This window comes from Cryobacterium sp. TMT1-3 (assembly GCF_004402315.1).
GTDB classification, from domain to species: domain Bacteria; phylum Actinomycetota; class Actinomycetes; order Actinomycetales; family Microbacteriaceae; genus Cryobacterium; species Cryobacterium luteum.
The window spans coordinates 1-112,563 of record NZ_SOFW01000035.1 but is presented as its reverse complement, the minus strand read 5'-3'; the positions used below and the strand labels follow the sequence as shown (position 1 = coordinate 112,563).

110 protein-coding genes, 1 tRNA gene and 1 pseudogene (1 of these 112 only partly in view) are annotated in these 112,563 nt (G+C 66.2%); 51 read left to right on the top strand and 61 right to left on the bottom strand.

The window, feature by feature from the left end; all coding sequences use genetic code 11:
• On the top strand, positions 1–910 hold the 3' portion of the coding sequence (locus tag E3O25_RS12190; RefSeq protein WP_134361265.1) for a ribokinase. 8 nt of this gene lie to the left of the window's left edge; the window shows 910 of its 918 coding nt (coding positions 9–918); the start codon falls outside the window, past its left edge; the stop codon is at positions 908–910.
• A gap of 7 nt (positions 911–917) precedes the next feature.
• On the opposite strand, the gene E3O25_RS12185 is transcribed toward E3O25_RS12190, so the two are convergent.
• Both E3O25_RS12185 and E3O25_RS12180 read right to left on the bottom strand, forming a co-directional pair.
• Positions 918–4,859, bottom strand: coding sequence for a lamin tail domain-containing protein (locus tag E3O25_RS12185; protein WP_134361264.1), 3,942 nt, complete (start codon positions 4,857–4,859; stop codon positions 918–920).
• 170 nt (positions 4,860–5,029) lie between these two features.
• On the bottom strand, positions 5,030–5,437 hold the full coding sequence (locus E3O25_RS12180; protein WP_134361263.1) for a sterol carrier family protein: 408 nt from the start codon (positions 5,435–5,437) through the stop codon (positions 5,030–5,032).
• A gap of 52 nt (positions 5,438–5,489) precedes the next feature.
• Between E3O25_RS12180 and purD the strand changes: the two genes are divergently transcribed.
• The 3 genes from purD to E3O25_RS12165 all read left to right on the top strand — a co-directional run bounded on the left by purD (position 5,490) and on the right by E3O25_RS12165 (position 8,934).
• Positions 5,490–6,755 carry a phosphoribosylamine--glycine ligase gene (gene purD, locus E3O25_RS12175; protein ID WP_134361262.1) on the top strand — a complete coding sequence of 422 codons (1,266 nt, stop codon included), beginning with the start codon at positions 5,490–5,492 and terminating at the stop codon, positions 6,753–6,755.
• 239 nt (positions 6,756–6,994) lie between these two features.
• Complete coding sequence (locus tag E3O25_RS12170) at positions 6,995–7,966, top strand: phosphoribosylaminoimidazolesuccinocarboxamide synthase (RefSeq protein WP_092110297.1); 972 nt, start codon at positions 6,995–6,997, stop codon at positions 7,964–7,966.
• 62 nt (positions 7,967–8,028) lie between these two features.
• Positions 8,029–8,934, top strand: a complete 906-nt coding sequence (locus E3O25_RS12165; RefSeq protein WP_241988580.1) for a VOC family protein — start codon at positions 8,029–8,031, stop codon at positions 8,932–8,934.
• Positions 8,935–8,937: 3 nt separating this feature from the next.
• Here E3O25_RS12165 and E3O25_RS12160 read toward each other — a convergent pair whose 3' ends face one another.
• The gene (locus tag E3O25_RS12160; RefSeq protein WP_092110298.1) at positions 8,938–9,657 is read right to left on the bottom strand and encodes a TetR/AcrR family transcriptional regulator; all 720 of its coding nucleotides are present in this window, start codon (positions 9,655–9,657) and stop codon (positions 8,938–8,940) included.
• 96 nt (positions 9,658–9,753) lie between these two features.
• On the opposite strand from E3O25_RS12160, the gene kynA reads away from it, so the two are divergent.
• From kynA to E3O25_RS12125, 7 genes are all read left to right on the top strand, one after another.
• Positions 9,754–10,608, top strand: coding sequence for a tryptophan 2,3-dioxygenase (kynA, locus tag E3O25_RS12155; protein ID WP_134361261.1), 855 nt, complete (start codon positions 9,754–9,756; stop codon positions 10,606–10,608).
• A complete protein-coding gene (locus tag E3O25_RS12150) occupies positions 10,605–11,504 on the top strand; it encodes an amidohydrolase family protein (protein ID WP_134361260.1) in 900 nt (299 codons plus the stop codon). Before kynA ends, E3O25_RS12150 begins: the two co-directional genes overlap by 4 nt.
• Positions 11,501–12,787, top strand: coding sequence for a kynureninase (locus E3O25_RS12145; protein WP_134361259.1), 1,287 nt, complete (start codon positions 11,501–11,503; stop codon positions 12,785–12,787). Before E3O25_RS12150 ends, E3O25_RS12145 begins: the two co-directional genes overlap by 4 nt.
• A gap of 100 nt (positions 12,788–12,887) precedes the next feature.
• Positions 12,888–13,172, top strand: a complete 285-nt coding sequence (locus tag E3O25_RS12140) for a phosphoribosylformylglycinamidine synthase subunit PurS (RefSeq protein WP_092110306.1) — start codon at positions 12,888–12,890, stop codon at positions 13,170–13,172.
• Positions 13,172–13,870, top strand: a complete 699-nt coding sequence (purQ, locus tag E3O25_RS12135; protein WP_092110309.1) for a phosphoribosylformylglycinamidine synthase subunit PurQ — start codon at positions 13,172–13,174, stop codon at positions 13,868–13,870. The genes E3O25_RS12140 and purQ overlap by 1 nt, the downstream gene beginning before the upstream one ends.
• A 96-nt stretch (positions 13,871–13,966) precedes the next feature.
• A complete protein-coding gene (locus E3O25_RS12130) occupies positions 13,967–14,356 on the top strand; it encodes a YciI family protein (protein ID WP_092110310.1) in 390 nt (129 codons plus the stop codon).
• Positions 14,353–15,618, top strand: coding sequence for an RNA polymerase sigma factor (locus E3O25_RS12125; protein WP_198410984.1), 1,266 nt, complete (start codon positions 14,353–14,355; stop codon positions 15,616–15,618). Before E3O25_RS12130 ends, E3O25_RS12125 begins: the two co-directional genes overlap by 4 nt.
• A gap of 70 nt (positions 15,619–15,688) precedes the next feature.
• Here E3O25_RS12125 and E3O25_RS12120 read toward each other — a convergent pair whose 3' ends face one another.
• Complete coding sequence (locus E3O25_RS12120; RefSeq protein WP_134361258.1) at positions 15,689–17,326, bottom strand: MDR family MFS transporter; 1,638 nt, start codon at positions 17,324–17,326, stop codon at positions 15,689–15,691.
• The gene (locus tag E3O25_RS12115) at positions 17,323–17,958 is read right to left on the bottom strand and encodes a TetR/AcrR family transcriptional regulator (protein ID WP_166806021.1); all 636 of its coding nucleotides are present in this window, start codon (positions 17,956–17,958) and stop codon (positions 17,323–17,325) included. Before E3O25_RS12115 ends, E3O25_RS12120 begins: the two co-directional genes overlap by 4 nt.
• 144 nt (positions 17,959–18,102) lie before the next feature.
• Here E3O25_RS12115 and E3O25_RS12110 point away from each other — a divergent pair, with 144 nt between their 5' ends.
• Positions 18,103–18,564 (top strand): DUF3817 domain-containing protein, encoded by a 462-nt coding sequence (locus E3O25_RS12110; RefSeq protein ID WP_134361256.1) that lies wholly within the window; start codon positions 18,103–18,105, stop codon positions 18,562–18,564.
• Between the two features lie 65 nt (positions 18,565–18,629).
• Here the strand turns inward: E3O25_RS12110 and E3O25_RS12105 are convergent, their stop codons facing one another.
• From E3O25_RS12105 to E3O25_RS12080, 6 genes are read right to left on the bottom strand one after another with little or no spacing between them, the layout of a single operon-like run.
• Positions 18,630–19,826 carry an alcohol dehydrogenase catalytic domain-containing protein gene (locus E3O25_RS12105; protein WP_241988579.1) on the bottom strand — a complete coding sequence of 399 codons (1,197 nt, stop codon included), beginning with the start codon at positions 19,824–19,826 and terminating at the stop codon, positions 18,630–18,632.
• A 2-nt stretch (positions 19,827–19,828) separates the two neighbouring features.
• Complete coding sequence (locus E3O25_RS12100; protein WP_092110319.1) at positions 19,829–20,575, bottom strand: phosphonatase-like hydrolase; 747 nt, start codon at positions 20,573–20,575, stop codon at positions 19,829–19,831.
• A gap of 10 nt (positions 20,576–20,585) precedes the next feature.
• Positions 20,586–21,731 carry a TIGR03364 family FAD-dependent oxidoreductase gene (locus E3O25_RS12095; protein WP_241988578.1) on the bottom strand — a complete coding sequence of 382 codons (1,146 nt, stop codon included), beginning with the start codon at positions 21,729–21,731 and terminating at the stop codon, positions 20,586–20,588.
• Positions 21,728–23,422, bottom strand: a complete 1,695-nt coding sequence (locus E3O25_RS12090) for an ABC transporter permease (RefSeq protein ID WP_092110321.1) — start codon at positions 23,420–23,422, stop codon at positions 21,728–21,730. Before E3O25_RS12090 ends, E3O25_RS12095 begins: the two co-directional genes overlap by 4 nt.
• The gene (gene phnC / locus E3O25_RS12085) at positions 23,419–24,354 is read right to left on the bottom strand and encodes a phosphonate ABC transporter ATP-binding protein (protein WP_092110480.1); all 936 of its coding nucleotides are present in this window, start codon (positions 24,352–24,354) and stop codon (positions 23,419–23,421) included. Before phnC ends, E3O25_RS12090 begins: the two co-directional genes overlap by 4 nt.
• On the bottom strand, positions 24,351–25,304 hold the full coding sequence (locus E3O25_RS12080) for a phosphate/phosphite/phosphonate ABC transporter substrate-binding protein (RefSeq protein ID WP_241988577.1): 954 nt from the start codon (positions 25,302–25,304) through the stop codon (positions 24,351–24,353). Before E3O25_RS12080 ends, phnC begins: the two co-directional genes overlap by 4 nt.
• Positions 25,305–25,490: 186 nt before the next feature.
• Here E3O25_RS12080 and E3O25_RS12075 point away from each other — a divergent pair, with 186 nt between their 5' ends.
• The 5 genes and pseudogenes from E3O25_RS12075 (at position 25,491) to E3O25_RS12055 (ending at position 30,368) form a co-directional block, all read left to right on the top strand.
• Positions 25,491–25,853, top strand: coding sequence for a hypothetical protein (locus E3O25_RS12075; protein ID WP_134361254.1), 363 nt, complete (start codon positions 25,491–25,493; stop codon positions 25,851–25,853).
• Positions 25,847–27,589 (top strand): alpha/beta hydrolase, encoded by a 1,743-nt coding sequence (locus E3O25_RS12070; protein WP_134361253.1) that lies wholly within the window; start codon positions 25,847–25,849, stop codon positions 27,587–27,589. The genes E3O25_RS12075 and E3O25_RS12070 overlap by 7 nt, the downstream gene beginning before the upstream one ends.
• Before the next feature lie 98 nt (positions 27,590–27,687).
• Positions 27,688–28,089 carry a hypothetical protein gene (locus E3O25_RS12065; protein WP_092110329.1) on the top strand — a complete coding sequence of 134 codons (402 nt, stop codon included), beginning with the start codon at positions 27,688–27,690 and terminating at the stop codon, positions 28,087–28,089.
• Positions 28,090–28,097: 8 nt separating this feature from the next.
• A pseudogene (locus tag E3O25_RS12060) lies at positions 28,098–28,487 on the top strand (4-coumarate--CoA ligase family protein); the annotation flags it as partial.
• A gap of 102 nt (positions 28,488–28,589) precedes the next feature.
• On the top strand, positions 28,590–30,368 hold the full coding sequence (locus tag E3O25_RS12055; protein WP_134361251.1) for an ATP-binding protein: 1,779 nt from the start codon (positions 28,590–28,592) through the stop codon (positions 30,366–30,368).
• Positions 30,369–30,424: 56 nt separating this feature from the next.
• Here E3O25_RS12055 and E3O25_RS12050 read toward each other — a convergent pair whose 3' ends face one another.
• On the bottom strand, positions 30,425–31,264 hold the full coding sequence (locus E3O25_RS12050) for an endonuclease/exonuclease/phosphatase family protein (RefSeq protein ID WP_134361250.1): 840 nt from the start codon (positions 31,262–31,264) through the stop codon (positions 30,425–30,427).
• Between the two features lie 96 nt (positions 31,265–31,360).
• Entirely contained in the window at positions 31,361–31,654 is a 294-nt protein-coding gene (locus E3O25_RS12045; protein ID WP_134361249.1) for a flavin reductase family protein, read from the bottom strand.
• Between the two features lie 2 nt (positions 31,655–31,656).
• Between E3O25_RS12045 and E3O25_RS17530 the strand changes: the two genes are divergently transcribed.
• Together E3O25_RS17530 and E3O25_RS17940 are read left to right on the top strand one after the other, a co-directional pair.
• Positions 31,657–31,992 (top strand): hypothetical protein, encoded by a 336-nt coding sequence (locus E3O25_RS17530; protein WP_092110337.1) that lies wholly within the window; start codon positions 31,657–31,659, stop codon positions 31,990–31,992.
• Positions 31,932–32,081, top strand: coding sequence for a hypothetical protein (locus E3O25_RS17940; protein ID WP_338419461.1), 150 nt, complete (start codon positions 31,932–31,934; stop codon positions 32,079–32,081). The genes E3O25_RS17530 and E3O25_RS17940 overlap by 61 nt, the downstream gene beginning before the upstream one ends.
• Positions 32,082–32,296: 215 nt before the next feature.
• On the opposite strand, the gene bla is transcribed toward E3O25_RS17940, so the two are convergent.
• Positions 32,297–33,226: a class A beta-lactamase gene (bla, locus tag E3O25_RS12035; RefSeq protein WP_166806019.1), complete on the bottom strand. Its 930-nt coding sequence runs from the start codon at positions 33,224–33,226 to the stop codon at positions 32,297–32,299.
• Here bla and E3O25_RS17935 point away from each other — a divergent pair.
• Both E3O25_RS17935 and purL read left to right on the top strand, forming a co-directional pair.
• The gene (locus tag E3O25_RS17935) at positions 33,226–33,543 is read left to right on the top strand and encodes a DUF2087 domain-containing protein (RefSeq protein WP_092110343.1); all 318 of its coding nucleotides are present in this window, start codon (positions 33,226–33,228) and stop codon (positions 33,541–33,543) included. The genes bla and E3O25_RS17935 overlap by 1 nt on opposite strands.
• A gap of 90 nt (positions 33,544–33,633) precedes the next feature.
• Positions 33,634–35,940 (top strand): phosphoribosylformylglycinamidine synthase subunit PurL, encoded by a 2,307-nt coding sequence (gene purL, locus E3O25_RS12025; RefSeq protein WP_134361247.1) that lies wholly within the window; start codon positions 33,634–33,636, stop codon positions 35,938–35,940.
• 133 nt (positions 35,941–36,073) lie between these two features.
• On the opposite strand, the gene E3O25_RS12020 is transcribed toward purL, so the two are convergent.
• From E3O25_RS12020 to E3O25_RS11985, 8 genes are all read right to left on the bottom strand, one after another.
• Positions 36,074–36,997 carry an SDR family NAD(P)-dependent oxidoreductase gene (locus tag E3O25_RS12020; protein WP_134361246.1) on the bottom strand — a complete coding sequence of 308 codons (924 nt, stop codon included), beginning with the start codon at positions 36,995–36,997 and terminating at the stop codon, positions 36,074–36,076.
• Positions 36,998–37,001: 4 nt separating this feature from the next.
• A complete protein-coding gene (locus E3O25_RS12015; protein WP_092110349.1) occupies positions 37,002–37,385 on the bottom strand; it encodes a chorismate mutase in 384 nt (127 codons plus the stop codon).
• A 21-nt stretch (positions 37,386–37,406) separates the two neighbouring features.
• Positions 37,407–38,312: a DMT family transporter gene (locus E3O25_RS12010; RefSeq protein ID WP_092110482.1), complete on the bottom strand. Its 906-nt coding sequence runs from the start codon at positions 38,310–38,312 to the stop codon at positions 37,407–37,409.
• A gap of 287 nt (positions 38,313–38,599) precedes the next feature.
• Positions 38,600–39,343, bottom strand: coding sequence for a GNAT family N-acetyltransferase (locus tag E3O25_RS12005; RefSeq protein ID WP_092110351.1), 744 nt, complete (start codon positions 39,341–39,343; stop codon positions 38,600–38,602).
• Between the two features lie 63 nt (positions 39,344–39,406).
• The gene (locus E3O25_RS12000) at positions 39,407–40,693 is read right to left on the bottom strand and encodes an adenylosuccinate synthase (RefSeq protein ID WP_092110353.1); all 1,287 of its coding nucleotides are present in this window, start codon (positions 40,691–40,693) and stop codon (positions 39,407–39,409) included.
• Positions 40,693–41,178, bottom strand: coding sequence for a DUF3151 domain-containing protein (locus E3O25_RS11995; protein WP_092110355.1), 486 nt, complete (start codon positions 41,176–41,178; stop codon positions 40,693–40,695). The genes E3O25_RS12000 and E3O25_RS11995 overlap by 1 nt, the downstream gene beginning before the upstream one ends.
• A 103-nt stretch (positions 41,179–41,281) precedes the next feature.
• Positions 41,282–41,650 (bottom strand): DUF4440 domain-containing protein, encoded by a 369-nt coding sequence (locus E3O25_RS11990; protein ID WP_092110357.1) that lies wholly within the window; start codon positions 41,648–41,650, stop codon positions 41,282–41,284.
• A gap of 42 nt (positions 41,651–41,692) precedes the next feature.
• A complete protein-coding gene (locus tag E3O25_RS11985; RefSeq protein WP_370448761.1) occupies positions 41,693–42,358 on the bottom strand; it encodes a TrmH family RNA methyltransferase in 666 nt (221 codons plus the stop codon).
• A gap of 74 nt (positions 42,359–42,432) precedes the next feature.
• Here E3O25_RS11985 and E3O25_RS11980 point away from each other — a divergent pair, with 74 nt between their 5' ends.
• The 3 genes from E3O25_RS11980 to E3O25_RS11970 all read left to right on the top strand — a co-directional run bounded on the left by E3O25_RS11980 (position 42,433) and on the right by E3O25_RS11970 (position 45,278).
• Positions 42,433–43,704 carry an Nramp family divalent metal transporter gene (locus E3O25_RS11980; RefSeq protein ID WP_134361245.1) on the top strand — a complete coding sequence of 424 codons (1,272 nt, stop codon included), beginning with the start codon at positions 42,433–42,435 and terminating at the stop codon, positions 43,702–43,704.
• Positions 43,705–43,740: 36 nt separating this feature from the next.
• Positions 43,741–44,385 (top strand): metal-dependent transcriptional regulator, encoded by a 645-nt coding sequence (locus E3O25_RS11975; RefSeq protein WP_134361244.1) that lies wholly within the window; start codon positions 43,741–43,743, stop codon positions 44,383–44,385.
• Between the two features lie 92 nt (positions 44,386–44,477).
• Positions 44,478–45,278 carry an HAD-IIA family hydrolase gene (locus tag E3O25_RS11970; protein ID WP_092110363.1) on the top strand — a complete coding sequence of 267 codons (801 nt, stop codon included), beginning with the start codon at positions 44,478–44,480 and terminating at the stop codon, positions 45,276–45,278.
• Here the strand turns inward: E3O25_RS11970 and E3O25_RS11965 are convergent.
• The 5 genes from E3O25_RS11965 to E3O25_RS11950 are packed head-to-tail and all read right to left on the bottom strand — an operon-like array spanning position 45,275 to position 47,795.
• The gene (locus E3O25_RS11965) at positions 45,275–45,460 is read right to left on the bottom strand and encodes a hypothetical protein (RefSeq protein WP_134361243.1); all 186 of its coding nucleotides are present in this window, start codon (positions 45,458–45,460) and stop codon (positions 45,275–45,277) included. The two genes, E3O25_RS11970 and E3O25_RS11965, sit on opposite strands and share 4 nt — an antisense overlap.
• Before the next feature lie 17 nt (positions 45,461–45,477).
• Positions 45,478–45,612: a hypothetical protein gene (locus E3O25_RS17705; RefSeq protein WP_255576193.1), complete on the bottom strand. Its 135-nt coding sequence runs from the start codon at positions 45,610–45,612 to the stop codon at positions 45,478–45,480.
• A gap of 2 nt (positions 45,613–45,614) precedes the next feature.
• Complete coding sequence (locus tag E3O25_RS11960; RefSeq protein ID WP_092110366.1) at positions 45,615–46,373, bottom strand: SDR family NAD(P)-dependent oxidoreductase; 759 nt, start codon at positions 46,371–46,373, stop codon at positions 45,615–45,617.
• A gap of 25 nt (positions 46,374–46,398) precedes the next feature.
• Positions 46,399–47,436 carry an NAD(P)-dependent alcohol dehydrogenase gene (locus E3O25_RS11955; RefSeq protein ID WP_134361242.1) on the bottom strand — a complete coding sequence of 346 codons (1,038 nt, stop codon included), beginning with the start codon at positions 47,434–47,436 and terminating at the stop codon, positions 46,399–46,401.
• Between the two features lie 2 nt (positions 47,437–47,438).
• A complete protein-coding gene (locus E3O25_RS11950) occupies positions 47,439–47,795 on the bottom strand; it encodes a hypothetical protein (RefSeq protein ID WP_134361241.1) in 357 nt (118 codons plus the stop codon).
• A gap of 137 nt (positions 47,796–47,932) precedes the next feature.
• On the opposite strand from E3O25_RS11950, the gene E3O25_RS11945 reads away from it, so the two are divergent.
• The gene (locus tag E3O25_RS11945) at positions 47,933–48,877 is read left to right on the top strand and encodes a sugar-binding transcriptional regulator (protein WP_166787781.1); all 945 of its coding nucleotides are present in this window, start codon (positions 47,933–47,935) and stop codon (positions 48,875–48,877) included.
• Positions 48,878–48,959: 82 nt separating this feature from the next.
• Here the strand turns inward: E3O25_RS11945 and E3O25_RS11940 are convergent, their stop codons facing one another.
• From E3O25_RS11940 to E3O25_RS11930, 3 genes are all read right to left on the bottom strand, one after another.
• Positions 48,960–50,030 carry a substrate-binding domain-containing protein gene (locus E3O25_RS11940; RefSeq protein WP_134361240.1) on the bottom strand — a complete coding sequence of 357 codons (1,071 nt, stop codon included), beginning with the start codon at positions 50,028–50,030 and terminating at the stop codon, positions 48,960–48,962.
• 83 nt (positions 50,031–50,113) lie between these two features.
• Complete coding sequence (locus E3O25_RS11935; RefSeq protein WP_134361239.1) at positions 50,114–51,091, bottom strand: ABC transporter permease; 978 nt, start codon at positions 51,089–51,091, stop codon at positions 50,114–50,116.
• Between the two features lie 2 nt (positions 51,092–51,093).
• On the bottom strand, positions 51,094–52,659 hold the full coding sequence (locus E3O25_RS11930; protein WP_092110378.1) for a sugar ABC transporter ATP-binding protein: 1,566 nt from the start codon (positions 52,657–52,659) through the stop codon (positions 51,094–51,096).
• A 196-nt stretch (positions 52,660–52,855) separates the two neighbouring features.
• Between E3O25_RS11930 and E3O25_RS11925 the strand changes: the two genes are divergently transcribed.
• The gene (locus tag E3O25_RS11925; protein WP_166787780.1) at positions 52,856–53,764 is read left to right on the top strand and encodes a sugar-binding transcriptional regulator; all 909 of its coding nucleotides are present in this window, start codon (positions 52,856–52,858) and stop codon (positions 53,762–53,764) included.
• A 119-nt stretch (positions 53,765–53,883) separates the two neighbouring features.
• Here the strand turns inward: E3O25_RS11925 and E3O25_RS11920 are convergent, their stop codons facing one another.
• The 3 genes from E3O25_RS11920 to E3O25_RS11910 are packed head-to-tail and all read right to left on the bottom strand — an operon-like array spanning position 53,884 to position 55,941.
• Positions 53,884–55,182 carry a hypothetical protein gene (locus E3O25_RS11920; protein ID WP_134361237.1) on the bottom strand — a complete coding sequence of 433 codons (1,299 nt, stop codon included), beginning with the start codon at positions 55,180–55,182 and terminating at the stop codon, positions 53,884–53,886.
• Positions 55,182–55,730: an orotate phosphoribosyltransferase gene (gene pyrE / locus E3O25_RS11915; protein ID WP_092110382.1), complete on the bottom strand. Its 549-nt coding sequence runs from the start codon at positions 55,728–55,730 to the stop codon at positions 55,182–55,184. Before pyrE ends, E3O25_RS11920 begins: the two co-directional genes overlap by 1 nt.
• Before the next feature lie 22 nt (positions 55,731–55,752).
• Positions 55,753–55,941: a hypothetical protein gene (locus E3O25_RS11910; protein ID WP_134361236.1), complete on the bottom strand. Its 189-nt coding sequence runs from the start codon at positions 55,939–55,941 to the stop codon at positions 55,753–55,755.
• Positions 55,942–56,004: 63 nt separating this feature from the next.
• Here E3O25_RS11910 and E3O25_RS11905 point away from each other — a divergent pair, with 63 nt between their 5' ends.
• On the top strand, positions 56,005–56,919 hold the full coding sequence (locus E3O25_RS11905; RefSeq protein ID WP_092110383.1) for a LysR family transcriptional regulator: 915 nt from the start codon (positions 56,005–56,007) through the stop codon (positions 56,917–56,919).
• A gap of 71 nt (positions 56,920–56,990) precedes the next feature.
• Here the strand turns inward: E3O25_RS11905 and E3O25_RS11900 are convergent, their stop codons facing one another.
• From E3O25_RS11900 to E3O25_RS11860, 9 genes are all read right to left on the bottom strand, one after another.
• Positions 56,991–58,490, bottom strand: a complete 1,500-nt coding sequence (locus tag E3O25_RS11900; RefSeq protein WP_092110385.1) for a CoA-acylating methylmalonate-semialdehyde dehydrogenase — start codon at positions 58,488–58,490, stop codon at positions 56,991–56,993.
• A 25-nt stretch (positions 58,491–58,515) separates the two neighbouring features.
• Positions 58,516–59,838, bottom strand: a complete 1,323-nt coding sequence (locus E3O25_RS11895; RefSeq protein WP_241988576.1) for an aspartate aminotransferase family protein — start codon at positions 59,836–59,838, stop codon at positions 58,516–58,518.
• A 116-nt stretch (positions 59,839–59,954) separates the two neighbouring features.
• Entirely contained in the window at positions 59,955–61,100 is a 1,146-nt protein-coding gene (locus tag E3O25_RS11890; RefSeq protein ID WP_092110386.1) for an ABC transporter substrate-binding protein, read from the bottom strand.
• Between the two features lie 13 nt (positions 61,101–61,113).
• Entirely contained in the window at positions 61,114–61,890 is a 777-nt protein-coding gene (locus tag E3O25_RS11885) for an ABC transporter permease (RefSeq protein WP_092110388.1), read from the bottom strand.
• On the bottom strand, positions 61,887–62,726 hold the full coding sequence (locus E3O25_RS11880; protein ID WP_092110389.1) for an ABC transporter ATP-binding protein: 840 nt from the start codon (positions 62,724–62,726) through the stop codon (positions 61,887–61,889). Before E3O25_RS11880 ends, E3O25_RS11885 begins: the two co-directional genes overlap by 4 nt.
• Positions 62,723–63,685, bottom strand: a complete 963-nt coding sequence (locus E3O25_RS11875) for an ABC transporter permease (protein ID WP_134361235.1) — start codon at positions 63,683–63,685, stop codon at positions 62,723–62,725. Before E3O25_RS11875 ends, E3O25_RS11880 begins: the two co-directional genes overlap by 4 nt.
• Before the next feature lie 8 nt (positions 63,686–63,693).
• The gene (locus E3O25_RS11870; protein ID WP_092110393.1) at positions 63,694–64,710 is read right to left on the bottom strand and encodes a TIGR03842 family LLM class F420-dependent oxidoreductase; all 1,017 of its coding nucleotides are present in this window, start codon (positions 64,708–64,710) and stop codon (positions 63,694–63,696) included.
• A gap of 9 nt (positions 64,711–64,719) precedes the next feature.
• Positions 64,720–66,153: a dihydropyrimidinase gene (hydA, locus tag E3O25_RS11865; protein ID WP_092110394.1), complete on the bottom strand. Its 1,434-nt coding sequence runs from the start codon at positions 66,151–66,153 to the stop codon at positions 64,720–64,722.
• A 26-nt stretch (positions 66,154–66,179) separates the two neighbouring features.
• Positions 66,180–67,043 (bottom strand): nitrilase-related carbon-nitrogen hydrolase, encoded by an 864-nt coding sequence (locus tag E3O25_RS11860; RefSeq protein ID WP_092110396.1) that lies wholly within the window; start codon positions 67,041–67,043, stop codon positions 66,180–66,182.
• Positions 67,044–67,194: 151 nt separating this feature from the next.
• Here E3O25_RS11860 and E3O25_RS11855 point away from each other — a divergent pair, with 151 nt between their 5' ends.
• From E3O25_RS11855 to cofD, 5 genes are all read left to right on the top strand, one after another.
• Complete coding sequence (locus tag E3O25_RS11855; RefSeq protein WP_092110398.1) at positions 67,195–68,562, top strand: PLP-dependent aminotransferase family protein; 1,368 nt, start codon at positions 67,195–67,197, stop codon at positions 68,560–68,562.
• 132 nt (positions 68,563–68,694) lie between these two features.
• Positions 68,695–69,696 carry a putative F420-0 ABC transporter substrate-binding protein gene (locus tag E3O25_RS11850; RefSeq protein WP_134361234.1) on the top strand — a complete coding sequence of 334 codons (1,002 nt, stop codon included), beginning with the start codon at positions 68,695–68,697 and terminating at the stop codon, positions 69,694–69,696.
• A gap of 28 nt (positions 69,697–69,724) precedes the next feature.
• On the top strand, positions 69,725–70,741 hold the full coding sequence (locus E3O25_RS11845; RefSeq protein WP_241988575.1) for a putative F420-0 ABC transporter permease subunit: 1,017 nt from the start codon (positions 69,725–69,727) through the stop codon (positions 70,739–70,741).
• Entirely contained in the window at positions 70,732–71,505 is a 774-nt protein-coding gene (locus E3O25_RS11840; protein WP_134361232.1) for an ABC transporter ATP-binding protein, read from the top strand. The genes E3O25_RS11845 and E3O25_RS11840 overlap by 10 nt, the downstream gene beginning before the upstream one ends.
• Positions 71,505–72,494, top strand: coding sequence for a 2-phospho-L-lactate transferase (gene cofD / locus E3O25_RS11835; protein ID WP_134361277.1), 990 nt, complete (start codon positions 71,505–71,507; stop codon positions 72,492–72,494). Before E3O25_RS11840 ends, cofD begins: the two co-directional genes overlap by 1 nt.
• A gap of 1 nt (position 72,495) precedes the next feature.
• Here cofD and cofC read toward each other — a convergent pair whose 3' ends face one another.
• A complete protein-coding gene (gene cofC, locus E3O25_RS11830; protein WP_134361231.1) occupies positions 72,496–73,161 on the bottom strand; it encodes a 2-phospho-L-lactate guanylyltransferase in 666 nt (221 codons plus the stop codon).
• Positions 73,162–73,269: 108 nt separating this feature from the next.
• On the opposite strand from cofC, the gene E3O25_RS11825 reads away from it, so the two are divergent.
• On the top strand, positions 73,270–73,620 hold the full coding sequence (locus tag E3O25_RS11825) for a nuclear transport factor 2 family protein (protein ID WP_134361230.1): 351 nt from the start codon (positions 73,270–73,272) through the stop codon (positions 73,618–73,620).
• Here E3O25_RS11825 and cofE read toward each other — a convergent pair.
• Both cofE and E3O25_RS11815 read right to left on the bottom strand, forming a co-directional pair.
• On the bottom strand, positions 73,604–74,371 hold the full coding sequence (gene cofE / locus E3O25_RS11820; RefSeq protein ID WP_092110489.1) for a coenzyme F420-0:L-glutamate ligase: 768 nt from the start codon (positions 74,369–74,371) through the stop codon (positions 73,604–73,606). The two genes, E3O25_RS11825 and cofE, sit on opposite strands and share 17 nt — an antisense overlap.
• Before the next feature lie 48 nt (positions 74,372–74,419).
• A complete protein-coding gene (locus E3O25_RS11815; RefSeq protein ID WP_092110410.1) occupies positions 74,420–75,421 on the bottom strand; it encodes a TIGR03557 family F420-dependent LLM class oxidoreductase in 1,002 nt (333 codons plus the stop codon).
• Between the two features lie 160 nt (positions 75,422–75,581).
• Here E3O25_RS11815 and E3O25_RS11810 point away from each other — a divergent pair, with 160 nt between their 5' ends.
• The 3 genes from E3O25_RS11810 (at position 75,582) to E3O25_RS11800 (ending at position 79,098) form a co-directional block, all read left to right on the top strand.
• Positions 75,582–76,418: an exodeoxyribonuclease III gene (locus E3O25_RS11810; protein WP_134361229.1), complete on the top strand. Its 837-nt coding sequence runs from the start codon at positions 75,582–75,584 to the stop codon at positions 76,416–76,418.
• 82 nt (positions 76,419–76,500) lie between these two features.
• Positions 76,501–78,456: a PKD domain-containing protein gene (locus E3O25_RS11805; protein WP_134361228.1), complete on the top strand. Its 1,956-nt coding sequence runs from the start codon at positions 76,501–76,503 to the stop codon at positions 78,454–78,456.
• Positions 78,457–78,486: 30 nt separating this feature from the next.
• Complete coding sequence (locus tag E3O25_RS11800; RefSeq protein WP_092110415.1) at positions 78,487–79,098, top strand: antibiotic biosynthesis monooxygenase; 612 nt, start codon at positions 78,487–78,489, stop codon at positions 79,096–79,098.
• Positions 79,099–79,185: 87 nt separating this feature from the next.
• Here the strand turns inward: E3O25_RS11800 and putP are convergent, their stop codons facing one another.
• Positions 79,186–80,688: a sodium/proline symporter PutP gene (gene putP, locus E3O25_RS11795; protein ID WP_092110417.1), complete on the bottom strand. Its 1,503-nt coding sequence runs from the start codon at positions 80,686–80,688 to the stop codon at positions 79,186–79,188.
• Positions 80,689–80,884: 196 nt separating this feature from the next.
• On the opposite strand from putP, the gene E3O25_RS11790 reads away from it, so the two are divergent.
• The 3 genes from E3O25_RS11790 to E3O25_RS11780 are packed head-to-tail and all read left to right on the top strand — an operon-like array spanning position 80,885 to position 83,947.
• On the top strand, positions 80,885–82,060 hold the full coding sequence (locus E3O25_RS11790; RefSeq protein ID WP_092110419.1) for a CaiB/BaiF CoA-transferase family protein: 1,176 nt from the start codon (positions 80,885–80,887) through the stop codon (positions 82,058–82,060).
• Between the two features lie 30 nt (positions 82,061–82,090).
• The gene (locus tag E3O25_RS11785) at positions 82,091–83,269 is read left to right on the top strand and encodes an acyl-CoA dehydrogenase family protein (RefSeq protein WP_092110421.1); all 1,179 of its coding nucleotides are present in this window, start codon (positions 82,091–82,093) and stop codon (positions 83,267–83,269) included.
• A 15-nt stretch (positions 83,270–83,284) separates the two neighbouring features.
• The gene (locus tag E3O25_RS11780) at positions 83,285–83,947 is read left to right on the top strand and encodes a GntR family transcriptional regulator (protein ID WP_134361227.1); all 663 of its coding nucleotides are present in this window, start codon (positions 83,285–83,287) and stop codon (positions 83,945–83,947) included.
• Here the strand turns inward: E3O25_RS11780 and E3O25_RS11775 are convergent.
• Together E3O25_RS11775 and E3O25_RS11770 are read right to left on the bottom strand one after the other, a co-directional pair.
• Positions 83,944–84,687 (bottom strand): fumarylacetoacetate hydrolase family protein, encoded by a 744-nt coding sequence (locus E3O25_RS11775; RefSeq protein ID WP_134361226.1) that lies wholly within the window; start codon positions 84,685–84,687, stop codon positions 83,944–83,946. The two genes, E3O25_RS11780 and E3O25_RS11775, sit on opposite strands and share 4 nt — an antisense overlap.
• Positions 84,688–84,797: 110 nt before the next feature.
• Positions 84,798–85,718, bottom strand: coding sequence for an AEC family transporter (locus tag E3O25_RS11770; RefSeq protein WP_134361225.1), 921 nt, complete (start codon positions 85,716–85,718; stop codon positions 84,798–84,800).
• Positions 85,719–85,799: 81 nt separating this feature from the next.
• On the opposite strand from E3O25_RS11770, the gene E3O25_RS11765 reads away from it, so the two are divergent.
• Positions 85,800–86,615 (top strand): alpha/beta fold hydrolase, encoded by an 816-nt coding sequence (locus E3O25_RS11765; protein ID WP_092110430.1) that lies wholly within the window; start codon positions 85,800–85,802, stop codon positions 86,613–86,615.
• 2,178 nt (positions 86,616–88,793) lie between these two features.
• Here the strand turns inward: E3O25_RS11765 and E3O25_RS17930 are convergent.
• Entirely contained in the window at positions 88,794–89,015 is a 222-nt protein-coding gene (locus E3O25_RS17930; protein ID WP_241988582.1) for a pentapeptide repeat-containing protein, read from the bottom strand.
• Positions 89,016–89,466: 451 nt separating this feature from the next.
• Between E3O25_RS17930 and E3O25_RS17925 the strand changes: the two genes are divergently transcribed.
• On the top strand, positions 89,467–91,044 hold the full coding sequence (locus E3O25_RS17925) for an SCO7613 C-terminal domain-containing membrane protein (RefSeq protein WP_370448763.1): 1,578 nt from the start codon (positions 89,467–89,469) through the stop codon (positions 91,042–91,044).
• 199 nt (positions 91,045–91,243) lie between these two features.
• Here the strand turns inward: E3O25_RS17925 and E3O25_RS11755 are convergent, their stop codons facing one another.
• Complete coding sequence (locus tag E3O25_RS11755; RefSeq protein ID WP_092110435.1) at positions 91,244–92,080, bottom strand: SDR family NAD(P)-dependent oxidoreductase; 837 nt, start codon at positions 92,078–92,080, stop codon at positions 91,244–91,246.
• Between the two features lie 88 nt (positions 92,081–92,168).
• Here E3O25_RS11755 and E3O25_RS11750 point away from each other — a divergent pair, with 88 nt between their 5' ends.
• The gene (locus tag E3O25_RS11750) at positions 92,169–93,311 is read left to right on the top strand and encodes a cation:proton antiporter (protein WP_134361224.1); all 1,143 of its coding nucleotides are present in this window, start codon (positions 92,169–92,171) and stop codon (positions 93,309–93,311) included.
• Positions 93,312–93,397: 86 nt separating this feature from the next.
• Positions 93,398–97,882, top strand: a complete 4,485-nt coding sequence (locus tag E3O25_RS11745) for an FtsK/SpoIIIE domain-containing protein (protein ID WP_134361223.1) — start codon at positions 93,398–93,400, stop codon at positions 97,880–97,882.
• Positions 97,883–97,889: 7 nt separating this feature from the next.
• On the opposite strand, the gene E3O25_RS11740 is transcribed toward E3O25_RS11745, so the two are convergent.
• From E3O25_RS11740 to E3O25_RS11700, 9 genes are all read right to left on the bottom strand, one after another.
• A complete protein-coding gene (locus E3O25_RS11740) occupies positions 97,890–98,447 on the bottom strand; it encodes a hypothetical protein (protein ID WP_134361222.1) in 558 nt (185 codons plus the stop codon).
• Positions 98,447–99,115: a hypothetical protein gene (locus E3O25_RS11735; RefSeq protein WP_134361221.1), complete on the bottom strand. Its 669-nt coding sequence runs from the start codon at positions 99,113–99,115 to the stop codon at positions 98,447–98,449. The genes E3O25_RS11740 and E3O25_RS11735 overlap by 1 nt, the downstream gene beginning before the upstream one ends.
• Positions 99,116–99,164: 49 nt before the next feature.
• Positions 99,165–99,704 carry a hypothetical protein gene (locus E3O25_RS11730; RefSeq protein ID WP_092110443.1) on the bottom strand — a complete coding sequence of 180 codons (540 nt, stop codon included), beginning with the start codon at positions 99,702–99,704 and terminating at the stop codon, positions 99,165–99,167.
• Positions 99,705–99,750: 46 nt separating this feature from the next.
• Positions 99,751–100,200 carry a hypothetical protein gene (locus E3O25_RS11725; RefSeq protein ID WP_206750220.1) on the bottom strand — a complete coding sequence of 150 codons (450 nt, stop codon included), beginning with the start codon at positions 100,198–100,200 and terminating at the stop codon, positions 99,751–99,753.
• A gap of 2 nt (positions 100,201–100,202) precedes the next feature.
• Positions 100,203–100,529 carry a hypothetical protein gene (locus E3O25_RS11720; protein WP_134361219.1) on the bottom strand — a complete coding sequence of 109 codons (327 nt, stop codon included), beginning with the start codon at positions 100,527–100,529 and terminating at the stop codon, positions 100,203–100,205.
• Positions 100,530–100,553: 24 nt separating this feature from the next.
• The gene (locus tag E3O25_RS11715; protein ID WP_206750219.1) at positions 100,554–101,105 is read right to left on the bottom strand and encodes a hypothetical protein; all 552 of its coding nucleotides are present in this window, start codon (positions 101,103–101,105) and stop codon (positions 100,554–100,556) included.
• A 61-nt stretch (positions 101,106–101,166) separates the two neighbouring features.
• Positions 101,167–101,463 carry a WXG100 family type VII secretion target gene (locus E3O25_RS11710; RefSeq protein ID WP_092110451.1) on the bottom strand — a complete coding sequence of 99 codons (297 nt, stop codon included), beginning with the start codon at positions 101,461–101,463 and terminating at the stop codon, positions 101,167–101,169.
• Between the two features lie 87 nt (positions 101,464–101,550).
• Positions 101,551–101,973, bottom strand: coding sequence for a DUF3592 domain-containing protein (locus E3O25_RS11705; protein ID WP_241984003.1), 423 nt, complete (start codon positions 101,971–101,973; stop codon positions 101,551–101,553).
• A 106-nt stretch (positions 101,974–102,079) separates the two neighbouring features.
• Positions 102,080–102,565 carry an SRPBCC family protein gene (locus E3O25_RS11700; RefSeq protein WP_092110453.1) on the bottom strand — a complete coding sequence of 162 codons (486 nt, stop codon included), beginning with the start codon at positions 102,563–102,565 and terminating at the stop codon, positions 102,080–102,082.
• Between the two features lie 77 nt (positions 102,566–102,642).
• Here E3O25_RS11700 and E3O25_RS11695 point away from each other — a divergent pair, with 77 nt between their 5' ends.
• Positions 102,643–103,533 carry an amidohydrolase family protein gene (locus tag E3O25_RS11695; RefSeq protein ID WP_241988573.1) on the top strand — a complete coding sequence of 297 codons (891 nt, stop codon included), beginning with the start codon at positions 102,643–102,645 and terminating at the stop codon, positions 103,531–103,533.
• Positions 103,534–103,536: 3 nt separating this feature from the next.
• On the opposite strand, the gene E3O25_RS11690 is transcribed toward E3O25_RS11695, so the two are convergent.
• Complete coding sequence (locus E3O25_RS11690; protein WP_134361217.1) at positions 103,537–103,830, bottom strand: DNA alkylation repair protein; 294 nt, start codon at positions 103,828–103,830, stop codon at positions 103,537–103,539.
• Positions 103,831–103,914: 84 nt separating this feature from the next.
• Between E3O25_RS11690 and E3O25_RS11685 the strand changes: the two genes are divergently transcribed.
• The 7 genes from E3O25_RS11685 (at position 103,915) to E3O25_RS11655 (ending at position 111,109) form a co-directional block, all read left to right on the top strand.
• A tRNA-Met gene (locus E3O25_RS11685) sits at positions 103,915–103,989 on the top strand.
• Between the two features lie 160 nt (positions 103,990–104,149).
• Positions 104,150–105,559, top strand: a complete 1,410-nt coding sequence (locus E3O25_RS11680) for a DUF6421 family protein (protein WP_134361216.1) — start codon at positions 104,150–104,152, stop codon at positions 105,557–105,559.
• On the top strand, positions 105,559–106,224 hold the full coding sequence (locus tag E3O25_RS11675) for an SDR family oxidoreductase (protein ID WP_092110459.1): 666 nt from the start codon (positions 105,559–105,561) through the stop codon (positions 106,222–106,224). The genes E3O25_RS11680 and E3O25_RS11675 overlap by 1 nt, the downstream gene beginning before the upstream one ends.
• A 90-nt stretch (positions 106,225–106,314) precedes the next feature.
• The gene (locus E3O25_RS11670; RefSeq protein WP_092110460.1) at positions 106,315–107,211 is read left to right on the top strand and encodes an ABC transporter ATP-binding protein; all 897 of its coding nucleotides are present in this window, start codon (positions 106,315–106,317) and stop codon (positions 107,209–107,211) included.
• A complete protein-coding gene (locus E3O25_RS11665; RefSeq protein WP_092110462.1) occupies positions 107,208–108,320 on the top strand; it encodes an ABC transporter permease in 1,113 nt (370 codons plus the stop codon). Before E3O25_RS11670 ends, E3O25_RS11665 begins: the two co-directional genes overlap by 4 nt.
• A 42-nt stretch (positions 108,321–108,362) precedes the next feature.
• Complete coding sequence (locus E3O25_RS11660; protein WP_241988572.1) at positions 108,363–109,427, top strand: low specificity L-threonine aldolase; 1,065 nt, start codon at positions 108,363–108,365, stop codon at positions 109,425–109,427.
• Positions 109,424–111,109 carry a long-chain-fatty-acid--CoA ligase gene (locus E3O25_RS11655; protein WP_092110466.1) on the top strand — a complete coding sequence of 562 codons (1,686 nt, stop codon included), beginning with the start codon at positions 109,424–109,426 and terminating at the stop codon, positions 111,107–111,109. Before E3O25_RS11660 ends, E3O25_RS11655 begins: the two co-directional genes overlap by 4 nt.
• Before the next feature lie 259 nt (positions 111,110–111,368).
• On the opposite strand, the gene E3O25_RS11650 is transcribed toward E3O25_RS11655, so the two are convergent.
• Positions 111,369–112,563: HNH endonuclease signature motif containing protein (locus E3O25_RS11650; protein ID WP_134361214.1), on the bottom strand; the 1,195-nt coding region annotated here is incomplete at its 5' end.

Here is a 112,563-nt window from a genome sequence, read left to right as displayed (position 1 = left end):
GATTGCGGTACTCGGAAGCGCCAACATGGATCTCGTCGTACGCCAGTCGCGCCTCCCCTTGCCCGGAGAGACCATATTCGGTACCGGTTTCAGCACCGTTCCGGGCGGCAAAGGGCTCAACCAGGCGGTCGCCGCAGCCCGGCTCGGCGGCGACGTCACCTTTCTGGGCGCGGTCGGAGCGGACGCCTACGGAACCGAGCTGCGTGCGCTGCTGGTGGGCGAGGGCATCCGCTCTGCCGAACTGGCGACAGCGGATGCCGCCACCGGTACCGCCCACATCTCCGTCGTGGACAGCGGCGAGAATTCCATCGTTGTGGTGTCGGGGGCCAATGCCACGGTCACGACCCTGAGCGTGGAGCAGCGCACGGTCGTTGCCGATGCGGCCTTTCTGGTGATGCAGTGCGAGCTGCCGACCCGGGTGCTGGTCGAGGGGGTCGCGCTCGCTCGCGCGGCCGGGGTGTTCACCGTGCTGACACCGGCGCCGGTGGTGCCGCTGCCGGCCGGTTTTCTGGCCTCGGTCGACCTCGTCGTGCCGAACCAGGGTGAAGCCGCCGAACTCACCGGGGAAAGCGACCCGGTGCGCGCGGCCGAGCTGCTCAGTGCCGAGGGCAGCTGGGCGATCGTGACGCTGGGTTCGGAGGGGGCGGTCGTGGCCTTCGACGGCGAAGCCCTCGGCCTCGCGCCGGCCCGCCCGGTGACGGCAATTGACACCACCGCGGCGGGCGACACCTTCGTCGGGGCGCTCGTGGCGCAATTGGCTGCGGGGTACCTGCGCGGCACCGCGGTTACCTCCGACCAGATGATCGAGGCCGTGCGCTATGCCACGGTGGCGTCCTCGATCGCGGTGACTCGCGCCGGAGCAACCACCTCGATGCCGACCAAAGCCGAGGTCGACGCGATCCTCGCGTAGCCCGGGGTCAGGCCCGGGTGCGCACCACGCGAATGGTGACCAGGGCGATTGCCGCGGCGGCAACGGCACCGAGCAGGATCAGCGCCAGGGTCCAGATGTTGAACGACGCGACAGCGTCGACTGCGACCCCAGCCACGACATCGCCGTCATAGCCGAGGCTGTCGGTGCCGGCGTGCGGGGCTGTGGCGGCAGCATCCGTTGGTGCAGCGGCGATCTCGGCGGCGAGCGCTGCGCCCGCCGCGTCGGCGAGTGCCTGCGAAGCAGCCGTGAGCACGGCCGGAACCACGACTCGCGCCGAGGTGTTCGGCGCGGTGGGCGCCGAAACGTTCGGTGTCGTCACCGCGGGTACCGCTGCCTCCGGCACCACGACCGGCGCCGTGACGGTCAACGTGCGCACCTCGGAGTAGGCGGTGGCTCCATAGGGGTCTGCGGAGTAGGCATACCAGCCGTGGGTGCCGACGCCCGGGTTCCAGCTCGCGGTCACCGTCACGCCGCTTGTCACCGTGTCGAAGGCGGCGATCGCGGTGGTCGACAGGATGTCGACGGTGAAGGCATCCGTTGCGAGGGATTTCTGCATCGACGTCATACCGAAGGCCGCGTAGGGCACCGTGAATTCCTGGTGCTCCAGGTCGAGGGTGGGGTCGTCGGAGTTGTAGACGTCGAGGTAGGGCGAGTAGGTGCGCACGCTGATCTGCTCGGCGGCGTTGTCGAAGTGCAGCAGCCGCAGAAAGGACTGCCCGCCCTCCGGCAGGCCCTGGTAGTCGAACAGCATCTGGTAGACCGAGCGGTCGGGGGTGCCGTCGCCGTTGTCGTCGAACTGATCGATGCGGGTGAACGCGTCGTGGTAGTGCCCGGAGAAGACCATGGCCACGTTGGCGTTGGGGGCGACGACCTCGTCGTAGATCTGCTGCGGCACCGCCCCCAGGCCGCCGGTGGTGAGCATGTACTCGTGCAGGTTGAGGATGGCGGTGCGCTCGGGGTACTGGGCGAGCACCTCGTTGAGCCAGGCGATGCCCTCCGCGCTCGGCGCCCAGCCGAGGTAAAGCATGATGAAGTCGATTCCGCCGGCCGTGACCAGATCGTAGTGGCCGCGGTTGTCTTCGAAACTGCCGCCGTACCAGGGGTTGGCTTCGTAGCGTTCGGCCCCGAAGTTGGCCTTGTACGCGGCATAGTCGGCGTCTTTCTGGCCCACATCGTGGTTTCCGGCCAGCACGCCGTAGGGTAGCTGGGCGTCGTCGAGCATGCTGTACGCCGCGTTGGCGTTGGTCCACTGGTGTTCGTCTTCGAAGTTGTCGACGATGTCGCCGGTGTGGAACAGGTACTGCAGGTTGACGGCGGCGCGCTGCTCGAGCAGGTAGTCGTGGATGTCGAGCTGGCGCTGGTAAAACGTGTCGTTGTAGTACTGCGTGTCGGATTCCACGGCGAGTGTGAAGTCGTAGTTCGCCCGCGCCGTGTCGTTCACGTTGTTGACCGGCAGGGTGCTCGACCGGTCGGACAGATCGGCGCCGGCGAAGCCCTCGGAGTGCTGGATCAGCACGGTCATGACCTGATTCTGCACGTGGTCCAGTGCCGGCACCATGGCGTCGAGGGTGAACGCGGTCGCGCCCTCACCGATGGTCACGTGGCGATCGAATTCTTCCCAGGCACCGGTGGTGAGATTCTGCACGTAGAGCAGCACCTTGGCGTCGGCGTTCGCGGTGCCGTCCCAGCGCACCCGCGCGGTGAAGTCGGCGCCGGCATCCGTTGGCACGTCTACCTCGAACAGCTGGTAGGGAAACTGTGAGTCGGAGGTGCTCGGCGAGGTCGCGCCGTCCAGTCGCGCCATGGCGGTGACCTGATCATCGGTCAACAGGGTCTTGGCAGACCGATCGGTGACGTCGGCGATGGCGGTGGTGCCCGAGTAGGCGCGCACGTTGCTCTCGGCAGCGGATGCCGTGAATCCCCGCCGCAGGGTGACGTTCAGTTGGTCACCGGTCGGGTCGGTCGCCCGCGCCGTGAGGTCGAGCGGTCCCTCTTCGACGACCGCACCGTTGAGCGGCGTGATCAGTTCGTTGCCGGGTTCCTCGACCGGGGTGGAGAACACCGTGCTGCGCTCACCGACGTTGCCGACGTTGTCCGTGGCGGTGAGCAGCAGGGTGTGCTCGCCGTCGGCCAGCTGGATCGACGAGGTGGCATAGGGCAACTCGATGGGCCGGCCGTCGAGGGTCGCGACGAGCGTGTCGAAGCCGGCGCCGGCATCCGTCGCACCGCCCTCGATCATGAAGTCGCCCTGGTACAGCTGGCCGGCGATGGCGGATGTCGTGACGGCGGGAGCCGTGTTGTCGACCGTGACGGCGCGGGTCACCGAGTCGACGCCGTTGCTCGCGAGTACGGTGTGCGCGCCGTCGGCGACCGCGGTGGTGTCCCAGGCATGAGCGACGGCCATGTAGGCGTCACCGGGAATCGTGAAGCTCGAGTTGTAGAAGTCGAGCTTGCCGGCGCTGTCCCCCATGTTGAGCGCCAGGCTGGGATCGGTGTAGCCGGCAGGCTGCAGGCTACGGCCGTCGGGAAGCACGAGGCGCGGGTTGCGAATTTGAAAGTCGTCGTTGTTCTCGTTCGGGTTGATCTCCGGGGCTACCTTGGAGCCGGCCCAGACGCTGACGACGAGGTCTTCCCCCTGCGTCAGGTAGGTCAGCGGCACCGGCGTTGCGATGGTCTCCCAGCCCTCGGGAATGCCGTCGTCGAAGATGCGCAGCACGTCGGTGCCGATGAGCACACCGTTCTGAAAGAACGTGTTCACGGCGGTGACTTCGAACACGAACTGGGGTGCGAACTCCAACTCGGGATTCGTCGGCACGGTCTGGTCGTCGATGCTCAGGGTCATACCGTCGGTGCTGCTGTCGCCGGCGGCCGACACCGTCGTACTGCCGGCGACGAATTGGCTGTCGGTGAGGTTGAGGCGCACCGGGGAGTTGTCGACCCCGGTGAGGTCGACCCGCTTTGTCGGGGAAGTGGTCTCGGTGCTGCCGTCGCTGGCCGTGAAGTAGTACTCGTACCAGCGCTTGCCGGTGAGGTCGACCCGCTGCAGGTCGTACTGGTAGCCGTCGACGCCGTCGGTCGACAGATTCATCGTCAGGAATTCGGTGTCGATATTGCTCTTGAGGTGCAACTCGACGGTACGCGCCTGCACATCGTCGGTGACGGTGGCCGCCAGAGCGAAGTTGTTGGCCGGATCAATTTCACCGAGCGTGTGATCGACGATCATCGGTGACGTCGTGTCGGCGGCGACAGTCTTCGCCTCGCCGGGTACCTGCGCCGCGAACACGGTACCCGGGGTGGCCGCGACCTTGCCCAGGTTCAGCTGACGTCCCGGGTTGCTGCTGTCGTTGCCGTACTGGATCCCCTTGTTGGCATCGACGTCGTCAGCGCCGGCGAGGTTGTAATAGGCCGAGTTGACGCTGAAACCGGTATTGGTCAGGATCTCGACGCCGCGTGGCGAGCCGTTGGCCAGGCCGCCGGCGAAGACCTCGACCAGGTCGGCTCCTGGGGTTAGGTCCGAGCCGAAGCGACTGTTGAATTGGGTGGCGGTGAGCGTGTCGTTCTGGCCGTTCTTGATCCAGAACACGAGGTTGCCGCCTGGTTTGATCACCACGTCGGTGGGGGTGCTCGGCCAGCGCACGGTTGAGCTATTGGTGAGGTCCGCGAGCGGATACAGGTAGTTGAGCGTGTAGTCCGCGAAATTGATGGGGCTGGCGGTGGCGTTGTAGACCTCGATGAACTCGTAGCCGTCGGCCGAGCCGACATTGGTCGTGTCCGGCGTGATCTCGGTGATCTGCAGCGAGGCCGGAATCGCCATTTGGCTGGCTGCCGTGGCCGACACTGCTGGGGCGATGGCGCCCGCTCCGCCGATCAGCAACACGAGGGCCAACGCGGTCAGGGACGGACGGAACGAACGGGAGAGAATGCGCACTGAGCAGGCCTTTGTTTCATGGGCGGTCTCGCTCAAGCTAGGTGTGTCGCGGGTCCGGTCCGTGACGTGCCGGTGAACGGACGGGGCTTCGGCGAATCACTCTGCGTATGGGGGGGGGTACGGCGCACAACTGCGGAGCTGACAGGTAAATCGGGTTCTGGAAGGCTGAATCAGGAGGAATTGCTGTTTTTTTCGCAGGTTGGTACGCGCTGGGGCACCGGCAGCACCGGCACGTGTCCGGTGAGATCCGCCCGGGCGCCGGAAGCGTGGATGGCGCCGCTCGCCAGACCGTCGGCCCACGATAGGGCGCCGGTGGCGAGTCCGAGCCAGGTGGCGGCATCCGTTTCGATGACGTTCGGCGGGGTACCGCGGGTGTGGCGGGGGCCGGCGACGCACTGCACGGCGCCGAACGGGGGCACGCGCACCTCGAGGGTGTTGCCCTCGGCCTGTTCGGCGAGCAGTTGCAGGGTGTAGCGCACCGCCTGCGCCCGGATCTCTCGGCTCGCGCTGGCGCCAGCGCCGAGCGCCGCCCGTACCGCGACCCGGCCGGCTCCATCGTCGATGCGTGCTCGTGCCATGGCTCCAGTCTGCCCGATCGGGCGGGCCCGAGGCATCGGGTAGCCTGAGACGGTGAAAATTCTGGTCCTTGGTTCCGGTGCCCGCGAGCACGCCATCATCACCGCGCTGCTTCGTGAGGAGCCGCAGCCGAGCGTTACGTGCGCCCCCGGCAACGCCGGTATCGCCGACGCGGTGCCGGTCACTGCACTCGACCCGAACGACCCGGTCGCTGTGACCGATTACGCGCTGCTGCACGGCGTCGAACTCGTCGTGATCGGGCCGGAGGCCCCCCTCGTCGCCGGCGTCGCCGACGCCCTGCGCGCCCGCGGCGTGGCCGTGTTCGGGCCCGACAAAGCCGCCGCCGCGCTCGAGGGCAGCAAAACCTTCGCCAAACGCATCATGGATGAGGCCGGCGTTCCCACCGGCCGTGCCGTACGCGCCGGCACCCTCGCCGAGGCTGAAACCGCCCTCGACGAGTTCGGCGCACCCTACGTGGTCAAGGCCGACGGCCTCGCCGCCGGCAAGGGCGTGCTGGTCACCGACAACCGCGACGCCGCCATCGACCACGCAACGTTCTGGCTCGAACACGGCAGCGTCTTGGTCGAAGAATTTCTCGACGGACAGGAGATCTCGCTCTTTCTGCTCAGCGACGGCGAGAACGTTCTGCCGCTGTCGCCCGCCCAGGACTACAAGCGCGCCCTCGACGACGATGCCGGTCCCAACACCGGCGGCATGGGCGCTTACTCGCCGCTGCCGTGGCTCGACGCCCAGTTCGGCAGTGAGAACGCCTTCGTCGACGAGATCATCGAGACCGTCGCCCTGCCGACGGTGCGCCAGCTCGCCGCGGAGGGCACCCCGTTCGTCGGGCTGCTGTACTGCGGGCTCATTCTGACGGATGCCGGCATCCGCGTCATCGAGTTCAACGCGCGTTTCGGAGACCCCGAGACGCAGGTCGTGCTGCCGCGCCTGGTCACGCCGCTGTCCGGCCTGCTGTTCGCCGCCGCGACCGGTACGCTCGGCGGCCTGCCCCGCCCGGTCTTCTCCGCCGAGGTGGCGGTCACCGTCGTGCTGGCGAGTGAGAACTACCCGGAAACCCCACTCACGGGCCGGGAAATCACCGGGCTCGACGCCGCCCTGGCCGTGGACGGCGTGACGATCGCCCACGCCGCGACCCGGGTCGACGGCGGCACGCTCGTCTCGACCGGCGGACGGGTGCTCAGCGTCGTCGCCGTCGGCGACTCCTTCGCCGAGGCCCGCGCCCGCGCCTACGAAGCCCTCGGGCACGTGTCCCTGGCCGGCGCCCACTTTCGCACCGACATCGCCGCCCGGGTGGCCTGACTCGACCCAGACGGGTGCGCCGCCCGCGTCGCCCGCGTCGCCCGCCCGTTCGCGCGTGCCATCCCGCCTCGTGGTGGCCAAATCAGGAAAAACGTGCTGCTCGGATCGGGGAAGCCCGGAACCATGCGGTCTTCCACCCATGGCGGCCTGGATTTCCTGAATTAGCCACCGAAAATGGGCGTAGCAGACCCGATCACACGCTCTGACGCGCGCGATCTTCGTGGGAGACACCCCCGAGCATGCGGGAGAATGAACGGGTGAGCCAATCTGAGTACGAGTCCCCCGCATCCGCCGTCGCACTCGACGGGTGGGCGCCCGTCTACTCGGGCAAGGTACGCGACCTTTATGTTAAATCTCACGATGGTGAACAAACGGATGCCCCCTCCCTCGCGACCGCTTCGCGGGTTCTCGTGGTCGCGAGCGACCGGGTCAGCGCGTTCGACCACGTGCTCGAGCCCGGTATCCCCGGCAAGGGCGAGCTGCTCACCACCCTGAGCCTGTGGTGGTTCGACCGGTTGACCGACGTTCCCAACCACCTCGTCCCCGATCACGAACCGGTCGGCGGCACCGTGCGGGAGATCATTCCGGCGAGCGTTGCCGGGCGGGCCATGCTCTGCCGCACCCTGAACATGTTCCCGATCGAGTGCGTCGTGCGCGGCTACCTCACCGGCAGCGGCTGGAAGGAATACCTCGAAACCCAATCGGTCTGCGGCATCAAACTGCCGGAGGGTCTGCAGAACGGTGACCGCCTGCCCGAGCCCATCTACACTCCCGCGTGGAAGGCCCCGATGGGCCAGCACGACGAGAACATCTCGTTTGAACGCACGGTCGAGCTGGTCGGGCCGACCATCGCCGCCGAGCTGCGCCGCCTCTCCCTCGCCCTGTTTCAGGCCGCCGGCGCCATCGCCGAGCAGGCCGGCGTCATTCTCGCCGACACCAAGTTCGAGTTCGGCGCCGACCGGCAGACCGGCGTGACGGTGCTCGCCGACGAGGTGCTCACGAGCGATTCCAGCCGCTACTGGGACGCTGAAGCCTGGCGCACCGGAACCACCCCGGAGGCCCGCATGGCGAGCTTCGACAAGCAGATCGTGCGTGATTGGCTCGCCGCACACTGGGACGGCGCCGGCGTTCCGCCCGAACTGCCGACCGAGATCGTCGAGCAGACCGCAGCCCGTTACCGTGAACTGCTCGAGCGCCTCACTGGCGTCTGAAGCTCGAACGGGGGGCAGGCGCGACGTGCGCATCGCGGAATAGCCGGAGCGGCAGCGCAGTTATGCCTGCTGTGACTCTCACTGCGAAAGACCTGCTGGCCGCCGACACCGGAATGGGCGCGGTGACCCTGCGCGTGGGCAACCTCGACGCCATGATCGCCTACTATCGCGACATCGTGACCCTCGAGCTGCAGAGCCACGACGGCCCCGTCGCCGTGCTCGGCCGCGGTCACGTTCCACTCGTAATTTTGCAGCACGCCCCCGAGCTCGCGGCCGCGGAGCCGCGCTCGGCCGGGCTGTACCACACGGCCATTTTGTTCGACACGCAGGCCGACCTCGCCGCCGCCGTGTATTCGATCGGCACGAAATCCCCAGGAACCTTCACCGGCAGCGCCGATCACCTGGTCAGCCAGGCTTTTTACTTCACCGACCCCGAGGGCAACGGCATCGAACTGTACTGGGACCGCGATCGCACACAGTGGAGCTGGACCCACGGCCAGGTCGAAATGGCTTCGCTCTACCTCGACCCGAACGCATTCATTTCTGAGCATATGTCACAGGAACCCAGCGCCGGCCACGCCATCGTCGGCCACGTGCACCTCTCGGTCGGCGATGTTGCGAGTGCCCGTGAGTTCTACGTCAACCGTCTCGGCTTCGAGGCAACCGCGAACTTCGGCCCCTCGGCCCTGTTCGTCTCGGCCGGTGGCTACCACCATCACATGGCCATGAACACCTGGGAGAGCTCGGGCAGCGGCAAGCGCCGCCTGGCCCTCGGGCTCGGCGAGATCAGCATCATCGTGCCGACCACCGACGATATCGGTGCCTTGGGCGAGCGGATGACCCACTACGGAGTCGACACCCGTCACGACGGGCAGACCCTCAACTTCGACGACCCGTGGGCCAACCGCATCCTGGTGCGCGCCGCGGACCACACGAACGCCGCCGCAGACCCGGTCGCGACGCCCTGAACCTCAGCGGGCGGCGCGCGCCGCCCGGCGGGTGAGGCCGTGCACGGTGGCCTGGTAATCCTTCACGTTGAGCGGCCGGCCCGGCAGCTTGGACCGCGGCGCGTCGGCCGCGCGCAGGCCGTCGAGCACGATGGAGAGCTGCCGCCGCCACTGGCCGGCGTAGCCGTCGCCGAGGCTGCCGAGCGATCCGACCATGGTGACGAGCACGGCGAGGTCGACCGCGTCAACATCGCGGCGCAGCGTGCCGTCCTTCTTGGCGCGGGCCACAAGGCTCGCGATGAAACCGTCGAACTCCGCCGCCGGCCGCGCCGACGGGTCTAGCCTGGCCATGCGCCGCAAGATCGGCGGCAGCGAGGGGTCGGCGACGAGCCATTCGGCGACCCGTTCGGTATAGACGACGAGCGCGTCCCACGCGGTGGGCGCAGCCTCGATCTCACCGCGCACCGCGTGCAACTGCGCGAGGGCGAGGTCGTAGAGCGCGCGCACGAGGTCGTCGCGGGTCGGAAAGTTGCGATACAGCGTGGCCACGCCAACTTCGGCCTGGCGGGCGATGGCCTCGAGTGAGGCATCGACGCCGTGCTGCGCGAGCAGGGTGCGCGCGCTGAGGATCAGTCGATCACGGTTGAGCCGAGCGTCCCGGCGCCGGGGTGTAACCGGGGCAGTCCTCTCGGGTGCAGCCGGAACCGGCACGCCCTCCTGGGGCTTTCGGGTGGGCGAGGTCATACGCTCCAGTCTAGAACTTTGACCTGCCCCCCTCGTTCGGTGTTGCGCCCACCGCCGCAACGTGCGCACAATTCAACCAAGCCGAACGGAACCCCGATGACCCTCAAGAACAACACCCGCGACTTCGACCCCGAGATCGTCACCGATTTTCGCGAGAAGATGAGCTACGGGGCCTACCTCGATCTGCCCACCCTGCTCGATGCGCAGAAGCCGGTGAGTGTTCCCGAGCACCACGACGAGCTGCTCTTCATCATCCAGCATCAGACCACCGAACTGTGGCTCAAACTCGTGCTGCACGAGCTTCAGGCGGCCATCGAGGCTTTGCGCGCGGACCTGCTCGCGCCGGCTCTCAAGGGCATCGCCCGGGTCAAGCACATTCAACGAACCCTCACCGAACAATGGTCGGTGCTCGCCACCCTCACCCCCACCGAGTATGCCCAGTTCCGCCATTTTCTGGGCAATTCGAGCGGGTTTCAGTCGTACCAGTACCGTGCGGTCGAGTTCGCGCTCGGCAATAAGAACCAGCGCATGCTCACCGTCTTCGAAGCGGATGCCGCAGCCCACGCCCTGCTCACCGCCACCTTCACCGCGCCCAGCCTCTACGACGAGTTCCTGCGCTACCTGCACCGAGCCGGTTACGACATTCCCGATGCGATACTCGAGCGCGATGTGACCGAGGCCTGGACGTTTCATCCCGAACTCGTGCATACCTTCCGGGGAATATACGAAAATGCCAGCGAGCACTGGGCCGCCTATGAGGCCTGCGAGGAACTCGTCGACCTGGAAGATAACTTTCAACTTTGGCGTTTTCGGCACCTCAAGACCGTGCAGCGCATCATCGGCATGAAGCACGGCACCGGCGGATCAAGCGGTGCAGCCTTTCTGCAGGAGGCCCTCGAGCTCACCTTCTTTCCGGAGCTGTTCGCGGTGCGCACGGAGATCGGCACGTGACCACCCATCTCCTGCCCGGTCGCGGCGCCGTGTATCCGGGGTTTCTCGACGCGCACGTGCACCTCGCCCTGATCGACCCGGTCATGCTGCCAAGCGGCGGCATCGCCCGGGTGCTCGACCTCGGCGGCTGGCTGCCCGACGGCCCGCGCCCGTCTATGCCCGATTTGGCATACGCGCATCAGTTCGTGACCGTCCCCGGCGGCTACCCGAGCCGGGCCGACTGGGCCGAGCCCGCGTGGACCTGCGCGGTTTCTGGCGCAGCGGATGCCGCCGGCGCGGTGGACCTGCAGGCTGCGGCGGGGGCATCCGTTTTGAAGGTCACCCTGAACTCGGAGGCTGGGCCGGTGCTCGGCGGCGAGGCCCTGCTGGCGCTGGTCGGCCGGGCGCACCACCGCGGCCTGCCGGTCGTGGCGCACGCCGAGGGTGCCGGCGAGGCCGAGCGCGCGTTCTCTGCCGGGGTCGACGCGTTCGCCCATACCCCGTTCTCGGAACGCCTTGGCGATGATCTGGTCAACGCGATGGCCGGCCGAATGACCTGGATCAGCACCCTCGACATTCACGGCTGGGGTTCCCGCACCGCTGCCTTCGAAATCGCGAGCGATAACCTGCGCCGGTTTCACGGCAGTGGAGGTCGGGTGCTGTATGGCACCGACCTCGGTAATGGGCCGCTGCGCCTCGGCCTCAACCTCCGCGAAATCGTGGCGCTGCTCGGCGCCGGCCTGACCCCTGACGATGTGCTGGCGGCGCTCTGCTCGTCGGCGCCGCTCGGACTGACCGTGGCCGACACCCGGGTTACCTTTGTTCCGGGCGAACGGCCGCGTGACCCCGGCGCCTTCGCCGACTGGCTCGTCACCGCTCGCGCCCTCACCCGCCCCGAACTCGAGGAACTCGCATGACGCCCACTCCGAACACCGGCCTCGATGCCCACCTCGCTTATGCCCGGCGGATGGACCGCATCGACGGCCTCGCCCACTACCGGGCGCGGTTTCTCGGCACCGACGCCGACGCCGACACGGCCAACCCGCGCTCCTACCTCGACGGCAACTCGCTCGGTCGCCCGCTGCGGGCGAGCGCCGACCGCATCACCGACTTTCTGCACCACGACTGGGGCACCCGGCTCATTCGCGGCTGGGATGAGCAGTGGATGGACCTGCCGCTGCAGATCGGCGACGACCTCGGCCGCGCCTGCCTCGGCGCCGCTCCCGGCCAGGTGTTCGTCGGAGACTCCACCAGCGTGCTGCTCTACAAGCTGGCCCGCGCCGCCGTGGATTCCCGCCCGCAGCGCACCGAAATCGTGCTCGACAGCGACAATTTTCCCACCGACCGGTACATCCTCGAAGGCATCGCGCGCGAGCGCGGCCTGACCCTGCGCTGGATCGACTCCGACACCGAGAGCGGAGTGACCGCCGAGCAGGTGCGTCAGGTGGTCGGCCCGCAGACCTCCCTCGTGCTGCTGAGCCACGTGGCCTACCGCTCCGGCTACCTCGCCGATATGCAGGCCATCACAGCCGCCGTTCACAAGCACGACGCCCTCGTGCTGTGGGACCTGAGCCACTCGGTCGGGTCGGTGCCGGTCGATCTCGACCGCTGCGACGTGGACCTCGCGGTCGGCTGCTCGTACAAATACCTCAGCGGCGGACCGGGCGCGCCGGCGTTCGGCTACGTCAGGAGTGACCTGCACGAGGTGCTCACCCAGCCGATCCAAGGCTGGATGGGAGCGCAGGCCATCTTCGAGATGGGGCCGGGGTATCAGCCGGCTAGCGGCATCCGTCGTTTCATGAGCGGCACCCCCGCCGTGCTGGGCATGCTCGCCATGCAGGACACCATCGCCATGCTGAATGAAGCCACGATCGAGTCGGTGCGCGCCAAATCGGTCGCGTTGACCGAGTTCGCGATCACCCTCGTCGATGAGTGGCTCGCGCCGATGGGGGTCACCGTGGCCTCGCCGCGGGAGCAGACCCATCGCGGCGGGCACGTGACCATCAACCATCCGCTCATGCGGCAGGTCACAAAGATTCTGTGGGACAACGACGTCATTCCCGATTTTCGAGCACCGAACGGGCTGCGGCTGGGCCTCGCCCCGCTGAGCACGAGCTTCGTCGAGACCTACGACGGTGTCGCCGCGGTGCGCGACGTGCTGCGCGGCATCCTGCTCGGCCAGAACGGCGTGAGCCGGTAGAACGGCGGGCGGGGTCACACCCGGCCTGTAGAATTACGGTGATTTAGAATTGCTGTGATTTGCCACGACTATAAGCCCCAGACTGTATGCGGAGTGCCCTGTGCCAACGATCGTCGTCGAAGTAATGCCCAAGGCCGAGTTGCTTGACCCCCAGGGCAAGGCCGTCGCCGGCGCCCTCGGTCGCCTCGGTCAGACCCAGTCAGCGCTGGCCAAGGTGACCGGCGTGCGCGTCGGTAAGCGCTTCGAGATCGCCATTGACGGTGAAGCGGATGCTGCCACCCTCACCGCCGTGCGCGAACTCGCCGACACGGTGTTGTCGAACTCCGTAATCGAGGATGTCGTCGGCATTCACGTGCAAAGCGCTCCGTCGTCAGCGGTTGTCTGATGCGCATCGGCGTCGTCACCTTTCCCGGCTCGCTCGATGATCGTGACGCTGCGCGTGCGATCCGCCTGGCCGGCGCCGACGCCGTAGCCCTCTGGCACGGCGACCACGACCTGCACGGCGTGGATGCCCTCGTGCTGCCCGGCGGGTTCAGCTACGGCGACTACCTGCGTGCCGGCGCCATCGCGAGCCTTTCGCCCATCATGACCGAGGTCATCGCCGCGGCGAACCAGGGAATGCCCGTGCTCGGCATCTGCAACGGTTTCCAGATGCTCACCGAGGCCCACCTGCTCGACGGCGGCCTCATTCGCAACGAGACGGGCCGCTTCATCTGCCGCGACCAGGGCCTGCGCATCGAGAACAACGCGAGCGACTGGACCAGCGGGTTCGCCGCCAATGCCGAGATCGTCATTCCGCTCAAAAACGGTGAGGGCTCGTTCATGGCCAGCGCTGAGACGCTCAAGGCACTCGAGGGTGAGGGCCGCATCGTGGCCCGCTACATCGGCGGCAACCCGAACGGTTCGCTGAACGACATCGCCGGCGTCACCAACGCGCGCGGCAACGTCGTCGGCCTCATGCCGCACCCCGAACACGCCGTCGAGGCCGGATTCGGTCCCGACACCGACGACGCCATGGCGAGCGGCATCGACGGCCTCACTTTCTTCACCTCGGTCATCACTCAGGCGCTCATCGCTCACTAGTCAGATTCTTTTTCTGCGACTGTCCTATTCACAGGGGCTGGTTCGTTCCTAAGGTAGATCCATCAACGGATGGTTCAAACCAAAAAGGAGCGCACCATGACCAGCTATGTCGCACTGATCTACACCCCCGATGTCGATTGGAGCCAGCCCGAGTACGCCGAGGGCATGGCCGAGTATCAGACGTTCGGTGAGGACGCCGCGAGCGTCATCCGCGGCGGCGCCGCGCTGTACCACACGCCCACGGCGACGACGGTGCGGGTGACCGGCGGCAAGGGCGGTGATGTCGTGCTCAGCGACGGACCGTATGCCGAGACGAAGGAGGCCCTTACCGGCTTCTATCTGCTCGAGTGCACCGACCTCGACGAGGCCATCCGTGTCGCGTCGATGATTCCGGGCGCGTGGAACGGTGCCGTCGAGATTCGTCCGGCCCTGCCGATGACTGTGCGGGTGCCCTCGCTCGAGACCAGCGACACCGTCACGCAGTGAGCACGGGCGAGTTCACGGGCGACCGCGCGGCCAGGCCCCGTGCGGTCTCCCGTGAACTCACCGACATTCTGCAGAATGAGCGGCGCCAGGTTCTGGCCTCGCTCACCCGCCTCACCGGGGATCTCGGTCTCGCCGAGGACGCCGTGCAGGACGCCTCGATCAGTGCGCTTCAGACGTGGCCGCGAACCGGCATCCCGCCGAACCCCCGGGCCTGGCTGATTGTCACGGCCAGGCATCGGGCGATCGACGTGCTGCGCCGCGAGGGGTCGCGCTTTGCCAAGGAGCGGGAGGCCGCCTTGATGCAACTTCACGAGGCGCCCGACGATTTTTCGGTGGGCGTGCTGCGCGACGATCAGCTGCGTCTCATCTTCACCTGCTGCCACCCGGCGCTCGCCGCCGAGGCGCAGGTTGCGCTCAGTCTGCGGGTGCTGTGCGGCCTCAGCGTGGCCGAGGTGGCTCGGGCCCTGCTCGTGCCAGAGGCCACGATGGCCAAGCGCCTCACGCGGGCGCGGCAGAAAATCGCGGCCGCCGGCATCCGTTATCGGGTACCCGACGACGTCGACCTGCCCGATCGGATGCGCGTGGTCGCGACGACGGTATTTTTGTTGTTCACGGAGGGGTACGCCTCACGCTCGGCCGGGGCGCACGAGCGGCGGTCCCTCGCTGAGGAGGCGGTGCGGCTCGGCCGGCTGCTGGTGCAGTTACTGCCGGGTGAAGCCGTGCTGGAAGGTCTGCTCGCGACCATGCTGCTGCAACATTCGCGACGCGACGCGCGCTTCGATTCCGCCGGCGATATCGTTCTACTCGCCGACCAGGATCGCGCACGCTGGGACCTGGCGCTGGCAACCGAGGGCGTCGAGCTGGCGGCGAGCGCCATCCGCCGCAGCCGGAACGCGCCCGAACGTTTCGCCGTCGTCGCGGCGATCTCCGCCTGCCACGCCATCGCGCGCACCGCGGAGGACACCGACTGGAACGCGATCGTGAGTTGGTACGACGTGCTGGCGCGGCTGGATCCGAGCCCGGTCGTGCTACTCAACCGGGCGGCTGCCCTCGCCGAATGCGGCCAGGTTCTCGAGGCCCTCGCTGCGGTTGACGCTCTGCACGGGCTCGACGATTATTTCTGGCTGCACGCCACTCGGGCCGAACTGCTGCGCCGCCTCGGGCGGGGGACCGACGCCGCGGTGGCAGCGGCTCTGGCGCGTCGGCTCACCGATTCTCCCGCCCAGCAGCGGTTGCTCGAACATCGGCACCCGGGTCTGTAGTGCGGCTATGGCCCCGAAGGTCCCGGGCGGCAGGCACCGACCTTCGGGGCCACTGTTCAGCTCAGCTCGATCAGTGCGCGGCGGCGGGTCGAGCGGATGCTGCGGGCGCGTCATCAATGTCGGCCGAGGCCTCCAGACGAACGTCGGTGGCGCCATCCGTTTCGAGCGTTTCGGGCAGCCCGTCCCGCTCGATGGTCGTGGCGAGCGTCTTCTCGGTGACGAAGCAGAGCAGGATGACGGCCACGATGACGAGCGGCACCATATAGAGGAACACCGGGGTGAGCGCGTCGTTGTAGCCGCTGATGATGATCTGGCGGGCGGCCTCGGGCAGTTCGCGCACCATGGCCGGGGTGAACGAGTTGGCCGCTCCGGCTCCGCCGGCGGGAAGGCGCTCGCTGAGCAGCTCGGTCAGGCGGGCGGCGAACAGGCTGCCGACCACTGCGGAGCCGATCGACGCGCCGATCTGGCGGAAGTAGTTGTTCGAGGCAGTGGCCGTGCCGACTTCGGAGTTCGGAAAGGAGTTCTGCACGATCAGGATGAGGATCTGCATGCTCAGGCCGAGCCCGACGCCCATGATCGCGAGGTAGCTGCACAGCAGCCAGATCGGCAGGGTCGGGGTCATGGTCGAGAGCAGCACGAGGGCGACGCCCACGATGACCGTGCCGGCAACGGGCATCCACTTGTAGCGACCGAATTTGCTGACCAGCCAGCCGGAACCGATCGAGCTGATCAGCAGCGCGGCCATCATCGGGATCATCAGGAACCCGGCCTCGGTGGCGTTCGCGCCGGTCACCATCTGCAGGTAGGTGGGCAGGTAGGCGAGGGCGCCGAACATGGCGATACCGGTGATCAGGCCCGCCATGGTGGTCAGGTTGAAGTTGCGGTCGCGAAACAGGTGCAGCGGCATGATCGGCTCGGCAGCCCGGCGCTCGACCAAGACGAAGGCCACTGCGGCGACGCCGGTACCGATGATCAGCGACAGGATCAGCAGGGAATCCCAGTCGTAGGTGGTGCCGCCCCAGGTGGTGGTGAGTACCAGACCGGTCGAGGCCAGGGCGAGCAGGCCCATGCCGGCCACGTCGAGCTTCGGTTTGGCATGGTCGACCGTGGGCAGGCGCAGGAAGAAGATCGCGGTGACGATGGCGAGGGCGCCGAGGGGGATGTTCATCCAGAATGCCCAGCGCCAGCCGATGCCCTCGGTGAACCAGCCGCCGAGCAGCGGGCCGGCCACGGAGGACAGCGCGAACACGCCGCCCATGATGCCCATGTACTTGCCACGCTCGCGGGCCGGTACGACGTCGGCGATGATGGCCTGCGAGAGGATCATCAGCCCGCCGCCGCCGAGGCCCTGCACGGCGCGACCGATGATGAGCCAGGTCATGTCAGGGGCGAGGCCGCCCACGATCGAGCCGAGAATGAAGATGCTGATGGCGCCGATGAACAGGCCCTTACGGCCGATCAGGTCGCCGAGTTTGCCGTAGACCGGAAGCATGATGGTTGACGCCAGAATGTAGGCGGTCGTCACCCACAGCATGTGGTCGACGCCGTTGAGCTCACCGACGATGGTCGGCAGGGCGGTGCTGAAGATGGTCTGGTCGAGCGAGGCGAGCAGCATGGTGACCATGAGCCCGGCAAAGACCAGCAGAATGTGGCGCTTGCCGGGGATGGCGGAGGCCGGGGCCTCGCGCGGGGAAAGTGTAGTGGTCATGAAAGTTTTTCGGTTACCTCTCTGGCGAGCGAGATTGCTCGTGATTCAAGTTGATCGGCCGCGCCATCGGCCTCGGCTTCAGCCCATTCCTTCACGGCTACCCGCACCGCACCGCCACACAGGGCGAGCACCAGTTCAGCGGATGCCGCGAGCTCGGCCGGTGAGTCGCTCGCGAACCGCACGTCCCGCGCCACGAGGGCCGCCACTGCACCGGTGACCTCGGTGGTCAGCTGGGTGAACTGGGCGAGCTGGGTGGTGAGCAGCTGCGGGTGCCGGCGCACAATCTCCAGCCGGTCCTGTTTCATGGTCGGGCGGGTCGATTGCGGGCCGATCACGGTCAGCAGCAGGTGGATGACCGAGTCGATCAGGCCGTGTTCGGCCACGCGGTCGCAGTGTCCGTGCAGCTCGGTCGCGGCGATTTCGACCTGGCGCAGGCCGAGGATCGCGGCATCCTTGCTATCAAAATAGTTGAAGAAAGTGCGCGGTGACACGTCGGCGAGTTCGCTGATCGCGTCGACCGTGGTGTGGTCGAGGCCGTCCCGCAACACCAGGGTGACCGCAGCGTCTTCGAGCCGCAGGCGTGTTTCGAGGCGTTTGCGGTCACGCAGGCCCAGGCACGGTTCGATGATCACGTTAACAATTATTGCGCACACTGCGTTTTTGCGCAACTGCAAAATTACAGTAATGCAGGTTTCTTGGGCAACGCTCAGTGGGGTCGCTCAGGTGGGGCTGCGACGATGAAACCACCCCTGCCCCGCCCTGAGTCGAAAGCCACCATGACCCCGCGCCTGCTGTTTCGTTCCGTTGCCATTGCCGAAGCCATCACCTGGGGGCTGCTGATCGCCGGAATGCTCATGAAATATGTGTTCCAGGTCGGCGAGCTCGGGGTGCAGATCGGTGGCTTCGTGCACGGCCTGATCTTCATCGCCTTCGGCATCACGGCCCTGCTCGTGGGCGTGAACCAGCACTGGGGCGTGCGCCTCACCCTGCTCGCCATGGTGACCGCCATCGTTCCGTTCGGCACTATTCCGCTCGACCGCGGGCTCGAGAAGAACGGCCGGCTCGACGGCAGCTGGCGGCACACCCGCACCGGCGACCCCCGCGATCACACCCGGGTGAGCGCCGTGCTGCGTTGGATGCTGGCTCGCCCGGCACTGCTCGCCGGCGTCCTGGGCGTCGCCCTCGTGTCAATCATGGCCACGCTGCTCACGCTCGGCCCGCCCGGCGGCGCCGGCTAGCCGCTTGGAGTGCGGCGGCGCCCGAACCCATCGCTTTCCGGGCCCGGGCCCGGTGAGTGGCACGGTCAGCCGAGGGTCGCCGGCGGCTGCGGGCTTAGGCCCACGCGGGGGTGGCAGGCGGTCGCGGCCAGCGTGAGGGCGGCATCCGCTTGACTGAGGTCGAAGATCGCACCGACCAGCGCCGAAAACGGATGCCGGTGCCAGGCACCACTGAGATACGTCACGGCCTGCGCCAGGTCGTCTGGCGTGTAGTTGTGCACGCCGCGAACGGTGACCAGGCGGCGCACGATCGACTCCGGGTCGAGCGGCACCGCCTCCCCCGGCGAGACGCTGCCGACGAGCACGACCACCCCGCCGACGCCGATCAGGTCGAGGGCGCACTGCACGGCAGACCGGGCGCCGCTCAGTTCGAGTGCGACAGTCGGCTCGGCAGCGCCGGCCTGCAGCAGCGCGGTGAGCACGCTCGCCACCCCGGTCGGTGACTCGGTTGGCGCCCCCGGGTCAGCGACGGCCGCGGCCCCGAAGGCGAGTGCAAGCTGCCGGCGGGCGGCATCCGGGTCGCTGACGACGACGAGAGCGCCGGCATCCGTCGCCATCGCGCAGGCCGTCAGTCCGAGCATTCCGGCGCCGGTCACCAGCACGGTCGCGCCCGCGAGCGGCACGAGGGCGGATGCCGCACCCAGCGCCGCGACAACGGTGGCCGTCGCGCAGGACGCGGGCGCCAGGACCGTCGCCGGAACCTGTTCGTCGACGACCACGACCGCCGTTCCGGCACGCACCTGTACGTGGGTGGCGAAGCCGCCGCTCAGTTCCCAACCCCGCCGCATCCGTTCGTGGCCGTACTTGGCCAGCTGGAGGCATTTCTGGGGCACGCCGCGGCGACAGCGCTGGCAGGTGCCACAGCTCACCGTGACCGACCAGACCACCCGCTGGCCCACACGCAGAGGCATTCCATTTGAGGCATATGACTGTTCGGCGACGGCGACGATGTGCCCGACCTGCTCGTGTCCGAGCACGAGGGGCCGGTCGGCCGGGCGGTGGCCCAGGGCCGTGTGCACGTCGGAGCCGCAGACCGTGGTCAGTTCGACCTCGACCAGCACATCTCCTCGGCCCAACAACACGCCGGGCACCGCCACGGCGTCCAGCGGCAGGCCGACCCCCGACCAGACCATGGCCTCCGCGGCGCGCGGCAGAACCACCTCGCGGCCGCGGGTGAGGGCTGGCATGGTCGCGTGCCGAAAGCCGGGATCGTGTTCGGGCATGACTACTCGATCGTGTCCTCACGCAGGCCGAGCAGTTCGGCCAGGTCGGCGATGCTCGCGATGACGACGTCGGCCCCGGCATCCTCGAGGGTTTCGGTGTCGTGCGTGCCGGTGAGTACTCCCACGACAAGGCCGGCGCCCGCGTTCAGACCGGAGAGGACGTCGCTTGCAGTGTCGCCGACGACGACCATGGCCGCGACGCTCGACGCGCCGGTGCGCAGCAGAGCGGTCAGTGGCAGGTCGGGGTACGGGCGGCCACGGCCGGCTTCGGCCGGGCACAGGCTCACGTCAATGAGGTCGCTCCAGCCGAGCGCATCGATGAGCGTGTTCTGCGTTGACCGGGAGAATCCGGTGACGAGGGCCACCTTCACTCCGGAGTCCCGGAGTTCCTGGAACAGGTCGGCGGCGCCGTCGATCGCCGTCACGCCGACCTGCTCGATGAGTTCCCCGTAGGCGGTTTCGAAGGCGGCGGTCGCTGCGACGGCTGCTTCTTCGGAGTCGGTCAGTTCGCGAAAGACGTCGAGCTTGGACTGCCCCATGGTCTCGCGCACGAACGCGACGGCTTCTTCGAGTTCGTCTGCGGTGTCGGCCAGGCCGCTGCGCTCGGCGGCGAGCACGAAGGCCCGTTCAACGAGGCCGTCGTCGCTCACCGTGGTGCCGGCCATGTCGAAGACGACGAGTTCAACATCGACGTCTTCGGTGTCGAAATCGTCCAGCTCCAGATCGAGGGAAAGGGGTGCGGTGCTCATAAGGTGCCTTTCAGTGGGGGATGGGATCGCAGATAGAGGCCATGACGTGCTCGGCGAGGCCGAGACCGGTCGTCATACCGATTCCGGTCGTGGCCGCAACGAGGTGCACGCCGGGTTCGGGTTCGTCGATGAGAAAATCGTCGCGGCCGCTGGCGTAGAGGCCCTGCCACCGTTCGAGTACACGCGGGCGCGGAACGCCGAAGAGCTCGGCCGTGAGTTGCAGCAGCTGCTCGAACGCATTCTCATTTTGGAATGGAGAGACGGACGCCCCGCGATAGTGGGTGTCCCCCACGATCAGGGAGCCGTCGGGCAGCTGGGTGTACATCTGGTTGAGGTCCAGTTCGGCGAGCGCCGGGTACTCACGCCGCAGTCGTTCGCCGAGCCGGACGGCTGCCGGCAGCTCGGCAAACGCTGCGTAGCGCAGCAGCGACCAGCCGGTGAGAACGGGCGCGGGCAGCGGCGCGCGCAGACCCGCATCCACCCGCAGCATGTCGAGGCCGCAACGGCGGATGCCGTCGCGGAGCGCGACCTCGGGGTACAACTGGTCAATGTCGTGGTTGACCGCCACGATGACCGTTCCGGCGTCGATCGCGCCGAGCGAGGTCGTGACCCGGCCGGGGCGCACCACGGTGACCGCGGTGCGGTAGCGAAAAACGACGCCGCGGCCTGCCAGGTAGGCAACGAGGCCGGTGCCGGCCTGGCGCGGATTGGCCTGGAGATCCCAGGGCAGCAGGGCCCCGCCGACGGCCGTGTCTGGCGCCAGCGGCAGGCGCGCCTCGACCTCGGCGGCGTTCAGCAGCAGCACATCGGGGAGGCCGGGGCCGAAGACCGATGCGTTGCCCCGCTCGTCGGCCAGCTCGCGCAGCACCGCCAGTTCGTCGTCGTGGCGGGCGACGACGACCGTGCCCGATTCGCGCAACCAGAGGCCGGCATCCGCTGCCAGTCGCAGCCAGATCGGGCGAGACAGCGCGGCGAATTCTCGGGCCAGTCCGCCCTGCGGGGTGAAACACAGGTGCCCGAAATTGCGAACGGATGCCCCATGGAGGGCGGCCGCGCGGTCCACGACGACCACGGACAGGCCCCGGTCGATCGCGGCGAGCGCGTGCCCGAGGCCCACGATGCCGCTGCCGACGACGACCACGTCGAAGGCGGTCACCGGAACACCCGGCGCATCCACACAGCGAGGCCCTCAACCAACAGCACCGAGACGAGGATCATCAACACGATGGTGGTGACCAGGTCATAGCGTGACCCCTGGCCGGCGTTCAGCAGGTAGTAGCCGACTCCGCCGCCACCGACCAGTCCCAGAATGGTCGCCGCCCGAATATTGGTGTCGAGCATGTAGAAGCTGTGGCCGACGAGTGCTTTCATACCCTGCGGCACGGTCGCCCCGGCATAGACCTGCAGGCGGGTCGCGCCCGCAGCGGTCAGCGCCTGTTCCGGACCGGGCTTGACCTCTTCGAGCGAGTCGGCGAGGAGCTTGCCGAGCAAGCCGATGCCGCCGATCGCGAGGGCGATGGTGCCGGCCTGGGCACCGAGGCCGGTCACGACGATGAGCACGATGGCCAGGATGATTTCGGGGATGCCGCGAATGGCGACGAGGACCAGTCGCATCCCGCTGCGCACCCGCCTCGACGGTGCCACGTTGCGTGCGGCGAGCGACCCGACCACGATCGAGGCGACAATCGTGAGGATGGTCGCGGCGAGGGCGATCGCGATCGTCTCGCCCATCGCGGCGAGCATGACGGGTGCGGTGTAGCTGCCGAAACTCGGCGGCCAGAACTTCGCGGCGGTCTCGGGCAGGTACGACCAGACCGTGAGAAAGTCGCCCCAGTTGATGTCGCAGATCCAGACGCTGCCGACGACGATCAGCACGAAGAGCATTCCCCACACGGCGTTCCGCACCCGGGCGTAGGTCCACGGTCGGTGCGAGGCATCCGCTGTCACACCGGTGACGCCGAGTCGCCGCAGCAGCCGGTCACCGAGCCCTCGGCCGGTCGGCGCCTGGCCAAGCATAACGACCCGCACGGCGCTCGACACGATCTCCATCACCACGCACAGCGCGAAAATGACCAGGGCGATGCCGAGCCCGAGCGAGTAATTGAGCGATTTGAAAGCGTACGACATCTCCAGGCCCAGGCCTGCCACGCCGACGTAGCCGAGGATGACCGAGCCGCGCAGATTGATGTCGTTGCGGTGCAGCACGGTGGCGACCCAGGAGGGAAGCACCTGCGGCAGCACTCCGGCGAAGAACTCCTGCGAGCGGCTGCCGCCGGCGGCACGAATGGCCAGCCGGGGACCTTCGTCGATCTGCTCGATCGCATCGGCGAACATCTTGCTGATCATGCCGATCGAGTGGATGCCGATGGCCAGGATTCCCGGCAGCGTGCCCAGCGAGAACATCAGCACGAACACCATCGCGAGCACGACATCGGGCACCGAGCGGGCCAGTACACCGAGAAAACGAGCCAGGCCCATCCAGCCCCGGCCAGGGGAGGTATTAGCGGCGGCCAGCCAGGCCAGCGGCACCGAGAAGAACGCGGCGAACAGGGTGCCGAGCAGCACGAGACCCACCGTGAGGGCGGTCAGGTAGAGCAGCTCGCCCGGCGCGGGAAAGCTGATGACGCCCACCCGGTCGAAGAAGCGGGCGGCATTTTCCCAGCTCGCTGTCATCCGCGGCAGCGAGATATCCACGCTGATCAGCGAGAGAACGGATGCTACGACCAGCGCCAGCAGGGTCAGCCCGGCCGCGATCTTCTCCGGCTGGGCGCGATACCGCGGGGCGCGCTGGGCCGGGGCTTCGGCATCCGCTTGGCCGGGCCGGCGACGATCGAGGGTGAGGGTCATCGGCGGTTGTCCCGCGCCGAAGCAAACGTCTGCAGGTCGAGCTCGTCCTGCTCATCGGGCTCATCGGGCTCAACGGGCTCCTCCGGTTCGTTCTGTTCCACGGTGCCGATTTCGGTTTCGATCGCATCGAGCTCACCGGTCGACGTCGTGACCCGGCCGTAGATCTCCATCACGTTCTGCTTGGAGAGGCCCTGAGTGGAAGTGTCGAGCACGACTTCGCCGTGCCGCAGGCCGACGATGCGGTCGCCCCATGACAGCGCCAGGTCTACCTGGTGCAGGCTGCACACCACGGTGAGGTCGCTGTCGATCGCGATCTCCCGAATGAGCGCCATGACCTGAGCGCTGGATTCCGGGTCGAGTGACGCGACCGGTTCGTCGGCGAGCAGAATATCGGGGTTCTGCATGAGCGCCCGGGCAATGCCCACCCGTTGCTGCTGCCCGCCGGAGAGGGTGTCGGCGCGCTGGTAGGCATGCGCCAGCAGACCGACACGCTCGAGGTGGCCCAAGGCGGCCAGCTTGAGTTCGCGGCGGTAGCCCCAGAGGCCCAGCCGCGGGCCGCGCACCCGAAACAGGGCCCCGGTCAGCACGTTCTCGAGAACTGTCAGCGGCCCGACCAGTTCAAACTGCTGAAAGACGAAGCCGACCCGACCGCGCAAGGCGCGGAGCGGCCGGCCCGTCAAACGCGAGACCGTCGCACCCAGCACGGTCACCGTGCCGGTATCGGGCCGGTCCAGGCCGTCGAGGTGGCGCAGTAGGGTCGATTTGCCCGAACCCGACAGCCCGAGCAACACCACGATCTCGCCGCGGGCGACGGTGAGCGATGCATTCTTCAGGGCCGTGGTCTCCCCGAAGGTTTTCGTCACACCGCGCACAGTGATCACCGGTTCCGCCGCGAGGGCGGAACCGGTCGGGGGTTGTAACGGCTTGGTCAGCCCTGGCACTGCGAAGCCGACGTCTTCACGCAGATGTCGCGAATGGTGTTGTAGTACGCGTCGTCGACGGGCTCGGTCGCGAAGAATGTGTCGCGGAAAGCCTGGGTGTCAGCGCTTTCGATGCCGGCGGCGATGATGTCGTCGATGGTGACCTCGGCGAGGATCTCGGTCAGTGTGGTCTTCAACTCGTCGGGAAGGGTGTCCGAGACGACGATCGGGGCCCCGGGAACCATGGTCTCGCCGATCACCTTGACCTTGTCACTCTTGGCGACCTCGCTGTCTTCGGCGAAGCCGACCTCGCACTCCTTGCCCTCGCCCACCTTCTGCACGCTCACGTCGTGCTTGCCCGCGAACACCGGGGTGACATCGGCGACCGGGTCGACGCCGGCTTCGAGAAGGTTGTAGGAGGGAAACAGATAGCCGCTGGTCGATGACGGGTCGACGAAGCAGACCTTCTTACCGGCGAACTCCTCGAGCGAGGTGATGTCGCTGTCGGCCGGAACGATCGCCTGGGAGTAATACCCGGGCACCTCGCCCTCCTTCGTCACGATCGACGAGATCGGGGTGATCGCCGCGCCGTTGTTGGTCGCGGTGATGTAAGTGAAGCCGGAGAACGACGCCACGTCGATCTTGCCGGCGATCGCGGCTTCGATCAGGGCGGCGTAGTCCGTCGACTCGTGGTACTCGACGGTCTTGCCCGTCTCCTGCTCGATGTAGTCCATCAGCGGCTGGTAGTTGGTCTGCGTGTCGACGGAGTCGGGCACCACCCCGAAGACGAGGGTGTTCTCATCGGCGGCGTAGCTCACGCCGGTGGTGTCATTGCCGGTCGCATCGGCCGTGTCGGCCGAGCAGGAGGCCAGGCTCAGGGTGAGCAGAACGGCGGCGCCGGCGGCGAAGGCGGCTTTCGCTGCGGGAGAAGTGGTACGTGAAAGAGCGCTGTGGATTGCCACGTGAAACCTTCCTGGGTCGGGGGCATTACGTTCACTCACGTTAAGCAGGTCGCCCGAACGGCATGGGCGCCCCGGGTAACGGGCAGGTGAACGCGTCATGGCCACTGTTTCTGCAGAGGTGACCACGTAAGCTGGCTGAACCGGGGTCCCTGATGGAACACCCGGGGAGACGTCGGGGGGCAGAGCGTGGCAACTGGCAGCACGTGGAGCGTGGATGTCGATGGCACGCGCACTCTTCTGACCGACGTCGACGCCGACGGCCCCGAGATGTGTAACGCCGCTTCGTTTGTAGGCCAGGCCGGCGTGCTGGCGTTGGGGGCGGTACACGGTTCTTCGGCGGTGTCGCGGGCGCTGTCATCGTTTCTCGAGGAGCGCGAGTCCGCTCCGATGCGGGTGGCGTTTTCGTTCTCGTCGGCATCGGCCGCACTCATCACTTCGGTTGAGGCCGTGGTCTTCGGCGATGAAGAGATGAGTGAGAGCCCGCCACGAAGCATCGACCCATCGAGCGCGTTTTCAGCCGAGCGCTTTGGCCGGCGACGCGCATGGTGAACGTTCGTCTGCCGCATTCGAGCGACCTGCCCGAACTCGACATTGATGCCACGGGGCTGGAGGAGGCGGCCGATTGGCTGTCCCGGAGCGCTCGCGACTTCAACGACCGTGCCGGCGACATGGACTCACACTGGTCGGGGCTCAGCGGAGTTTTCACGGTGAACGGAACGGACCGCATCTATTCCGCGTTCACACCGGGGGTCGAGGTCGCCGAGGACTACTCCCAGGCGATGCGCTCTGCCGCAAGCGCTTTGGGGACTTTCGCCATTGCCGTCGCCCTGCTGAAAGCGCAGCGTGACGAGCTCGACAATGAGATCTCGGCGCTGCGCATGATTGCTGTCGCCGTGGAGGCACAGGATCCGGACTATCCGTCGTTTTACTCGGACGCAAGCGTTGAAACGATGGCCTGGGACCTGAAGGGGCGTGTCGCCGACCTGTCCGACCGCTTCGGCTATGCCGAAGACGCCTGCATTCTCGCGCTCGGCACGATCACGGGCGGCACCGGGCACGGATTGCCATCGCCCGGCTCTCTCGGCCAACTCGGCATCGTGCCGGCCACCGGAATGCCGATCTGGCATTCACAGACCGACCTCTTCGCGTCCAGCACCTCGGACCGGGCCTTGAACTCGCTGACGTATCTGGGCACATTGACCTCGGCACAGGTCACACGGTGGCTTGCGTCTCACCCTGAATTTCTCGAAGCCATGGATGACATGCCACCGGATGCCGGGGAGGTGGCCGCGTGGTGGCATGCACTGGGGTCGAGTGCTGAAAGCGCCTCTGACGGCCAACTGGCGCTCATCGCAGCCGTGCCGTCACTGGTCGGCTCGCTCGAGGGTGTCGCCTATTGGGGTCGGGACAAAGCGAACCGCCTTCGTCTCACGGAGGCCATCGAGATCGAGCGCAAGCGATTGGCGATGTACAATCCCCGGCTGGAAGCGCTGGAGAATATTGTCGATGCTCTGGGCCCCAACGAGCAGATCCCCCCACGTTTGCTGGCAAGCCTCGAGCTTGGCGATCGGCCCCTCGCCGCGATCACAGTCGGTGATCTGGACCGCGCGGCGCACGTCAACTATCAGGTGTCAGGTATGTTCTCCGGCACCGACAAGATGACCGACGCTGTTGCCGATGCTGCGGCTTTGTACCAGGCCGAAATGATTTGGGCCGACGCCCTCGGCATCGACGGTGAAATCGCTACCGTCGCCTGGATCGGCTACGACTCCCCCGATCTGCTCTCAGTGCGCCACGCGGAAAGTGCCACTCTGGGAGCGGCCAAGCTCGAGCAGGCACTGGGCGGCTTTGGCGCCGTGACCGACGCCCGCGGAACCGACCCGTTTCTGAGCGTGCACGCGCACTCATACGGAACAACGACCGCATTGATCGCCCTGCAACAGCCATTGGGAGTGGACGCACTGGCGATGTACGGTTCCGCCGGCTCGGAGGGCGTACGATCGGTCGAGCAACTCGAAGTCGACCGGGAGCAGGTCTATGTCTCGACCACCAGCCCGGACGGTCTCGCCGCATTCGGTCGGCTCATCAGCGGCCGCGGCGACCCGGATTCTGACCGCTTCGGTGCCGTTGACTTCGGCTCAGATGGCGATTCCATCGACCCGGTGACAGGTCAAGCCTTCGTTCCGATCTCGGGACACACCGAATACCTCACGGAAGGTAGTGAGTCCCTGCGCAATCTGGTCCTAATCGGCCTGGGACGTGGCGACCTCGTGACGAAAGGATGACCAGCACAATGAAACTTTCACGCCGCCGGCGACGACTCGTTGCGGCTGGCCTGCTTCTTGCCCTCTCGACAGCGGGCTGTGCCCAATCAGGAGCGAAAATGACCCCCGACGAAGCAAAATCAAGCCTCATGAGCCTCATGGAGTCCCTGCAGACCGAGCTGGGTGGCGAATGGCGAGCCGAGGACATGACGGGCCCCCTCAGTTGTGACCTCGCCGGCGGTGAAGGCATCCGGTGGAGCGCCCTGCGGTTCGGGCCAGTCCCGGCCGACCTGCCGGCCGCTGAGAAAGCGAGCGCCACCGCCGCCGCAATCTTCGAGGAGGCCGGATATACGGTAACCACTTCATTCCAAGAGGAGCTGGGTTACATCGTTGGGGCGCAGAATGAACGCGGCGGCGGCGCTGACTTCGGCGCAAACACGAACGCCATGAACATCAGCGCCTACAGCGACTGCGTGCAGGGCGATCTGGGCGCGATCATAGACGAGTTGAACCGGGGCTGACTGGGACCGACGGGTTTCTGCACACCGGCGATATCGCCACGGTCAGCGACATCGGCGAGGTGACCATCGTCGATCGCAGCAAGGAACTGATCAAATACAAGGGGTACCAGATCGCGCCGGCCGAGCTCGAGGCCCTGCTGCTGACCCATCCGCAGATCGCGGATGCGGCGGTGATCGGGGTAGCGGATGCCGACGGCCAGGAATTTCCCAAAGCCTACGTCGTCGTCGTGGCCGAGTCGGCCGTCACTGCCGAGGAGGTCATGGCGTACGTGACCGAGCGGGTCGCCCCGCACAAAAAGGTGCGCGCGGTCGAGTTCATCGACGCGATCCTCAAGTCAGCGTCGGGCAAGATCCTGCGCAAGGACCTGCGCGCGCGGGAACGTGCCGCCGCCCAGTAGCGCCGAATACCATACGACGCCGCACAGTTGCTCACTTTGGCCTGACTCATTTTCTCACTGATAGCTATAGTGAGACTACAGTGAGGATAAAGTGAGGGCGCAGTGAAGACTAGTCAGGGATCGCTCAGAGAAGTCATCAGCAGCATTCGACGCGCTGGAACGGATCTGAGACAGATCGAGGTGAAAGCTGCCGTCCGCGAGTTGCCCAAGAGTCTCTGGCCCACAGTCAGCGCCTTCAGCAACCATGGTGGCGGGCTCATCATTCTCGGTCTCTCCGAAGAAAATGGCTTCAACCCAGCCGAGGGGTTTGATGCAGCCCGCATCCGTGATTCAATCTCCGATGCATTTCGGCCGCGCGGCCCTTTCGAACCAGCTGGCCCCATCAGTCCACGCCCCGTCGGCGCGATCGACATAGTCGACGTCGACGGCGCCCAGGTCGTGATCGTCGACGTTGCCGAGCTCCCCCCGGAAAGCAAGCCGTCATACGTCACGAATCAAGGCGTCGAGGCTGGCACCTACGAGCGGGTGGGTGATGGTGATCGGCGCATGAGTACCTACGCAATATTTCTCCTGACCTCGGACCGCGGTCAACCTCGTGACGACAGCGCACTCGTTGCCGGCTCGACGATCACGGACTTGGACCCCGCCCTCGTCGATAAATTCATTGCACGGCTGAGAAGAACGCGCGCGCGATCGATCGCGGATCTGACGGCAACAGCGGATATTCTGCAGCGGCACAATGTCATCGGTACCGGCGGAGTTCTGACGCGCGCGGGGCTCCTGACGCTGGGGCGCTACCCCCAGCAGTACTTCCCTCAGCTGATGATCACATTTGCGGCCTACCCGGGACGCACTAAAGCCGATGTCGTCGGCGACATTCGGATGCTCGACCGACAGGTCGTTGAGGGTCCGATCCCCGTGATGGTCGACGATGCCGTTCGTGCGGTCCTGAGCAATCTCAAGGTGCGGCGCGTTTCCCGTGGTGCCGGAGCTGCGGATGAACCAGAAATCCCGGTGGACGCCGTGCGCGAGGCCATTGCCAATGCCCTCACCCATCGCGACTACAGCGACTTCGCGCTTGGCGACCAAGTGCGAGTGGAGATTTACCCGGACCGGCTGGAAGTCTGGAGCCCGGGTGGCATCTGGGGCGGTCGCAGGGTTGTAGATCTTTTCGACGGCAGCTCTCGCTCTCGCAATCAAGTGCTCGCGAGTTTGCTCACAGAAGTCCCCTTCCCCGACAGAGACGAAACCGTCTGTGAAAACGCTGGGTCGGGAATCTTGCGGATGGCTGGTGTGCTGGGTGGAATGGGACTCCCCGCTCCGCGTTTCACCGCTACGTCCACCAGCATGACCGTCACCCTCGACCGGCATGGATTGCTCACACCGGAGATGTCCTCCTGGCTGTCGGGCATCGGGGCAGCGTCGCTGGATCCCGATGCGCAGCGAACTCTGGTTCTGGTGCATCGGGGCTACGACGTCGAAGATCAACTTTTACGGGCCCAATTTGGCATGGATTCCACCGACGCGCGACTGATTTTGCGAGCACTCGTGGCCGACGGCTGGCTTCGATTCCCATCGCAACCTGGCGGCGCCTACCGCCCGGGCCCAGGACTCCTCGATGCCGAGTTGAACGAAAACACCCTGTTCTCGGACGTTGTGGTGCCACCGACCCAACACCCTGAAGGTAGTCTCGATGAGAGGATTCTGAAGGTCATCGGGCAAAATGATGAACTCAGCATCAACGAGCTGGTGACAATTACACAAAGCAGCACAAACTCCCTGCGCCCTCGCTTGCGAGTACTCATCGAACAGGGTGCCCTGGTTCCGACTGCTCCACCACAGAGCCGCAATCGGCGCTATCGACGGCCACCCGGCGAGTAAAATTCAATCCACCAAGTTCGGCAGTTCCCGCAACACAGGTCAGTACTGGGTCGCATCTATAGATGCGGGGGTGGTGCCCCGAGACTCACGACGGTCTGGATCGCGGCATGGTCCGACGGCCATCCGCCCTCATAGCGCGTGACGTTTATGGCGGCCTTGAGCACGGTGACGCGCGGCGTGACGAGGATCCAGTCGATGCGTTTGTGATTCTCGCGCGGCGGACGGTAGTCCAGGAACGTTCCCCACCCCTCGGTGAGGCGTTCTTGGGCTGTGTCCCAGGTGTCCAGCAGCAGACCCTGGCCAGTGAGTCGGTCGTAGGGGGAGGTCGTCGCATCCGTGTTGAAATCGCCGGTCACGACAGTAGGCAGCAGTGATGCAGTCACGATTCGTAGCAGTACATCGGCGGATCGCACCCGCGAGGTGCGGGAACGGTTATCGAGGTGGGTGTTCACGGCCCGGAAGTCGATGCCGGTGGCCACGTCGTGAAAGACCGCGTCAACGACGACGCGCGGAGTGCGGTTGCCCCACGAGGTGGAGCCCGGCCGCAAGGGTGTGTCCGAGAGCGCCGTCTGCTCCCAGTCGAGCAGGCGCACTCGACGGGAATCGTAGACGATCGGGCAGCCTTCCCCGCCCGTGTTGGTTTCCCGGCCATGTCCGATCGAGCGGTAGCGATCGCCGAGGGCGTGACGCACGAAGTTCGCCTGGTCGAACAGTGCTTCTTGCACGCCGAGCAGCGCGGGCTGTTCCGCCGCGAGCAGCCGTTTCAGCAGCGACCGGCGGTGCACCCACCGATCGGGGCTGCGCGGGTTGAGGTGCGGTAGGCGTCGACGGATGTTGAAACTCATGACATGCAGATCAGGTGCGGTGACGGGCCCGATAAGTGCGCTGTCTGTCATGGAACCAGCCTATGTGGACGGTGCGACGACGTCGTGCTCGGCCACCGCGCCACCTACCGTTTGGGAAATCCGTCCCTGGCACGCCGCCACTGCCGCCTACTGTCGCCGGCTGGGCACGGCCGGGTGCTCTTGGGAGAGCCGGTACCCGCCGGAGAAGAACAACAATGGGTCGCCGTCGAGCTTCTTATAGGTTTGCACCTGGCCGATGAAAATCGTGTGGTCTCCCTCCTGATTGCGCGACACGGTCCGGCACGAGAATCGGGCGAGGAGTCCCTCGATTTCCGGCACGCCGGCTTCGTCCTCGGTCACCTTGAGTCCCGCAAATTTGTCGGCCGCCGGGGTGGCGAATTGGCGCGACACCAGATGCTGATCGGCCGAAACTCTTCCCACCTGTGATCGCGACTGCGCTGACCTGCGCCGTACTCGTCGGGGTCGCCTTCGTCATTACCGGAGCCGTCGCCGCCGCTCGGGGTATCACCGCCGACTGGACTATTGATCCGGCGGCCACTGCAGGCTGGTTCGTCGTCAACGTGATACTTGTGCTCAGTGGGGTCGCACTCGGCACATTAATTCTCAACGCCCCCGCCGCGATCATTTTCGTCGCCACAGGCACCATGGCCTGGCGCCTCATTGCCGTCTCCAGCACGACCGGAGCCGCCATTGCTTCGTGGCTCGACATGCCTCTTTGCGGTTCATCGCCGCACAGCACCAGGACGACGCCGAGCTGACCCAGCTCATCGGCGAGCTCACGCTCAAGGGCCCCGACTTCGCTGCGATGTGGACGAAGCACCCCTACGACAATGCGTCAGCGGTGTAAAGCGCTTCCACCCCCGAGACTAGGAATTTCGATCTCAGCTTCGAGGTCCTCCACCTCCCGGTGCCAGCGGACACCGAATGATGACGCACGCTGCCGAAGCCGACTCAACCGATGCCGTAGCACTGGAGCTCTTATCGGCTACAAACGAGACCCCTGGCGCGACGCGTTTCCATACGGATCTAACGAACGCTCTTTCCGGAGGCAACCAACTTTTCTCAGGCCGCGAGCTCCGAGACAATAAGGCGGGTTGCATCAGCGATGACGTCATTACTGTTCGGGGCGCTGGCTATTTCTGTTCGGGTGAGAATGCACATGGCAATTGTTTGTCGCTGCCCCTGCCAAAGCACTCCGGCATCGTTGACGATTCCGTAATCGCCTGCGCCGGTTTTGTCTGCGAGCTCGAACGGCTCGGACAGGCCCGCACGAGCTCGTTTACCTGATGTGGTGTTGCGCAGCATTAAATCCTGGAGACGGCTACGTGCGAGTTGGCCGGCATCGCCGTCGATGAGGAGAGCTTTCATGATCGCGACCATGTCTTCGGCGGTAGTGGTATCGCGAACGTCTCCGGGAAGTCCTTCGTTGAGTTCAGGCTCTATGCGTTCCAGCCGCGTTCGCTTTGCGCCGAGTGCTTGAGCAAACTCCGTGATTGTTGCTGGTCCGCCGAGCTCACGGAGAAGAAGGTTGCCTGCTGTGTTGTCGGAGAATCGGAGGGCGGCGTCCGCCATTTGATTCGGCGTCATCGACATCGACGTTGAAGCGGTGGCGACCGGTGAATTCACGACGAGGTCAGCGGCAGTGAAAGAAATTGGTGTGTTCCAGTACTGGTCTTCATATCCGCGTAGGCGGAGCAGATTTGCGACTGCTAGCACTTTAAAAAGTGAGCACATCGGCACAGGCTCGGTTGCACGATGGTTGATTTGACGTCCGGAACGCACGTTCTTTGCACTCACGGCAATCATCACCCCCGATGTCGACTCGAGCTGACGGACACTCCGCCCAAAGTTTGAAATCACCGAGGTGAGTGCAGGGCTCGGTGTGGTGCACCCGGCAAGGGCGACCGCCGCCGCGCCAGCCACCAAAAAAGATCGTCGAGAAGAATGACCGAACGTTCGAGTAGAGGACACGTAGACCACTATGCGGGGCATTGCCCTCTCATGTCCAAGCATTAAAGGGCCCGACTAATCGCAAATGTGCAAAGTGGCTGCTGGAGTGGGTCACCGCGGCTCTGCCCGTCGGGAAGCGGATGTCGGAGCGCGAGGTGAGCGACCGTCTCGCGCTGGTCGTCGACGACGTCGTGACTCTAGGTCGGTACCTCGTCGATGCGGGAATGCTCGCACGCACACCGGATGGCGCGGTATACCAAGTCGAGAAGCGATATGGGTCGCGGACTACCTCCGACGACTTTTCGGCAATAATCCACGGTTTGCCGCGCGGCTACTGCTCCACGGCGCCAACTGCTTGATGCCCACGCCAGTTTGCTGCCTGCGGGCAGGGGTGAGGGGACCGGTAGACTTGCCGGGTCAAGCATCCGCTATATCTGGGAGAACGCCACGTGACCGCTGCTACCACCACCCACTCCCGCGGCGTCGCCGACACCGTTTCCAACGCCATCGCGACGCCCGAGAAGGAGCAGCCCTACGGCGCGCTCGGGCTCAAGGCCGACGAGTACGCGAAGATCCGCGAAATTCTGGGCCGCCGCCCCACGAGCGGCGAACTCGCCATGTACTCGGTGATGTGGAGCGAGCACTGCTCCTATAAGAGCTCAAAGATGTACCTGCGCCAGTTCGGCGACAAGGTCACGCCCGCCATGAAGAAGAACCTCATGGTCGGCATGGGCGAGAACGCCGGCGTTCTCGACGTCGGCGAGGGCTGGGCGGTCACCTTCAAGATCGAATCGCACAACCACCCCTCCTACATCGAGCCGTTCCAGGGCGCCGCGACCGGCGTCGGCGGCATCGTGCGCGACATCATCTCGATGGGCGCCCGCCCGGTCGCCGTGATGGACGCCCTGCGCTTCGGCGATATCACCGACCCGGACACCGCACGCGTCGTGCACGGCGTGGTCAGCGGCATCAGCTTCTACGGCAACTGCCTCGGCCTGCCGAACATCGGCGGCGAAACCGTGTTCGACCGGGTCTACCAGGGCAACCCGCTCGTCAACGCGCTCTCGGTCGGCGTGCTGCGCCACGAAGACCTGCACCTCGCCAACGCCCGGGGGGTCGGCAATCAGGTCGTGTTGTTTGGAGCCCGCACCGGCGGCGACGGCATCGGCGGGGCATCCATTCTCGCCTCCGACACCTTCAGTGCTGGCGGGCCGACCAAGCGCCCCGCGGTGCAGGTCGGCGACCCGTTCGCCGAGAAGGTGCTCATCGAGTGCTGCCTCGAACTGTTCGCCGGCAAGCTCGTCGAGGGAATTCAAGACCTCGGTGCCGCCGGAATCAGCTGCGCGACCAGCGAACTCGCCTCGAACGGCGACGGTGGCATGTTCATCGAACTAGAGAAGGTACTGCTGCGCGACCCCACGCTCACCGCCGAAGAGATTCTCATGAGCGAGAGCCAGGAACGCATGATGGCCATCGTCACGCCCGAAAAGCTCGAGGGCTTTCTCGCCGTCACCAAGAAGTGGGACGTCGAGACCAGCGTGCTCGGCGAAGTCACCGATACCGGTCGGTTGATCATCAACTGGCACGGCGAAGAAATCGTCAACGTACTGCCGCGCACCGTCGCCGTCGACGGCCCGGTCTACGAGCGCCCGCTCGCCTACCCGACCTGGATCGACGCCCTGCAGGCCGACACCGCCTCCGTGCTGCCGCGCGCCCTCGACGGCGAGACCCTGCGTGAGCAGTTCCTCGATCTGCTCGGTTCGCCGAACCTGGCCGACCCGAGCTGGATCACCGACCAGTACGACCACTACGTGCAGGGCAACACGGCGCTGGCTTTTCCCGACGACGGCGGCATGATCCGCGTCGACGAGGAGAGCGGCCTCGGCTTCGCGATCGCGACCGATGCGAACGGCCGTTACTGCCAGCTCGACCCGTATCGCGGCGCGCAGCTGGCCCTGGCCGAGGCGTACCGCAACGTGGCCGCGACCGGCGCGGTGCCGGCCGGCGTCAGCGACTGCCTCAACTTCGGCTCGCCCGAGAACCCCGAGGTCATGTGGCAGTTCCGCGAGGCCGTCACCGCCCTCGCCGACGGATGCCTGGAGCTTGAGATTCCGGTCACCGGCGGCAACGTCTCGTTCTACAACCAGACCGGCGACCAGCCCATTCACCCGACCCCGGTCGTGGCCGTGCTCGGCGTGATCGACGACGTCGCCCGCCGCATCCCGAGCGGATGGCAGGACGACGGGCACAACATCTACCTGCTCGGCACGACCCGCCTCGAGCTCGACGGCTCAGCCTGGGCCGGTGTGGTGCACAACCACCTCGGGGGTCGTCCGCCGGTCGTGGACCTCAGCCAGGAGAAGGCCCTCGCCGGTCTGCTGCACGCCGCCTCGAAGGAAGCCCTCATCGACAGCGCCCACGACCTCAGCGAGGGCGGGCTCGCCCAGGCCCTCGCCGAAGCCGTGATGCGCTTCGGGGTGGGCGCGCGCGTCTGGCTGGGTGACATTCTGGATCGGGACGGGGTCGACGCATCCACTGCGCTCTTTTCGGAGTCGGCCGGTCGCGTCATCGTTTCGGTGCCGCGCGAAGACGACGTGAAGTTCCTCGGCCTGTGTGCCGGCCGCTACATTCCGGTGCTGCGCATCGGAGTGACCGACGCCACCCTGCGCGCCCTAGAGGTTCAGGACGTCTTCGCCGCACCCCTAGCCGAGATGCGCAACCGTCACCAGTCGCCCCTCCCCGCCGCCTTCGCCTGACCTGGAGCGCGTCTCCGCCCGCGCATAACTCCTGCAATTTCTGCAGCGCCACCGGGTTCTCCCCGGAAATACGCGGGACTTTCACCTGCGGCGCACGAATTGCAGGAGTTAGGCGCGAAAAATGCGCCGCGACCTAGAGGAAGGGGTCGCCGATCAGGGTCTCGGCGCGCTCCCAAAGGCGCGCGGCCACCGCTCGGTCCCGCGAGGTGCGCGTTGCGGGCTGACGCACCGGGCGGCCGCGCAGCAGCAGGCTCGGGCCGAAGTAGTCGCCGCCGTTGGCATCCGGGTCGATCGCGGCCCGCACGGTGGACCAGGCGCCCTGCTGCTTGCTCTGGGCCCCGACGAGCAGCTGCAGCCCGTCGAGAACGCGTTTGCCACGCGACACCTCATTGACCGAACGGATGCCCAAGGTCAGCCCCGAAATGGAATATCCCGGATGCGCGACCAGCGACTGCACCATGCCGGCCCCATTGGCCCGCAGCCGCCGGTCAAGCTCGAATCCGAACACCTGCATGGCGATCTTGGACTGCGCGTACGCCTTCCAGCCGCTGTACGTGGTCGCCAGTTGCAGGTCGTCGAGCGAGGAGTCCATCAGCCGCGAGATCAGCGACCCGAGCGACACCACTCGGCTTCCCGGCGTGCGACGGAGCGCCATGAGCGAACCCGCGGTGAGGGCGAAATGCCCGAGAAAGTTCGTGGCGAACACGAGCTCGTTGCCGTCGAGGCTCACGGCGCGATCGGTCGGCGGGTGCACGATACCGGCGTTCAAAATCAAGCCGTCGAGGCGGGGGAAGGCGCGCAGCGTCTCGCTGACCTCGCGCACCGACTGCAGATCCGAGACATCGAGCTGCAGCACCGAAACGGATGCCCCCGGCACCCGTAATCGGATGGCCGCCGCCGCCGCATCCGCTTTCACCGGGTTGCGGCAGGCGAGCACGACGTGCGCTCCCGCACCGGCGAGCTGCTCGCTGGTGAAGTAGCCGAGGCCGGCGTTGGCTCCGGTGACGACGAAGGTCTTGCCGGCCTGATCGGGCAGCGAGCGTGGGTTCCAGCTCACCCGACTACGAAGCCACGATCGGCGAAACGGCCGGCGCAGCGCCCGCCGCGCGCCCCGGCGCCACGGCCGGGCCGCCGGCGATTTTCACGTGATGATGAATGACCTCGGCGATGATGAAATTGAGAAACTTCTCGGCGAATGCCGGGTCGAGGTGCGCCTCTTCGGCGAGGCCGCGCAGCCGGTCGATCTGCATGAGCTCGCGGGCCGGATCGGCGGCCGGCAGTCCGTGGGCGGCCTTGAGCCGGCCCACCGACTGGGTGAATTTGAATCGCTCGGCCAGCAGATGAATGAGCGCGGCATCGATATTGTCGATACTCTCGCGAATGCTGTGCAGCTGCTCGATTGCCGCAGCGTCGGCATCAGCGGGTAGTTCCTCGTGTGCGGCCATGGTTTTACGATAATGCATGCCCTAAGCGGATGCCGCCGCCTCCCGGCCGCGCGCCCCGAACGACCCGAGCCGCAACCGTTTTTGGGTCAGCAGGATGCCCAGCAGCACCAGGAGCGCCCCGGCCGGCTCGTGCCAGGAGAATGTTTCGGCGAGCACGAGCACTCCGAGCACCACTCCCACGACGGGCGTCACGTAGGTCACCGTGGACGCGTTGGTCGGCCCCCAGGCCCGCAACACGTTGATGTTCCAGATGTAGGCCAGGCCGGTGCCGAGCGCACCGAGCGCCAGCAGACACAGCACGATCGAATAGGTCAGCACCACCGGGCTCCAGGCCAGCACCGGGGTGAGCAGCAGCATGATGAACCCGGCGAGGCCGATGTTGAGAAAGGCGAAGGTCGACGCAGCTATCGGCCGCCCACTAAGAAAGCGGCGGGTGTAGCCGAAGGTGAAGCCGTAGCAGACGGCCGCGCCGAGGCAGGCGAGCTGGCCCCAGAGGTCGCCGGTGAGTGAGGAATACTGCCACGGACCAATGATCACGACGACACCGACGATGCCGAGCACGACACCGGCGACCTGCGCGCGCACGAGTTTCTCCACCCGAAAGGCGAGCGTCGCCATCACCGCCGTCATGATCGGGGTGACCGCGTTGTAAATGCTGGCCAGGCTCGACGAGACATACTGCTCGGCCCAAGCGAACAGCAGGTGTGGGATCACGCATCCGCTGACCGCGATCACCAGAAAGTGCAGCCAGACCACGCCCTCCCGCGGCAATACCGGCCCGGTCCCGATGCGCGGACGGCGCACCAGCACGATCAGCCCGAGCGTCAACCCGCCGAGAACCAGCCGTGACCAGGCGATCTGGCCGAAGCTGACGCCGTCGAGGGCGATCTTCATGAACAGAAAGCTCGCGCCCCAGATCAGGCCCATCCCGAGGAATTGCACCACGACGAGGGTCTTGCTGGCTGCAGGGGTCTGGGGCACTCCACGAGCCTATAGCGCAGGTCGCCCGCTGGAGGTCGGCACCAACTCGACGTCCGAAAAGCGCCGAAACATGGCAGCGGATGCCGCCCGCACGCCCTGCCCGTGGCCAATTCAGGAAATCCGGCCAGCCGGCCGCCGGCACCCCGCCCGGTTCCGTGCCTCAGACACTCGCGCCTGAGGTTTTTCCTGAATTAACCCCCAAACCCACCGGGTACGAGCGGATGCCGCCCCCGCTACGACGCGTCGGCCCCGGCATTGCGTTCGGTGTCGGTTCCGGCCGGGCGGCCGCCACGAATTCCGCCCTGCGGTCCGCCACCGACAATGGTGCCGCCGGGCGCAGCCGGGCGCCGGCTGCGGTAGGTCACGAATCGGCCAGGCATCGCGTTGAGACGAGCTTCCAACCCGGCACGCACCGCCGGCCATTCCTCAGCGAGGATCGAGTAGACGGCGCTGTCGCGCCAGGTACCGTCGGCGCGGGGACGATCGCGGCGCAGGATGCCCTCAAACGTGGCGCCGATGCCGAGGATGGCGGCGCGGGAACGAGCGTTGATGGCATCCGCTTGAATTTTGACCCGGCCGAAGCCGTTGTCGAAGGCCGTGCCGAGCACGAGCAGTTTGGTTTCAGCGTTGACGGCGGTGCCCCAAACGCGCGGGTCGTAGGCGGTCCAGCCGAGATGGATCGCCTCATTGACGACGTCGATGTCACCGAGGGTCGTGGTGCCGACGACGTCGCCGTCGTTCGGACCGCCGAGCAGGCGCACCACATAGGGCAGGCCTTCCCACTGAAAGTAGTCGTGCGCCCACTTAATGAAGCCCTCACCCTGCCGCAGGGCAGCCGGGCCGCCGCCGTAGCCGGCGGCGAACACCTCCGGGTGCGCGATGGCACGCGCCAACTCGGGGAGCACTGCACTGCCGAGCGGTTGCAGCTGAACAAAGCGACCGGTCAGGGTCAGGGAATGGGGTCTCACGGCGTTCACTCGCCCAGTGTGACACGCCAAAGTGAGGAATCGTGCGCGGTTCGCGGCAACCCGCCGAGAAATCTAGTCGATCAGGTCGTGACGCACCACGATGGCTTCACGGTCGGGCCCGACGCCGATCGCCGAAATGCGCGATCCGCTCATCGACTCGAGGGCGAGCACATAGTTTTGCGCTGCCTGCGGCAGTTCCTCGAAGGTGCGCATACCGGTGATGTCTTCGGTCCAGCCGGGAAAGTTCTCGTAGATCGGAACGGCGTGGTGAAAGTCGCTCTGTGAGACGGGCACCTCGTCGACGCGCACGCCGTCGACCGAGTAGGCCACGCAGACCGGGATCTCGGCCAGGCCGGTGAGCACGTCGAGTTTGGTCAGCACGAAGTCGGTGACACCGTTGACGCGCGCCGTGTAGCGGGCGATTGGGGCGTCGTACCAGCCGCAGCGACGTGGGCGACCGGTGGTGGTACCGAACTCGAAGCCGTTGGCGCGCAGGTATTCGCCCGACTCGTCGAACAGTTCGGTGGGGAACGGGCCGCTGCCGACCCGGGTCGTGTAGGCCTTGACCACGGCGATGACGCGGTCAATGCGGTTCGGAGCGATTCCGCTGCCCGTCACTGCGCCGCCCGAGGTGGCGTTCGACGACGTGACGAAGGGATAGGTACCGTGGTCGACGTCGAGCATGGTGGCTTGGCCGCCCTCGAACAAGACGGTCTTGCCGTCGTTGAGCGCCTGGTGCAGCAGCAGGGCGGTGTCGGCGACCATGGGGCGCAGACGCTCGGCGTAACCGAGCAGTTCGGTGACGATCTCCTCGGCCTCGATGGCGCGGCGGTTGTAGACCTTGACCAGCATGTGGTTCTTCTGGTCGAGGGCTCCCTCGACCTTCTGGCGCAAGATATTCTCATCAAACAGGTCCTGCACACGGATGCCGACGCGGTTGATCTTGTCGGCGTAGGCCGGGCCGATGCCGCGCCCGGTAGTGCCGATCTGACGCTTGCCGAGAAAACGCTCGGTGACCTTGTCGAGGGTGCGGTGATAGGCGGTGATGACGTGGGCGTTGAGGCTGACCTTGAGCCGGGAGACGTCGACGCCACGCTCGGACAGGGCGTCGAGCTCTTCGAACAGAACCTCGACATCGACGACGACGCCGTTGGCGATGACCGGGGTGACGCCGGGGCTCAAGATACCGGACGGCAGCAGGTGCAGGGCATACTTCTCATCGCCCACGACGACGGTGTGGCCGGCGTTGTTGCCGCCGTTGAACTTGACGACATAGTCGACCCGGCTGCCGAGCAGGTCGGTGGCCTTACCCTTGCCCTCGTCGCCCCACTGGGCTCCGATGAGTACGATCGCGGGCATTAGTCTTCTCCTCGAATAACAAAAGCTTCGGTGGGCGGCGCCGGGTCGAAACCCGGGCTGCCGGTGTGCAGCGTGGCGATAATGTCAATGGCGTTCGCGTCGGCATCCGTCAGAAAAGCCGTGAGGCGCACAACTTCGTCGGCCTCGCCGATCTCATCGGCAGCGCGGCGCAGCGCGAACAGGGCGCGGAGCACCCCGCGGTTGGGTTCGTGGCGCCACGGAATGGGGCCGTGGCCGCGCCAGCCGGCCTTGCGCAGGGCGTCGAGTCCGCGGTGGTAGCCGACCCGGGCGTAGGCGTAGGACTCCAGGATGCGACCCTCGTGGTGGGTGGCATCGGCTAGTTCGGCCCAGGCCAGCGGGGAGGTCGGGTGCACCTGCACCACGGTGGCGAGCTGGCTCCTCGCGGTTCGGCGCAGGGCCTCGAGCACCTCCGGTTCCGCGGGAAGAAGGGTCTCGGGCTCTGAAATCAAATTGTCGCCGGTCACACTGAATCCTACCAAGGCCGCGGTGCCCTCATCCCGGCGACGGGCCCGGCCGGCCTAAAACACCAGGCCTAAAACACCAGGTCTGGAACGCTAGTCCGGAACGCTAGGCCTGGCTTTGCTGTCGGGCCGCGACGCGCCAGCCACCGTTGACGAACAGGTAGGTCGTCGACATGTTCAGTTCGGCGACCTCCTCGCCGCGGCGGGCGATAGCCTTGTACACGACGACTCCGGCGTGCTCGCCGAGCCGGATGATGGCCGGTTCGTGGATGCCGTAGCTCTCCCACGGCGCCGCCTGGTCGAAGTAGGCGGTGACCTCGTCGCGGGTGATAATGGCGCCCGGCACGATCATCAGGCCGTCGTCGGTCATTTCGCGCTGGTAGTACGCGCCGCCCTCGCCGCCCAGGATGGCCTGCCAGCCGGCGTTTTCTTCGTGGAGGAGCCGGGCCGGAAGATCGTCAGTGATCGCAGTCATACCGCCACGCTAGCCCTTGCCGCGGCGGTTTGGTCAGAAAAATCAGAACCGGTGCTGAAGCACCCAGGCGTGCATGGTAACGGCAGCGGCGGCCGAGGCGTTGATCGACCGAGTCGATCCGAACTGGCTGATTTCGACGACGGCATCGGCGGCGGTGATGGCCTCGTCCGACAGTCCGGGGCCCTCCTGGCCGAACAGCAGCACGCAGCGTTCGGGAAAGCGGAACGTCTCGATGATGACGCTGCCTGGCACATTGTCAATGGCGATGATCGGCAGGTCACCCTGAGAACACCACTCAACGAACGCGGCGACATCCGGGTGGTGCAGCACGTGCTGGTAGCGGTCGGTGACCATGGCACCGCGCTTGTTCCAGCGCTTGCGGCCGATGATGTGCACGGTGTCGGCGCCGAAGGCGTTGGCGCTGCGCACGATCGAACCGATGTTCATGTCGTGCTGCCAGTTCTCAATGGCCACGTGAAACGGATGCCGGCGCTCATCGAGATCGGCCACGATCGCCGCCATGGTCCAGTATCTATACCGGTCGATCACGTTGCGAGTGTCGCCGTGCTCGAGCAGGTCAGCGTCGTACCGATCTTCGCTCGGCCACTCCCCCGGCCAGGGACCGACGCCGTAGGTCGAGCGTTCCGGCGTGGGGCTGCCGTTGGCCGGCACGTCGGCGGCGAACGTTGGGGCTGCTGATTCTGTCACTACCCAACCGTATCTTGCCGACCGCACCCCAATTCGGGGTTTCGGTGCGCCTAACTTCTGGCTAGGGTTTCGGTATGACTAAAACGGATGCCCCGGCCCCCGACCGCGTGCTCTCGCAAGCTCCCACCACCGTCGCCTCCAGCCGGCTGCTCTGGCTGCTCGGTCCGGCCCTCGTGGCCGGGGTCGCCTACCTCGACCCGGGCAACGTTGCGAGCAATATGACCGCCGGCGCAGGGTACGGCTACCTGCTGGTCTGGGTGGTCGTGGCCGGCAACGTCATGGCGTGGCTCATCCAGTACCTTTCGGCCAAGCTCGGCATCGTCACCGGGGCGAGCCTGCCCGAGATTCTCGGGGTGCGCATGAAACGGCCGATGGCCAGGCGGCTGTACTGGGTGCAGGCCGAGTTGGTTGCCATGGCCACCGACCTCGCCGAGATCATCGGCGGGGCCGTCGCCCTCAACCTGCTGTTCAACCTGCCGCTGATCTGGGGCGGCGTGATCACCGGCACCATCTCGATGATCGTGCTTATGGTGCACTCCCGGCGGGGCCCGCGCATATTCGAGCGGGTCATCATCATGCTCATGCTCATCATCACCGTCGGTTTCACGGCGGGCGTCTTCATTTCTCCGCCCGACGGTGGCGGGGTGCTCGATGGTCTGGTGCCGCGGTTCGAGGGCTCCAACTCGGTGTTGCTCGCTGCGTCCATCCTCGGCGCCACGATCATGCCGCACGCCATCTATGCGCACTCCTCACTCACGCGTGACCGGTTTCCGGAGTGGCAGGGTACCGTCGCCACCCGCCGCCTGCTCTGGGCCACCAAGTGGGACGTCACCATCGCGATGGCGATCGCCGGAACGGTGAACCTGGCGATCCTGCTGCTCGCAGCATCCGCTTTGCAGGGTGTGGACGGAACCGACACCCTAGAAGGGGCCTATGCGGCGCTGAAAGACACGCTCGGGCCGATCGTCGCGACCCTGTTCGCGGTGGGGCTGCTCGCGTCGGGGCTCGCGTCGACCTCGGTCGGTGCCTATGCCGGTGCCGAGATCATGCACGGACTGCTGCACGTGCGCATCCCGTTGTTGCTGCGCCGACTGGTCACCCTGATTCCGGCGCTGATCATTCTCGGCGTGGGGTTCGACCCCACCCAGGCGCTCGTGCTCAGCCAGGTGGTGCTGTCGTTCGGTATTCCGTTCGCGCTGATTCCGCTGGTCTGGCTCACCGCCCAGCGCGGTCTGCTCGGAACCTTCACCAATCGGTGGTTCACCACGGCCGCCGGTGCCGTGTGTGCGCTAGCCCTCGTAGCGCTGAACCTGGTGCTGCTGGTGCTCGTGTTCGGCGAGTTCTAAGAGAAGTGGCGCCTGAACGGCTACCCTGAAACAGCTATGACCTACACGACCGGCGCGGCTGAGGACTACCTCAAGACCATCTATGCCCACACCGAGTGGCAGCCCGACCTGATCACGCCGTCCGTGCTGGCGGCACGGCTGGGCGTGGCGCCGTCATCCGTCACCGAGATGGTCAAGAAGCTCGCCGCGAACGGCCTCATCACCCACGTTCCGTACGGCCCGCTGGCCTTGACGGATGCCGGCCGCCTGCGTGCGACCGCCGTCGTGCGGCGGCATCGCCTGATCGAGACCTGGCTGGTCGGCGCGATGGGCTACGACTGGGATCAGGTGCACGACGAGGCCGAGATTCTCGAGCACTCCATCTCGGATCGACTGCTCGAGGCGATCAACGCACGGCTCGGGTTTCCGGCGCACGATCCGCACGGTGATCACATTCCCGCCGCCGACGGCACCGTGGTGCGGCCGCCCGCACTTTTGCTGGCCGAGGCCGCGGTCGGGCATTGTGGCACGGTGCTGCGCATCAGCGACCGCGACCCGGCTGTGCTGCGTGAGCTCGCCGCCGACCTCATCGGGCCGGGCACCGAGTTCACGCTCGCGGCCCCGTTCACCATCGTTTTAGCGGATGGCCAGAGCCGGCTGGTCACGCCCGCTGCGACCGCCGCCATCTGGGTGACCGCCTGACGCGTGGCGGGCATCCGCTTATTCGTGCGATACCCGTAACCGTGGGGAAACGTCGCGCGGCTAGGCTGGGAGTCGACGAAATGGAGCGCCTGATGGCACGACGCGACGAAATCGAATGCTGGCTCACCGACATGGACGGTGTACTCGTGCACGAGAACCAGGCCCTCCCGGGGGCGGCCGAGCTGCTGCAGCAGTGGACCGACGCGGGCACGCCGTTTCTGGTGCTCACCAATAACTCCATCTTCACGCCCCGCGACCTGAGCGCCCGGCTGCGTTCGAGCGGGCTCAACGTGCCGGAGGACCGAATCTGGACCTCGGCACTCGCCACGGCCGACTTTCTGAAGTCACAGGTGTCCGGCGGCACCGCGTTCGTGATCGGCGAGGTCGGAATCACGACCGCTCTGCACGAAGCCGGGTTCATCATGACCGAGACCGACCCCGACTACGTCGTCGTCGGCGAGACGCGCAACTACTCGTTCGAGGCGATCACCAAGGCGATTCGGCTCATCCTGGCCGGAGCGCGGTTCATCGCGACGAACCCGGATGCGACCGGCCCGAGCAAGGACGGCCCGATGCCGGCGACCGGCGCCATTTCGGCGCTGATCTCCAAAGCCACCGGCATGGACCCCTACGTCGTCGGCAAACCCAATCCCATGATGTTCCGCTCGGCGATGAACAAGATCGGTGCCCACTCGGAGAACACCGGCATGATCGGTGACCGCATGGACACCGACATCGTCGCCGGCATCGAGGCCGGGCTGCACACCATCCTGGTGATGACCGGCATCAGCGACGAAGCCGAGATCAACCGCTACCCGTTCCGACCCGACGAGATCGTGGCCGGCGTGCACGAGCTCCTCGTCACCGAGCCGATCGAGAGCGACGAGATCTAGGCCGTAGTGGGGACGCTCGTTCCTACGGTGACGAGCACCTTGACCTGCTCGGGGTCGTCCGAGGCGCGAAATGCCTTGGCGGCATCGGCCAGATCGAAAGTGGCCGTGATGATCTCCTCGATCGGCACGGTCTTCGTCTGCAGCAAACGGATGGCCCGAGCCACGTCCTCACGCACGTACATCAGGTTTCCGCACAGGGTCAGCTCGCGGTCCTGCACCAGGTCGAGATCGACCAGAAGCGGTCGTAGGCACCGGGAACCGGTACCGCTATCCGTTCCAGAACAATGTCCGTGGCGGAATTCACGACGACGCGACGGTTGGTGAGAACGGTCATGATCAGTACACCGTGTATCCGCCGTCGGCGACGAGCACCGAACCGGTGATGAACGACGCAGCCTCACTCGCGAGGAAGACGACACAGGGTGCGATCTCCTCGGGCAGGGCGAACCGCTTCTGGGGCGCGTCCTCGACCCAGTAACGCTGGAATTCCGGCCGGTCGACGGGAGCCATGTCCGTTTTTACGTAGCCGGGGGCGACCGCGTTGACCCGGATTCCCAGCGGCGCCCACTCGGCGGCCAGGGAACGGGTCAAATGATGCACCGCAGCCTTGGATGCGTTGTAGGCCGGCTGCATCTGCGGGCGGTTCACGATGATGCCCGACATCGAGCCGATGTTGACGATGGCACCCTTGCCCTCAGTGCGCATGTGCGCGCCCACCGAAAGGCTCGCCTTCCAGAGCGCACGCACGTTGAGGTCCCAGACCGCGGCCCACTCATCATCGGTCACATCGAACGCCGGTGCGTGGTAGCAGGTACCCGCGTTGTTCACCAGAATATCGATCTTGCCGAGGCCGGCGATGGCTTCCTCGGTCATGCGCGCGACCTGATCGTCCTTGGTGATGTCGGCCTGAATGGTGACGAAGTCGTGGCCGGCAGTCGCTGCCTCCACGGCGACGGCGGCGTTGCGCTCCGCGCTTCGCCCGGCGATCGCGACGTGCGCGCCGGCCTGGGCCAGCGCGAAGGCGAAGGCCTTGCCCAGTCCCTGGTTGCCGCCGGTGACCAAGGCGGTTTTGCCCTCGAGGCTGAATACGTCCATGGTGGTGCTCCGGTTTCTCTCTAAATTAGTTCGGGTAGACGATGGACTTGAGGCTGTCGTCGTTTCGATCACTGTCGAGGGCTTCCGCGACGTGCTCGAGGTCAAATTTGCCCGTCACGAGCGAGTCGAGGTCGACCTGGCCGGAGGCGACGAGGTGGATGGCCGTCGGCCAGGTGTCCACGTAGCGAAAGATGCCGGTGACCGTGATTTCCAGGTTCTGAATATGCGACACCGGCAGAATCATCTCGGGGTTTCCCAGCCCCACCAGAACGACCGTGCCGGCCGGCCGTACCGAGCGGATGCCGCTGTCAACGGCCCGCGCAGACCCGCTCGCGTCGATGAACGCGTTCACGTCGAGGTTGAGTGTTGCCGGGTCCTCGGCCACCGGATCGATGACCCTGGTGGCGCCGAATTTCAAGGCCCGCTCCCGCTTCGCCGCGATGAGGTCGGAGACGATGATCTCGCTTGCCCCGAAGGCCCGCGCGGTCTGGGCGGTGATGATGCCGATCGGCCCGGCCCCGGCGATGAGGATCGACGAGCCCGGAACAATCTGGGCCTTACGGATACTCGCGATGGCGACGGAGAGAGGCTCCAGCAGGGCGGCAGCCTCAAAGGAGACCGAGTCGGGAATCGCGTGGGCGAATTCGGTCTGGATCGTCACGTAGCCGCAGAAGGCACCGTCGATGGGCGGTGTCGCGTAGAACTCCATCTTCGAGCACAGATTGTACCGACCGGCGCGGCATTCCCGGCACAGGCGGCAGGGACGCTGGGGTTCCACGGCCACCCGTTCCCCGATGCGGGCGGGGTCGACGTCGACTCCGACCCCCACGATGGTGCCGCTGAGCTCATGGCCGAGAACCAGGGGTGCGTCGACGATGAAGTCGCCGATTCGGCCTTCGCGGTAGTAATGCACGTCTGAGCCGCAGACGCCGACCGCGGCGACCTCGACCAGCACCTCGCCGGCACCGGCCGTGGGCACGGGTCGATCCTCAATCGTCAGCTCCTGTTGTTTCAGCAAAACGCTCGTGCGCATTGTCGTCGGCAGCGTGGGTGAACTGTCCATGACTAGTCTTCTCTCTGATAAGGATGTGATTCGTGGGGACTGAAAAAGAGGCCGCGTCCGGAGACGATATAGCCGGCACCACGCGAGACGGCCAGGGCGGCCACCGCACCCGTGACCCCGCCGTCCACGCCGACCGGCACGGTGCCGGCGAATCGGCCAACGGCCTCGAGACCGTGCAGGTCGGCCGCGATGCCCGACGTGCCGGTTCCGGTGGTGACGACCTTTCCTGTGGTTGCGAGAACCCGGTTCACGACGTCAAGGGAACCTTCGAGCGAGTGCGCGAGCTGGTCGATCACGGCCGCTTCTCGACGAATGAAGGCGCGCGCGGATTCCAGCACCTCAACACCGTTGTCGCTCACATGAACCCCGAACGCTCTCTTTTGTCTAGATCTTCATCCTCGCGGCGCTGTACTCAAATGTCAAGTCACGCGCTCATATGAGAGAATCGTCTTGCGAACCTGAAATTCGGCGCAGAGTGGCGAGGCAGAGGAGAGTCATGAATATCGGTCCCAGCGAGCTCGTTCAAATGGCCTATGTGGCGCAGCAGCACTATCGTGTCGGAAAATCGCTCGTTGAAATCGCTGACGATATCGACATGTCCCGCTTCAAGGTCGCGCGACTTCTGGCCCGAGCCCGAGAGACCGGACTCGTCACCATTCGGGTGAACGCGCCGGGCACCCTGCACGCCGAACTTGCTCGCCGTCTGGCGGCGGCCTACGGGCTGAACCGGGCGATCGTGGCCAACACGACCACCGATCTCAGCCCGGCTATTCGGGCGGAACTGGGTCGGATCACGGCCAATCTGCTGACCGAGATCGTCACGGAATCCGACGTGCTTGGCATCGCCAGCGGGCGCACCCTCACGGCCATCGTCGACCAACTCGACCGGCTCGCGCCCTGCGATGTCGTGCAGCTCACCGGCATGGCCGGCGACCCGAACCAGACGTCCAGCGACCTGGTGCGGCGCATCTGCGAGATTTCGGGCGGTCGACCGTTTCCGATCTACGCCCCCCTCGTGGTCTCCGATCCGCAGGCCGCTGAAGCGTTCAAGCGCCAGGCATCCGTTCAAGCCACCTTCCAGCGGATGAGCCGGGTGACGAAGGCGGTGCTCGCGGTCGGCAGTTGGGAGCCGCCGGAGTCCCAGTTGAGCGACGCCCTCAGCGACGACGAGCGCGCCGAGTTGCTCGCCCGCGGCGTTCGCGCCGAAATCAGCGCGACCCTGCTCGACGAACGCGGCCAGCGGGTACCTGCGCTGGAAGGACGCACGCTCGCGATCGACGTAGAGGCGCTGCGCAACATTCCCGAAGTCATCGTCGTGGCCGGTGGCGCCCAGAAGACGGAGGCCTTGCGGGCGGCGCTGAACACCGGGGTCGTCACCATCCTGGCCACCGATTCGCATATGGCCCAGCGGCTGTTGGACGGCGCGCCGCGCGCCAGGTGAACCCCCGGGAGCAAATGCGTGGTGCCGCGGTCGAGAGAATTCTCGACCGCGGCACCACGTTTGTGTTCGGGTAGGCGGTGCCTTACTCGCCCTGACCTGGCAGGTTCTCGAAGGCGATATCGCCCGTGATGAGGTTGCCGGCGATCAGCTCGCTGAGAGCGTCGAGGAAGGTCGGGCGGTCGGACACGACGTGCTCGATGGCGTCACCGACATTGTCGGTGGTGATCGGGGGCATGAGGTAGAGGAGGTTCTTGTCGACCTCTTCGCCGCGGGCGATCTTGGCAGCGACGGCGACACCCGTGGCGAGCTGGACGGTGCCGTTCTGCAGGCTGGTCCCGATGAAATCGCCGTTCTCGACGGCGTTGAGGCCGTCTTCGATTCCGTCGATGCCCACGACCGGTACACCCTCGATGCCGGCTTCGCGCAGGGCCTGCACGGCACCGAGACCCATGTCATCGTTCTGAGCGATCACACCATCGATCTCGCCGCCGAACGCGGAGATCCAGTTCTTCACCTTGTTGATGGCTTCGTCGCGGCTCCAGTTGGCCGTGTCCTTGGCGAGAACGGTGATTCCCGGGTTTTCGGCCAGCACGTTGTCGATTCCCTGGCCGCGGTTGATCTCACCGGATCCACCGAGCGGTCCCTGCAGGATCACCACGTTGCCGGAACCACCGAGCGCCTCCATCATCATTTCAGCTTCCTGCTCGCCTGCCGCGACGTCGTCGGGCTGAACACTGCCGGCGACCTCGGAGTTGTTCAGGGTGGCATTCACGTCGAGGAAGGGGATGCCGGCTGCCTTCGCAGCCGCGACCTGCGGCTGGAGGGTCTCGAGCTGCACCGGAACGACGACGATGGCGTCAACTGCGGCACTGATGTACTGGTCGATCTGGTTGGCCTGGGTGCTGACGTCCATTCCCGCTGAATTCCAGAGAATGTCGATGTCGTTCTCTTCGGCGTAGCGGTCGATGCCTTCTTTGCCCTCGGTGATAAACGACGACATGTCATAGACCGTCACACCGATAGTGACTCGGTCGCCCGCGTCGTCGCCCTGATTGGCGGTGGGGTCCCCTGCCCCGCACGCGGTGAGCGAGAGCGCTGTCAGCCCGGCGATCGCGATTCCGGTCGCGCGACGGATAGTGCGTGTGATCTTCATTGATTCCTCCGTGTTGGGTTCCCGGTGCCGGGAGTGCGTGGCGCCAGCGCGAATGCGCGTGGGCCAAGTGCGTGGTGACGAAACTAAACGCGCCGTTTGGAGGCCCACACGTCGACGGCGACGGCCGTGACGATGAGCATCCCCTTGATGACGTCCTGCCAGTAGGCGGGAACGGTGAGAATGTCGAGTCCGTTGTTGAGGGTTTGGATGAGCAGAAGGCCCAGCGCCGTGCCCCAGATGGTGCCCCGGCCACCGAGCAGGCTGGCTCCGCCGATCACGACCGCCGCGATGGCATCGAGTTCGTACCCCTGGCCCAGGTTCGGTGACCCGCTGATCACGCGGGATGAGAGCATGATTCCGGAAAGCCCCGCGAGCGCTCCGCTGATCGCGTAGACGCTGAACAGGATGCGTCCCGTCTTGACCCCCGCGATCTCGGCGGCCAGGCGGTTGCCGCCCACCGCATAGACGCGCATGCCGTAGGCGGTGCGCTTCATCAGGATTCCGAAACCCACGATGCTGACAATCATCAGGATCACGGGGATCGTCAGCCCGAAGATTTCGGTGTTGGCGATCTGACCATAGGCAGCCGGCAGTCCGTTGATCGGTGCGCCACCACCGACGACGAATGCGAGGCCGGAGGCCAGGGTGAGCATGCCCAGGGTGGCGATGAACGGTGGCACGTTGATGATCGAGACCACCAGCCCGTTGATCGAGCCGGCGATCAGCCCGACGGCCACGGCAACCAGCAATGCCAGCCAGACGCGATCGGGGAAGGTTTTGGCGGTCAGTGCCCCCGACATGGCGCTGAGGGCGATGATGCTGCCCACCGACAGGTCGATACCGCCAGTGAGGATGACGAGGGTCTGGCCGAGAGCGATGAGGGCGAACGGTGCGGCAGCGATGAGGATCGTGACGACGTTGTCGACGGTCCCGAACCGGGCGCTGCGATAGAGGAAGAACGAGATAATGAGCACCATCACGATGACCATCGCGTAGCGCACCGCAAGGTCCTGCAACCATTTTGCGGAGAAACGCCGCGTGGTGTCCTGGGTAATTGTCATGCTCAGTTGTCCTTCTGATTGTTCGTGGACGGGTCGGCGGGGTCGGGGTCGGAGGATTCGATGCCCTCGAGTCCGCTGGCCAGCCGAAAGATGGTGTCCTGCACACCTGGATGCGCCAGTTGCTCGGAATCGAGCTCACCGGCGATGATGCCGTTGCGCAGGACGAGCGCCCGATGGGACAAGCTCAGGATCTCCGGCATGTCGCTGGAGGCCATGACCACCGCCATCCCTTGCTCAGCGAGGTCCACGATGATGCGGTAAATCTCGCTGCGAGCGCCGACGTCAACGCCACGGGTTGGTTCATCGAGGATGAGAACATCTACGGGGGAGGTGAGCCAGCGCGCCAGCACGACCTTCTGCTGATTGCCACCGGAGAGCGTCTCCATCGATTGGTCGAGCCCGCGGCTGCGCAGCTTGACGGCGTCCATGGCCTCGCGCACCTGCGACCGGCGAAAGCCCTGTCGAAGCAGTCCGCCAACCGAGAATTTGTCCATCCGGGGCAGTGTGGCGTTGTCGAGTACGCTCATCGACAGCACGGCTCCGGCACCCTTGCGGTCCTCCGGAACGAAGGCCATGCGAGCCGCAATCGCTGCTGCGGGCGTGCCTCCCTTGATCGTGGTTCCCTTGACCCTGATCGAACCGGCGGTGCTCTTACGAATACCAAACACCGTTTCCAGCAATTCCGTGCGGCCGGCCCCGACGAGTCCGGCCAGACCGACGATCTCGCCCCGCCTCACAGTGAGGCTGAGCGGCGCGGCCGCGCCGGACACGTGCAGGTTGTCGATCTCGAGCACGGCTTCCGTACCGGGCTCCGGCAGGGCGGGAAAGAGGCCTTCGAGCTCACGACCGATCATGGCCGTGACGATGTCATCGTCGGTGAGGTTGCGCAGGGCCTCGTCGAGCACGAGCTCGCCGTCCCGCAAGACCAGGACGCGGTCCGCGAGAGCGCGCATTTCTTCCATTTTGTGGGTCGTGAAAAGCAGGGCCACACCGCGGTCGCGCAGTGTGCGCATCACCTCGATCAGTTTTCCGACTTCACGCTCGGCGATGGCGCTGGATGGCTCGTCGAGCAGGATGACGCGAGCTCCGGTGTTGGTCGCCTTGACGATTTCCACGATTTGCCGCAAACCGACGGGGAGGCTGCCCATGCGCCGCGTCGGCTCGATGTCGACGCCGAAGACGTGCAGAATCTGTCGGGCCGATTCAATCATCGCCCGGCGTCGCAGGCCGAACGGTCCGCTCAATTCGCGCCCGATGAAGATGTTCTCGTAGACCGTCATCTCCAGCACGGAGGCCAGTTCCTGGGGAACGATCGCCACCCCGAGCCGGTAGGCCGCTTGCGGGTTGCCGCTCGGAAGGCGTTCGCCACGCACGAGCACCTCGCCGGAGTCCGGCCGGTACTGCCCGGACGCGATCTTCATCAGCGTGGACTTTCCGGCGCCGTTTTCACCCGCCAGTGCGGTGATCGTTCCCGGAGCGAGCGAGAGGGAGATGCCCTTGAGCACCGGAATCCCACCAAATGCCTTGGTCAGATCGCGGCATTCCAAGGTGCCCAGTTCATCTGCCATCAGCCTCACCTTTCGTGCAAGGAGAGCTGGCGATAGAGCCTCTTTGCGATCAACCATCGAAAACGAATGTTTTCAAACTCTAACCACAAAAACCACATATGTGAAACCACCATGCACAAATGAGCGAAGTGCTACCCTTGAGCGCAGGCAAACTCAATGGAAGAGAGTTGCGTTGAAACGGAACGATGAAGAGCGTATGGCCGACGTCGCAACGCGTCACTTCATTGGCAACCTCTCGAGGATCGAAATCGCCGAGGAACTGGGAATCTCTCGATTCAAGGTGGCCCGGTTGCTCGAGCAGGCCATTGAACTGGGAATTGTCACGATTGATATCGGCCTGCCCGGTGTCGTGGACCTCGACCTGTCCATTGCCCTGCAGAAACGATTCGGGCTCAAACGCGCGATCGCCGTGATGACCCCCAGTCCGCGACCCGAGGTCGTGCAAGAGGCGTTGGGTCGGGTCGGCGCTCAGCTGCTGAGCGAAATCCTCGTCGACGGCGACGTCCTGGGCGTTACCGCCGGGCGTACGCTCAGCCACATGGCGCACCACATCGGTGAGATCGCCCGCTGCGAGGTCGTACAACTGGCCGGGGTTGCCGGGCCGGTTCGCGAGAACGGCATCGATATCGTGCGCCGCATCGCCCTGGCATCCGGTGGAAACGCCTATCCGATTTTCGCCCCCCTCCTGGTGAAAGATCGCGCCACAGCGATCGCGCTGCGCAGTGATCCGGTCATCCACGAGACGTTTCGACGTTTCGACGGGGTCACCAAGGCCGTCGTCGCGATCGGAAGCTGGAACCCGCCGGATTCCCAGCTGTATGACAACGCCCGGAATATCGGCGTACTCGATGACCTCCTCCGCCGAAACGTTCTGGCCGAGGTTGCAGCGACCCTGCTCGATTCACGCGGCCAGGAAATAGATGCCGTGGCCGACCGCTCGGTCGCCATCAGCTCGGCGCAACTGCATGCCATCCCCGATGTCATCGGCCTGGCCGGAGGCACCCTGAAGGCCGCGGCGGTGCGCAGTGCAATCGACAGCGGACTGGTCACCTCGCTCGTCACCGATACCGGTTTGGCGCAACGGCTGTTGAGCCAGCCGGCGTAGGGTGCGCCGTCGGCACGACCTCGTACTCACCATCAGACCTGGAGTAGACACATGCATGCAGACAGCACCGCCCAGACCATCGTCATTGATGGTGGCTATACCGCCTTGTAGGCCGGGCGTCAGGCGGTCGGGCCGGGCCCCTTGATGCTCGCGGTGAGCGGCTCGGCCGAGGCTCGGCTCACGAAGCAGTAGTAGTTGCGCGGTTCAGCGCTCCACTGCTCGGCGGTGATCGGGTAGCTGCCCTGCATCTGCAGGTTCGGGTAGGCGCCGGCCGCGGTCAGGTCGAGGATGCCGGGCGCCGTGCAGAGCAGGTTGATCTGGGCGGCCAGGGCGGCCTCGCCGGGAAACACGGTGGTCGCGTCGCCGCCGAAGTTTCCGCGATAGACCAGCTGGGCGGTGTGCTCGGCAGCGCAATCAACGACGGTGAAGTCTTCCTCCCACGGTGACGCATACGGTTCGAGGCACTCGCCCCCGAACAGGGTGTTCCACTCGTGCACACCGGCGGGCTGCGCGGCCGCGATCTCCGGGATGGGCGTTGGAGTCGGGGTGGGCGTCGGCGCAGCGGATGCCGTCGGTGCCGGTGCGGCTGCGGGGCTCGGGACGAGCCGCTGGCCCAGAAAGTACAGCCCGACGAGCACGATGAGGGCGAGCAGCCCGACGGCCGTCCAGATCAGGGTGGCCTGGGTCGTTCCGGGGGCGCTACGGCGCGAGCGGTGGCGGCTCGGTGGCTCAAGGCCAGCGTCGACGTTGCCGGCGGTGGAATCCGGTTTCGTCAGGAGCACCGTCGGCTGATCGGCAGCGGTTTCACCCAGGCGGATGCCCGGCGCCGGGTCGGGCGCGTCGGCCTCGGTGTCAGAGACGGGCAGGAGCACCGTGGCGATCGCGGAGGGCGGCTCAATACTTTCTGGCTGGACAGCGACTGATTCAACCGGTTCAACGGCGATGGGTTCGACGGCGGCCGGCTCGACGACGAGCGCGTCGTGCCGTTCCGGCTCGACGTCGGCCGGCGGAAGGTCAGGCTCACTGGTCACAGTGTCAGCAGGAGCGCCGGCCTCAGCGGACTGGGGGTCAGCGGCATCAGCGGCGTCGGGCTCAGTGGCAACCGGTTGCGGCAGCGGAGTCGTCCACCAGGGGGCCGGCCCTGCTGGAGCGGCAGCAACGGGCGGTGCGATCGGTTCGACGACCGGTTCGACAGCTGGTTCAGCCACCGGTTCAGCGGAGCGACGAGCGCGGCGACCGAATCGGGTCGCGGGCGCCGGGGCATCCGCTTGTTCGGCGGCCGTCGGTGTCGCTGGCGACTCCTCGGAGTCGAGGCCAGCATCAGCGTCGATAGTGCCATCGACCGGGTCGGTCTGGGGGTTCGGGTCGAGCTGCGACGCGAGCCAGTCGATTCCGCGCTCGTCGTCGTCTGGTGACACTAGTTCAGCCCCAGGTCCTCAAGGGAGATCGCGGCGAAGTACGGGTAGCCGGCGGCCTCGATCACTTCGCGGGCACCGGTGTTGCGGTCGACGACAACGGCGACGCCGGCGATCTCGGCACCAACCTTGAGTAGGGCTTCGATGGCGGCGAGGGGCGATCCACCGGTGGTCGAGGTGTCTTCGAGCACGATCACGCGCTTGCCGGCGAGGTCAGGTCCCTCAACCTGGCGGCCGCGGCCGTGGTCCTTCGGTTCCTTGCGCACGACGAAGGCGTCATAGCTCAAGCCTTGGGCGGCGCCCTGGTGCATAACGGCTGCAGCGATCGGGTCAGCGCCCATAGTCATGCCGCCGACAGCGACGACGTCGGGAACGTTCTTAATGAGGTCGAGCATGACCTGCCCGATCAGCGGGGCGACTCGGTGATCGAGGCTCACCCGGCGCAGGTCCACGTAGTACGTGGCTTTCTTACCACTTGTGAGAACGAAGTCTCCGTGAAAAACGGCCTCGGCCGAGATGAAGTCGATGAGTTTCTGCCGTGTATCAGTCACACAGGCAAGTTTAGGGGGGTGCTTAGAAGATGCGCACCAGGTTGCGACGCTCGGTCTGGCGATAGCCGTCGCGGTGAACCTCGACGACGAGGGCGGCGATGGATGCAATGGTAACGAGCAGGATTGCGATGAGGACGAACACGAGATGCCTTTCGAAGGAGGTGGAGTGGCCCGGCACGGAGGCGACATTGCTCGTGTTTGACCCTCTCATTTGATCACCCCTAACCGTGCAGCACAATGGCTTTATTCTGCATGAACTCTTTAGACTAGCTACATGGACGTGCAACGACTCGAACTGCTTCGCGAACTTGCCGACCGCGGCAGCGTCACGGCGGTCGCCCTCGCCACCCACCGCACCCCCTCGGCCGTCTCCCAACAGCTCAAGGTGCTCGAACGTGAGGCCGGCCTGCCGCTCACCCAGCGGCAGGGGCGCGGCCTCGTACTCACCGACGCCGGCCGCGCCCTCGCCCGCAGCGCAACGGATGTCGCGGTGTCACTCGCGAAGGCCACCGCGCTCTGGGACGAATTTCGCAACCACGCCTCTGGCGAGGTGAGTCTGGTCACCTTTCCCACCGCCGGCCAGATGCTGCTCCCCGGCGTGATCAAGCAGCTCGGGGCGGACCTCGTGCTCAATTGCGCCGACGAAGACCCCGAACTGAGCGACTTTCCCGCGTTCACGGCCGAGTATGACATCGTGCTCGCCCACTCGATGAGCGGCCAGCTGTCCTGGGCGGGCCGCGGGTTGAGCGTCGTTCCGCTCATGACCGAGCCGCTGGATGTGGGCCTGCCGGTGGGGCATCCGCTGGCCGATCGCGCCTGGGTCGGCCCCAGAGACCTCGTCGGTGAGACCTGGATCGGCGTGACCGACGGCTACCCGTTCGAGCGCATTCTGCACGCGATCGAGCAGGAAGCCGGCTCGCGGTTGTCGATGTCGCAGCGCTTTGCCGACCTCGCCCTGATCGAATCGTTCGTGATTGCCGGGCTGGGCATCGCGCTCGTGCCGCGGTACACCTCGGGCGGCGGGCAGCCCGGCCGCGTCGTGCTCAAACCGCTGCGCGGTGTGGAATCGGAGCGTCAGATCGTGGCCCTGATGCGCCCCGACCGAGCCGAACGGCTGGCCGTGCGCACCGTCGTTGAGGCCCTGCGCGCCGAGGCCGCGCGGGTGCAGCAAGCCCACACCGCTCCGTAGCTCCGCCAGAATGCACCACGTGCCCGATTGGACGGTCCAATCGGGCACTTCTGTGCGGTAGCGGCCAATAACTACTGGTTCTGGGGGAAGCCCAGGTTGATGCCGCCGTGGCTCGGGTCCAGCCACCGACTCGTCACGGCCTTCTCACGGGTGAAGAAGTTCACGCCGGCGGGGCCGTAGGCCTTGGCGTCACCAAACAGGGAGTTCTTCCAGCCGCCGAAGGAGTGGTACGCGACCGGCACCGGAATCGGCACGTTGATGCCGACCATGCCGACCTGCACCTCGTTCTGGAACCGGCGAGCGGCTCCGCCGTCGTTGGTGAAGATGGCAGTGCCGTTGCCGTACTGGCTCGCGTTTATCAGGTCGAGGCCCTCCTGATAGGTGGCCACCCGTACGATCGACAACACCGGGCCGAAGATCTCGTCGAGGTACACGGCCGAATCGACGCTGACCTTGTCGAACAGGGTCGGGCCGAGCCAGAAGCCGTTCGGGTCGCCGTCAACCTTGACACCGCGACCGTCGATGACGATGTCGGCACCGTCAGCCTGGGCGATGTCGATGTAGCCGGCGACCTTGTCGCGGTGCACCTGGGTGATCAGCGGTCCCATATCGCAGTTGCGGGTTCCGTCACCCACGGTGAGGCCCTTGACCCGTTCGGCGATCTTCGCGATGAGCTCGTCGGCGACGGGTTCGACGGCGACGATGACGCTGATCGCCATGCAGCGCTCACCGGCGGATCCGAAACCGGCGTTGACGGCGGCATCCGCTGTCAGGTCGAGGTCGGCGTCCGGCAGCACCAGCATGTGGTTCTTGGCTCCGCCGAGCGACTGAACGCGCTTGCCGTGCTTGGCCGCGGTCTCGTAGATGTAGCGGGCGATCGGGGTGGAGCCGACGAAGGAGATGGCCTGCACGTCGGGGTGCACGAGCAGCGCGTCGACGGCCTCCTTATCGCCGTGTACGACGTTGAGCACCCCGGCGGGAAGTCCGGCTTCGGTGAACAGTTCGGCGAGCCAGTTCGAAGCACTCGGGTCTTTCTCGCTCGGCTTGAGCACGACGGTGTTGCCGGCCGCGATGGCGATCGGGAAGTACCAGAGCGGCACCATGGCCGGAAAGTTGAACGGGCTGATGATGCCCACGACGCCGAGGGACTGGCGCAGCGTGTACACGTCGACGCCGGTCGAGACGTTCTCGGAGTACTCCCCCTTGGACAGGTGCGGCATTCCGAGCGCGAATTCGACGACCTCGAGCCCGCGGATGATCTCACCGAGCGCGTCAGAGGTGACCTTGCCGTGCTCGGCGGTGAGGATCTCGGCGAGGTCACCCTTGCGCGCGTTAAGCAGCTCGCGAAAGTTGTACATGATGGTCTGGCGGCGGGCCTGGCTCATATCGCGCCAGGCCGGGTAGGCGGCCTGGGCGACCGCGACGGCGTCGTCGAGGTCAGCCGTGCTGGCCAGCAACACGTTCTTGGCAACCTGGCCGGTGGCCGGGTTGTAGACGGGTGCGGTGCGGGTGGACGTGCCGGCGGCCGGTGCGCCGTTGACGTAGTGCGTGATGGTGGGGAGGTCGGTCATGAGTGGTGCCTTTCAGTTGATGCGATTAGGAAAGAAGGTCGAGGCTGAGCACCTCGTCGTAGATGGCGAGCGCCTCAGCCACCTCGTCGTCGGTGACGACACAGGGCGGCACGACGTGGATGCGGTTCTCCATGAGAAACGGCAGCAGGCCGCGACCGAGCAGTTCGGCCTTGACGCGGGCCATGACGGCGGCGCTCACCGGTTCGCGGGTGTCGAGGTCGGTCACGAGTTCGACCGCCCAGAACACTCCGACACCGCGCACGTCGCCGATGATCGAGTGCTTGGCCTGCAGGGCTTTCAGGCCCGGCTCGAGCACGTCGCGGCCGATGCGGGCGGCGTTCTCAACGATGCCCTCGGCCTCCATCGCGTCGAGGGCGCCGACGATCGACGCCATGGCGAGCGGATGCCCGCTGTAGGTGAGTCCGCCGGGAAAAACCGTCTCGTCGAAGTCGGCGGCGATGGCGTCGGAGATGACCACGCCACCGGTGGGCACATACCCGGAGTTGACGCCCTTGGCGAAGGTGATCAGATCGGGAACGACGTCATAGGCCTGGAAGGCGAACCAGTTTCCGGTACGGCCAAAGCCGCACATGACCTCGTCGAGGATGAGCACGATGCCGTACTTGTCGCAGAGCGCACGAACGCCGGGCAGGTAACCGGCCGGCGGCATCATGATCCCCGCGGTACCGGGAATCGACTCGAGCAGAATGGCGGCGACCGACGCTACCCCTTCGCCCTGAATGACGCGTTCGAGGTGGTGCAGCGCACGGGCGCATTCCTCGGCCTCGCTGGTGGCCCAGAATTCGCTGCGGTAGAGGAATGGTCCGAAGAAGTGCACGTGGCCGCGCGCATATTCGTTGGGAATGCGGCGCCAGTCGCCGGTCGCGACCACGGCCGCACCGGTGTTGCCGTGGTACGACTTGTAGAGCGAGAGCACCTTGTCGCGCCCGGTGTGCAGGCGGGCCATGCGCATGGCGTTCTCATTCGCATCCGCTCCCCCGTTGGTGAAGAACACCTTGTTGAAGCCGGCCGGGGCCCGGTTGGTGATGCGTTTGGCGGCCTCGCCACGGGCGAGGTTGGCCGTTGAGGGCGCGATGGTGGTCAGCAGCGCGGCCTGCTCTGTGATGGCCTGCACCACGGCCGGATGCTGATGGCCGATATTCACGTTCACCAGCTGACTCGAGAAGTCCAGATAATGTCGACCGTCATGATCCCAGACGCGGCAGCCCAACCCGCCGGCGATGACGAGCGGCTTTAATGCCGCCTGTGCCGACCAGGAATGGAAGACGTGCGCCCGGTCGAGTTCGCTGGTGCGCGCGTTGAGGCTTTGGGTAATGGTGTCAGTCACGAATATCGCTGGCTTTCTCTGTGGGTGGTGTGAATCGGAAAGTTTGTGGGGCCGGGCGGCCCGGTCGGGGCCGCCCGGCCGGGGCCGCCCGGCCGGGGCCGCCCGGCCGGGTGTAGTTAGTTGCCGCCCTCGTTGAGGGTGACCTCGGTGGGCGTCCAGTCGGCACCCTTCACGTCGACGCCGTCGGCCGTCAGCTCGTCGAGCGCCTGCTGCACGTACTCGTTGGAGTAGGCGGTGGCGGGCGGTTCGGTGGTGATGATGGTCGCGCCGGTCTCGTTCTTGGTGTTGAGGGCGATGTCGACCGTGTTGGCCCAGGCAGCGTCATCGATGAGTCCGACGCCATTTTCCGAGGGGAAGATGAGCTTGCTGACCTCGTTGGTCATCCACAGCTGGTGGCTCTGGCCGAGCGAGGAGCCCGCGGCGGTCACGATGGCCGCGGCTTCTTCGGGGTTGGTGCCGGCGTAGATCCAGCCCTTGATGGAAGCTTTGATGAACTTCACCGTGTTGGCGGCGTAGTCCGCGTCGCTCTCCAGCTGGTCGGCATTGGCCCAGATGGCGTCCTGGAGCATGGCCGTACCCTCGTCGTTCCAGTCGATGACGTTGAGCTCATCGGGCTGGTACAGCTCATTGGTGTCGGGGTTCACGGTCTCGAGTACCTGGGCGTATTCGTTGTAGGTCATCGCCTGGGCCGCATCGATGTCGCCGGAGAGGAAGGCGTTCATGTCGAAAGCCTGCTGGATCAGGGAAATATCATCGAGAGCGACATCGGCCTGCTGCATGCCGGCGAAGAGTTCCCACTCGTTGCCGAAGCCCCAGCTGCCCACGTTCTTGCCGGCCAGGTCGGCGGCAGTCTCGATGCCCTGGTCCTTGAAAGAGATCTGGGTGGTGGCGCTGCGCTCGAAGATCTGGGCGACGTTGGTGATGTTCGCGCCCTGCTCGATCGAGCCGAGAACCTTGGGAACCCACGAAATGGCGTAGTCCACGTCACCGGCCGCGAGCACATCCTGCGGCACGATATCGGGGCCACCCTCGACGATGGTCACGTCGAGTCCCTCATCTTCGTAGAAGCCCTGGTCGACGGCGGCGTAGTACCCGGCGAACTGGGCTTGGGCGACCCACTGCAGTTGCAGGGTGATGGGCGTGAGTTCGCCGGCGGCATCCGGTGAAGGGGTGTCGCTGGCGGTGCTGCAGCCAGACAGTACGAGCGCGCCGACAGCCGTGATCGCGCCGACGGTGCCGAGCCAGTTGATGCGGTGTTTCATGGTGCCTCCTTGGTTACTGGTGCTGTGTGTGGTTGCGGGTGACGAGCGTCTCCACGATGAGAGCTGCACAGTAGAAGGCGAGGCCGAGAATGATGGAGCCGAGCACGTAGGCCCAGGCGAGGCCGTAGTTGCTGCTCGATGCGGCCGAGGTGATCGATTTGCCGAGGCCACCGACCGGTCCGCCGAAGTATTCGGCGATGAGGGCGCTGATCACGGCGAGCGACGATGCTATGCGCAGCCCGGTGAAGACGAAGGGCAGCGCGGTCGGCAGAGTGACGGCCCGGGTGGCCTGCCAGTTGGTGACGGCGTAGGCGCGCATGAGGTCGCGGTGAACCGGGCGCACCATGCGTAGCCCCTTGAGAGTGTTGAAGTAGACCGGCACGAACACGGCGAGCGCCGCGACGAGCTGCCGGGCGGTCTCAGCGCCGGCGCCGAACATCGTGTAGAGCACCGGGGCGAGCGCCACGATCGGCACCACCGAGAGGGCGGCGACGACCGGAGCGGCCATCCCGTCGAACAGGCGGGCCAGCGCCGACACGATCGCGAGCGCAATGCCGAGCAGGGCACCGATGACGAGGCCGATCAGGGCATTGCGACCGGTGACCGCCATGCCGTTGGCCACGTTCTGCAGGTTGGCGGTGAATTCGGCGCCGATCGCAAACGGAGCGGGCAGAATGAACGCCTTGATGGCGAGCCCCGTGACGAGACCCTGCCACAGCAGAATGACGGCCACCCCGAACACGATCGGCGCGAGCACGATCTGGAGCAGACCTGGCTGAGCGGTTCTCATCGCGTCTCAACCCCGCGAACGCCCGTCGGGTTGATTCCGGCTTCGTCACCGTGCAGCAGCTCACGCACCTGGCTGAGCGCGTGGAAGAATCCTTCGTCTTCACGCAGGTCTTCACCGCGGCCACTCATTTCGCCCAGTCCCACACTCACGATGGAACGGATGCGTCCGGGTCTGGGCGACATGACCACTACCCGGTTGGAGAGGAACACCGCCTCGGGGATGGAGTGGGTCACGAAGACCACGGCCGCCTGCGTTTCGGCGCAGATGCGCACAAGTTCGTTCTGCATGCGCTCGCGGGTCATCTCGTCGAGGGCGCCGAACGGTTCGTCCATCAGTAGCAGGCTCGGGCTTTCGGCGAGCGAGCGGGCGATCGCGACGCGCTGCTGCATGCCGCCGGAGAGCTGGTCGGGGTAGTGGCTCGCGAAGTCGGCGAGCCCGACCAGGGCGATGAGTTCGGCTGCGCGCGCCCGCCTGGCCGCCTTACCGACCCCGTGCAGTTCGAGCGGCAGTTCGATGTTGCCCGCCACGGTGCGCCAGGGCAGCAGGCCGGCCTGCTGAAAGGCGATGCCGTAGTCCTGGTCGATGCGGGCCTGTCGGGCCGGCTTGCCGAACACCTCGATGCTGCCGCTCGTCGGCACGTCGAGGTCGGCGACGAGCCGCAGCAGGGTGCTCTTGCCGCATCCGCTCGGCCCGATCAGGCTGACGAATTCGCCGGGCGCGACCGTGAGGCTCACATCGTCGAGAGCGGTGACGCCGGAGCCTTTGCGGGCCGCGAAGATGCGCGTCACACCCTGAACACGTACCGCGGGCACATCGTTAGTCATGCTCGTGCTCATGTAGACACTTCTCCCCTGCGAAAACGGCGAAGGAACAGGCCGATCAGACCGACAAATCCGGCGGCAACGAGGCCGACCAGGATCGATCCGAAGATGGGCGCCCAAGGCTTGCCCGGGTCACCGCCGGCGGCGCCGGCGTACTCCACGATGAGCCGGCCAATGCCACCGCGCAGACCGATGGACACCTCGGCCACGACGCTGCCGACGACGGCGCTGACCGCGGCCAGGCGCAGGGCCGGCAGCAGGTAGCCGACGCTGGCCGGCAGGCGCAGCCGCCACAGGGTCTTCCACCAGCCCACCGCGTAGCAGCGCATGAGGTCGACGTGGTTGGCGTCGGGCGATCCCAGGCCGCGTAGGGCGCCGATCGAGACGGGGAAGAACGCGAGGTAGGAGGCGATCAAGGCCACCGACATCCAGCTTTCCCAGGTGAATTCGCCGAACTGGAGCTGCGCGCCCCAGCGCCGCACGAGCGGGGCGATCGCGATGAGGGGCACGGTCTGGCTGAGTATGATCCAGGGCAGAATGGCCGACTCGGCCAGGCGAAGGCGCTGCATCAGCAGTGCGAGCGCGAGCCCGACGGTCACGCCGACCAGCCAGCCGACCGCTGCGATGCCGAGGGTGAACAGCGAACCGGCGAGCACCGCCTGCCACAGCGGCAGAGCGGATGCCGCGCCCGTCACCGGCTCGAACAGTCGCTCGAACATGACCGCGAGGTGCGGCATCGCGAGGTCGGTCGTGCGCGGCAGCACCGTGACGCCGCCGAGCACAACGCCGTCGGCCGGCCCGACGGTTTTGTAGAGCTCCCAGACCAGGCCGAGCAGCGCCAGGCCGGCCAGACCGAACACGCCCGCGCGCAGGCGCGGGCGCACAACGGTGCTCCGGCGGTGGGGTACCCGCAGTTCAGGTACTCCGAGCGCGCCGCGGTTGAGCGGGGCGGTCCGCTCGGTCTGGGTGGGCATCCGCTTGGCTATTTCTTGGCCGTGATGGCGTCGGTCAGGGCCGGGATCACGGTTTCGCCGTAGACCCGCATGGTCTCTTCCTTGTTGTCGTGCTGCAGGTAGCCGGCGAACTGGTCGACGCCGAGGTCTTTGAGCGCCTCGAGCTTCTCGATGTGGTCCCTGGCCGTGCCGAGCAGGCAGAACCGGTCCACGATCTCGTCGGGCACGAACGCGGCGTGCTCGTTGCCGGCTTTGCCGTGCTGGTTGTAGTCGTAGCCCTCGCGGTCCTTGATGTAATCGGTGAGCGCTTTCGGCACGGCCGAGTCAGCACCGTACTTGGCGACGATGTCGGCCACGTGGTTGCCGACCATGCCGCCGAACCAGCGGCACTGGTTACGCATGTGATCCCAGTCCTCACCGATGTAGGCGGGCGCGGCGACGCAGAACTTGATCGCCAGGGGGTCCCGGCCGGCGTTGGAGGCTGCGGTGCGTACGCTGTCGATCATCCACTCGGCGACATCGAGGTCGGCCATCTGCAAAATGAAGCCGTCGCCGACCTCGCCGGCGAGCTTGAGCGCGAGAGGACCGTAGGCGGCGACCCAGACGTCGAGGCTCGAGCCACGACTCCACGGAAATTGCACGGTGGCACCGTTGTACGCGACCGGGCGGGAGTTGGCGAGCTCCCGAATGACGTGGATGGACTCGCGCAGCGTCTTCAGCGTGGTCGGGGCGCCGTTGGTGGTGCGCACCGCCGAGTCGCCGCGGCCGATGCCGCAGATGGTGCGGTTGCCGTACATCTCGTTGAGGGTCGCATAAGCGGATGCTGTGACGGTCCAGTCGCGGGTGGCCGGGTTGGTGACCATGGGGCCGACGATGATCTTGCTGGTCTCCGCCAGGATTCGGCTGTAAATCACGTAGGGTTCCTGCCAGAGCAGGTGTGAGTCGAAGGTCCAGACGTGGCTGAACCCGTGCGCCTCGGCCAGTTTGGCCAGTTGCACGGTGCGCGCCGACGGCGGGTTGGTCTGCAGTACTGCTCCAAAATCCATGTCAGCCCCTTAGATGAGGTACTGGCTCAGGCCGCGCTTGATGTAACGACCGTCACCCTTGGTGCCGAGGTAGGTGTTATCGTCGACGACGACTTTGCCGCGGGAGATGACGGTGTCGACGTGGCCGTCGATCTCGTAGCCTTCCCAGGCGGAGTAGTCCATGTTCATGTGGTGGGTCTTGTCTACTCCAATGGAGGTGTGTCCGTTCGGGTCGTAGATCACCACGTCGCCGTCGGCGCCTGGGGCGATCACGCCTTTCTGGCCGTACATGCCGAACATGCGGGCCGGGGTGGTTGAGCACACCTCGACCCAGCGTTCGAGCGAGATCTTGCTGTCGACGACGCCCTGGTAGAGCAGGTCCATGCGGTGTTCGACGGAGCCGATGCCGTTGGGAATCTTGGAGAAGTCGGTCAGGCCCATGTCTTTCTGGCCCTTCATGCAGAACGGGCAGTGGTCGGTGGAGACCATCTGAATGTCGTTCGTTCGCAGGCTTTGCCACATGTGGTGCTGGTGGCCCTCGGCTTTGGCGCGCAGCGGCGTGGAGCAGACCCACTTGGCGCCCTCGAACCTGCCCCATTCCTCGCTCTCTGCCCCCAGGTTGTCTTCGAGTGAGAGGTAGAGGTATTGCGGGCAGGTCTCGCCGAACACGTTCTGGCCGCTATCGCGAGCCTGCGCAATCTGGTCCACGGCCTGCTTGGCCGACACGTGCACTACATAAAGAGGAGCGCCGGTGAGGTTGGCGAGCATGATCGCGCGGTGGGTGGCCTCTTCCTCGGCCTGCCAGGGCCGGGTGAGGCCGTGGTAGAGCGGGCCCGTGTTGCCGGCGGCGACCGCCTGCTGCACGAGCAGATCGATGACGCTGCCGTTCTCGGCGTGCATCATGATCATGCTGCCGTTCGTCGCCGCGCGCTGCATAGCCTTGACGATCTGGCCGTCGTCGCTGAGGAACACCCCCTTGTAGGCCATGAACAGCTTGAAGCTCGTGACACCCTCGTCGACGAGTTCGTCCATCGCCGTCAGCGAGCTGTCTTGCACATCACTGAGAATCTGATGAAAACCGTAATCAATGGCGCACTGTCCGGCGGCCTTCTGCTGCCAGGTGGCGTAGCGCTCGAGTACGTCTTCGCCGGCGTACTGCACGACGAAGTCGACGATGCTCGTGGTGCCGCCCCAGGCTGCCGCGCGGGTGCCGGTTTCGAAGGTGTCACTGGCCTGGGTGCCGCCGAACGGCATCTCCATGTGGGTGTGGGCGTCGATGCCGCCGGGAATGACGTATTTGCCGCCGGCGTCGATGACACGGTCGACGTTGGCCGCCACATCGAAGCCGAGCAGGGTCGAGCCCGGTGCGAGTACGGCGGCGATTTTCTCGCCGTCGATGAGCACGTCGGCGAGCCCTCGGCCGGTGGCGTTGACCACGGTACCGTTCTTGATCAAAGTCTTCATGGCATCCTCCGTTGGGTCAGCTCGAACTAGGGCGCGACGAGGGGCTCGTAGGAGTCGGGGCGACGGTCGCGGTAGAACTGCCAGGAGTTGCGTACCTCACGGATTACGCCGAGGTCGAGGTCGCGCACCAGGATCTCCTCGGTGTCGGTCGAGGCGCGTTCTCCCACGTAGTTGCCCTTGGGGTCAACGAAGTAGGAGCTACCGTAGAAGGTCACGGCTTCGTCGCCGAACTCGGCTTGTTCGTTGCCGATGCGGTTGTTCGCGCCGACGTAGTACTGGTTGGCGACGGCGGCGGCGGGCTGTTCGAGTTCCCACAGGCGGTTCGACAGCCCGGGTTTGGTGGCCGAAGGGTTGAACACGATCTCGGCGCCGTTCAGGCCGAGCGCACGCCAGCCCTCCGGGAAGTGGCGGTCGTAGCAGATGTAGACGCCGATCTTGCCGTACTTCGTGTCGAAGACCGGATAGTCGGTGTTGCCCGGTCGAAAGTAGAACTTTTCCCAGAACTGCGGCAGGTGCGGGATGTGGTGTTTGCGGTACTTGCCGAGGTAGGTTCCGTCGGCGTCGATGACCGCGGCGGTGTTGTAGAGCACGCCGGGCTGTTCTTCTTCGTACATCGGCACGACGATGACCATCTTGAACTCGCTCGCGAGCTTTTGGAATCGTTCGACGATGGGGCCGGGTACGGCCTGCGCGTAGTCGTAATATTTGGCGTCCTGCACGATGCCGAAGTACGGGCCGTGGAAGAGTTCCTGGAAGCAGATCACCTGCACGCCCTGGGCGGCGGCGGTGCGCACGAACCCTTCGTGCTTCTGGATCATGGATTCTTCGTCGCCGGTCCAGGTGGCCTGAGTGATGGCGGTTCGAACAATCTGGCTTGTGTCAACAGTCATGCTGTGCCTTCCACTTGCTTCGTTAGTCAAGGGCCGATACGAACCGCGCTGTTCGTATTGTTATTATTTGACGTAAACATTTCAAATGTGTTTCTCTGTGTATCGCACGCATTAATCATCCTGTCGCCCGACGCAGCCAGAGGCAAGAGCAATGCAGAACTTTATCGACGAAATCGAGCAGCGCACGCCCGCAGGCATCGCTGCGGCCATCGGCCGGCTGATCGCGTCCGGTCGACTCGCCCCGGGCGATCGCCTGCCCACCGTTCGAGTGCTCGCCGGCGAGCTCGGTGTCAGTCCCGCGACGGTCAGTCACGCCTGGCAGGCGCTCTCAGCGGTCGGCCTGATCGTGTCGCGTGGTCGGGGCGGCACGTTCGTGCAGGATGCCGCCCCCAAGTGGCTGCCGGCGCGCAGCCAGTCAATGATCGGCGCGGTTGGTCCCGCCCGCCTCGACCTGTCCCGCGGCACGCCGGACCCGCGGTTATTGCCGTCACTCGGGCCGGCCCTCTCCCGAGTGGCGCAGCGGGCGGTGACACCGAGCTACCAGGACCTGCCCATCCTTCCGGAGTTGCTCGAGGTGCTGCGCGGGTCGTGGCCGTACCCGGCCGAGGCCATCACCATCGTTGACGGTGCCCTCGACGCCATCTCTCGCTGCCTCGACGCGGTCACCCGGTTCGGTGACCGGGTCATTGTGGAGAACCCGTCGTTTCCGCCGTTTTTCGACCTGCTCGACCAGCTCGGCCTGGAACGCCTGCCGGTGCCCGTAGACGAGCACGGCATCATTCCGGCCGACTTCGCCGCAGCCCTGAAGCTCGGTCCGGCCGTCGTGCTGCTGCAGCCGCGGGCGCAGAACCCCACCGGAGCGTCGATGACCGCGCAGCGGGCTGAGGAACTGGCCAGGCTGATGCAAAACACCCCGGCGAGCGCCGACACCATCGTGATCGAAGACGATCACTCCGCCGAGATCAGCATCGCGCCCGAGGTGAGTCTCGGGCTCTGGCTGCCCGGCCGCACCCTGCACGTGCGCAGTTTCTCGAAGTCGCACGGCCCCGATCTGCGCATGGCGGCGCTCGGCGGACCGGCCGCGCTGATCGACCCGATCGTATCGCGGCGCATGCTCGGCCCGGGCTGGACCAGCCGCATGCTGCAAACGATTCTGCACGACCTGCTCACCAACGGCGAGAGCATGGCGCAGGTCGGCGAGGCGCGCCGCATCTACTTTGCCCGCCAGCGCGCCCTCGCCGACGCCCTCGCCGGGTTCGGGCTCGACGTGGTGCAGGCCGACGGCATCAACACCTGGCTGCCGGTGCAGAACGAGCGTGACGCCCTCGTGCGCCTGGCCGCTTCCGGTATTAGGGTGGCTGGCGGCTCGCCGTTTCTCGCCACGGACGATGGCCCCGCGTTCATTCGGGTGACCGCCGGCGCCCTGCCCGACGACGTTACGCCGGTGGCGGAGGCGCTGGCCGCGGCGGCGCATCCGCTCGAATCGACCGTGCACCCGGTCGGGGCGCGCTGGGCGTAGCCGCGGGAGGGCGCAGGCCTCGGCAGGGGTTTAGGGTTAGGGCAGACCACCGGTTTGCTTTGACCGGCCCCGCTGGCCTGGATTTGGGCTGAGGTCCACCTTTATTCCGCCAGTTGAGCCGAAAGAGACCTCATGAATCGAATCATCGTGCGCACGGCCGGGGGAGTCACCGCACTGGTCGCCGCGTCCCTGCTGCTCAGCGGATGCGCCGCAACGGTCACCCCCGCCGCCACGCCCGCCAAAACCCCGGCGACCAGCGCGAACTACCCGGTCACGGTGCTCAATTGCGAATCGACCGTCACGGTCACGTCGGCCCCTGAACGCATCGTGTCGATCAAGTCCTCGGCGACCGAGCTGCTGCTCGCGCTGGGGGTCGGTGACCGCATCGTGGGCTCGGCCTTCCTCGACGGCCCGCTGCCAAAGTCGCTCGCCACCGCCGGAGCCGATCTCAACGTGATCAGTGATTTCCTTCCCGGCCAGGAGGCCGTGCTCGGTCTGAACCCTGACTTCATCTATGGCGGTTGGGAGTCCAATTTCAGCGCCGACGGGGTGGGTGAACGCGCTGCCCTCGAAGCGCTCGGCGTGGGCAGCTATGTCTCACCGGCCGCGTGCAAGGGCGAGCGGATGCCCGACCCGCTGACCTTCCCGACGGTGTTCTCCGAAATTGAGGAAGCCGGCAAGATCTTCGATGCGCAGCCCGCCGCAGACGAACTCGTGCGCAGCCTGGAATCCGATCTCGCCGGTCTGGTGCCATCCACCGACGGTGCCACCGCGCTCTGGTATTCCAGCGGCACGACCACCCCCTACGTCGGCGCCGGCATCGGTTCGCCAGCCATGATCATGGAGGCCGCCGGGCTCACCAACATCTTTGCCGACGTCAGTGACACCTGGACGTCGGTGGGCTGGGAGTCGATCATCGAGGCCAATCCGGGCATCATCGTGCTCGTGGATGCCAGCTGGAACACGGCCGCCGCGAAGATCGCCCACCTCGAATCGGACCCGGCCACGCAGGTGCTCGACGCCGTGAAGAACCAGCGCTACATCATCCTGCCGTTCGCCTCGACCGAGGCCGGCCTGCGCAACGTCGAAGCCGCCGCGTCGACCATCGCGCAGCTGGCCGCTCTGAACGAGTGACACCCTCCCCCGTCTCGCGGAGGCTGGAGTGACTCGGGCTCGCTACCTCGGGTGGCTCGTCGCTGCCGCCATCGCATTGATATTGGTGTGCGGGATGGCGGTGACCATCGGGCCGGCCGCGGTGAGCCTCGCGCAGGTGGCCGGCAGCATCGGCGCGCACCTGGGCCTCGCGACCGAGCCGGTGCCGCTGCTCATCGACTCGATCGTCTGGCAGTTGCGCCTGCCCCGGGTGCTCACCGCCGCTCTGGTCGGTGTCGGCCTCGCGCTGAGCGGAGCGGTGATGCAGAGCGTGACGCGCAACCCGCTCGCCGACCCCTACCTGCTCGGGCTGTCGAGCGGGGCATCCGTCGGCGCGGTCTGCGTGGTCATTCTCGGTATCGGCTTTGTTTTGCCGGCCGCCGCTTTTACCGGCGCGCTGCTGGCCCTCGTGGCGACGCTGAGCATCGCCAAGGTCGGCGGCACGATCACTCCGGTGCGGGCGGTGCTCGCCGGGCTGGCCATCGCGCAGCTCGCGGGAGCCCTCACCTCATTCATCATCTTCTGGGCGGCCAAGGGTGACTCTTACCGGGAGATCCTCAACTGGCTGCTGGGTTCGGTGGCCGGCGCCACCTGGACCAGCGTCGCGATTGCGGTGACGGCGGTCACCGTCGTGGGCACCGGCATCCTCGTCTCGGCGACCCGGCTCGACGCGTTCGCGTTCGGCGACACCTCGGCGGCGAGCCTCGGCATCAACGTGAACCGCACCCGCTGGGCGTTGCTCGGGGCCGTCGCCCTGCTGACCGGTTCGATGGTGGCCGTCAGTGGCTCGATCGGGTTCGTCGGGCTCATTCTGCCGCACCTCGTGCGCGGTATCAGCGGGCCGGGACACCGCCGGCTGCTGCCGCTCGTCGCGGTCTGCGGTGCCCTGTTTTTGGTCATCGCCGACACGCTCGCCCGCACGGTGTTCGACCCGCGCGAACTGCCGGTGGGCATCATCACCGCGTTCATCGGCGTGCCCGTGTTCATTCTGCTCATCAAGAGAAAGAAGTCACACCTGTGGGCGTAGACCTCGACCGGCTGTCCTTCGCCATCGACGGCGCCCCGATTTTGCGCGACGTGTCGGCGTCGCTGCCGACCGGCACGGTGACCGGCCTGCTCGGCCCGAACGGCGCCGGTAAATCCACCCTGCTGCGGCTCATCGCCGGCATCGACACAGCGGATGCCGGCAGCGTCACGCTCGACGGCGTCACGATCGGCTCGTTGAGCCGGCGCGACGCGGCCCGACGCATTGCCCTGCTCGAACAGAATGCGGCGCCGAGCGTGGAGCTGACCGTGCTCGAGGTCGTGCTGCTCGGGCGCATTCCGCATCGCACGAAACTCATGGGTTCGTTCAGCGGCCACGAGGATCACGCCGTCGCGTTCGACGCCCTCGCAGCCGTCGGCGCCGGGGCGCTTGTCGATCGCTCCTGGCACACGCTGAGCGGCGGGCAGCAGCAGCGGGTGCAGATCGCCCGAGCGATGGCGCAGCAGCCGAGCCTGCTCTTGCTCGACGAACCGACCAACCACCTCGACGTGAGCGCCCAGCTGTCGCTGCTCGGCCAGGTGCGGGATCTCGGGGTGACGGCGATCATGGCCCTGCACGACCTCAACCTCGCGTCGGCCTATTGCGACCATATTCTTCTGCTCGACGGCGGCATGCTCGTGGCTTCGGGCACGCCAGCCGAGGTGCTCACCCCCAAGGTCATCGGCACCGTCTACGGGGTGGAGTGCTTCATCCTGAAACATCCGCGCGGCGGGCATCCGGTCATTGTGTATTCGGCGGCGTCATGATGAGTCCCGATCTGACGCGTGTCACCGTGTTGGCGGGCGGCGTCGGCGGTGCCCGGTTCACCCGCGGCCTGCTGGCCCACCTCGCCGTCACGGCGCCCGCGGCGGCCGTGACGGTGATCGTCAACACCGGTGACGACATGTGGCTGGATGGGCTGCGCATTTGCCCCGACCTGGACACCGTCATGTACACCCTCGGTGGCGGGATCAACGAGGAGCAGGGCTGGGGGCGTCCCGATGAGTCCCGGCGGGCTTCGTCCGAGATCGCCGCCTATGGTCGCGGCTGGTCCTGGTTCACCCTCGGCGATCTCGACCTCGCGACGCACATTGTGCGCACCGACCTGCTGCGCAGCGGATCAACTCTGAGCGAGGCGACCGAATTCCTCTGTCGCCGCTGGCAGCCGGGGGCCAGGCTGCTGCCGATGAGTGACCAGCCGGTGGAAACCCACGTATGCCTTTCCGAGAATATCGACGATCACGCCGCGGGTGACTATATTCACTTTGAGGAATGGTGGGTTCGTTACCGGGCCCGGGTCGCGATCACGAGGTTCGAGCAGCGCGGACTGGCCGAGGCCGTGGCCGCGCCGGGCGTACTCGAGGCCATCACCGCGGCCGACCTCGTGGTGCTGCCGCCGTCAAACCCGGTCGTCTCGGTCGGAACGATCCTCGCGGTGCCGGGGGTGCGCGAGGCGCTGCGTTCCACGGCGGCCCGGGTGGTGGGCGTGTCTCCGATCATCGGCGGCGCGGCGGTGCGCGGCATGGCCGATGCCTGCCTGCACACGATCGGCGTTAAGACCAGCGCCCTCGCCGTCGGCCGGCATTACGGCGCCCGCAGCGCCGGTGGACTCCTCGATGCCTGGCTGATCGACGAAACGGATGCCGCCGCGCTGCCGGCGCTGGCGGCCGCCGACATCCGTTCTGCTGCCGTGCCATTGTGGATGACCGACTTGGCGTCGACGACCGCGATGGCCGCTGCCGTGTTGATGCTGTGATTCAGAGCAGCGCGCTCGTATGCGGCCCGAGCCCGAGAGCGCGGGCCGCAGCTAAATCGGCCGCGGTGTCGACGTCGCGGTGCAGGGAGGAGCTTGCCGGCAGGGCGAGCACCACGTGGCCGGCGGCCTCGTGCACGGCGCGGGAGTCGAGACCGAACCGTGGTGTGAGAGCCACGCCCGCGCGGGCGAACAGGGTCGTCGTTCCCACTCCTTCGGCGTCGGCCACCATCGAGCGCGGGTGCGCTGCGGCGAGGGCGAATCCGGTTTCGAGGTCGGCCGGTCGCAGGGCGGGCAGGTCCCCGGTCATCACGGCCAGATTCGCTTGGGGGCAGGTCTGGCGAGCAGCCGCCAGGCCCTGCTCGATCGCGGCGTTCAAGCGGGCCTGGCCCGTTTCCGCCCAGGTTTCCGCCCAGGTTTCTGCCGCGGGGTCTTCCGGGACGACGATCGCGCCGAGCTCGGTGAGCAGCTCGCCCAGCCGTGCATTGCCCGTCACCACGAACACGTACTCCACCGCGGATGCCGCCACCAGCGCCGCCACCGTATCGAGCGCGAAGGCGTCGGCGAGCGCCGCTCGCCCAGGGACGCCCCTGAGTCGGCTCTTCGCCCCTACGCTCCCCTTCACCGGAACGACTACCACCCAGCGTGGTTCGGCGCGCAATTCGTCCATGGCGAAACGCTAGCAGCGTCGCGCACCCCCGACGCGCGGTAGCCTGAAGGGTCGACTGCAAACATCCGTCGGCCCGAACTCGTTCCTTTGAACGGCCCAGGAGGCTCCATGTCACTCACCACCCAGTCGCGCACGCTCCCCATGGCGATTGTCACCTACCTCGAGCGCAGCGCGAGCGCCAAGCCCGCCTCAGCCAGAGCGACCTTCACCGAGAACGCTGTCGTCGTCGATGATGGCAAGACCTACACCGGCGAAGCTGCCATCGCCGCCTGGCTGGCCGGCTCCGCTGCGGAGTTCGAGTACACGACCACCCAGCTGCGCGTTGAGAAAGACGAAACGGCCACGACCGTCGTCAACCGCGTTGAGGGCAACTTTCCCGGCCGCAGCGTCGACCTGAACTACCGCTTCGAGCTCGACGCCGACCGTGGCCTGATTCAGGCCCTCACGATCTCGATCTAAGCCCGGCGGCAAACCCCTCGGCGTACGCTTCCGCCGTGCCCAGCCGAAACATGTCGGTGTCGCTCGGGCGCTGCAGCGCCCGAGCGCCGACCGCATCGAGGTCGCCGACCAGCCGGCCGAGTCCCCGCACAACGACGACCGGGTTACCGCTGGTCTTGCCCTTGACCAGATCGGCGGCACCGGCGATCTCGTCGGCAACCGCAGCGACGGTGACGTCGAGGCGGCGACCGGAGGCATCCGCTGTGCCGCGCAGGTCGTCGAGCACCGCAAGTCCGGCCGCGCCGATGGCGATGTCGGTCTGGCCCTCGCGCCATGGGCGCCCGGCGGTGTCGGTGATGAGCACGCCGAGTCGCAGCCCGGTGCGCTCACGCAAAGCCGAGCAGATGGCCCGTGCCGACCGGTCCGGATCGACCGGCAGCAGCAAGACGAGACCGTCGGGCGCGTTGCTCGTGTCGACGCCGGCCGCGGCCATCACCAGTCCCTGCCGGTTTTCGACGATGCGGGTCACCCCGCCCGGGTGCTCCCGCGAGGCCACGACGCGCACGGTCTCGTCGGTGATCGCTTGCTCCCGGTCGGCAGCCAGCACGGTGCGGCCCTCGGCCTTGGAGACGATCTTGCTGGTCACCGCAACAATGTCGCCATCGAGAAGGCGCGACTGTGCGGCCTCCGCGATGAGGGCGGCCAGGTCGTCGCCGGCCCTGATCTCGCCGAATCCTCCGAGCGTGAACACCTTGAGGCCGAACAGGTTCATGGCGCCGACTTCTGCAGCGGCGGCGTCGGGCAGCGCGTCGTGCGGCATTTACCGAACGAGTTTCGGCAGAACGGATGCGCCGAACACGTCGATCCACTGCTTCTGATTGCGGCCCACGTTGTGCAGGTAGATGCGATCAAAGCCAAGGTCGACGAACTTCTGAATGTATTTGCGGTGCTCGTCAGGGTCGGCCGAGATGATCATGCGGCCCTCGAAGTCCTCCGGTCGCACCAGCTTGGCCATCTGTTCGAACTCGAACGGCGAACGGATGTCTCCCTTCGGAAACTTCATCCCGCCGTTCGGCCACTCGTGCAACGCGTTGGTCATGGCCTCTTCGTCGGTCTCGGCCCAGCTCATGTGCAGCTGCAGCACCTTGGGCATCAGCGAGGGATCCTTGCCGGCTTCGCGGGCGCCATCGTCGAACTTTCCGAACAGCATCGAGATCTTCTCGAGCGGCGCACCCACCGTGATGAGGCCGTCGGCGAGTCGGCCGGCGCGCTTGGCGGTGACCGGGCCGGCGGTGGCGACCAGAATCTCGGGGGCCACCTCGGGCATCGTCCACAGCCGGGTCGATTCGAGCTTGAAAAACTGGCCGGAATGCTTGACGTCCTTGCCGGCGATCGATCCGGCGAACAGTTTGGAGATGATCTCGATGGCTTCGAACATGCGGTTGATGCGCTCGGGTGCTTCGGGCCAGTAGCCGCCGACGATGTGTTCGTTCAGGGCCTCACCGGAGCCGAGGCCGAGCCAGTGCCGGCCGGGGTACATCGAGGCGAGTGTCGCGGAGGCCTGGGCGACCATGGCCGGGTGCCAGCGAAAAGTCGGGGCGGTCACACCCGGGCCGAAATCTCCCCTGGTGCGCTCGGCGACCGCGGCGAGCACGCTCCAGACGAAGCTCGACTGGCCCTGCGCGGGAACCCACGGTTGAAAGTGGTCGGCCGCCATGACGCCGGTGAAACCGTGCTCCTCAGCGTAGGCAGACAGTGCGACCGCTTCGGCCGGTGCGAACTGCTCCAACATGGCCGCATAGCCAATCTGCAACTCCGTCATTTGTGACCTTCCTGCGCATCGGTGTTTTGTCCCCATTCAAGCGCAACACGACCGGGCGCGCATTCGATACCGCGAAGGCGCCAGCCGCTGCCCGTCATAATCCGCTGCCCGTCATCGTCCACTGCCCCGCATCATCCACTGCCCCTTATAGGCTGGTGAAATGCGAATTGCCACCTGGAACGTCAACTCCGTTCGTGCCCGCTCCGGGCGAATCGTCGACTGGATGGAACGCGAGGACATCGACGTTCTCGCCATGCAGGAGATCAAGTGCAAACCCGAACAGTTTCCGTCGCAGGTGTTCGAAAACGCCGGCTACGACCTGGCCATCCACGGCCTGAGCCAGTGGAACGGTGTGGCGTTCGCCAGCCGTGAGCCCATGACGGATGTCGTCACCGCCTTCCCGAATATGCCCGGCTTTTTGAAGGGTGCGGTCGGGCCGGATCAGCCGCTCGAGGCGCGTGCCCTCGGCGTGACGGTGAACGAACTGCGGTTATGGAGCCTGTATGTGCCGAACGGGCGCGCCCTCGGCGACCCGCACTACGCCTACAAGCTGGCCTGGCTGAAGGCCCTTCAATCCCACGCGGCCGGGGAACTGAGCCGAAACCCCACGCTCGCTTTGGCCATGATGGGTGACTGGAACGTCGCCCCCCGCGACGAAGACATGGGCGACCCGAGTTTCGTGCCCGGTCAGTCCACCCACATCTCACCCGAGGAACGGGCGGCGTTCGACGCTTTCGAACAGGCCGGGCTGGCCGACGTGGTGCGGCCGATCGTGCCGGAGGGGTTCACGTTCTGGGACTACAAGCAGCTGCGGTTTCCGCGCAACGAGGGTATGCGCATCGACTTCATCCTCGGCTCGCCCGTCTTCGCTGACCTCGTGACGGATGCCAGCATCCACCGCAATGAGCGCAAGGGCGATGCCCCGAGCGACCACGTTCCGGTGCTCGTCGACCTCGATCTGGGCGACGACGGCGACGACCGTCCGATGATCTTTTAGGTCGTACCCCTGCTTCTCACCGGATGGGGTTGTCGCACTCCCCGGCGGGGTCTACTGTTCTCTGGGAACGCAAGGATCTCAGGTGACGAGGGCAGTCTATTCATTGTTCGCAGTGGTTGCGGGTGCAACCCTCGTTCTGACCGCCTGCGCGGGCTCGACCCAGACGCCCGACCACTTCGACGATGCCGGTGCCGCGACCGCCACGTCGGTGCACTTCACCGCTTCCGGCGACATTTCCTCCAGTGCGGCGGCAGCGGCCACACTCAACCAGGTGGGTGCCATCGCTCCGGATCTCCACTTCGCTCTCGGCGACCTGTCCTACGGTCAGACCGGCGCCGAGCAGGCCTGGTGTGACTTCGTCACCGCGCGGGTCGGAGCAGGGTTCCCGTTTGAACTCGTGTCGGGAAACCACGAGAGCAACGGTCTGAACGGCAACGTCAACGATTTCACGGCCTGCCTGCCGAATCAGCTCGCGGGATTGGTCGGAACGTACGGGCGGCAATACTACGTCGATGTTCCGCAGGTCAATCCGCTCGTGCGTTTCATCATGATCTCCCCGGCGCTCACCTACCCCGATGGGGTCTGGTCCTACGCCCTCGGCAGCCCCCGCTATCAATGGACCGCCGACACCATCGATGATGCCAGGTCAGCAGCGATTCCCTGGGTGGTGGTGGGAATGCACAAGCCGTGCCTGACGGTCGGGCAGTACGGGTGTGACCCAGGGGCTGCGCTCATGAACCTGCTGGTCAGCAAGCGGGTGGACCTCGTGCTGAACGGTCATGAGCACCTGTATGCCCGCAGTAAGCAGCTGGCCCTCGGCGCTTCCTGTTCCCAGATCGTGCCAGGCAGCTACTCCGCCGGCTGCGTCGCCGATGACGACAGCACCCTGGTTCGGGGAGCCGGAACGGTATTCGCCATTGTCGGAACCGGCGGGACTCCGCTGCGAGATGTGTTCGCCACCGACCCGGAGGCGCCCTATTTTGCCGCGTCCTCCGGACTCAACAGCAGTCCCAGCTTCGGCAACCTCGACGTGTCAGCCACCCCAGACTCACTCACCGCCCAATTCGTGCCGGCAACGGGCGCGTTCACGGATTCCTTCACGATTGCCGCGGGGGGTCCGCAGCAAAACCTGCCTCCGGTCGCGTCGTTCACCGCATCGTGCACCAACCTGACGTGCAGCCTGGATGCATCAGAATCGTCCGACCCGGACGGGACGCTCTCCGGCTATGTCTGGAATTTCGGGGATGGAACAACCGGAACCGGCCGGGTCACCTCCCACGACTATGCGATTGCCGGTGACTACACAGTCACCCTGACCGTGACCGACAATGCCCGCGCGACCGGGACCGCCACGCGCGGTGTCGCTCCGACGCAGCCTCCGGACGCCACCGTGCTCGCGACCGACGCGTTCACGCGCACGGTTGCCAATGGCCTCGGAACGGCACCGGTCGGCGGCACCTGGTCGACGACCGGAACGGCCAGCATGTATTCCGTCAACGGCACCGGCCGACTGCGCCTCGCTACGGCAGGCACGACGGCAAACGGTTTTCTCAACCAGCTGTCCTCCACCGCGAGCGACCTGCTGTTCACCGTGTCGGTCGATAAGGCCCCGATCGGAACGGGCACCTACGTCTCGGCCAGCGGTCGAAATGTCGTCGGCGTGGGCGCCTACCGCGCCAAGATCGTGCTGCGCTCCACCGGCCTCGTCGGGATTTCACTCGTGCGCGTGAATTCGTCGGGCGGCGGGGAAGTGTCGCTGCAGTCGGCGATCAACGCACCGGGACTCAGCTTCGCCGCCGGCGATCAGCTCAAGGTTCGGGTGCAGGCCACCGGAACGAACCCGACCACGATGCGCGCCAAAGTATGGAAGCTCGGCACGACCGAACCCGCGACCTGGCAGCGATCCACAACGGATGCGACGGCCGCGCTCCAGGCGGCCGGCGGCGTCGGGGTCAGCCTCTATGTGTCGGGTTCGGCGACGAACACGCCGGTCATTGGAAGCATCGACGATCTGCTCGTCGTGCAGCCTCAGAACTGACCAGTCACCCCGGTCGGGGATACTGGAGCCATGACTTCACAAGAGTCGGATCCCTTCGCACCGGTAACACCGCCCGCGTCAGCATCCGTGACCGTTTCCATCACTCGCACGGTCGACCCGGCGCGCTTCACCGAGGCCAGCGAATGGGTACAGTTCGGCATCAACCTCGCGCACAGATACCCCGGGTTTCTCGGGTCAGGCTGGGTGCGTGGCAGCGAAGAATCCGCGACCTGGAACATGCTCTACCGTTTCTCCAACCACGAGAGCCTCGAAGCCTGGGAGAACTCGGATGAGCGCACCGAATGGCTCGAAGCCGGCACCGACCTCGTGCTCGACGCCCACGTGGAGAAGCGCACCGGCATCGAGGGCTGGTTCGACACCATGCAGCAGGCCCCACCAGGAACGCCCGCCCTGCTGCCGCCGCCGCGCTGGAAGCAGGCGATCAGCATCTGGCTCGGTTTTTTTCCGGTCAACCTTGCTTTCACCCTGCTCGTGACCTGGCTGGTTCCCGCCTGGGGTGACGTCGCCACGGCGCTGAAGGTGCTGCTGACTACCCTCGTGCTCACACCGCTCATGGCCTACTTCGTGCTGCCGTGGGTCACCCGGATGCTGCGCCCCTGGCTGCAGAGACAGCCTCGCTAGCGCCCACCCCGCTCGCACCAACACCAACGGCACCCGTCGCCGACCGTGAAGTCGACGGCACGTGCCGTTGCAGTTCGTGCAGGCTGGTTAGGCGGAAACCTTTTCGGGCGACCGGTACTTCGGGTGGGCCTGTTCGGCAGCCGCGTCGAACTCGGCGTCGATGGCGGTGTTCGGCTTGTAGGTGGCCAGCGAGACGATGACGGCAACCAGCAGGCTGGCTCCGAAGCCAGGCACGATCTCATAAAGCACGTCGCCGAGCGGCGAGCTGCCCCAGATGAACACGACGACGGCACCGGTGACCATGGAGGCCAGGGCGCCCCAGGTGGAAAGCTTCTTCCAATAGAGGGAGAGCAACACCACCGGACCGAAGGCGGCACCGAACCCGGCCCAGGCGAAGCCGACCAGGTCGAGAATGGTCGAGTTCTGCTGCAAGGCGATGAGTCCGGCGACGACCGCAACGAGCAGCACGCCGATCCGGCCGAGCATGACCAGCTGCTTCGGCGAGGCCTCCTTGCCCACGATCTTGTACAAGTCCTCCACGAGCGCCGACGATGAGACGATGAGCTGAGACGAGATGGTGCTCATGATCGCGGCGAGAACGGCGGCCAGCACCAAGCCGGCGATGAAGGGGTGGAACAGGGTCTGTGAAAGCAGCAGGAAGACCGTCTCCGGGTTGGTCAGTGACAGGTCCGGGTTCTGCTGAAAGTACGCGATGCCGATCAGGGCGGTGGCAACGGCACCGAGCGCGGTCGCGATCATCCAGCCGATGCCGATGCGACGGCCGGCCGTGGCGTCCTGCGGGCTGCGCATGGCCATAAACCGCACGATGATGTGCGGCTGACCGACGTAGCCGAGCCCCCAGGCTGCGGCGGAGATGACGCCGAGAACGGAACCGCCGGCGGTCAGTGAGAGCAGACTCGGGTCGACCTCGCGGATTGATTCGAGGGTCGCCGTGACTCCACCGGTGGCGTTGAGCGCCACGAGTGGAACGGCGATGAGCGCGGCAAGCATGAGAAGTCCCTGGGCGACATCGGTGAGGGTGGCGCCGAGGAAACCTCCAAAGAGCGTGTAGAGCAGGGTGACGCCACCGACGATCAGCATGCCCATGAGGAAGGTAGAGCCGAAGGACTCCTCGAAGAACACGCCACCGGCCACCATGCCGGAGGAGACGTAGAACGTGAAGAACACGAGGATGATCGCGCCGGACACGACCCGCAACAGGCGAGACGTGTCTTTAAGCCGATTCTCGAAGAAGCTCGGAATGGTGATCGAGTCATTGGATACCTCGGTGTAGGAGCGCAGCCGCGGGGCCACGTACTTCCAGTTGAGCCATGCGCCGATGGTGAGGCCGATGGCGATCCAGGCTTCGACCAGCCCGGACACGTAGATCGCACCGGGGAGCCCGAGGAGGAGCCAGCCTGACATGTCAGAGGCACCGGCGCTCAGGGCTGCTGTGCCCGGTTTGAGTCCGCGGCCGGCGAGCATGTAGTCGTCAAGATCCTTGGTCTGGCGAAAGGCGAAGTAGCCGATGGCCACCATGCCGGCGAGATATAAAACGATGGCGATTAATTGAAATGTTTGATCCGTCAATGGGATTCCTTTGTTGGGATGCCCGACGTACTGGACGTGATTACCCGAGGTGCCGGGCAAGCTCAAAGCTTCAGTCTCGCAGAATGACGGGCTCATTACCATTTTTTGTCCCCCATTTGCCCACCAAGCCCGGTGTCACAGCGTGGTCATTCGCCCTTCACTTTCCCTTTTCGGAAGAATTGGATACAGTATCCAAATGATTGGTATTGAGGACGTGACACCCGCGACCGGGCCGCTGGACGGCATCCGTGTGGCCGACTTTTCCCGCGTGCTCGCGGGGCCATTCGCCACCATGATGCTCGCCGATTTCGGTGCCGATGTCATCAAGATCGAGCATCCGCTCGGCGATGACACTCGCGCCTGGGTGCCGCCGGTCGATGAGAACGAAATGGGCAGCTATTTCGCGAGCGTCAACCGTAACAAGCGCTCGGTGGTGTGCGATCTGCGCACCGACAGCGGCCTGACCGAGGCGCGCGAACTCGCGCTGAACGCCGACGTCGTGATCGAGAACTTTCGCCCCGGCGTCATGGAGCAGTACGGCCTCGACTACGCCGCGCTCCAAACCGTGCGCCCCGAACTCGTCTACTGCTCGATCACCGGATTCGGCCGCTCCGGCGGTGCTGCGTTGCCCGGTTATGACCTGCTCGTGCAGGCGGTCGGTGGGCTGATGAGCGTGACCGGCTCTCCCGATTCGGAGCCGAGCAAGGTGGGCGTCGCCCTCGTCGACGTACTGACCGGCCAGAACGCGGTCGTGGGTATTCTCGCGGCGCTGCGCTCACGCGACCAGACCGGCCGGGGCCAGCGAGTCGACGTCAACCTGCTCTCCTCCCTGCTCGCGGGTCTGGTCAACCAGGCCTCGAGCACCCTCGCCACCGGCGTTGCGCCGAAACGGCTCGGCAACGCCCACCCGAGCATCGCGCCGTACGAGACCTTTCGCACCCGGGACGACCCGATCGCGATCGCCGTCGGAACCGACAAACAGTTCAGCGCCCTCGTACAAGTGCTCGGTCTGCCCGACCTTGCCGGTGATGCCCGTTTCGGTACCAATGCGAATCGTCTCGCGCACCGCGCCGTACTCAAGGCGTTGCTCGAGGAAGCGCTTGCGACGCGTACGGCCGCCGACTGGACAGCACGGCTGTCGGTGGCTCGGGTACCGGCCGGCAAGGTGAATTCCATCGCGGAGGCCCTCGACCTGGCGGCTCTGCTCGGTCTGGCCCCCGTTGTTTCGGTGACCGATTCGGTCGGGTCGCGAATGAGCCGGCAGATCGCCAATCCGATCAGCCTCTCCGACACCCCGGCTCGCTATTTGCGTCCGCCGCCCCTGCTCGGCGAACACGCCGGTGCAACCTTCTTCTCGACCCGCCAACCATAAGCATCCGCTTTACCGACCGAAAGACGACTCATGACCGCTGCAGCCCTGCTTGAAGACACCGTCGACCTTGTCGGCATCGATTCCCTGCTGACCGAAACCGAGATCTCCCTGCGCAACGAGGTGCGGGATTTCGTCAACACCACTATCAAGCCGAATATCGCCGAATGGTATGAGAAGGCGGTCTTTCCGCTCGATATCATTCCGCAGATGGCCAAGCTCGGGCTGCTCGGCATGCACCTGAAGGGTTACGGCTGCCCCGGTCGCACCGCGGTCGAATACGGCCTCGCCGCGCTCGAGCTCGAGGCCGGCGATTCCGGGCTGCGCACCTTCGTGAGCGTGCAGGGTTCACTCGCAATGAGCGCCATCCACAAGCACGGCTCCGAGGAGCAGAAGAACGAGTGGTTGCCGCGCATGGCTGCCGGTGACGCCATCGGCTGCTTCGGGTTGACGGAGCCGTCTGCGGGTTCAGACCCGGCTAGCATGACCACCTTCGCGCGCCGCGACGGCACCGACTGGGTGATCAACGGCACCAAGCGCTGGATCGGCCTCGCCACGGTGGCCCAGGTCGCGATCATCTGGGCCATGACGGACGACGGGATTCGCGGCTTCGTCGTACCCACCGACACCCCTGGTTTCGTCGCCACGCTCATCGAGCCGAAGCTCTCGATGCGTGCCTCCATCCAGTGCGAGATCGAACTGACCGAGCTGCGTCTGCCCGACTCCGCCATGCTTCCGAAGGCGCGCGGCCTGCGCGGACCGTTCGAGTGCCTCAATGAGGCCCGTTACGGCATCGTCTGGGGTGTCATGGGTGCTGCTCGCGACAGCTACCTCACCGCGCTGGCTTTCTCGAAAGAGCGGATGCAGTTCGGCAAGCCGCTCGCGGGCTACCAGCTCACGCAGCAGAAGCTGGTGAACATGGCCCTCGAAATCAACAAGGGCACCCTGCTCGCGCTGCAGCTCGGTCGGCTCAAGGATGCCGGTACGCTCGCTCCGCACCAGATCTCGGTGGGCAAGCTCAACAACTGCCGGGAGGCGATCGCCATTTGCAGGGAGGCTCGTGCGATGCTCGGCGGCAACGGCATCACCCTCGACTACTCCCCCATGCGCCACGCCAACAACCTTGAGAGCGTGCGCACCTATGAGGGTACCGACGAGGTGCACACCCTCATTCTCGGCCAGCACATCACCGGCATCGCCGCCTTCCGCTGAATTAGACTGGGCGCAGTGTCTTCAACCAATCCAACCCAGCGCCCGCCGACCGTTCCGGCGTTCGTGCTCGGCGAGCTGCGTCGGCTGATTGCGGTCGGTGACCTGGTTCCCGGGCAGCCGTTGCGACAGGAAGACCTGGCTGAGCGACTCGGCGTCAGCCGGGTTCCGGTGCGGGAGGCGCTCAACACGCTGGAAACCGAGGGGCACGTCGTGCACGAGCCGCATCGCGGCTACCGGGTGACCGAGCTGTCGCTCGCCGATCTGCTCGAGGTCTATCGGCTGCGTCAGCTGCTCGAGGCCGAAGCTGTGCGCGCCACGATCGCGCTCGGCTGCGCGCAGGTACTCACCGACCTGCGTGCGGCCGGCGCCGATGTCGAACGCGCCAACGCGGCCGGCGATCTGCTCGCCATGAACGAGGCCAACCGGCGGTTTCACTTCGTGCTCGTGACGAGCGCCGGGCTGCCCCGGCTCGAACGCATTCTGCGTGCGCTCTGGGATTCGACCGAGGCCTACCGCCGGCTCTACTACGAGGAAACAGGTAATCGGGCACGGGTCGAGCACGAGCACGCTGGCATCATCGAAGCGTTCGCCGCAGGGGATGCCGAGCTGGTCATCCGCTTGCTCGACGAGCATCGCGGCCATGCCACAACCGCGCTCGGCGCGTTGCTTCAGCCTTAGGTCACGAGAAATTCGAGGTCACCGACCCCGTCGATGCCCGCTCTGACGACGTTCCCGGGTTCGATTCGGCCGACACCGGCGGGGGTGCCGGTGAAAATGAGGTCGCCGGGCCGCAGGGTGACGAAGCGGGAGAGTGCGGCGATCACGCCCGGCACCGGCCAGATCTGGTCGGCGAGGTCGCCGGTCTGGCACCTCGCACCGTCGACGTCGAGCCAGATGCAAGCGGCCTCGGGGTGGCCGACCACACTCGCGGGGGCGATCGGTGTGCAGGGCCCGGAGAAATCGAAGCCCTTGGCGAGGTCCCACGGGCGACGCAGGGCCTTGGCAGCGTTCTGCAGGTCGCGCCGGGTGAGGTCCACGCCGGCGCCGTAGCCGAAGACGTGGGCGAGGGCATCCGTTGCCGCAATGTCGGTACCGGCGACGCCGATCGCCACCACGAGTTCCATCTCGAAGTGCAGGTTGTCGGTCTCAGGCGGATAGGGAACAGTGTGCGGGGCCACTCCGCGTGCGAGAACACCCTCGGTGACGGCGAACACGGCGTCCGCCGGTTTGGCGAAGAAAAACGGCGGCTCCCGGTCGGGGTCGTTGCCCAGCTCACGGGCGTGCTCGGCGTAATTGCGGCCCACGCAGTACACCCGGTTCAGGTAGAACCGCTCGCGGGAGTCGACGATCGGCAGGCTGGTGGGTGTCGGCGGTGAAAAGGGGGCAGGTGAACCAGTTTCGGTGGTGCTGAACGGCATTTTCTTGTCCTTATCGAGGTGTCTGTGCAGAACTGCGGAAATTCTGAGTTCTACTGCCGGCGAGTGGGGATTTCGAGGTCATCGGGAATCTCCGACTTCATGAACGGGACTCAGGCGAGCAGGGCCGCGATCACGAGCAGCGCGGGCATCGAGGCGATCGTGGTGAGCAGAACGGTGTCCCGGGTGACGACGATCGCTCGGTCGTAGCGGGACGCGAAGTTGAAGATGTTCTGCGCGGTCGGCAGCGCCGACACTGCCACTACAGCGAATAGTTCGGCGCCGTCCAGGTCAAACACAAAATGCCCGAACAGGTAGGCGATGATCGGCATCAGCACGACCTTAATCGCGGTGGCCGCAACAACCTGTTTGCGCCCGGTGCCCGCCTTGAGCAGGCGCTGGCCGTGCAGGGACATGCCGAACGACAGCAGCACCATCGGAATCGCTGCACCTCCGATCAGTTCGAACGGTGCGAGCACCGGAGCCGGAAGGGTGATGCCGAACGTCGCCACGAGCACGCCGGCGAGGGAGGCAAGAATCATCGGGTTACGAAACGGCTGAGTCAGAATCGACACGAAGGAGGCCCTCCCGCGGGTGGCCACATCGAGAATCGCCAGGATGGTCGGTGCCAGAATCACCAACTGCAGCAGGAGTACCGGAGCCACATACTGGGCGCTACCGAGCACGTAAATGGCCACTGGCAGCCCGATGTTGTTCGCGTTCACGTAGGTCGCGCTCGATGCGCCGAGCACCGTCTCGGCCATGGGCGTTCGAAAGAACAGCCGGGCAGCGGCAATATAGAGAAGCACGCCGACGACGATCGTGCAGACGATGGCCAACAGAAACTCAGAGAACAGCACGGTGACATCAGCGTGCGAGAGCACGGTGAACAGCAACGCGGGCGTGGCGACGAAGAAGGCCATGCGGTTCAGTACCCGACCGGCGCCCTTCCCGGCAATGCCGAATCGCTCGATGAAGTACCCGATCAGGATGACAAATCCGATAATCGAGAAGCCGACCAATACACCGCCCATTCTGTTGAGCCTAGGGGTTCGCCCGGCCTCTCACCCGCGCGGCTCTTTCGGGCTGGCGCGCCGCGTTGCTACGCTCAACGCATGCCCCGACTCGACGTTCCTGGCGCTTCCCTGTATTACGAGACTCAGGGGGACCCCGACTCGCCAGCCCTGTTGCTGATCCACGCGGGTATCGCGACCCTGCGCATGTGGGATCCGCAGGTCGCTGCCCTCGCGGCGCACCACTACGTCATTCGCTTCGACACCCGTGGATTCGGCCAGACGACGACCGAGAATGTCGAATTCTCCAACCGAGCGGATGCCACGGCGCTGCTCGATCATCTCGGTGTCGCTCGCGCCACCCTCATCGGCTGCTCGCGCGGCGGCACGATCGCGATCGACCTGGCTGTGGAAAGCCCCGAGCGGGTCACCGGCCTGGTCACGATCGGATCCGGACCGAGCGGGTTTCCCGACGTCGGACTTACCGAGAAGGAGGATGCCCTGTTCGACAAGTTGGATGCAGCCTTCGCGGCGCGGCAGTGGCCGCGGCTGGCCCGGCTCGAAGTGGCGCTCTGGGCGGTCGGACCCACTCGCAAGGCGGCCGATGTCGACCCGGCCTTTCTGGCTCTCGCGCAGGAGCTCAATCTGCGCAACGTCATCCACGCCACCGAAGCGCCGATCCCTCTGCCGCTCGAACCGCCGGCCCTCGACCGGGTCAGCGAGATCGATATTCCGGCGCTCGTCACCGTCGGTGAGCTCGACGTCACGAGCGCTCTGGCCCACTATGAGTTTCTGTTGGAGATGCTGCCGCAGGCCAGCGGATGCACCTTCCACGACACCGCGCACCTGCCGAGTGTGGAGCACCCGCTCGAGTTTCAGCGGGTTCTCGTAAGCTGGCTGGCGACCAACAGTCTCTGATCGAGTATCGCCTCCTCCCCCGGCAAAAGTTCTCCACAGACAGTGGCGCGGTCAGTCCCCGAATTTCCTCGCCCGGTAGCCTGTGGGGAGAGTGACCGATTGTGAAAGAGCGATTGTGGGGAGATCGATGTCAGAGCACGAGCCAGTTCAGACCGGGGAGTTTTATCTCCGCCATGTGGGACGAATCATCTGGCCGCGCCACCTCACCGACCTCACCGACACGACGCTCTGCCCGGCCTGCCACGCTCCGCTGAGGTCGCCGGTGTGCTCGGCGTGCCGGCTCGACCTGCGGCATGCGACCGCAACCGCATTGCTGGCCACCTCCGCGGATGCCGCGGCAGCCCTGGAAAAGCGTGCCGAGCTGATCGGGCGCATTCGCTACGAAACTGAACCCGGCCGGATCAGCGTGCCCAAGCCCGTTGCGGTCGCGCAGCCGGACGCCAATTCGACCAGCGCCATGCGGCCGGCACCCGTCCAGCCGCCGGTCGCCGTTCCCGCCGCGCCGCGCGTCGCGCTCCCCGTCGCGCTCCCCGTCGCGCCGCCGGTCTTCGACCCGACGGCCAGCACCCGGGATCCGCGCCCGGTCGCGCCTCCGCGGGACCCGTCGTACCCGCAACCCGGCACCGCGCCGGTTCTGCCCGCGAAGCCCCAGCGTTCCAGCGTGCAGGTCGTGTTGCTGTCCATCGGCGTGCTGTTGGTCTCGGTCGCCGCAATCTTCTTTCTCACCGTCGCGTGGATCGTCGCCGGACTGGGCTTTCGCTCGGTTGTCGTCGCACTGCTCACCGTGGCAGCCCTCGTGGTCGCGGCCCGGATGCGTCGCTCACGGCTCACCGCCACCGCAGAGGGGATCGGTAGCTTTGCCGTCGTGCTCGTGCTGCTCGATGTCTGGGGCATGCGGCAGAACAACCTGTTCGGGCTCGCTGCCGGTGACGGCGCGCTGTACTGGGGTGTCGCCCTCACGGTCTGCGCGGCGCTTTTTCTCGGCTGGCACGACCGGTCGAACCTCCGAGTTGGCAGCGTCGCCGGCTTCGCCGTCGCGGCTCCCGGTATCGGGCTGCTCACGGCCGGTCTGTTCGAGAGCCAGGACACCATCACCCGCGTGTTTGTCGGCTTTCTCGGCGCTGCCGTCGGTGCGCTGCTGCACCGTGTGACGCTTCCCCGGCCGGCAGCGGTCACCGGCCGGCGGCCGGTGATCGATCGCTTTCCCGAGCGGATGCTGCTGCTCGCCCTCGGCGCGCTGGGCCTCGTCGTGTCGGGTATCGTCGCGACCTTCGTCGAATCCGACAGCCGCATCGCCCCGGTCTGGTGCCTCGGCGCGGTCGCGGCCGTCGCCACGGCGCACGCCGTTCTCGTGCTGCGCGCGCCGCAGACCGCGCTCGTGGCCACGATCACCCCGCCGCCAGCCAGCCTGCCAGCCCCCGACCGGCAGGCCGGCATCGCCGCCGCCATGAGCGCCCTGCTCGCCCAGCCTGCAGACCTGCGCGCTGCGATCGCGACGGCCCGATTTATGGCCGAATATCGATTCTTCGCCTATCTTGCAGCGTCACTGGCCGCGTTGGCCGCAGCGGGCATTGCGCCGGTCATTGCCGGTCGCTTCGACAACCTGCCCTTCTCCCTCACCGCGCCCGTACTGGTTGCGGCGGCCCTCGCCGTCGCCCTCGAATCGTTCAGCCGTCGTGTCGTCACCTCCGCCGCAGCGCGCACCGCCGGGCTCGTGGCGGCGGGATCGGCGGCCATCGTCGGCGTCGTCCCACTGCTCCTCACGGTCTGGTACGCAACCCGGCCGCTCGCCGAGGCCACCGAAAACGGAGTGCGCGGCCGAGAAATCGTCACCGACCTCGCCACCGCCGACAGTAGTTGGGCCGTGTTCGCCCTGGTCGGAATCGGTGTGATCCTGCTGCTCGGATGGACCCTCGGGGGGCTGATCCACGCTCGTCGCCAGATCGTGGCCGGCCTCACGCTGGCCGTCATCGTTCTCGCGGTTCCCTTCGTGGGGTCGGTCGGGATCATTGTCGCGCTCTACCTGCTGCTCGGCACCGGGGCGCTCACCGCCCTGCTTTTCGCTCGAACACCCGAGTCCGCGCCCAGTCCCGGCAGCGGCAACAGAACCGGCCAATTCTCTCTTGGATTCTTGCTCCCAAGCCTCGTCGGGCTGCTGATTGCCGGTGAAACGTTCGGCTATCTCATCAGCTGGGCGCACCCGACAACCTGGTGGTTCGGCACTGTCTCGCTCGTGCTCGCCCTCTGGTTCGCGCGCCTGTTGGTGATGGTGCCTGACGCGGGCCCTGTACCGGTAAGAACAGCACCGGTAAGAACAGCACCGGTAAGAACAGCACCGGTAAGAACAGCACCGGTAAGAACAGCACCGGTAGGCCCAGCACCGGTAGGCCCAGCTTTCACCGCTGAGTCACGCACACACGCTCGCGGAGCGCTGCTGGCCGCAGCGGTCGTGGTCGCCCTGATCGGCGTCGCTCATATTCCTCTGGCCCTTGCGCCGTATCAAATCTGGTCGGATCCGGTCAACCTGGCCAATGTCACGGCGGCCCTCGCCCTGGCCACGGCACTGCTGCACCTACTCGTTGCCGCCGCAGCATTGCGGCCGACGGTACTCCCGCCCCTCGAGCGGCGCTGGGCTTTCTACACCCTGCTGGTTCCGAGCGTTGTCGTCTTCGCCCTGCCCGTTCGATCGTGGGCGTTCACCGCCGACGAACCGTTGCTCCAGCCCGAACCGTTCGGTTCACTCCTGCGCGCCGGTCTGCTCGTTCTCGCGTGCGCCCTGTGGGTGCTCCTGCGCGCTAACCGCGGCGGCCTGCACGCGGAACGGGCCATTGCCGCCGTCGCGTTGGCCCCGATGCTGTTTCTGCTGGTGCGCGAGGTCTTGTTCGCAACGGATGCCGTCGCATCCGTTTTCACCCTCGCCCCACCGGCGGTCGCGCTCGTGGTCTGCTCGCTCGCGCTGTTTCGCGGCAGCGTTTCCATCGGTACCGCTGCGACCGGCACCGCTGCCGACAACGAACGCGTCGACCGGTTCGCCCGGCGCGACCGGATCGCCCTCGAAATCGGTGCGGCGTTCGTGCTCGTGCCGGCCGCCGTCACCGCGGCGATCACTTTCCGTTCGCTCGGCTGGCTCGTGATCGTGCTCGCCGGCATCGTGGCGCTCATCATGGCGATCGCCCCCGACGGGCTTTTCGGCTCTCAATCGAATCGACGCCACCTCGGCTGGCTCGCCCTCGCGCTCGGTACCGCCGGCCTCTGGCTGGGCCTCGCACGGGCCGGAACAGTGGCGCTCGAACCTTATGTAGTGCCCGTCGCCGGCGTCGTGCTCGTCACGGCCGCGCTCATTCGCCGCTATGGCCGAATCGATCGTGCCAGTGCGGCGAGCCCGGTGGCCGCACTACTGACCCTGGCCGGACTGCTGATCGCCCTCGCACCGCTCGCCCTCGCAGCACAGTCGGGGTCGCTGGTGCGCGCGGTCGTCGTCGCCCTCCTGGCGGCAGCCCTGGTACTCGGTGCCGGGGCGGTGCAGTGGTCGCCACCGCGATCGCACTATCTCGCCGCGGCCGGTCTGGCGGGATCCGTCGCCCTGGTAGTCACGGCCGTCGTACAAACCCAACGGCTGCGCGGCGCTCCCGGAGCGCCCGATGCACGCCTCGAACTCTGGTTGTTGTTGCCTGCCGCCGTCGCCGTCGCGACCGCCTTCCTGCTGGCACGCCAAGCGGATGCCGCCTCCGCTCCGCTTCGTCGCGGCGCGAGTATCGCGACCGTGCTGGTGTGGGCATCCGTTGTCACCTGGATCGAACTCGCCGTGGCCATCTCCCCCGCCGATGCGGGCCTATCGACGCCGCGAGCCCTGCTGCTCGTAGTCGCGCTCTCGGCCGTGCACGTGCTGGCGCTCTGGCACCCCCACCCGCCGTTTGGGGCGCGCACGGCCTGGGGCGTGCTCGCACTGGCCGGCCTGGCCGCTTTCACGGCCGCGACGTTCGGCGTGGTCGACCCGTTCGAACTCGTCACCGTTCCGGTGGCGCTCGCGCTGTTGGGGTCGGGTTGGCTCCGTTTGCGGAGCGACCCGAGGGCGCGCAGCTGGCCCTGGACCGGCCCCGGCCTGCTGCTGCTCCTGGTGCCGTCGCTGCTGCTGGATCTCACCTACAGCGACCTGTGGCGCATCGTCAGCCTCGGTGTTGTCGCGATCATCGTGCTCGTGATCGGCAGCACGCGGCGACTGCAGGCGCCGTTCATGATCGGCGCTGTCGTGCTGCTGATTCACGGTATCGCCCAACTCTGGCCATGGATCGCCCTCGCCTACAGCGTCATCCCCTGGTTCCTCTGGCTCGGCGGCGGCGGAATCGTGCTCATCGTGCTCGCTGCCCGCTACGAACAGCGCATCGCGAACCTCAAGTCGGTGGCCCTGCGCATCAGCGCGTTGCGGTAGCTGTACCGCGCCGTGAGTCGGCACAGAACGAGTCGGCACAGAACGAGTCGGCACAGAAAGGCTGGGGCCCCGGTCCGCATCGGGGTCACCTTTCTAGTGAAAGAGTGCCATCAATCGGAGTACGAGAACCCCAGCTGCCCAGAATAATACTCAGTTTTCGGCCGAACGCAAGACTTAATTCCTAGTGGAGCGCAGATGGCTAACTGCGACCAACCCACCGGTCCATCGACCGATACACGCCGAAGACCCGACCGGCGACGGCGTCCCACGCCGCTAACGGCAGCCCCCCGCGCAGCACCTTCGACAGGGTCACCGTCCACGGCAACAGCAACTGTGGCTTACCGGCGAGCATCGCCCGCCACACGCGGTCGACCACGTACTCCGGGGTCATCAACGGGGTGAGCAGCGGCCCACGGGCACCCGCGAACATGCCCGTGTCGATGTAACTCGGGCAGACCGTGGTCACCTTCACCTGCCCATACCCCTGCTGCACGAGTTCGAGCCGCAACGAATCGCTCCAGCCGATCAGCGCCGCCTTGGAGGCGGCATAGACGCTCATGCGCGGGGTGCTGAGAGTTCCGGCGGCCGACGCGATGTTGACGATACGCGACTCGCGGGATCCGCTCGCAATCATCGCCGGCAGAAACTCGCGGGCGATATACATGGGAGCGAGCGCATTGATCTGCATGGTCGGCCGCGTGTCGGCGCCGTTGTCGTGTTCCCAGAAATACTTGCCGCGAACGATTCCGGCATTGTTGATGATGACGTCGGGGTCACCGATCTCGGTGCGCACCCGCTGAGCGGTCTGCGCGATGGCGCCCAGATCGGCGAGATCAACGACGTAGGGGGCGATTCGGGTGCGTCCGCTCGCGCGTTCATTCAGGATGGCGGTGGTCGCGGCGAGCGCCGCACCGTCGCGGTCCCACAGAATCACGGCTTTCGCCCCCTCGGCGACGCAGCGGTCGGCATACAGGCGGCCCATTCCCATGGCGGCTCCGGTAATCAGCACGCAGGCTCCGGCAACGGTTCGACTCATACTCCCATCATGCCGTCTGTACCGGCTGCCCGGGACTACGCTCGATTCAGCGCATGAGCGCGCACATGACAGCCGCGGGGAGATGCGCATGGATTTTCAGACCCTTGCCATCATCTCCGTGATCGCGCTGCTCGGGCCGCTGCTGGCAACGCCGCGTCGCTGGAATATTCCCGTCGTCATCGGCCAGCTCGGCGCCGGCGTGATCGTCGGCCGCACCGGATTCGGCCTCATCGACGTCGCTGACCCCACGCTGACCTTTTTAGCGGATGTCGGATTTGCGTTGATCATGTTCGTGGCCGGCACGCACGTACCGGTTCGTTCCGGTGCGATCCGCGCAGCGCTTTCGGCCGGTCTGGCGCGTGCCATTCTCGTGACCGTCTCGGCGAGCGCCCTCGGCGTGGCCATTGCGATGATCTTCGGCACCCGGCACGCCCCCTTGTATGTCGTGCTGCTCGCCTCCTCCTCGGCCGCTCTCGTGCTGCCGCTCATTCATTCGCTGGGGCTGCGCGGTCGGTCGATGCTCCAGCTCACCGCGCAGGTCGCGATCGCCGATATCGCAGCGATCGTGGCGCTTCCGCTCGCCATCGACCCGCCGAATGCCGGCCGCGCCGCGCTCGGCGCTGCCCTGGTGGCGGTGCTGGCCGTGGCCCTGTATGTTGTGCTGGCCTGGCTGGAACGAAACGGCTCCCGACTGCGGCTGCACAAGCTCTCGGCCAACCGCAAATTCGCGCTCGAACTGCGCATCCAGCTGGCCATTCTGTTCGCACTGTCGGCGGTGGCTGTGTTCAGCCACGTCTCGGTGATGCTCGCCGGGTTCGCCTTCGGCCTCGCCGTCGCGGCAGTCGGGGAACCACGCCGCCTCGCCCGCCAGCTGTTCGCCCTCGCCGACGGATTCTTCGGACCTCTGTTCTTCGTCTGGCTGGGCGCCTCGCTCGCCCTGCGTGACCTCGCCGACCACCCACAGATGATCGCGCTCGGACTGACGCTCGGCCTGGCCACCCTGCTCACCCACGCGACGACCCGCGTGCTGGGCCTCCCTCTCTCGCACGGGCTGCTGTCGGCGGCCCAGCTCGGAATTCCGATCGCGGCCGCGACGATCGGCACCCAGCTGCACGTGCTCGCCCCCGGCGAGGCGGCGGCCCTGCTGCTCGGCGCGCTCGTGACCATCGCGGTGACCGCGGTGGCGAGCGGATGGGCGCGGCCGCGCGCGGTATCCGCTTCGCTGGCCTGACCGGCCTGCAGACCGGCAGACCGCGCGCGCGGCAATCTCCGATAGCCTCGGTGCGAGCGCACATTTCGGCTCAACTGGGGGGCACAGTGAAACTTAAGCTGACCGTTGGCGGATTGCCGGAGGGCGACACTGATGTGCTCGTCACCGCCGATGTGATGGCGACGATCGGAGAAGTCGCCCGCAACCTGGTGCTCGGCCAGCCCGGCACCTCCCCGCACGAAGACGCCGCCCGCCGAAACAGCGCGCCGCTCACCCTTCGCGTGCGGTACCCCAACAACCCGATACGGCACGTGCTCGACCCGCTCGCCACCGTCAGCGACGCCGGCCTCAGCTCGGGCTGCTGGGTCGAGACGATCCAGCCCAGCCAGGCAGATGCGAGCGACGTCTTCCTGTATCAGCGCGCCGCCACCGCGTCGATCCTGCGCGGGCCGCAGGCCGGCCAGCAGTTCGACCTCGTGACCGGCAGCAACGTCGTAGGTCGCGGCCGCGGCTGCCGCCTTCAGCTGATCGACGAGACCGTCTCGCGCACTCACGCCTCGATTGACATCGGAGCGACCATCACCGTCACTGACCTCGATTCGGGGAACGGACTGTATATCGACGAACGTCGGGCGGTATCGGGCGCGGTCACCCCGGCGAACGTCATCTCGGTGGGAGACACGGTTTTCGTCGTCACCCGGGAGTCAAACGTCGCCGACGTGCCCCCGTCGAACCGGTCGGAGGCGGTCGTCGAGTTTGCACGGTCACCGCGCGTTGACGTGCGTTTCAGTGCCCAGAAGCTGGCGGCACCGGTGCCGCCGCAGCGCCTCGAACCGCAGAAATTTCCGATCCTCGCCGTCATCGCCCCGCTCGTCATGGGCGGTGTCCTGTTCGCGGTCACCCGGTCACCGCTCAGCCTCGTCTTCATCGCGCTGTCTCCCCTGATCATGATCGGCACCTGGATCGACACCAAGATCACAACCCGTCGCAAGAAGAAGGAACAGACGGAGCAGTTCGATGCGGCCATCGTGGCTCTCGAAGCCAAACTGGTGACCCAGCGCGAACGTGAAGTATCGGTTCGCAACGCGGAATCGCCCAGCACCGTGCAAATCCATGAGGCCATGGTGGCGCGCAACGCCGTGCTGTGGACGCGTCGCCCTGAACACCAGACATTCCTGGAGGTGCGTCTGGGTCTCGGCACCCAATCCAGCCGCATCACGGTGGATGTGCCCAGCCGTAACAATTCGGACGAACGGTTCTGGACCCAGCTCGACGAGATCAAGGACACCAACCTGACCGTGCCGTGGGTTCCGGTGTTGGAAACCTTCGATCGGGCCGGAAGCATCGGGGTCTCCGGCAGCGAACTCTGGTCGGAAGGCGTTCTGCGGTCGATCATCGTTCAGTTGTGCGGTCTGCACTCGCCGGCCGACCTGGTTCTGGCCTGCTTTGCCAACCCCGACAACCAGTTCGAATGGCAGTGGCTCAAATGGCTGCCGCACATCGGCTCGGTGTACAGCCCACTCACGACGAGTCATCTCGCCGCTGATCCGGCCTCGAGCGGTCACCTGCTGGCCCAGCTCGAAGAGCTCGTGGCCGAACGCCGAGCGGCCCGCCCGGGCGGGTCAGGCATCCGTTCTCACCTGAGCGAAAACGCAGACATCGATCAGCTGCACGGACAGGCGGTGCAGGTGCTGCCGATCACCCCGGTGGTCGTGGCCATCGTCACGAGCGACAGCCAGGTCGACCGCGGGCGACTGGTCGCGCTGGCCGAAGACGGCCCCGATGTCGGCGTGCACCTGCTGTGGCATGCCGCCACCGGAGCAGACCTTCCGGCCGCCTGCCGCACCTATGTCGACGTGCAGCCCGATGGCACCGGGGTGGTCGGATTCGTTCGCACCGGCACCCGCGTCGACGTCAGCCCCCTCGAGGCTATCTCCGGTCAGGACGCCGCCGTGGCCGCCCGACTGATCTCGTCGGTCACCGACAGTGGCGCCCGAGTGCTCGATGAAAGCGATCTACCCACGTCCGTGCCGTACCAGGATCTGCGCTCGGAGAACGTCATCTCGTCGGCCGATGCGGTCGCCGCGCTCTGGGAACGCAGCGGAAGCCTCACCGCGCGCTGGCGCGAGCACCCGCCGACCGAAGTCGGCTCACTCAGCGGCATCGTCGGCCAGGGTGCCGGCGGCGTGCTGCGGCTGGACCTGCGCGAGCACGGCCCGCACGCCCTCGTCGGCGGCACCACCGGGTCGGGCAAGAGCGAGTTCCTGCAAACCTGGATCATGAGCATGGCCAGCGAGTACAGCCCGGATCGGGTCACCTTTCTGCTCATCGATTACAAGGGCGGCGCCGCCTTCGCGGAATGTACCCAGCTGCCGCACACCGTCGGACTGGTGACCGACCTCAACACTCACCTGGTGCGCCGGGCCCTCACCTCGCTGCGGGCTGAATTGCACTACCGGGAGACCCTGCTCAACGAGAAGGGCGCCAAGGATTTGGTGAGCCTGGAGAAGCGCGGCGACCCGGATGCCCCACCGTCGCTGATCATCGTCATCGACGAGTTCGCCGCGCTGGTCGGTGAGGTTCCGGAGTTCGTCGACGGGATCGTCGACGTCGCTCAACGGGGCCGCTCGCTCGGACTGCACCTGATCATGGCTACCCAGCGGCCGGCCGGCGTGATCAAGGACAACCTGCGGGCCAATACCAATCTGAGGATCGCCCTGCGTGTCGCCGACGAGTCGGACAGCCAGGATGTGATCGGCGGTAAAGACGCCGCAGCGTTCGATCCATCCGCTCCGGGCCGCGGCGCCGCGAAGCTCGGCCCTGGCAAGCTGATCCATTTTCAGACCGCCTATCTGAATGGTCGCAGCAAGGCCGCTGCCAAACTGCCCGACATCGACATTGCCGACTTTCCGTTTGCAGTCGGTCAGACCTGGACCATCGACCTGGCTGCGCCGCCCACCCGCCGCCAGGTGCCCCGCGACATTGAGAACATGCTCGATTCCATTCGCACCGCAGCCGTGACGCTCGAGTTGGCGACACCGCGCAAACCCTGGCTCTCCCCACTGGACGCGGTGCTGGATCTGGCGCACGTCGCATCCGCTGACGGGCCGCTGATCGCACTCGGCATGCAGGACGAGCCTGCCAGACAGCGGCAGAGCCCGTTCTCGTTCGACCCGGACAGCCAAGGAAACCTCGCCGTGCTCGGAACGAGCGGTTCCGGTAAGAGCACCACTCTACGCACGCTGCTGCTGTCGGCGTCGCGCGATACCGAGCGGTATCCCGTGCACATTTATGCGATCGACTGTGCCGGCGGCGCCCTCGGACTGCTCGGCGCACTCCCCACCGTGGGCGGCATCATCGCGGGCGAAGACAGCGAACGGGTCGCCCGGCTGATGCGGCACCTGGTCGCCATGGCTACCGAACGTGCGGCGCGCTATTCCGCGGTGCCGGCCTCTACCCTGTCCGACTATCGAAAGGTGAGCGGCAATTCGGCCGAACCGCGCATCTTCGTCGCAATCGACGGCATGGCCAACTTTCGCAGCAGCTACGAGTTTCGAAGCGGCGACTCGACGTTCGCTGCGCTCGCCCAGCTGATGAGTGTGGGACGGCAGGTGGGCATCCACTTTATTCTGAGCGCGGATCGATCCGGCGTGATCCCCTCCGCGCTCAACGCCAACATTCAGCAGAACGTCGTGCTGCGTCTGGCATCGTCGAACGACTACGGCATTCTCGGAGTGCCCGCCGACATTCTCGAGGATGCACCGGCCGGACGCGCCGTCATCGACGGCAATGAGGTGCAGATCGCGGTGCTCGGCGGTTCGTCCAGTCTCGGTGACCAGTCGGTAGCCGCGCAACTGCTGGGCGATCGACTGCGCGAGGCCGGCGTCGCCGCTGCCCCGCCGGTGGAACGTCTGTCCGAGCGCATCCTGCTGTCAACGCTCGGCAGGGCGGGCGCAAACCGTGCGGTGATCGGGGTAGCGGATGCCGACCTGCTGCCGATCGGCATCGCGCCGGAGGGTCTCATCGTGGTCACCGGCCCGTTTCGGAGCGGCAAGACCAGCGCGATCAAAACCCTCGTACGCAGTTTTGTCAGCGCGCTTCCCGGCGTCGACACGGTGCTGATTAGTCCGCGAACGTCGAGCGAACTCACCGGATTCATTTCCTGGGGCGCACACGCCCTCGGGGTAACCGAGGCCGAGACCCTGGCCAGGGACGTCGGCACGACCCTGCGGGACGGCGCCGGAACCTGGCCGGCCGACGGCAGGCCCGGCCTGATCGTCGTCGAAAGCGCCGGTGATTTCGAGGGCTCGTCAGCCGAGGCGGTCGTCGCGTCGCTCATCAAGGCGGCGAGAAAGGCCAATGTGTTGATCGTCGTCGAGACCGACCTGGCGACCGGGCCGTCCGCGTGGCAGATCCACTCCGAGCTCAAAACCGCCCGGGTGGGGATCGTGCTGCAGCCCGACGAGGGTGACGGCATCTCCCTGTTCAGAGTCGCGTTCCCGCGCGGCAACCGGGCTGAATTTCCCGAAGGGCGAGGTTACCTCGTCGAGGCCGGTCGAGCCACGAAACTCCAGGTGGCGTTGCCCGAGTAGCGGCGGGTCACCCCCGCACGAACACACCACCGGCCAGCTCGGGCACGTCGCCCGGCCAGTCGCCGAGGCTGTCGCCGATCACTGCGCTCGAGAACATCAGCAGACCGATCGTACTCATGCTCTGTGCGTTCGACGCCGACTCGAGACCGAGACCAGCAGTGGCCGCCTCCCAGTCCCAATCCACGGCGTCACCGGCAGAATCGATAAAACTGACCGACACGGCCGTCGGCTCGTGATCATTGACCGACCACCCCGTGCGCAGCCCCCACTCCAGCGCATTCTGCGCATCACCGACACGATAGTCAGAATCGAGGGTAACCGTGACATAGGTGAACCAGGATCGGGTGAAACCGTCCAGGGACTCGCTCTGGGTGACCTCGGACGACGCGACCCCCGGCAGCTTGTCGATACGGGCAGCCGCTGAATCGGCTGATTGCCCGCCCCGCAGAAAAGCGCACGCACTGAGCGTCAGGGCACCCAGAGTGACGAGCAACAGCAGGCCCGCGCATCGCTGAACGAATCGTGTCGGCGCCAGAGGTCCATGGCCCGATGTGCGTTGAGGCATCAGCCGCCTCCTGAGACGGCGAGGGAACGCAGCAGGGGAACAGCAGCGGTCGCACCAAACTGGGTCGCCAACTGCTCAGTGACGAGATCATCGCCGGTCCGAATCGCTGCTATCAGCGTGCGGGACTCCACCAGCCCGAGCTGCACCGTGAGCGCACGCATCCCGGCGGGCTCGGGTGGGGCGGCGGCGAGCAGGCCATCAAGGTGGCCAACGAGCAGGCTGAGCGAACCGAGACTGATCGCGACCCTCCCGTGCTCACTGGCCCGAGCGGATGTCTGCGGGCTGTCCGTGCACCGTGGCACCGTGACCGTGACCGCACTCATCAGGCGCCCCGCCACCGACACGACCGTCTGGGAACTCTCCGTCGGAGTCCACGACTGCACTCGCATCGCCTGCACCGCCATCAGCGGCAAGCCCAGTGCAACCAAGAGAAGCGGATGCGGGTCTCCCGCCACATCCCCCGGCCCCACTGCCGTTCGGCCGAGTAGTTGCCGCCCCGTAAGCGCTGCCACGGCCGCGCTCCCTCTTCGGTCTGCGTCGGGCCCGCTCTTGGCAAGCGTGCCCACCCGGAGCGACGCGGGCATCACGAGGTCGGGGGCGGCCTGCAGAACAACCCGATACTCGTCAAGGGCGAGTTCAGCCTGGAAGTGTGGCTGCTTGGTCGTCACTGGCTCTCCGTCTGGTGCCGGAGTCGGCCGATGGTCATGAGTTGCCGCATCAGTCGGCCACAATCACGCCATCGGCCAGCTCGGGCACGTCCCCCGGCCACGGACCAAGAGTGTCGCCGAGCACGGAGGGTCCGAACGACAGCGTTCCTGTCGCAGTCATGAGGGCACCGACGCTGGGCGAGTCGTAGCCCAGAGCGGAAGCCGCCGTCTGCCAGTCCCAATCAGCGGTGTTGCCGGAGGAGTCAAGAAACCCGACGCTAATCCCCAGATTCGGCTCATTGTCATTAACCGACCAGGCTGTGTGCATGGCCCAATCCAGAGCGGCCTCGGCATCATCGATGCGGTAGTCAGGCTCCAAAGTGATCGCAACGGTGGTAGTCCAAATCCGCTTGAACCCACTCAGGGTAGTGATTTGGCTGACATTCGCGGAAGCAACACCTGGAAGTGTTTCAATGCCCAGTACCGCGCCGTCGACGGACTGGCCGCCACGCAGCGCAGCGCAGCCGCCGAGCAACGCCACGCTCAGTGACGCTAGCAGAATTACAGGCACGATCCTGGCCTGAATTCGGCTGGCTAGCGTGACTATCATTTCGACTCCTTGACGGCGTAATAATCGGAAATGACCCTGTCGTCCCTCACACCCAGAAAATCGTCGAGTTTGTTTTGCTCTTGGGGTGTGCCCGCTGCGGATTCGGCAAGGAGCGCGTAGCGCAGGACATCGTGCGAGCCGAGTCCACCCCGCCGCCATTATCGGCAGTGAGGGTCTCCCACCGCTCGGGGTTCTGTGTGCCGTCGGCGCCGGATACCGGGTCGGCCTCGGAGGCGATGACGCTGATATCGTGTGGGATATCAAAATTGCCGATGGGTGACCCGGCCGTCAACACCTGCACAACGTTGTATGTGTCACTCCTGTTCTCAGCAAAAGCGGCAGCGACGATTCCGCCCTGGCTGAACCCCGCCAGCATGACCGGCGCGTCGAACACGTCCGCTCTCGACACGTGCTCTTTATTGTCTTCGTAGTAGGTCGTCATTGCCGCGTCCAGTGCCTCAGCTGACACCCGCTCGAGAGCACTCGATCCCTGCATGATCATGAGATGAGCGACTGCAACAGATCACCGTTGGACGCCATCGGGAGGATGCGCGCGGCATCCGCTTGTGTCGCCACGAGGTGCTGCGCCAGGGTAGCCGTCATCGACTCGATGTCGGAGAAGGTCGCCACGATCGAGCCGGTCGCCGACCCTATGCGGGTGAGAGTTTTCGCGGTCGCATCCGTGCTGCGATCCTGAGACCGGGTGAATGCATCACCCATCTCCGTCGCGCCCTGCACGACGCTGTCCACCTTGTTATCCAACGACTCCGCCATGGATTCGGCCAGGAGACTGTTATCGAGCCCGGGTCCAGACTTATCGGACACGGTCGGCCTCCACATTCACGCACATCATGGGCGCAGCGCTGTCTTCAGCAAGTACTCCACGTCAAGCCAGTCCTTCGAGCCGGTACTGGGCGGGCTGGGAATTGTGCGCATCACGTCTTGGGCGTGAGTGACGACACTCTCGGCGATATCGATATTCGCGAGCTTGTAGACGGACACCTGGACGGTTTTCGTGACGACGTCGACGGCAGAATTCACGACGGTCATGAACGAGGTCACAGCATTTTCGGCAACGTCCTGAATTACCTTGACCGCGTTCGAGGCAATCGACCGCGCCTCGTCGAGGCGCTCAGCGGCCCAAGCCTGCGCCTGGACGATGAGCGCCTTCACGTCGTCGACAGCACCTGCATGCGTGCCCAGTGCATCCGCTGCCGCGTCGAGGGTCGCGGCGGTGCGACCGATGTCGTCGGCCGTCAGCGTGATCTGGGTGCGAAAGACCTGGGCGGCCGCTGAATTCCAGCTCATCGCCTCGGCCTGCGCCGTGAGTTGCAGCGCGCGCGAGCGCATAGCTTCCGCGCGGGCGCGCAAGTACGATGCGTCGATTCGCACCGCGGACATGTCCCCGTACATGGTTCGCCTTCCGGACCTGGCCGCGTGCGGCCGATTGGTTTACCGGAAACTATCGTGACAAGCGGGCGGCGAGCTGGGCGTCCACGTCGTCGAGGGTGATGGCCGCGTTGCGGAGGTAGCTCGACAGGCCTTCGAGGCCGCGGATCGCCGAACGGGCACCGTTCGTGAACTCCGCGTAGGACGCGTTGAACGCACCGGACGACTTGTCAGTGACGAAGCCGGAACTGACGAGAACTGCAATGATGCGCTGCAATTCATCGAGCTTGGAGTCGAGATCGTCGCGGCCTACCGAAAGGCGATCGGCCGAAGAATTCAGTTCCTGATATGAGACGTTGATGTTTGCCATGAGAGCGGTACCCCCCTGTTTACGTTTCACGGTCTGTTGGGCACACCCTAGCAGCACGGGGTAACGCCCACCCCCGTTCGGGAAGCGTCAGAGAAACATCAACACGATGCCGGTCACCCCGGCGAGAACGCCGATGCCGAGCAGAACCAGGCCGATCAGTCGCAGCCCCTTGCCGTCCAGTTCGGGGTCGTGCGTGCGACACCGTTCGGGGTCGCGATTGCGAAACCAGACCCGCACGTCATCACCGGGCACGAGCTGGTGCGTTTCGTGCGTGTCCGCGGGGCATTCGTGCACATCGCCGTCGCGATCAAACCAGCGGATGACCGTGGCCGGCCCGGACTCGGCCGCTCCTGACGCGGCGATCACGGCGGTCGTGCGGGTCCAGCGGCCGCTGATACCGCGCACCGACAGGCCGACTATATAGAGGAGCGCTCCGATGATGAGGCCGACGAGGGTGAGAATCTCGCTGATGATGCCGGCGAAGTCGAGGGCGTTCACTGGCACCGCCATCCGTCATCTCGTCTGCTCGCGGCGCTCACCCCGATGGTTCAAGAGTATCGGGTGACGCGCGCAGGCGGCACGGTCCTGCGCGTCCATTGCGCAGCACGGGGTCGCTTCAGCGGGTGGCCATGAGCTCGGCGAGCACAGCATCGAGTCGGTCGTATCCCTGGGCCATGCCCTCTTCCATGCCGCTCGCAGCCATTCCGTCGCGCGCCTCCTGGCTCGGATAGGTCGAGTGGCCGACCAGGCGCGTGCGGCCGTCACCGAGGTCCTCGAAGCGCAGGGTCTCGATGCTCACGACATCCGGGTAGCCGTCATATTCAAAGGTCTGAATGATGAGGTCGTTCGGCCTGGCCGCGTGAAAAACGCCGTGGAACTCGTAACTCTCGCCCTCCGGATCGACGTGGGTGAAACGGTAGCTGCCGCCGGTACGCAGGTGCCAGTGGTCAATTTGGGTGGTGTAGCCGTTCGGCCCGAGCCACCGTTCCACGAGGGCGGGATCCGCATGCGCCCGATAGACGGCGGCCACCGGGGCGTCGAACTCACGTACGTACTCGACGAACGGAGTGTGGGGGACGACAGTGACCTTCAGTGTGTTCATTTCGTTACCTCTCTTCGCGGGCGAAAATAGGCTCGGTGCATCCGCTTGTCAAGAGGAGGTCTGGCACACTGGGGTCAATGATGCTCGACAATGAGGTACCGGCCTGGTGGCGCACCCTTGGCCTGCCGGGCTTGGTCGACCTGCACACGCATTTTCTGCCCGAGCGGATGCTGCGGCGCGTCTGGTCCCACTTCGATGAGATCGAGCCGCTGATCGGCCAGGAGTGGCCGATCCGGTACCGCGACGACCAGGACTCACGGCTCACGACGATTCGCCGGCTCGGCGTGCGCCGCTTCACCGCGCTCTCCTACGCGCATCGCCCCGGAATGGCGGCGTCGCTGACCGATTTCTCGCTCGACCTCGCCGCGGAACACGCCGATTGCGTGCCGAGCGCCACGTTCTACCCGGAGGAGGGCGTGCTCGAGCAGGTGCAGTCTGCCCTCGATCGTGGCGCTCGGGTGTTCAAGATCCACGCACAGGTCGGGGCGTTCGACCTGCGCGAACCCCTGCTCGACCCGGTCTGGGGCCTGCTCGCCGACGCCGCGATCCCGGTGGTGATCCATGTCGGCAGCGGGCCGGTTTCCCGGCCGGGGATCACCGGGCCGGACAAGCTCGCGGGAGTGCTGGCGCGGCATCCGCTGTTGACAGCCGTCGTCGCCCATCTCGGCGCCCCGGAATACAGCGATTTTCTCGATCTGGCCGACCGGTACCCGTGGGTCCACCTGGATACGACGATGGTGTTCACCAACTTTTTCGAGCGACTCGCGCCGTTCGACCCCGCCCTGCTGCCGCGACTGGCCGACCTGCCCGACCGCGTTGTACTGGGCAGCGACTTTCCCAACATTCCGTACCCTTACGCTCACCAGCTGGAGTCGCTCGAACGCCTGCGTGACCGGGAGCCGCGATTGGACGACGACTGGTTGCGCGCCGTCTGTTGGTACAACGGTCTGCGTCTGATCGGCGAATAGGGGCTATCGCGCCGCGCGGTCGGCGGCGCGTTGCTCGGGGCTGAGGTGCTCGGTGGCGTAGCTGAGCGCGGTGCGCGGCATTTGAGCAGCATGCTGGTCGAGAAAGGCGAGCAGCAGGTTGCGGTCGATGCGCGTGCCGACTTCGCGCAGCATCCAGCCAACCGCTTTGTATACGTCGCCCTCACCGCATTGACCGGATCCGGTCTGAAAGAAGCGGGCAACACCGACGGCGAGTTCAGGGTCGGCGAGGACGGCCAGGGCATCCCGGACAGCGGCGGCCGTAGGCGATTGTGGCATCAACGCAGACGATCGCGGTCATAATCGGTAAGGTTCTGCAACATTCACCCGCAGCGCGTGACGACTGCCTAACGTTGCTTTCATCGCGGCGTGCCCAAGTGGACCAAGGGGCCGGTTTCATATTCCGGTATTTCGCAGGTTCGAATCCTGCCGTCGCGTCTCCGGCGGCGATTTTCAGCGTCGAAACCGGAGCGAAGCCACGATTCGTTGCGAGAGATCGCAAGAAAACGCTGCACGACGCCCGATATTCTGAAGGAACGTCTTTTTTCGGCGCGCACGCCCGCCGCGACCGCGGCACTCACTCGAATCGGAGGTTCCCATGTCGATATCTGTTGAAAAAACACACGTAGCTAACGCTCTGGTCGGAGAGCCCGAGGTTCTCGAAGACGGCGGCATCGACCTCGCGCAGCACCCCGCATGGCTGAGCCTCAAGGCTGCGGCGACGCAGCTGCAATCCCTGCAGGCTCAGAACGGGTCGATCACCGACGCCGAACGGCACCCGGATGCTGACGTCTCCGTTTCGCGCATCACCGCGGCCATCGCAGACCTCGCGCCGCACTTCCCGCACGATGCCGCGTATCTGGCCGCGCTGATCACGGACTTCGACCGCTGGGCGGCCGAGGGATTCGGCGAACCCGACTTCTACGACTCCCTCATGGCCTTCCAGCCGCAGCAGCACCGGGTGAACGGGCTTCGCCACCTCGTGGTGTTCCCGATGTACACGCAGAACGGCAGCGCCAACCGCCTGGTCGAAGCCGTTCTGATCGAGGTCATCTGGCCGGAATTCATCGGTGAACTCGAGGCCGGCTACACGAACAAGCTGTTCGTGCCGATCCGTTTTCTCGATTTCACCCCCGGCTACGACACCAACTCGGCCGTGCTGTTTCCCGAGACGGTCGCGATGCGCGAAATTCCCACGTTCACCTGGGGGGCCATCTTCGCCGACCGTGAAGCCGCCCGTTTTCGCCGCGTCGTGCGCGCGGCCGCCGAGATCACCCGGCTCGAGCTGCCGAAAGACGCAGCCCCGCTGCTCGACGACCAGCACCTCACCGAGGAAACCTTCGTGATGTGGGATCTCATCCACGACCGCACACACATGCGCGGCGACCTGCCGTTCGACCCGTTCATGATCAAGCAGCGCATGCCGTTCTTCCTCTACTCCCTCGAGGAATTACGCTGCGACCTCACCGCGTTTCGCGAATCGGTCACCATCGAGCGCAGCGAGCCGGCGAGCCCCGAGGCGCGCCGGCACGCGAAACTGGTGCAGTACGCGGTCATCTTCGACCGCATCTTTCGGTTCGCGATCACCGGCAACCGCGTGCGCAACTACGACGGCCTCGGCGGTCAGCTGCTCTTCGCCTGGATGCACCAGCACGGCGTGCTGCACTGGACCGACACCCGGCTCACCTTCGACTGGGAGGCCGTGCCCGACGTGGTCATCGCGCTCGGAGCGCAGATCGACGAGTTGTACTGGGCGTCGATCGACCGGCCGAAGAAGGCGCACTGGCTCGCGGCCTACGAGATGATCTCGAAGACCCTCACGCCCAACCCTGCCTCGACCTGGGCCCGTGGCCTGCCGCTCGAGGTGCTCGCCGGGGCGCCCAAGGGCTACACCGACCAGGTTCTCGACGATGAATTCCCGCTGTCGATGTTCTTCGAAGCGCTCGAGAAGAAGATGCGCATCGTCATCGAGTCCACGGCCGGCATCACCGGCAGCGCGGTCGACTGATGAAAGCCAGCTCGGCCGTCGCTGGCCGCACGGTGGTTGGCCGCACCGTTCTGATCGCCGGCGCGACCAGCGCGGCCGGGCTGGCCGTCGCCTCTGCACTAGCGGATGCCGGCGCGCACGTCGTCGCCGTCGGCTCGAATCTTGCACGTCTCCAGTCGGTGCTGGCCGTCGCACCCGAGGCTGTGCTGCATGAGTGCGACCTCACCTCCTGGCCTGCGGTCACCGAGCTGGCTGCAGCGATCGGCCCCATAGACGGACTGATCCACCTCGTGGGCGGCTGGCGCGGCGGCGGCGGCCTCGTCGGCCAGAGTGATGAGGACTGGGATTTTCTGCACTCACACGTGGTCACCACGCTGCGCAACACGACCAGGGCGTTCAACGCCGATCTGCTGGCGTCACCGGCCGGGCGCCTCGCGATCGTCTCGAGCGTGTCGGTGGACCGGCCGACGGCGGGCGGCGCGAACTATGCGGCCGCGAAGTCCGCAGCCGAAAGCTGGGTGCGCGCGGTCGGTGAGGGCTTCACAAAAACCGGCGACACGGCTGCGGCCGTGATTTTCGTCGTGCGTTCGCTCGCGGGGCTCGAAACTGAGCTCGCTACCCGCGTGACGGGCCTGTGGAACGAGCCGGCGGCGTCCGTCAACAACAGTCGGGTGCTTCTCTCGTAACTCGGTAACTTGAGGGGGCGCGGCCAACCGGCTGCGCCCCCTTCTGCGCGCACGCGCTACCGTGAAGACACGCACAACGAAAGGGCGGGCATGCTCGACATCAGGGGAGTCACCAAGAGCTATGGCACGAGAAAGGTGCTCACCGACGTGAGCTTTACCGTGGGGGACGGCCGCATGACCGGCTTCGTCGGCGCGAACGGTGCCGGCAAGACCACGACGATGCGCATCATCCTCGGCGTGCTGTCGCCCGATTCGGGTACCGTGCTCATCGACGGGGTACCAGTCACCGCGAGCGACCGCCGCCGCTTCGGCTACATGCCCGAAGAACGCGGCCTCTACCCCAAGATGAAGGTGGCCGAGCAACTCGTCTACCTGGCCCGCCTGCACGGCTTGTCACCGGCATCCGCTCGCCGCAACACCACCGACCTGCTCGAACGTCTCGGTCTCGACGCGCGCGCCGGCGACACCGTGGAATCGCTCTCGCTCGGCAACCAGCAGCGCGCCCAGATCGCCGCCGCACTCGTGCACGATCCCGAGTTTCTCGTGCTCGACGAGCCGTTCTCAGGCCTCGATCCGCTCGCCGTCGAGGTGGTCATGAGCGTGCTCGCCGGATTTGCAGCCCAGGGCGCTCCCGTGCTGTTCTCCTCGCACCAGCTCGATATCGTCGAGCGGCTCTGCGACGACCTCGTCATCATCGCCGACGGTGAAATTCGCGCGAACGGCTCCCGCGAGGCTCTGCGTGAGCAGCACAGCAGCCCCCGCTTTGAGATTCGCACCGCTGGCGACACCGGCTGGATCCGCTCGCAGCCCGGCATAACCGTGATCGACGTCGCTGGCGCCGGTGACAGCACCTTCGCCGTCTTCGAAGCCGAAACGGATGCCGCCAGCCAGGCGGTTCTGCACCACGCGATCACGCTCGGTGCGGTGCACACCTTCAGCCAGCAGAGACCCTCACTCGCCACGATTTTCAAGGAGGTCATCGCATGAGCACCGCGACCCGCCCCGTGCACACCGCCCCGACTTTCGCCCAGAGCGTCTGGCTGGTCTCCAACCGTGAGATTTCGGCGCGCCTGCGCAGTAAATCGTTTCTCATCGCCACGGGAATTTTGCTGCTCCTTTCAATGGCATCGGTCATCGTCGGCAGCATTGCCAGCCAGAACACAAGCCGGACCAAGGTCGCCGTGGTCGGCACAGCCATCAGCGTTGTCGAACAGACCGAAGCTTTCGACATTGTCGAGGCCGACACCGTTGAAGAGGCCGAGGCGCTGGTGCGCGACGGCACCGTCGACGCGGCCGTCACGCCCTCGACAAGCGCTGATTCCGTGCTCGGCATCACCGTGATCGCACTGGATTCAGCACCGAGTGATGTTCTCGGCACGCTCAGCGTGAGCCCGGAGCTGAAGATTCTCGAACCGGCCGAACAGGACGGTTTTCTCGCGTACCTCGTGGCCATCGGTTTCGGCATCATCTTTCTCATGTCGGCCACCACCTTCGGCGCCACCATTGCCCAGAGCGTCGTGGAAGAGAAGCAGACCCGCATCGTCGAGATTCTCATGTCGACCATCTCGGTGCGAGCCCTGCTCGCCGGCAAGGTGCTCGGCAACAGCCTCATGGCGTTCGCGCAGATCGTGGCCATCGGACTGCTCGTCTCGATCGGCCTCGCGGTCACCGGGCAACGCGTGCTGCTGGCCGATGTAGGCCCGGCGATTGTCTGGTTCGCGGTGTTCTTCGCCTTCGGTTTCGTGCTGCTCGCCGCGCTCTACGCGGCAACGGCGTCGATGGTGTCCCGGCAGGAAGACGTGGGCTCGGCGACCTCTCCGGTGTTGTTCCTCGTGATGATCCCCTACTTCATGGTGGTCTTCTTCAACGACAACCCGCTCGTGCTCGCGATCATGTCGTACGTTCCGTTCTCGGCCCCGGTCGGCATGCCGGTGCGCATCTTCCTCGGCCAGGCCGAATGGTGGGAGCCGGTGCTCTCGCTCGTGGTGCTGGCGCTGTCGACGATGGTCGTGATTCTGATCGGGTCGCGCATCTATTCCAACGCGCTGTTACGCATGGGCGCCAGAGTCTCGCTGCGCGAGGCCCTGCACAAATAGGCAGGTGGGGCGGCGTACAGCCGAATGCGGGAGGATGGATGGGTGACCCAACTCCATGACCTGACCTCACGCGGTTTCGCCTCCGACAACTATTCGGGAATTCATCCGCAAATTCTGGAGGCGATTGTCTCGGCTAACGGCGCCCACCAGATCGCCTACGGCGAAGACGTCTACACGACTCGGTTGCAGGAGGTCTTCGCCCAGCAGTTCGGCGCCGGCGTCGAAGCGTTCCCGGTGTTCAACGGCACCGGTGCCAACGTCACCGGGCTGCAGTCCATGTTGCCGCGCTGGGGCGCCGTGATCTGTTCGGCCACCGCGCACATCCACAATGATGAGGGCGGCGCCCCCGAACATGTCGGCGGCTTCAAACTGCTGCCGGTCGTGACCCCCGACGGCAAGCTCACCCCCGAACTCATCGATCAGGAGGCCTGGGGCTGGGGCGATGAACACCGCGCACAGCCACTCGTCGTGGCCATCACGCAGACCACCGAGCTCGGCACCGCGTACACGGTCGACGAGGTGCGCGCCATCGCCGACCACGCCCACTCCAAGGGCATGACGCTGCACATGGACGGTGCACGCATCTCCAACGCGGCCGCGAGCCTCGGGGCACCGCTCCGGGCTTTCACCCGCGACGCCGGTGTCGACGTACTCAGCTTCGGCGGCACCAAAAACGGCATGATGCTCGGCGAGTGCATCGTGGTGCTGAACCCGGCGGCATCCACTGGTTTGAAGTTTCTGCGCAAGTCGAACATGCAGCTCTCCAGCAAAATGCGATTCGTCTCGGCGCAGCTCATCGCACTGCTCGACGGCGACCTGTGGCTGCGAAATGCCACCCACGCCAATGCGATGGCCGCCCGGCTGCGGGGAGCGCTGGAAAGCGAGCTGGCCAAGGGCACGATCACCGGCCTGAATTTCAGCCAGGCCACCCAGGCCAACGCCATCTTCGCCACCCTGCCCGCCGGCGTCGCCGACCGCTTGCGCGATTCGTTTCGGTTCTACGACTGGGACGCCTCGAAAAATGAGGTGCGCTGGATGTGCGGCTTTGATACCACCGAAGACGACATCGACCAGTTCGTCGCCGCAATCACCAAGGAGCTGTCATGACCTTCAAGGACCAGCCCTGGCTCGCCTCCTACGCGCCCGGCGTTCCCGCTACTATCGCGGAGATCACCGAGACCCTCACCGACATGATGGAGACCTCGGCCGAACAGTTCGCACCGAACATCGCCCTGGACTTCTTCGGAGCGACCACCAGCTACGCCGAACTCGGCGACCAGATCTCCCGCGCCGCCAACGGCCTGCGCAAACTCGGGGTGACCCCGGGCGACCGCGTTGCGCTCGTCTTACCGAACTGCCCGCAGCACGTCGTCGCGTTCTACGCGGTGCTGCGCCTCGGCGCCATCGTGGTCGAGCACAATCCGCTCTACACCGACCGGGAACTGCGGCACCAGTTCGAGGACCACGGCGCGCGCGTCGCGATCGTCTGGGACAAGGTCTACGAAGCCGTGCGCGCCTTCCCCAAAGACATGGGGGTAGCGGATGTCGTCACCATCGACCTCACCCGCGCCATGCCGTTCGCGAAACGGCTGGCCCTCACACTGCCGATCAGGAAGGCTCGCGACGCCCGAGCCTCCCTCACCGCCGGACCGGGAAGGGGTGCCATCAGTTGGGAGTCCATCGTTGGCGGCCGCAAGCTGCACCACTCGCATCAGCGCCCCCTGCTCACCGACACCGCCGTGCTTCAGTACACGAGCGGTACGACCGGCACACCGAAGGGCGCCATCCTCAGCCATTACAACCTGCGCGCCAACGCTGCACAGGGCTCCGCCTGGGTAGCGGGCCTGCGTCCCGGCGATGAAACGGTCTACGGCGTTCTGCCCATGTTCCACGCCTACGGGCTCACGCTCTGCCTCACCTTCGCCATGAGCATCGGCGCCCGTCTCGTGCTGTTCCCCAAGTTCGACGAGAAACTCGTGCTCGATGCCGCGAGGCACGCCCCACCCACCTTCCTGCCCGCGGTACCTCCGATCTACGACCGCTTGGTCACGGCAGCGGCGAAGAAAAAGGTGAGCCTCGACGGCATCCGCTTTGCCATTTCTGGGGCGATGAACCTGCCGGTCTCGATTGTGGAACGCTGGGAGAAGGCAACCGGAGGGCTGCTGGTCGAGGGCTACGGCATGACCGAAGCTTCACCGATCGTGGCCGGCAACCCGATCGGGCCGAGCCGTCGGCCCGGAACCGTCGGTGTGCCGTTTCCGAGCACCGACATTCGCGTGGTCGACCCGGAAGACCCCACAATCGAGCGCGGATTCGAGCAGGAGGGCGAGCTGCTCGTACACGGACCGCAGGTGTTCTCCGGCTACTGGGATCGCCCGACCGAAACCGCGCAGGTGCTGTTGCCCGGCGGCTGGCTGCGCACCGGCGACATTGTGCGCGTCTCCGCCGACGGTTTCATCACCGTCGTCGACCGCATGAAGGAACTCATCATCACCGGCGGTTTCAACGTATCGCCGTCCGAGGTCGAGGAAGCGTTACTCTCACACCCCGACATTAAGGACGCTGCCGCGGTCGGCCTGCCGAGCGCGAACGGCGGCGAAGACGTGGTGGCCGTCGTGGTGCTCACGCCCGGCGCCGAACTCGACGTTAACGCGGTGCGGGAGTACTGCCGCACGCGGTTGTCGGCCTATAAGGTTCCGCGCCGCATCGTCGAGGTCGACGACCTGCCACGCAGCCTGCTCGGCAAGGTGCTGCGCCGCGAGGTACGCAATCGGCTGCAGGGCAAATAGAACGACGAGTGAGTCCAAGATATTGACGGCGCTTCACCGCACCGTTCACAATGGATGCCCGGCCTGGCTCTCCGCGAGCTGCGCGCGGAGAGGCGTGCCCCGGCACGGTTGCGGTCAAGCTGTGCCACGAAGACGCCCACCCGGGTGGATGCGCACTGCGGCGGAAGTGAAATCGTGCGCGCTGGCAGCGAACTGGCTGCGGTGATCTGGCTGCAGTGATCTGACTGCAGTAATCGATCTGGGGTTCGCGATACGGTCGCTATTTGTTCCAGTTGGGTTTCTCGGTGGGGGTGGCTGCGCGGTTCTGGCCGGCGGGGCGCCAGGTTTGGGTGGGGTCGAAGAGGAGGGGGCCGCGGATCCAGGGTCGGCCGTTTCGCATTTGGATGTTCCAGCCGGAGGTGTCGATGCTGGAGTGGGTGGCGTTGCAGATGAGGACGGCGTTTCCGATGTCGGTGGGGCCGCCTTGGTTCCACGGGATGACGTGGTGGGCTTGGGTGTGTTGGGGTGGCACGGTGCAGCCGGGGATGACACAGCCGCCGTCGCGGGCGGCGAGGGCTCTTCGTTGTTGGGTGGTGAAGAACCGGTTGCTGGTGCCGAGGTTGAGAATCGTGCCGGTGTGGCCGAACAACACGGGTTGGTAGCCGCCGGCGCAGATCAACTCCTCGACCTGCTGGGGGGTGAGGGGCCCGTCGATACCGTCGATCCAGCCGGCTCCGCGCCCGGCGAGGAGATCGTTGATATTGATGTGCACGAGCACCGTGGGGGCGGCGCCGCCCATGGTCGGGGTGCTGGGGTGTCGTGCGGCGGCTTCGAACACGGCGCGGAGGATGCCGGCTCGTTTCTCGCTGATCGAGCGGGAGTCATCGGGGTGCTGCGGACAGGGACCGCCCGGGTCGGGTGGGATACTCTCGTCAGCTCCAGCTCCAGCTCCAGCTCCGGGTCTGGCTTCCGCTTTGGCTTCACCATCAGCTCCGACTCCGACTCCGAGGTCAGTCTCGGTCTCCGCCTGAGTCACCTCCTCGGCCGCCGCCTTGTTCTCGTTCTCGCCAGTGGCAGGCCCCTCGTTGGCATTGTCATCGTCGTTGCTCTCGTTGCCGTCGTTGCCGTCAGCTTGATCGGCGTCGGTCGGTTCGGTTTCATGGAATGCGACCCTGGCACGCGGGGTGGCGGCGCGCGCAGTGCCGGTAGTGGCATCCCGAGGGGTTGCGGAAGTGGCACCAGGCACTGGGGTGGCGTCGGATTGGGTCGTGCCGGCCGCGCCGGGCACGGGATTGACCGCCGCAGCGGAAAGATACGCGTCGAAGACGTTGCCGATGATGGCGCGGTCGAGGGTGGTGAACCAGCCGTTGAGGCTGTAGCCGCCGTTGCTGAGGCCGCCGAAGGTGAGCCAGCTGCGCCGCTCCGTGGGGGTGTCGCCGGGCGCGGATCCGTCGGGGGCGAGGCGTGCCTGCCAC

What these genes read in the sequence shown, in the direction of transcription:
- E3O25_RS12050 (WP_134361250.1), bottom strand. Translation starts at nt 31,264, where the DNA reads ATGACAGACAGCGCACTTATCGGGCCCGTCACCGCACCTGATCTGCAT.
- E3O25_RS11965 (WP_134361243.1), bottom strand. Translation starts at nt 45,460, where the DNA reads ATGTACGTGCGTGAGGACGTGGCTCGGGCCATCCGTTTGCTGCAGACG.
- E3O25_RS11810 (WP_134361229.1), top strand. Translation starts at nt 75,582, where the DNA reads ATGCGAATTGCCACCTGGAACGTCAACTCCGTTCGTGCCCGCTCCGGG.
- E3O25_RS12120 (WP_134361258.1), bottom strand. Translation starts at nt 17,326, where the DNA reads ATGACCACTACACTTTCCCCGCGCGAGGCCCCGGCCTCCGCCATCCCC.
- E3O25_RS11790 (WP_092110419.1), top strand. Translation starts at nt 80,885, where the DNA reads ATGATTGGTATTGAGGACGTGACACCCGCGACCGGGCCGCTGGACGGC.
- E3O25_RS11705 (WP_241984003.1), bottom strand. Translation starts at nt 101,973, where the DNA reads ATGGCGGTGCCAGTGAACGCCCTCGACTTCGCCGGCATCATCAGCGAG.
- E3O25_RS11885 (WP_092110388.1), bottom strand. Translation starts at nt 61,890, where the DNA reads ATGAGAACCGCTCAGCCAGGTCTGCTCCAGATCGTGCTCGCGCCGATC.
- E3O25_RS11945 (WP_166787781.1), top strand. Translation starts at nt 47,933, where the DNA reads ATGAATATCGGTCCCAGCGAGCTCGTTCAAATGGCCTATGTGGCGCAG.
- E3O25_RS11785 (WP_092110421.1), top strand. Translation starts at nt 82,091, where the DNA reads ATGACCGCTGCAGCCCTGCTTGAAGACACCGTCGACCTTGTCGGCATC.
- E3O25_RS11970 (WP_092110363.1), top strand. Translation starts at nt 44,478, where the DNA reads ATGGCACGACGCGACGAAATCGAATGCTGGCTCACCGACATGGACGGT.
- E3O25_RS11960 (WP_092110366.1), bottom strand. Translation starts at nt 46,373, where the DNA reads ATGGACGTATTCAGCCTCGAGGGCAAAACCGCCTTGGTCACCGGCGGC.
- bla (WP_166806019.1), bottom strand. Translation starts at nt 33,226, where the DNA reads ATGCCCCGCATAGTGGTCTACGTGTCCTCTACTCGAACGTTCGGTCAT.
- E3O25_RS11935 (WP_134361239.1), bottom strand. Translation starts at nt 51,091, where the DNA reads ATGACAATTACCCAGGACACCACGCGGCGTTTCTCCGCAAAATGGTTG.
- E3O25_RS11710 (WP_092110451.1), bottom strand. Translation starts at nt 101,463, where the DNA reads ATGGCAAACATCAACGTCTCATATCAGGAACTGAATTCTTCGGCCGAT.
- E3O25_RS12100 (WP_092110319.1), bottom strand. Translation starts at nt 20,575, where the DNA reads ATGAGCACCGCACCCCTTTCCCTCGATCTGGAGCTGGACGATTTCGAC.
- E3O25_RS11880 (WP_092110389.1), bottom strand. Translation starts at nt 62,726, where the DNA reads ATGAGCACGAGCATGACTAACGATGTGCCCGCGGTACGTGTTCAGGGT.
- E3O25_RS12015 (WP_092110349.1), bottom strand. Translation starts at nt 37,385, where the DNA reads ATGGCCGCACACGAGGAACTACCCGCTGATGCCGACGCTGCGGCAATC.
- E3O25_RS11980 (WP_134361245.1), top strand. Translation starts at nt 42,433, where the DNA reads ATGACTAAAACGGATGCCCCGGCCCCCGACCGCGTGCTCTCGCAAGCT.
- E3O25_RS11690 (WP_134361217.1), bottom strand. Translation starts at nt 103,830, where the DNA reads ATGCCACAATCGCCTACGGCCGCCGCTGTCCGGGATGCCCTGGCCGTC.
- E3O25_RS17705 (WP_255576193.1), bottom strand. Translation starts at nt 45,612, where the DNA reads ATGACCGTTCTCACCAACCGTCGCGTCGTCGTGAATTCCGCCACGGAC.
- E3O25_RS11955 (WP_134361242.1), bottom strand. Translation starts at nt 47,436, where the DNA reads ATGGACAGTTCACCCACGCTGCCGACGACAATGCGCACGAGCGTTTTG.
- E3O25_RS11875 (WP_134361235.1), bottom strand. Translation starts at nt 63,685, where the DNA reads ATGCCCACCCAGACCGAGCGGACCGCCCCGCTCAACCGCGGCGCGCTC.
- E3O25_RS11750 (WP_134361224.1), top strand. Translation starts at nt 92,169, where the DNA reads ATGGATTTTCAGACCCTTGCCATCATCTCCGTGATCGCGCTGCTCGGG.
- E3O25_RS11925 (WP_166787780.1), top strand. Translation starts at nt 52,856, where the DNA reads ATGGCCGACGTCGCAACGCGTCACTTCATTGGCAACCTCTCGAGGATC.
- E3O25_RS11910 (WP_134361236.1), bottom strand. Translation starts at nt 55,941, where the DNA reads ATGAGAGGGTCAAACACGAGCAATGTCGCCTCCGTGCCGGGCCACTCC.
- E3O25_RS11850 (WP_134361234.1), top strand. Translation starts at nt 68,695, where the DNA reads ATGAATCGAATCATCGTGCGCACGGCCGGGGGAGTCACCGCACTGGTC.
- E3O25_RS11730 (WP_092110443.1), bottom strand. Translation starts at nt 99,704, where the DNA reads ATGATAGTCACGCTAGCCAGCCGAATTCAGGCCAGGATCGTGCCTGTA.
- E3O25_RS12145 (WP_134361259.1), top strand. Translation starts at nt 11,501, where the DNA reads ATGACGCCCACTCCGAACACCGGCCTCGATGCCCACCTCGCTTATGCC.
- E3O25_RS11990 (WP_092110357.1), bottom strand. Translation starts at nt 41,650, where the DNA reads ATGACTGCGATCACTGACGATCTTCCGGCCCGGCTCCTCCACGAAGAA.
- E3O25_RS11765 (WP_092110430.1), top strand. Translation starts at nt 85,800, where the DNA reads ATGCCCCGACTCGACGTTCCTGGCGCTTCCCTGTATTACGAGACTCAG.
- E3O25_RS11870 (WP_092110393.1), bottom strand. Translation starts at nt 64,710, where the DNA reads ATGGATTTTGGAGCAGTACTGCAGACCAACCCGCCGTCGGCGCGCACC.
- E3O25_RS17925 (WP_370448763.1), top strand. Translation starts at nt 89,467, where the DNA reads ATGCTGTTTCTGCTGGTGCGCGAGGTCTTGTTCGCAACGGATGCCGTC.
- E3O25_RS11665 (WP_092110462.1), top strand. Translation starts at nt 107,208, where the DNA reads ATGAGCACCGCGACCCGCCCCGTGCACACCGCCCCGACTTTCGCCCAG.
- E3O25_RS12105 (WP_241988579.1), bottom strand. Translation starts at nt 19,826, where the DNA reads ATGCCCGAACACGATCCCGGCTTTCGGCACGCGACCATGCCAGCCCTC.
- E3O25_RS11855 (WP_092110398.1), top strand. Translation starts at nt 67,195, where the DNA reads ATGCAGAACTTTATCGACGAAATCGAGCAGCGCACGCCCGCAGGCATC.
- E3O25_RS12000 (WP_092110353.1), bottom strand. Translation starts at nt 40,693, where the DNA reads ATGCCCGCGATCGTACTCATCGGAGCCCAGTGGGGCGACGAGGGCAAG.
- cofD (WP_134361277.1), top strand. Translation starts at nt 71,505, where the DNA reads ATGAGTCCCGATCTGACGCGTGTCACCGTGTTGGCGGGCGGCGTCGGC.
- E3O25_RS11860 (WP_092110396.1), bottom strand. Translation starts at nt 67,043, where the DNA reads ATGACTGTTGACACAAGCCAGATTGTTCGAACCGCCATCACTCAGGCC.
- E3O25_RS12170 (WP_092110297.1), top strand. Translation starts at nt 6,995, where the DNA reads ATGCGGGAGAATGAACGGGTGAGCCAATCTGAGTACGAGTCCCCCGCA.
- E3O25_RS12160 (WP_092110298.1), bottom strand. Translation starts at nt 9,657, where the DNA reads ATGACCTCGCCCACCCGAAAGCCCCAGGAGGGCGTGCCGGTTCCGGCT.
- E3O25_RS11725 (WP_206750220.1), bottom strand. Translation starts at nt 100,200, where the DNA reads ATGCAGGGATCGAGTGCTCTCGAGCGGGTGTCAGCTGAGGCACTGGAC.
- E3O25_RS11775 (WP_134361226.1), bottom strand. Translation starts at nt 84,687, where the DNA reads ATGCCGTTCAGCACCACCGAAACTGGTTCACCTGCCCCCTTTTCACCG.
- E3O25_RS11695 (WP_241988573.1), top strand. Translation starts at nt 102,643, where the DNA reads ATGATGCTCGACAATGAGGTACCGGCCTGGTGGCGCACCCTTGGCCTG.
- E3O25_RS12010 (WP_092110482.1), bottom strand. Translation starts at nt 38,312, where the DNA reads ATGGGCCTGATCTGGGGCGCGAGCTTTCTGTTCATGAAGATCGCCCTC.
- E3O25_RS12110 (WP_134361256.1), top strand. Translation starts at nt 18,103, where the DNA reads ATGACCCCGCGCCTGCTGTTTCGTTCCGTTGCCATTGCCGAAGCCATC.
- hydA (WP_092110394.1), bottom strand. Translation starts at nt 66,153, where the DNA reads ATGAAGACTTTGATCAAGAACGGTACCGTGGTCAACGCCACCGGCCGA.
- E3O25_RS12065 (WP_092110329.1), top strand. Translation starts at nt 27,688, where the DNA reads ATGACCCCCGACGAAGCAAAATCAAGCCTCATGAGCCTCATGGAGTCC.
- E3O25_RS12130 (WP_092110310.1), top strand. Translation starts at nt 13,967, where the DNA reads ATGACCAGCTATGTCGCACTGATCTACACCCCCGATGTCGATTGGAGC.
- E3O25_RS11905 (WP_092110383.1), top strand. Translation starts at nt 56,005, where the DNA reads ATGGACGTGCAACGACTCGAACTGCTTCGCGAACTTGCCGACCGCGGC.
- E3O25_RS11815 (WP_092110410.1), bottom strand. Translation starts at nt 75,421, where the DNA reads ATGACGGAGTTGCAGATTGGCTATGCGGCCATGTTGGAGCAGTTCGCA.
- E3O25_RS11975 (WP_134361244.1), top strand. Translation starts at nt 43,741, where the DNA reads ATGACCTACACGACCGGCGCGGCTGAGGACTACCTCAAGACCATCTAT.
- E3O25_RS11740 (WP_134361222.1), bottom strand. Translation starts at nt 98,447, where the DNA reads ATGCCTCAACGCACATCGGGCCATGGACCTCTGGCGCCGACACGATTC.
- E3O25_RS11700 (WP_092110453.1), bottom strand. Translation starts at nt 102,565, where the DNA reads ATGAACACACTGAAGGTCACTGTCGTCCCCCACACTCCGTTCGTCGAG.
- E3O25_RS11715 (WP_206750219.1), bottom strand. Translation starts at nt 101,105, where the DNA reads ATGTCCGCGGTGCGAATCGACGCATCGTACTTGCGCGCCCGCGCGGAA.
- E3O25_RS11900 (WP_092110385.1), bottom strand. Translation starts at nt 58,490, where the DNA reads ATGACCGACCTCCCCACCATCACGCACTACGTCAACGGCGCACCGGCC.
- E3O25_RS11825 (WP_134361230.1), top strand. Translation starts at nt 73,270, where the DNA reads ATGTCACTCACCACCCAGTCGCGCACGCTCCCCATGGCGATTGTCACC.
- E3O25_RS12090 (WP_092110321.1), bottom strand. Translation starts at nt 23,422, where the DNA reads ATGACCCTCACCCTCGATCGTCGCCGGCCCGGCCAAGCGGATGCCGAA.
- E3O25_RS12070 (WP_134361253.1), top strand. Translation starts at nt 25,847, where the DNA reads ATGGTGAACGTTCGTCTGCCGCATTCGAGCGACCTGCCCGAACTCGAC.
- E3O25_RS11670 (WP_092110460.1), top strand. Translation starts at nt 106,315, where the DNA reads ATGCTCGACATCAGGGGAGTCACCAAGAGCTATGGCACGAGAAAGGTG.
- E3O25_RS11930 (WP_092110378.1), bottom strand. Translation starts at nt 52,659, where the DNA reads ATGGCAGATGAACTGGGCACCTTGGAATGCCGCGATCTGACCAAGGCA.
- E3O25_RS11675 (WP_092110459.1), top strand. Translation starts at nt 105,559, where the DNA reads ATGAAAGCCAGCTCGGCCGTCGCTGGCCGCACGGTGGTTGGCCGCACC.
- cofC (WP_134361231.1), bottom strand. Translation starts at nt 73,161, where the DNA reads ATGGACGAATTGCGCGCCGAACCACGCTGGGTGGTAGTCGTTCCGGTG.
- E3O25_RS11655 (WP_092110466.1), top strand. Translation starts at nt 109,424, where the DNA reads ATGACCTTCAAGGACCAGCCCTGGCTCGCCTCCTACGCGCCCGGCGTT.
- kynA (WP_134361261.1), top strand. Translation starts at nt 9,754, where the DNA reads ATGACCCTCAAGAACAACACCCGCGACTTCGACCCCGAGATCGTCACC.
- E3O25_RS11680 (WP_134361216.1), top strand. Translation starts at nt 104,150, where the DNA reads ATGTCGATATCTGTTGAAAAAACACACGTAGCTAACGCTCTGGTCGGA.
- E3O25_RS11800 (WP_092110415.1), top strand. Translation starts at nt 78,487, where the DNA reads ATGACTTCACAAGAGTCGGATCCCTTCGCACCGGTAACACCGCCCGCG.
- E3O25_RS12180 (WP_134361263.1), bottom strand. Translation starts at nt 5,437, where the DNA reads ATGGCACGAGCACGCATCGACGATGGAGCCGGCCGGGTCGCGGTACGG.
- E3O25_RS11770 (WP_134361225.1), bottom strand. Translation starts at nt 85,718, where the DNA reads ATGGGCGGTGTATTGGTCGGCTTCTCGATTATCGGATTTGTCATCCTG.
- purQ (WP_092110309.1), top strand. Translation starts at nt 13,172, where the DNA reads ATGCGCATCGGCGTCGTCACCTTTCCCGGCTCGCTCGATGATCGTGAC.
- cofE (WP_092110489.1), bottom strand. Translation starts at nt 74,371, where the DNA reads ATGAACCTGTTCGGCCTCAAGGTGTTCACGCTCGGAGGATTCGGCGAG.
- E3O25_RS11940 (WP_134361240.1), bottom strand. Translation starts at nt 50,030, where the DNA reads ATGAAGATCACACGCACTATCCGTCGCGCGACCGGAATCGCGATCGCC.
- E3O25_RS11755 (WP_092110435.1), bottom strand. Translation starts at nt 92,080, where the DNA reads ATGAGTCGAACCGTTGCCGGAGCCTGCGTGCTGATTACCGGAGCCGCC.
- E3O25_RS11890 (WP_092110386.1), bottom strand. Translation starts at nt 61,100, where the DNA reads ATGAAACACCGCATCAACTGGCTCGGCACCGTCGGCGCGATCACGGCT.
- E3O25_RS12165 (WP_241988580.1), top strand. Translation starts at nt 8,029, where the DNA reads ATGCCTGCTGTGACTCTCACTGCGAAAGACCTGCTGGCCGCCGACACC.